111 protein-coding genes and 4 pseudogenes (1 of these 115 only partly in view) are annotated in these 114,051 nt (G+C 73.6%); 47 read left to right on the top strand and 68 right to left on the bottom strand.

Translation table 11 applies throughout. The features are described from left to right. Together BLW04_RS09210 and hisD are read right to left on the bottom strand one after the other, a co-directional pair. On the bottom strand, positions 1-1,049 hold the 5' portion of the coding sequence (locus BLW04_RS09210; protein ID WP_254781211.1) for a histidinol-phosphate transaminase. It extends 55 nt beyond the left edge of the window; the window shows 1,049 of its 1,104 coding nt (coding positions 1-1,049); it begins with the start codon at positions 1,047-1,049; the stop codon falls past the left edge of the window. A gap of 82 nt (positions 1,050-1,131) precedes the next feature. Beyond that, on the bottom strand, positions 1,132-2,436 hold the full coding sequence (gene hisD / locus BLW04_RS09205; RefSeq protein ID WP_091539006.1) for a histidinol dehydrogenase: 1,305 nt from the start codon (positions 2,434-2,436) through the stop codon (positions 1,132-1,134). A 96-nt stretch (positions 2,437-2,532) separates the two neighbouring features. Between hisD and BLW04_RS09200 the strand changes: the two genes are divergently transcribed. After that, a complete protein-coding gene (locus BLW04_RS09200; protein ID WP_091539004.1) occupies positions 2,533-3,390 on the top strand; it encodes an LON peptidase substrate-binding domain-containing protein in 858 nt (285 codons plus the stop codon). Between the two features lie 18 nt (positions 3,391-3,408). Here the strand turns inward: BLW04_RS09200 and BLW04_RS09195 are convergent, their stop codons facing one another. The 6 genes from BLW04_RS09195 to lspA form a co-directional block, all read right to left on the bottom strand. Continuing rightward, positions 3,409-4,089: a DUF2567 domain-containing protein gene (locus tag BLW04_RS09195; protein ID WP_305777655.1), complete on the bottom strand. Its 681-nt coding sequence runs from the start codon at positions 4,087-4,089 to the stop codon at positions 3,409-3,411. A gap of 61 nt (positions 4,090-4,150) precedes the next feature. After that, a complete protein-coding gene (gene dnaE, locus BLW04_RS09190; protein ID WP_254781207.1) occupies positions 4,151-7,735 on the bottom strand; it encodes a DNA polymerase III subunit alpha in 3,585 nt (1,194 codons plus the stop codon). A gap of 137 nt (positions 7,736-7,872) precedes the next feature. Then, positions 7,873-8,172 carry a GNAT family N-acetyltransferase gene (locus tag BLW04_RS09185; RefSeq protein WP_091538995.1) on the bottom strand — a complete coding sequence of 100 codons (300 nt, stop codon included), beginning with the start codon at positions 8,170-8,172 and terminating at the stop codon, positions 7,873-7,875. A gap of 94 nt (positions 8,173-8,266) precedes the next feature. Continuing rightward, a complete protein-coding gene (locus tag BLW04_RS09180) occupies positions 8,267-9,067 on the bottom strand; it encodes a CPBP family intramembrane glutamic endopeptidase (protein WP_091538991.1) in 801 nt (266 codons plus the stop codon). A 4-nt stretch (positions 9,068-9,071) separates the two neighbouring features. Further along, a complete protein-coding gene (locus BLW04_RS09175) occupies positions 9,072-10,034 on the bottom strand; it encodes an RluA family pseudouridine synthase (protein WP_091538987.1) in 963 nt (320 codons plus the stop codon). A gap of 37 nt (positions 10,035-10,071) precedes the next feature. Next, positions 10,072-10,809 carry a signal peptidase II gene (lspA, locus tag BLW04_RS09170; RefSeq protein WP_254781206.1) on the bottom strand — a complete coding sequence of 246 codons (738 nt, stop codon included), beginning with the start codon at positions 10,807-10,809 and terminating at the stop codon, positions 10,072-10,074. A 163-nt stretch (positions 10,810-10,972) separates the two neighbouring features. Between lspA and mqo the strand changes: the two genes are divergently transcribed. Further along, on the top strand, positions 10,973-12,454 hold the full coding sequence (mqo, locus tag BLW04_RS09165) for a malate dehydrogenase (quinone) (RefSeq protein ID WP_091538985.1): 1,482 nt from the start codon (positions 10,973-10,975) through the stop codon (positions 12,452-12,454). A 152-nt stretch (positions 12,455-12,606) separates the two neighbouring features. Here mqo and BLW04_RS09160 read toward each other — a convergent pair whose 3' ends face one another. Continuing rightward, positions 12,607-14,118 carry a potassium/proton antiporter gene (locus tag BLW04_RS09160; protein WP_091538982.1) on the bottom strand — a complete coding sequence of 504 codons (1,512 nt, stop codon included), beginning with the start codon at positions 14,116-14,118 and terminating at the stop codon, positions 12,607-12,609. A 775-nt stretch (positions 14,119-14,893) separates the two neighbouring features. Further along, a complete protein-coding gene (locus tag BLW04_RS27490) occupies positions 14,894-15,715 on the bottom strand; it encodes an alpha/beta fold hydrolase (protein ID WP_217630946.1) in 822 nt (273 codons plus the stop codon). Here BLW04_RS27490 and ileS point away from each other — a divergent pair. After that, a complete protein-coding gene (ileS, locus tag BLW04_RS09150; protein ID WP_254781205.1) occupies positions 15,686-18,877 on the top strand; it encodes an isoleucine--tRNA ligase in 3,192 nt (1,063 codons plus the stop codon). The two genes, BLW04_RS27490 and ileS, sit on opposite strands and share 30 nt — an antisense overlap. Positions 18,878-18,944: 67 nt before the next feature. On the opposite strand, the gene BLW04_RS09145 is transcribed toward ileS, so the two are convergent. The 19 genes from BLW04_RS09145 to mraZ all read right to left on the bottom strand — a co-directional run bounded on the left by BLW04_RS09145 (position 18,945) and on the right by mraZ (position 39,403). Further along, positions 18,945-19,550 carry a hypothetical protein gene (locus BLW04_RS09145; protein ID WP_091538978.1) on the bottom strand — a complete coding sequence of 202 codons (606 nt, stop codon included), beginning with the start codon at positions 19,548-19,550 and terminating at the stop codon, positions 18,945-18,947. Between the two features lie 110 nt (positions 19,551-19,660). After that, positions 19,661-20,401 (bottom strand): DivIVA-like cell division protein Wag31, encoded by a 741-nt coding sequence (locus BLW04_RS09140; protein WP_091538975.1) that lies wholly within the window; start codon positions 20,399-20,401, stop codon positions 19,661-19,663. A 112-nt stretch (positions 20,402-20,513) separates the two neighbouring features. Further along, the gene (locus BLW04_RS09135; protein WP_091538972.1) at positions 20,514-20,810 is read right to left on the bottom strand and encodes a YggT family protein; all 297 of its coding nucleotides are present in this window, start codon (positions 20,808-20,810) and stop codon (positions 20,514-20,516) included. Between the two features lie 30 nt (positions 20,811-20,840). Next, a complete protein-coding gene (locus BLW04_RS09130) occupies positions 20,841-21,536 on the bottom strand; it encodes a cell division protein SepF (protein WP_091538969.1) in 696 nt (231 codons plus the stop codon). A 97-nt stretch (positions 21,537-21,633) separates the two neighbouring features. After that, positions 21,634-22,353, bottom strand: coding sequence for a YggS family pyridoxal phosphate-dependent enzyme (locus tag BLW04_RS09125; protein WP_091538966.1), 720 nt, complete (start codon positions 22,351-22,353; stop codon positions 21,634-21,636). A 35-nt stretch (positions 22,354-22,388) separates the two neighbouring features. Next, entirely contained in the window at positions 22,389-23,120 is a 732-nt protein-coding gene (pgeF, locus tag BLW04_RS09120; protein WP_217630945.1) for a peptidoglycan editing factor PgeF, read from the bottom strand. A gap of 109 nt (positions 23,121-23,229) precedes the next feature. Continuing rightward, a complete protein-coding gene (gene ftsZ / locus BLW04_RS28265; RefSeq protein ID WP_091538958.1) occupies positions 23,230-24,507 on the bottom strand; it encodes a cell division protein FtsZ in 1,278 nt (425 codons plus the stop codon). A gap of 332 nt (positions 24,508-24,839) precedes the next feature. Next, entirely contained in the window at positions 24,840-25,424 is a 585-nt protein-coding gene (locus BLW04_RS09110) for a peroxidase-related enzyme (protein ID WP_091538955.1), read from the bottom strand. A 143-nt stretch (positions 25,425-25,567) separates the two neighbouring features. After that, positions 25,568-26,380 carry a cell division protein FtsQ/DivIB gene (locus BLW04_RS09105; protein ID WP_091538952.1) on the bottom strand — a complete coding sequence of 271 codons (813 nt, stop codon included), beginning with the start codon at positions 26,378-26,380 and terminating at the stop codon, positions 25,568-25,570. Then, the gene (gene murC, locus BLW04_RS09100) at positions 26,377-27,837 is read right to left on the bottom strand and encodes a UDP-N-acetylmuramate--L-alanine ligase (protein WP_091538948.1); all 1,461 of its coding nucleotides are present in this window, start codon (positions 27,835-27,837) and stop codon (positions 26,377-26,379) included. Before murC ends, BLW04_RS09105 begins: the two co-directional genes overlap by 4 nt. Beyond that, positions 27,834-28,979: an undecaprenyldiphospho-muramoylpentapeptide beta-N-acetylglucosaminyltransferase gene (gene murG, locus BLW04_RS09095; RefSeq protein ID WP_254781204.1), complete on the bottom strand. Its 1,146-nt coding sequence runs from the start codon at positions 28,977-28,979 to the stop codon at positions 27,834-27,836. Before murG ends, murC begins: the two co-directional genes overlap by 4 nt. Then, positions 28,976-30,637 carry a putative lipid II flippase FtsW gene (ftsW, locus tag BLW04_RS09090; protein WP_139306786.1) on the bottom strand — a complete coding sequence of 554 codons (1,662 nt, stop codon included), beginning with the start codon at positions 30,635-30,637 and terminating at the stop codon, positions 28,976-28,978. Before ftsW ends, murG begins: the two co-directional genes overlap by 4 nt. Positions 30,638-30,822: 185 nt before the next feature. After that, complete coding sequence (mraY, locus tag BLW04_RS09085) at positions 30,823-31,902, bottom strand: phospho-N-acetylmuramoyl-pentapeptide-transferase (RefSeq protein ID WP_091538941.1); 1,080 nt, start codon at positions 31,900-31,902, stop codon at positions 30,823-30,825. Beyond that, on the bottom strand, positions 31,899-33,368 hold the full coding sequence (murF, locus tag BLW04_RS09080) for a UDP-N-acetylmuramoyl-tripeptide--D-alanyl-D-alanine ligase (RefSeq protein WP_091538938.1): 1,470 nt from the start codon (positions 33,366-33,368) through the stop codon (positions 31,899-31,901). Before murF ends, mraY begins: the two co-directional genes overlap by 4 nt. Further along, positions 33,365-34,933 carry a UDP-N-acetylmuramoyl-L-alanyl-D-glutamate--2,6-diaminopimelate ligase gene (locus tag BLW04_RS09075; RefSeq protein ID WP_217630944.1) on the bottom strand — a complete coding sequence of 523 codons (1,569 nt, stop codon included), beginning with the start codon at positions 34,931-34,933 and terminating at the stop codon, positions 33,365-33,367. Before BLW04_RS09075 ends, murF begins: the two co-directional genes overlap by 4 nt. A 74-nt stretch (positions 34,934-35,007) precedes the next feature. Beyond that, a complete protein-coding gene (locus tag BLW04_RS09070; protein ID WP_254781203.1) occupies positions 35,008-36,735 on the bottom strand; it encodes a peptidoglycan D,D-transpeptidase FtsI family protein in 1,728 nt (575 codons plus the stop codon). 159 nt (positions 36,736-36,894) lie between these two features. Next, the gene (locus tag BLW04_RS25830; RefSeq protein WP_139306785.1) at positions 36,895-37,356 is read right to left on the bottom strand and encodes a cell division protein FtsL; all 462 of its coding nucleotides are present in this window, start codon (positions 37,354-37,356) and stop codon (positions 36,895-36,897) included. A 290-nt stretch (positions 37,357-37,646) separates the two neighbouring features. Then, positions 37,647-38,621, bottom strand: a complete 975-nt coding sequence (gene rsmH / locus BLW04_RS09060; RefSeq protein WP_091538928.1) for a 16S rRNA (cytosine(1402)-N(4))-methyltransferase RsmH — start codon at positions 38,619-38,621, stop codon at positions 37,647-37,649. 347 nt (positions 38,622-38,968) lie between these two features. Then, positions 38,969-39,403, bottom strand: a complete 435-nt coding sequence (gene mraZ, locus BLW04_RS09055; protein ID WP_091538924.1) for a division/cell wall cluster transcriptional repressor MraZ — start codon at positions 39,401-39,403, stop codon at positions 38,969-38,971. 258 nt (positions 39,404-39,661) lie between these two features. Here mraZ and BLW04_RS09050 point away from each other — a divergent pair, with 258 nt between their 5' ends. The 4 genes from BLW04_RS09050 to BLW04_RS09035 all read left to right on the top strand — a co-directional run bounded on the left by BLW04_RS09050 (position 39,662) and on the right by BLW04_RS09035 (position 45,420). Beyond that, the gene (locus BLW04_RS09050) at positions 39,662-40,678 is read left to right on the top strand and encodes an AAA family ATPase (RefSeq protein WP_254781202.1); all 1,017 of its coding nucleotides are present in this window, start codon (positions 39,662-39,664) and stop codon (positions 40,676-40,678) included. 6 nt (positions 40,679-40,684) lie between these two features. Further along, positions 40,685-42,055: a DUF58 domain-containing protein gene (locus tag BLW04_RS09045; RefSeq protein ID WP_091538921.1), complete on the top strand. Its 1,371-nt coding sequence runs from the start codon at positions 40,685-40,687 to the stop codon at positions 42,053-42,055. Continuing rightward, the gene (locus BLW04_RS09040; RefSeq protein ID WP_139306784.1) at positions 42,052-44,403 is read left to right on the top strand and encodes a transglutaminase TgpA family protein; all 2,352 of its coding nucleotides are present in this window, start codon (positions 42,052-42,054) and stop codon (positions 44,401-44,403) included. The genes BLW04_RS09045 and BLW04_RS09040 overlap by 4 nt, the downstream gene beginning before the upstream one ends. A gap of 63 nt (positions 44,404-44,466) precedes the next feature. Continuing rightward, complete coding sequence (locus tag BLW04_RS09035; protein WP_091539103.1) at positions 44,467-45,420, top strand: ribose-phosphate diphosphokinase; 954 nt, start codon at positions 44,467-44,469, stop codon at positions 45,418-45,420. Positions 45,421-45,513: 93 nt separating this feature from the next. Here BLW04_RS09035 and BLW04_RS09030 read toward each other — a convergent pair whose 3' ends face one another. The 8 genes from BLW04_RS09030 to BLW04_RS27470 form a co-directional block, all read right to left on the bottom strand. Next, complete coding sequence (locus BLW04_RS09030) at positions 45,514-45,930, bottom strand: DUF3040 domain-containing protein (protein WP_091538914.1); 417 nt, start codon at positions 45,928-45,930, stop codon at positions 45,514-45,516. Positions 45,931-46,083: 153 nt separating this feature from the next. Continuing rightward, a complete protein-coding gene (gene dinB / locus BLW04_RS09025) occupies positions 46,084-47,361 on the bottom strand; it encodes a DNA polymerase IV (protein WP_254781201.1) in 1,278 nt (425 codons plus the stop codon). A gap of 50 nt (positions 47,362-47,411) precedes the next feature. Further along, the gene (locus BLW04_RS09020) at positions 47,412-48,179 is read right to left on the bottom strand and encodes a glycosyltransferase family 2 protein (RefSeq protein ID WP_091539100.1); all 768 of its coding nucleotides are present in this window, start codon (positions 48,177-48,179) and stop codon (positions 47,412-47,414) included. Further along, a complete protein-coding gene (locus tag BLW04_RS09015) occupies positions 48,176-48,790 on the bottom strand; it encodes a class I SAM-dependent methyltransferase (protein WP_091538910.1) in 615 nt (204 codons plus the stop codon). Before BLW04_RS09015 ends, BLW04_RS09020 begins: the two co-directional genes overlap by 4 nt. Continuing rightward, a complete protein-coding gene (locus BLW04_RS27485; protein WP_217630943.1) occupies positions 48,787-48,984 on the bottom strand; it encodes a hypothetical protein in 198 nt (65 codons plus the stop codon). The genes BLW04_RS09015 and BLW04_RS27485 overlap by 4 nt, the downstream gene beginning before the upstream one ends. 80 nt (positions 48,985-49,064) lie before the next feature. Continuing rightward, positions 49,065-49,547, bottom strand: a complete 483-nt coding sequence (locus BLW04_RS27480; RefSeq protein WP_217630942.1) for a PIG-L deacetylase family protein — start codon at positions 49,545-49,547, stop codon at positions 49,065-49,067. Then, entirely contained in the window at positions 49,544-50,098 is a 555-nt protein-coding gene (locus BLW04_RS27475; protein ID WP_217630941.1) for a hypothetical protein, read from the bottom strand. The genes BLW04_RS27480 and BLW04_RS27475 overlap by 4 nt, the downstream gene beginning before the upstream one ends. Before the next feature lie 11 nt (positions 50,099-50,109). After that, positions 50,110-50,544, bottom strand: coding sequence for an acyl-CoA dehydrogenase family protein (locus BLW04_RS27470; protein ID WP_217630940.1), 435 nt, complete (start codon positions 50,542-50,544; stop codon positions 50,110-50,112). A 148-nt stretch (positions 50,545-50,692) separates the two neighbouring features. Here BLW04_RS27470 and BLW04_RS09000 point away from each other — a divergent pair, with 148 nt between their 5' ends. From BLW04_RS09000 to BLW04_RS08990, 3 genes are all read left to right on the top strand, one after another. Continuing rightward, on the top strand, positions 50,693-50,935 hold the full coding sequence (locus BLW04_RS09000; RefSeq protein ID WP_091538907.1) for a hypothetical protein: 243 nt from the start codon (positions 50,693-50,695) through the stop codon (positions 50,933-50,935). 125 nt (positions 50,936-51,060) lie between these two features. Beyond that, complete coding sequence (locus BLW04_RS08995) at positions 51,061-52,260, top strand: cupin domain-containing protein (protein ID WP_254781200.1); 1,200 nt, start codon at positions 51,061-51,063, stop codon at positions 52,258-52,260. Continuing rightward, positions 52,244-53,263: a sucrase ferredoxin gene (locus BLW04_RS08990; protein WP_091538900.1), complete on the top strand. Its 1,020-nt coding sequence runs from the start codon at positions 52,244-52,246 to the stop codon at positions 53,261-53,263. The genes BLW04_RS08995 and BLW04_RS08990 overlap by 17 nt, the downstream gene beginning before the upstream one ends. Before the next feature lie 6 nt (positions 53,264-53,269). Here BLW04_RS08990 and BLW04_RS08985 read toward each other — a convergent pair whose 3' ends face one another. Both BLW04_RS08985 and BLW04_RS08980 read right to left on the bottom strand, forming a co-directional pair. Further along, the gene (locus BLW04_RS08985; protein WP_091538896.1) at positions 53,270-54,511 is read right to left on the bottom strand and encodes an alkaline phosphatase family protein; all 1,242 of its coding nucleotides are present in this window, start codon (positions 54,509-54,511) and stop codon (positions 53,270-53,272) included. Then, positions 54,508-55,287, bottom strand: coding sequence for a class I SAM-dependent methyltransferase (locus tag BLW04_RS08980; protein ID WP_091538893.1), 780 nt, complete (start codon positions 55,285-55,287; stop codon positions 54,508-54,510). The genes BLW04_RS08985 and BLW04_RS08980 overlap by 4 nt, the downstream gene beginning before the upstream one ends. A gap of 138 nt (positions 55,288-55,425) precedes the next feature. On the opposite strand from BLW04_RS08980, the gene BLW04_RS08975 reads away from it, so the two are divergent. Together BLW04_RS08975 and BLW04_RS29570 are read left to right on the top strand one after the other, a co-directional pair. Continuing rightward, on the top strand, positions 55,426-55,632 hold the full coding sequence (locus BLW04_RS08975) for an MOSC N-terminal beta barrel domain-containing protein (protein ID WP_175483968.1): 207 nt from the start codon (positions 55,426-55,428) through the stop codon (positions 55,630-55,632). After that, on the top strand, positions 55,589-56,032 hold the full coding sequence (locus BLW04_RS29570) for an MOSC domain-containing protein (RefSeq protein WP_091538887.1): 444 nt from the start codon (positions 55,589-55,591) through the stop codon (positions 56,030-56,032). Before BLW04_RS08975 ends, BLW04_RS29570 begins: the two co-directional genes overlap by 44 nt. A gap of 60 nt (positions 56,033-56,092) precedes the next feature. Here the strand turns inward: BLW04_RS29570 and BLW04_RS08965 are convergent, their stop codons facing one another. The 3 genes from BLW04_RS08965 to BLW04_RS08955 are packed head-to-tail and all read right to left on the bottom strand — an operon-like array spanning position 56,093 to position 60,644. Beyond that, positions 56,093-59,818 carry a DNA polymerase III subunit alpha gene (locus tag BLW04_RS08965; protein ID WP_091538884.1) on the bottom strand — a complete coding sequence of 1,242 codons (3,726 nt, stop codon included), beginning with the start codon at positions 59,816-59,818 and terminating at the stop codon, positions 56,093-56,095. Next, positions 59,815-60,315 (bottom strand): SAV_6107 family HEPN domain-containing protein, encoded by a 501-nt coding sequence (locus BLW04_RS08960; RefSeq protein WP_091538880.1) that lies wholly within the window; start codon positions 60,313-60,315, stop codon positions 59,815-59,817. The genes BLW04_RS08965 and BLW04_RS08960 overlap by 4 nt, the downstream gene beginning before the upstream one ends. Continuing rightward, complete coding sequence (locus BLW04_RS08955; RefSeq protein ID WP_091538877.1) at positions 60,315-60,644, bottom strand: DUF6504 family protein; 330 nt, start codon at positions 60,642-60,644, stop codon at positions 60,315-60,317. The genes BLW04_RS08960 and BLW04_RS08955 overlap by 1 nt, the downstream gene beginning before the upstream one ends. A 198-nt stretch (positions 60,645-60,842) precedes the next feature. Here BLW04_RS08955 and BLW04_RS29565 point away from each other — a divergent pair, with 198 nt between their 5' ends. The 7 genes from BLW04_RS29565 (at position 60,843) to BLW04_RS08920 (ending at position 66,495) form a co-directional block, all read left to right on the top strand. Further along, positions 60,843-61,274 carry a type II toxin-antitoxin system Phd/YefM family antitoxin gene (locus tag BLW04_RS29565; protein WP_371327780.1) on the top strand — a complete coding sequence of 144 codons (432 nt, stop codon included), beginning with the start codon at positions 60,843-60,845 and terminating at the stop codon, positions 61,272-61,274. A 5-nt stretch (positions 61,275-61,279) separates the two neighbouring features. After that, a complete protein-coding gene (locus BLW04_RS08945) occupies positions 61,280-61,705 on the top strand; it encodes a type II toxin-antitoxin system VapC family toxin (RefSeq protein WP_091538873.1) in 426 nt (141 codons plus the stop codon). Between the two features lie 72 nt (positions 61,706-61,777). Next, the gene (locus BLW04_RS08940) at positions 61,778-62,302 is read left to right on the top strand and encodes a YbaK/EbsC family protein (protein WP_091538870.1); all 525 of its coding nucleotides are present in this window, start codon (positions 61,778-61,780) and stop codon (positions 62,300-62,302) included. After that, positions 62,299-62,880, top strand: coding sequence for a GNAT family N-acetyltransferase (locus tag BLW04_RS08935; RefSeq protein WP_091538866.1), 582 nt, complete (start codon positions 62,299-62,301; stop codon positions 62,878-62,880). The genes BLW04_RS08940 and BLW04_RS08935 overlap by 4 nt, the downstream gene beginning before the upstream one ends. A gap of 8 nt (positions 62,881-62,888) precedes the next feature. Continuing rightward, positions 62,889-64,535 (top strand): phytoene desaturase family protein, encoded by a 1,647-nt coding sequence (locus BLW04_RS08930; protein ID WP_091538861.1) that lies wholly within the window; start codon positions 62,889-62,891, stop codon positions 64,533-64,535. Between the two features lie 47 nt (positions 64,536-64,582). After that, positions 64,583-65,368, top strand: a complete 786-nt coding sequence (locus BLW04_RS08925) for a carotenoid biosynthesis protein (protein ID WP_254781198.1) — start codon at positions 64,583-64,585, stop codon at positions 65,366-65,368. Next, positions 65,365-66,495 (top strand): glycosyltransferase family 2 protein, encoded by a 1,131-nt coding sequence (locus tag BLW04_RS08920; RefSeq protein ID WP_217630938.1) that lies wholly within the window; start codon positions 65,365-65,367, stop codon positions 66,493-66,495. Before BLW04_RS08925 ends, BLW04_RS08920 begins: the two co-directional genes overlap by 4 nt. Before the next feature lie 20 nt (positions 66,496-66,515). Here BLW04_RS08920 and BLW04_RS08915 read toward each other — a convergent pair whose 3' ends face one another. Further along, positions 66,516-66,962 (bottom strand): Lrp/AsnC family transcriptional regulator, encoded by a 447-nt coding sequence (locus BLW04_RS08915; protein WP_091538854.1) that lies wholly within the window; start codon positions 66,960-66,962, stop codon positions 66,516-66,518. A gap of 133 nt (positions 66,963-67,095) precedes the next feature. Here BLW04_RS08915 and ddaH point away from each other — a divergent pair, with 133 nt between their 5' ends. From ddaH to BLW04_RS08900, 3 genes are all read left to right on the top strand, one after another. Continuing rightward, a complete protein-coding gene (gene ddaH, locus BLW04_RS08910) occupies positions 67,096-67,947 on the top strand; it encodes a dimethylargininase (protein WP_217630937.1) in 852 nt (283 codons plus the stop codon). A 154-nt stretch (positions 67,948-68,101) separates the two neighbouring features. Further along, a complete protein-coding gene (locus tag BLW04_RS08905; protein ID WP_091538847.1) occupies positions 68,102-68,683 on the top strand; it encodes a peroxiredoxin family protein in 582 nt (193 codons plus the stop codon). Between the two features lie 44 nt (positions 68,684-68,727). Then, positions 68,728-69,384 (top strand): flavin reductase family protein, encoded by a 657-nt coding sequence (locus tag BLW04_RS08900; protein WP_254781197.1) that lies wholly within the window; start codon positions 68,728-68,730, stop codon positions 69,382-69,384. A 1-nt stretch (position 69,385) separates the two neighbouring features. On the opposite strand, the gene BLW04_RS08895 is transcribed toward BLW04_RS08900, so the two are convergent. Both BLW04_RS08895 and BLW04_RS08890 read right to left on the bottom strand, forming a co-directional pair. Continuing rightward, positions 69,386-70,363: a carbohydrate kinase family protein gene (locus BLW04_RS08895; RefSeq protein ID WP_091538844.1), complete on the bottom strand. Its 978-nt coding sequence runs from the start codon at positions 70,361-70,363 to the stop codon at positions 69,386-69,388. Between the two features lie 103 nt (positions 70,364-70,466). Beyond that, on the bottom strand, positions 70,467-71,174 hold the full coding sequence (locus BLW04_RS08890) for a CDP-alcohol phosphatidyltransferase family protein (RefSeq protein ID WP_254781196.1): 708 nt from the start codon (positions 71,172-71,174) through the stop codon (positions 70,467-70,469). A gap of 41 nt (positions 71,175-71,215) precedes the next feature. Here BLW04_RS08890 and BLW04_RS08885 point away from each other — a divergent pair, with 41 nt between their 5' ends. Continuing rightward, a complete protein-coding gene (locus BLW04_RS08885; RefSeq protein ID WP_091538837.1) occupies positions 71,216-72,025 on the top strand; it encodes a lipase family alpha/beta hydrolase in 810 nt (269 codons plus the stop codon). A 1-nt stretch (position 72,026) separates the two neighbouring features. Here the strand turns inward: BLW04_RS08885 and BLW04_RS08880 are convergent, their stop codons facing one another. The 3 genes from BLW04_RS08880 to BLW04_RS08870 form a co-directional block, all read right to left on the bottom strand. Next, positions 72,027-73,280, bottom strand: a complete 1,254-nt coding sequence (locus tag BLW04_RS08880) for an MFS transporter (protein ID WP_175483966.1) — start codon at positions 73,278-73,280, stop codon at positions 72,027-72,029. A 482-nt stretch (positions 73,281-73,762) separates the two neighbouring features. After that, on the bottom strand, positions 73,763-74,095 hold the full coding sequence (locus BLW04_RS08875; protein ID WP_091538831.1) for a carboxymuconolactone decarboxylase family protein: 333 nt from the start codon (positions 74,093-74,095) through the stop codon (positions 73,763-73,765). Between the two features lie 12 nt (positions 74,096-74,107). Beyond that, a complete protein-coding gene (locus BLW04_RS08870; protein ID WP_091538828.1) occupies positions 74,108-74,362 on the bottom strand; it encodes a carboxymuconolactone decarboxylase family protein in 255 nt (84 codons plus the stop codon). 82 nt (positions 74,363-74,444) lie between these two features. Here BLW04_RS08870 and BLW04_RS08865 point away from each other — a divergent pair, with 82 nt between their 5' ends. Together BLW04_RS08865 and BLW04_RS08860 are read left to right on the top strand one after the other, a co-directional pair. Continuing rightward, positions 74,445-75,014: a dihydrofolate reductase family protein gene (locus tag BLW04_RS08865; protein ID WP_091538824.1), complete on the top strand. Its 570-nt coding sequence runs from the start codon at positions 74,445-74,447 to the stop codon at positions 75,012-75,014. Next, positions 75,007-75,570, top strand: a complete 564-nt coding sequence (locus tag BLW04_RS08860) for a dihydrofolate reductase family protein (protein ID WP_091538819.1) — start codon at positions 75,007-75,009, stop codon at positions 75,568-75,570. The genes BLW04_RS08865 and BLW04_RS08860 overlap by 8 nt, the downstream gene beginning before the upstream one ends. Here the strand turns inward: BLW04_RS08860 and BLW04_RS08855 are convergent. The 3 genes from BLW04_RS08855 to BLW04_RS08845 are packed head-to-tail and all read right to left on the bottom strand — an operon-like array spanning position 75,567 to position 78,429. After that, positions 75,567-76,376 carry an ABC transporter permease gene (locus tag BLW04_RS08855; protein ID WP_091538816.1) on the bottom strand — a complete coding sequence of 270 codons (810 nt, stop codon included), beginning with the start codon at positions 76,374-76,376 and terminating at the stop codon, positions 75,567-75,569. The two genes, BLW04_RS08860 and BLW04_RS08855, sit on opposite strands and share 4 nt — an antisense overlap. Next, positions 76,373-77,311: an ABC transporter ATP-binding protein gene (locus tag BLW04_RS08850; RefSeq protein WP_217630936.1), complete on the bottom strand. Its 939-nt coding sequence runs from the start codon at positions 77,309-77,311 to the stop codon at positions 76,373-76,375. Before BLW04_RS08850 ends, BLW04_RS08855 begins: the two co-directional genes overlap by 4 nt. Continuing rightward, positions 77,308-78,429 carry a LolA family protein gene (locus BLW04_RS08845; protein WP_254781195.1) on the bottom strand — a complete coding sequence of 374 codons (1,122 nt, stop codon included), beginning with the start codon at positions 78,427-78,429 and terminating at the stop codon, positions 77,308-77,310. Before BLW04_RS08845 ends, BLW04_RS08850 begins: the two co-directional genes overlap by 4 nt. Positions 78,430-78,529: 100 nt before the next feature. Here BLW04_RS08845 and BLW04_RS29560 point away from each other — a divergent pair. Further along, positions 78,530-78,586: pseudogene (locus BLW04_RS29560) on the top strand (hypothetical protein); the annotation flags it as partial. 58 nt (positions 78,587-78,644) lie between these two features. Beyond that, positions 78,645-78,956, top strand: a complete 312-nt coding sequence (locus BLW04_RS28260; RefSeq protein WP_371327781.1) for a type II toxin-antitoxin system VapC family toxin — start codon at positions 78,645-78,647, stop codon at positions 78,954-78,956. 43 nt (positions 78,957-78,999) lie between these two features. On the opposite strand, the gene BLW04_RS08835 is transcribed toward BLW04_RS28260, so the two are convergent. Together BLW04_RS08835 and BLW04_RS08830 are read right to left on the bottom strand one after the other, a co-directional pair. After that, positions 79,000-80,490 carry a carboxylesterase/lipase family protein gene (locus BLW04_RS08835; protein ID WP_091538806.1) on the bottom strand — a complete coding sequence of 497 codons (1,491 nt, stop codon included), beginning with the start codon at positions 80,488-80,490 and terminating at the stop codon, positions 79,000-79,002. 98 nt (positions 80,491-80,588) lie between these two features. Continuing rightward, a pseudogene (locus tag BLW04_RS08830) lies at positions 80,589-80,861 on the bottom strand (type II toxin-antitoxin system RelE/ParE family toxin); the annotation flags it as partial. A gap of 179 nt (positions 80,862-81,040) precedes the next feature. On the opposite strand from BLW04_RS08830, the gene BLW04_RS08820 reads away from it, so the two are divergent. The 5 genes from BLW04_RS08820 (at position 81,041) to BLW04_RS08805 (ending at position 84,140) form a co-directional block, all read left to right on the top strand. Further along, complete coding sequence (locus tag BLW04_RS08820) at positions 81,041-81,292, top strand: ribbon-helix-helix domain-containing protein (RefSeq protein WP_091538803.1); 252 nt, start codon at positions 81,041-81,043, stop codon at positions 81,290-81,292. Then, positions 81,289-81,666, top strand: coding sequence for a type II toxin-antitoxin system VapC family toxin (locus BLW04_RS08815; protein ID WP_217630935.1), 378 nt, complete (start codon positions 81,289-81,291; stop codon positions 81,664-81,666). The genes BLW04_RS08820 and BLW04_RS08815 overlap by 4 nt, the downstream gene beginning before the upstream one ends. 205 nt (positions 81,667-81,871) lie before the next feature. Beyond that, complete coding sequence (locus BLW04_RS29555; RefSeq protein ID WP_091538799.1) at positions 81,872-82,210, top strand: ribbon-helix-helix protein, CopG family; 339 nt, start codon at positions 81,872-81,874, stop codon at positions 82,208-82,210. After that, positions 82,201-82,479 carry a type I restriction-modification system subunit M N-terminal domain-containing protein gene (locus tag BLW04_RS25820; protein WP_175483965.1) on the top strand — a complete coding sequence of 93 codons (279 nt, stop codon included), beginning with the start codon at positions 82,201-82,203 and terminating at the stop codon, positions 82,477-82,479. The genes BLW04_RS29555 and BLW04_RS25820 overlap by 10 nt, the downstream gene beginning before the upstream one ends. Before the next feature lie 89 nt (positions 82,480-82,568). After that, entirely contained in the window at positions 82,569-84,140 is a 1,572-nt protein-coding gene (locus BLW04_RS08805; protein ID WP_139306781.1) for an HsdM family class I SAM-dependent methyltransferase, read from the top strand. A gap of 83 nt (positions 84,141-84,223) precedes the next feature. On the opposite strand, the gene BLW04_RS08800 is transcribed toward BLW04_RS08805, so the two are convergent. The 3 genes from BLW04_RS08800 to metF are packed head-to-tail and all read right to left on the bottom strand — an operon-like array spanning position 84,224 to position 86,261. After that, the gene (locus BLW04_RS08800) at positions 84,224-84,613 is read right to left on the bottom strand and encodes a type II toxin-antitoxin system VapC family toxin (protein WP_091538795.1); all 390 of its coding nucleotides are present in this window, start codon (positions 84,611-84,613) and stop codon (positions 84,224-84,226) included. Next, positions 84,610-85,314 (bottom strand): SDR family NAD(P)-dependent oxidoreductase, encoded by a 705-nt coding sequence (locus BLW04_RS08795; protein ID WP_091538791.1) that lies wholly within the window; start codon positions 85,312-85,314, stop codon positions 84,610-84,612. Before BLW04_RS08795 ends, BLW04_RS08800 begins: the two co-directional genes overlap by 4 nt. A gap of 41 nt (positions 85,315-85,355) precedes the next feature. Beyond that, positions 85,356-86,261, bottom strand: a complete 906-nt coding sequence (gene metF, locus BLW04_RS08790; protein ID WP_091539085.1) for a methylenetetrahydrofolate reductase [NAD(P)H] — start codon at positions 86,259-86,261, stop codon at positions 85,356-85,358. A 173-nt stretch (positions 86,262-86,434) separates the two neighbouring features. Between metF and BLW04_RS08785 the strand changes: the two genes are divergently transcribed. Genes BLW04_RS08785 through BLW04_RS08775 form a run of 3 tightly spaced genes read left to right on the top strand, consistent with a single transcriptional unit; the run spans position 86,435 to position 90,017 of the window. After that, a complete protein-coding gene (locus BLW04_RS08785; RefSeq protein ID WP_091538788.1) occupies positions 86,435-87,568 on the top strand; it encodes a polyprenyl synthetase family protein in 1,134 nt (377 codons plus the stop codon). Further along, the gene (gene crtI / locus BLW04_RS08780; RefSeq protein WP_175483964.1) at positions 87,565-89,079 is read left to right on the top strand and encodes a phytoene desaturase family protein; all 1,515 of its coding nucleotides are present in this window, start codon (positions 87,565-87,567) and stop codon (positions 89,077-89,079) included. Before BLW04_RS08785 ends, crtI begins: the two co-directional genes overlap by 4 nt. Beyond that, entirely contained in the window at positions 89,076-90,017 is a 942-nt protein-coding gene (locus BLW04_RS08775; protein ID WP_217630934.1) for a phytoene/squalene synthase family protein, read from the top strand. The genes crtI and BLW04_RS08775 overlap by 4 nt, the downstream gene beginning before the upstream one ends. Here BLW04_RS08775 and BLW04_RS28255 read toward each other — a convergent pair. From BLW04_RS28255 to BLW04_RS08760, 3 genes and pseudogenes are all read right to left on the bottom strand, one after another. Continuing rightward, a pseudogene (locus tag BLW04_RS28255) lies at positions 90,014-90,175 on the bottom strand (lycopene cyclase domain-containing protein); the annotation flags it as partial. The gene BLW04_RS08775 and the pseudogene BLW04_RS28255 overlap by 4 nt on opposite strands. Positions 90,176-90,219: 44 nt before the next feature. Beyond that, entirely contained in the window at positions 90,220-90,654 is a 435-nt protein-coding gene (locus tag BLW04_RS08765; RefSeq protein ID WP_091538782.1) for a lycopene cyclase domain-containing protein, read from the bottom strand. A 25-nt stretch (positions 90,655-90,679) separates the two neighbouring features. Continuing rightward, the gene (locus tag BLW04_RS08760; protein ID WP_091538778.1) at positions 90,680-91,003 is read right to left on the bottom strand and encodes an Rv2175c family DNA-binding protein; all 324 of its coding nucleotides are present in this window, start codon (positions 91,001-91,003) and stop codon (positions 90,680-90,682) included. A gap of 13 nt (positions 91,004-91,016) precedes the next feature. On the opposite strand from BLW04_RS08760, the gene BLW04_RS08755 reads away from it, so the two are divergent. The 6 genes from BLW04_RS08755 to BLW04_RS29545 all read left to right on the top strand — a co-directional run bounded on the left by BLW04_RS08755 (position 91,017) and on the right by BLW04_RS29545 (position 96,326). Further along, positions 91,017-92,198 carry an alpha-hydroxy acid oxidase gene (locus tag BLW04_RS08755; RefSeq protein ID WP_091538774.1) on the top strand — a complete coding sequence of 394 codons (1,182 nt, stop codon included), beginning with the start codon at positions 91,017-91,019 and terminating at the stop codon, positions 92,196-92,198. 97 nt (positions 92,199-92,295) lie between these two features. Continuing rightward, positions 92,296-94,323, top strand: coding sequence for a Stk1 family PASTA domain-containing Ser/Thr kinase (gene pknB, locus BLW04_RS08750; protein ID WP_091538771.1), 2,028 nt, complete (start codon positions 92,296-92,298; stop codon positions 94,321-94,323). 10 nt (positions 94,324-94,333) lie between these two features. After that, entirely contained in the window at positions 94,334-95,218 is an 885-nt protein-coding gene (locus BLW04_RS08745) for a deoxyribonuclease IV (protein WP_254781193.1), read from the top strand. 99 nt (positions 95,219-95,317) lie between these two features. Then, positions 95,318-95,533 (top strand): hypothetical protein, encoded by a 216-nt coding sequence (locus BLW04_RS08740; protein ID WP_091538768.1) that lies wholly within the window; start codon positions 95,318-95,320, stop codon positions 95,531-95,533. 299 nt (positions 95,534-95,832) lie between these two features. Next, positions 95,833-96,015 carry a S8 family serine peptidase gene (locus BLW04_RS29550; protein ID WP_217630933.1) on the top strand — a complete coding sequence of 61 codons (183 nt, stop codon included), beginning with the start codon at positions 95,833-95,835 and terminating at the stop codon, positions 96,013-96,015. Continuing rightward, positions 96,012-96,326 (top strand): S8 family serine peptidase, encoded by a 315-nt coding sequence (locus BLW04_RS29545; protein ID WP_217630932.1) that lies wholly within the window; start codon positions 96,012-96,014, stop codon positions 96,324-96,326. Before BLW04_RS29550 ends, BLW04_RS29545 begins: the two co-directional genes overlap by 4 nt. A 105-nt stretch (positions 96,327-96,431) precedes the next feature. On the opposite strand, the gene BLW04_RS08730 is transcribed toward BLW04_RS29545, so the two are convergent. From BLW04_RS08730 to BLW04_RS27455, 4 genes are all read right to left on the bottom strand, one after another. Continuing rightward, a complete protein-coding gene (locus tag BLW04_RS08730; RefSeq protein ID WP_091538765.1) occupies positions 96,432-97,472 on the bottom strand; it encodes a threonine aldolase family protein in 1,041 nt (346 codons plus the stop codon). Positions 97,473-97,583: 111 nt separating this feature from the next. Beyond that, positions 97,584-98,921, bottom strand: coding sequence for a class II 3-deoxy-7-phosphoheptulonate synthase (locus tag BLW04_RS08725; RefSeq protein WP_091538761.1), 1,338 nt, complete (start codon positions 98,919-98,921; stop codon positions 97,584-97,586). Between the two features lie 34 nt (positions 98,922-98,955). Beyond that, positions 98,956-99,981, bottom strand: coding sequence for an ATP-dependent 6-phosphofructokinase (locus tag BLW04_RS08720; RefSeq protein ID WP_091538758.1), 1,026 nt, complete (start codon positions 99,979-99,981; stop codon positions 98,956-98,958). A gap of 289 nt (positions 99,982-100,270) precedes the next feature. Then, on the bottom strand, positions 100,271-100,552 hold the full coding sequence (locus BLW04_RS27455) for a hypothetical protein (protein WP_217630931.1): 282 nt from the start codon (positions 100,550-100,552) through the stop codon (positions 100,271-100,273). Between the two features lie 161 nt (positions 100,553-100,713). On the opposite strand from BLW04_RS27455, the gene BLW04_RS27450 reads away from it, so the two are divergent. Continuing rightward, positions 100,714-100,854, top strand: coding sequence for a hypothetical protein (locus BLW04_RS27450; protein WP_217630930.1), 141 nt, complete (start codon positions 100,714-100,716; stop codon positions 100,852-100,854). Between the two features lie 99 nt (positions 100,855-100,953). Then, on the top strand, positions 100,954-103,071 hold the full coding sequence (locus BLW04_RS08710; protein ID WP_091539078.1) for a methyl-accepting chemotaxis protein: 2,118 nt from the start codon (positions 100,954-100,956) through the stop codon (positions 103,069-103,071). A 70-nt stretch (positions 103,072-103,141) separates the two neighbouring features. Here BLW04_RS08710 and BLW04_RS08705 read toward each other — a convergent pair whose 3' ends face one another. Beyond that, positions 103,142-103,633 carry a polyadenylate-specific 3'-exoribonuclease AS gene (locus BLW04_RS08705; RefSeq protein ID WP_091538756.1) on the bottom strand — a complete coding sequence of 164 codons (492 nt, stop codon included), beginning with the start codon at positions 103,631-103,633 and terminating at the stop codon, positions 103,142-103,144. 124 nt (positions 103,634-103,757) lie between these two features. Here BLW04_RS08705 and BLW04_RS08700 point away from each other — a divergent pair, with 124 nt between their 5' ends. Next, a complete protein-coding gene (locus BLW04_RS08700; protein ID WP_091538753.1) occupies positions 103,758-104,123 on the top strand; it encodes a hypothetical protein in 366 nt (121 codons plus the stop codon). A gap of 14 nt (positions 104,124-104,137) precedes the next feature. On the opposite strand, the gene BLW04_RS27445 is transcribed toward BLW04_RS08700, so the two are convergent. The 3 genes from BLW04_RS27445 to BLW04_RS08685 form a co-directional block, all read right to left on the bottom strand. Continuing rightward, positions 104,138-105,238 (bottom strand): NADP(+)-dependent, decarboxylating phosphogluconate dehydrogenase, encoded by a 1,101-nt coding sequence (locus BLW04_RS27445; RefSeq protein WP_254781191.1) that lies wholly within the window; start codon positions 105,236-105,238, stop codon positions 104,138-104,140. Positions 105,239-105,515: 277 nt separating this feature from the next. Beyond that, positions 105,516-106,541 (bottom strand): aldo/keto reductase, encoded by a 1,026-nt coding sequence (locus tag BLW04_RS08690; protein ID WP_091538750.1) that lies wholly within the window; start codon positions 106,539-106,541, stop codon positions 105,516-105,518. Positions 106,542-106,596: 55 nt separating this feature from the next. Continuing rightward, a complete protein-coding gene (locus BLW04_RS08685; RefSeq protein WP_217630928.1) occupies positions 106,597-107,307 on the bottom strand; it encodes a nuclease-related domain-containing protein in 711 nt (236 codons plus the stop codon). A gap of 138 nt (positions 107,308-107,445) precedes the next feature. On the opposite strand from BLW04_RS08685, the pseudogene BLW04_RS29540 reads away from it, so the two are divergent. The 3 genes and pseudogenes from BLW04_RS29540 (at position 107,446) to BLW04_RS08670 (ending at position 113,671) form a co-directional block, all read left to right on the top strand. Further along, positions 107,446-108,344 (top strand): annotated as a pseudogene (locus BLW04_RS29540) (phosphorothioated DNA-binding restriction endonuclease). 43 nt (positions 108,345-108,387) lie between these two features. After that, on the top strand, positions 108,388-111,498 hold the full coding sequence (locus tag BLW04_RS08675; RefSeq protein WP_091538746.1) for a DEAD/DEAH box helicase: 3,111 nt from the start codon (positions 108,388-108,390) through the stop codon (positions 111,496-111,498). Positions 111,499-111,838: 340 nt separating this feature from the next. Then, positions 111,839-113,671, top strand: a complete 1,833-nt coding sequence (locus BLW04_RS08670) for a DUF2075 domain-containing protein (RefSeq protein ID WP_217630927.1) — start codon at positions 111,839-111,841, stop codon at positions 113,669-113,671. A 59-nt stretch (positions 113,672-113,730) separates the two neighbouring features. On the opposite strand, the gene BLW04_RS08665 is transcribed toward BLW04_RS08670, so the two are convergent. After that, the coding region (locus BLW04_RS08665; RefSeq protein ID WP_139306780.1) for a transposase at positions 113,731-114,051 on the bottom strand (321 nt) is incomplete at its 5' end.

Below are 114,051 nucleotides of genomic sequence, written 5' to 3'. Positions count from 1 at the left end.
AAGGCGTCGGTCTCCTCCGGCGTTCCGGCGGTCACCCGCAGCCAGCCGGGCAACCCCACGTCGCGGACCAGCACGTCGCGCTCCAGCAGTGCCTGCCATGCGGCCGCGGCGTCGGCGAACCGGCCGAACAGCACGAAGTTGGCGTCGCTCGGGACGCTCGTCAGCCCCATCGCGGGCAGCGCGGCGACGATCCGGTCGCGCTCGGCCTTCACCGCGTCCACCGTGGCCAGCAGCTCGTCGGTGTGCGCGAGCGCGGTGCGTGCGGCGGCCTGGGTGAGGCTGGACAGGTGGTAGGGCAGCCGGACCAGCTGCAGGGCCTCGACCACCGCTGGGTCCGCGGCCAGGTAGCCCAGCCGCAGCCCGGCCATGCCGAAGGCCTTGCTCATCGTGCGGCTGACCACCAGCCGCGGCCGGCCGGGCAGCAGCGACAGCGCCGACGAGGTGCCGGGCCGGGCGAACTCGGCGTACGCCTCGTCCACGACCAGCACACCGGTGGTCGCCTCGTACAGCGCCCCGATGGTGTCCAGGTCGACCGCGGTGCCGGTCGGGTTGTTCGGGCTGGTCACGAAGATGACGTCCGGGCGCACCTCACGCAGCTGGGCAACGGCTGCGGCGGTGTCGATGGTGAAGTCCGCGCGGCGGTGCCCGTCGACCCAGCCGCTGCCGGTGCCGGAGCTGATGATCGGGTGCATCGAGTAGGACGGCGTGAAGCCCAGCGCCGTCCGGCCCGCCCCGCCGAAGGTCTGCAGCAGCTGTTGGAGCACCTCGTTGGAACCGTTGGCCGCCCACACCTGGGCCGGGCCGACCGGCTCCCCGCTGGTGCGGGTCAGGTAGGTGGCCAGGTCCGCGCGCAGGTCGACGGCGTTGCGGTCGGGGTACCGGTTCAATCCGCGGGAGGCCTCCGCCAGCGCCGTCCCCAGGTCGGCCAGCAGCGACTCCGGCAGCGGGTAGGGGTTCTCGTTGGTGTTCAGCCGGTGGGTCACCTGCAGCTGCGGTGCGCCGTAGGCGGTGCGTCCGCGCAGCTCCGGACGCAGCGGGAGCTCCTCCATGGTGGTCACGCGCCCTCCTCGCTGGCGCTCGTCAGCCGCGCGCCCATCGGTGCCCTGTTCCTTGGCGACCTCGCACGCTCGGTCACGACCGCTGCCGCGCCCGGACGGCGGCCGCGTGCGCGGGCAGGTTCTCGGCGTGGGCGAGGGCGTCGATGTGCCCGGAGACCTCGGCCAGCGCCTGCTCGTCGTACTCCACGATGTGGATGCCGCGCAGGAACGACTGCACGGACAGCCCGCTGGAGTGCCGCGCACAGCCCCCGGTGGGCAGCACGTGGTTCGAGCCGGCGCAGTAGTCGCCCAGCGAGACCGGCGCCCACGGACCGACGAAGACCGCCCCGGCGTTGCGCACCCGCATCGCCACGTCACGGGCATCGCGGGTCTGGATCTCCAGGTGCTCGGCGGCGTAGGCGTCGACCACGGCCAGGCCGGCGTCCACGTCGTCGACCAGGACGACGCCGGACTGCGTGCCGGACAACGCGGTGGTGATCCGGTCCGAGTGCTTGGTGGCCGCCACCTGCCCCGGGACCAGCTCGAGGACGGCGTCGGCGAGCCGCTCGCTGGTGGTCACCAGGACGGCGCCGGCCAGCGGGTCGTGCTCGGCCTGGCTGATCAGGTCGGCGGCGACGTGCACCGGGTCTGCGGTGTCGTCGGCGAGGACGGCCACCTCGGTGGGCCCGGCCTCGGAGTCGATGCCGATCAACCCGCGCAGCAGGCGCTTGGCCGCGGTCGTGTAGACGTTCCCGGGCCCGGTGACCATGTCGACCGGCTCGCAGGCGCCCGCGCCGTAACCGAACATCGCGATCGCCTGGGCGCCGCCGACGGCGTAGACCTCGGTGACCCCGAGCAGCGCGCAGGCGGCCAGCACGCCGGGGTCGGGCAGGCCGCCGTGGTCGCGCTGCGGCGGGCTCGCGACGGCGATCGAGAGGACCCCGGCGAGCTGCGCCGGCACCACGTTCATCACCACCGAGGACAGCAGCGGCGCCAGCCCACCCGGGACGTAGAGCCCGACCCGGCGCACCGGCACCCAGCGCTCGGTCACGGTGCCTCCGCGGGCGACATCGGTGGTGACGTCGGTGCGCCGCTGGTCGGCGTGCACCGTGCGGACCCGCGAGATCGCCTCTTCGAGCGCGGCGCGCACCGCGGGGTCGCAGGCGGCCAGCGCGTCATCCAGGGCCGACTGTGGAACGGCGGCGTCCGGGACGTCGACGCGGTCGAGCCGGGCGGTGATCTCCCGGACCGCCGCCGCGCCGCGGTCGCGGACGTCGTCGCAGATGGGGCGCACGACGGCCAGCACCGAGTCGATGTCGGTGGTGGCCCGGGGCAGCAGGGCGGCGAGCTCGCGCGCTCCGGGCAACGCGGACCCGCGCAGGTCGATGCGGCTGAGCACGGAGGACCTCCGAGAGGGGAAACGGGAACACCTCAGGGTAGTAGGGGCGGGCCCGACGGCTCTGGGTCCGGGTGCGCGGCCCGTAGGCTCCCCGGCGTGGACGACCGGGCACGGCAGGGCAGCACCGAGGTCATCCCGCTGTTCCCGCTGGAAACCCCGCTCTTCCCCGGCGTCGTCCTGCCGCTGAACGTCTTCGAGCCGCGCTACCGGCGGCTGATGGCCGAGCTGACCGCGCTGCCCGCCGACAGCGAGCTGCGCCGCTTCGGCGTGGTGTCGATCCGGCAGGGCTGGGAGGTCGAGCGGGTCGCCCCCGCCGAGGCGCTGTACGACGTGGGCTGCACCGCCGTCGTGGGCGCGGTCGCCGCGCAGGCCGACGGCGGCTACCAGGTGGTCGCCGTAGGGACCGACCGCTTCCGGCTGCTCGACGTGCTCGTGCCCGGTGACGACCCGGCCGACCCGCCCTACCTGCGCGCCGAGGTCGAGTGGCTGCACGAGGAGGAGGCCGCCGAGGAGGCCGCCGGCGACGCCGAGGGCCTGGTCGGCGCTGATGGGATGCCCGACGAGGTGGCGAGCTCAGTGGCCCGCGGCTCGCTCGGGGTCCTGACCGGCAACGTGCGCGACCTGTTCGCCCAGTACGTCGCCGAGGTGACCCGCCGGCAGATCGGCGAGACTGCGGACATCGACGACCCGGACCCTGCCGGCGGCGGCGAACCTGACGTGATGGCCGAGCTGCACCGCGAGGTGACCGACGACGCCCGGGGGTTGTCCTACCTGGTCGCCTCGGCCGCTCTGCTCACCGCCGAGGACCGTCAGGCGCTGCTGGCCGAGTCCGCGACCCGGCGCCGGCTGACCATGGAGTCGCGGTTGCTGCGCCGGGAGCTGACCCTGCTGCGCGCGGTCGGAGCGGTCCCGGTACCGCTGCGCCAGTTCGCCACCCCTATGACCGTGAATTGATGACGGCGAACTGAGCGCTCAGCGCGCGGGCTGCTCCTCCGCGGCAGGTACCGCGGCGGGCTGGCTGACCACGTCGTCGCGCCCGAGGTCGTCCCGGGAGGTCAGCGTGGTGGCCACCAGGTAGGTGAGGACCGCGACGAACGGGCCGACCGCGACCGCCGCGACCGCGCCGAGTCGCAGGCCGGTGGTGACGGTGCCGCCGACCTCGGCCAGCTCGGTGTCGGTGGGGCTCGCGGCGACGAGCTGCCCCAGCTGCCAGGCGACCAGCGCGGCTGCGATCATCCCCGCGGCCAGCGCCGCCAGCACGACCACGCCGCGGTGCCGGCGCAGCAGCCAGACCGCAAGCCCGGCCAGCAGGCCCAGCGTGGCGAGCACCAGCACGTAGACGCCGTCGTCGGCCATGAACAGCTCCGGGGAGGGCGCCACCCCGATCGGTTCCACACCGCCGGCGGTGACCCGGAACGCGGCACGGGGCGCCAGCCACCTCCACACCAGGCCGGCGGGCAGCCCGGCCAGCGCAAGGGCGAGCACGGTGAGCAGGCCGCTGCGCAGGTCCGCGCGGGCACCCTGCAGTCCGCCCCAACGCACCGGCCGGGCAGCCGGAGACTGCCCGGACTCCCCGGCCGCGTGCGCCCCGGCCCCGTACGCCCCGGCCCCGGACGCCCCGGCCCCGGACGCCCCGGTCTGCTGCTCTCCCATCTCGCTCACCAGTGCAGTGTCACCCGTCGGGCTGTGCAGCCGGCGCGCGGCCGCCCGGGGGTCACAGCAGGGCGACGCTGGTCGGCCCCAGCAGCGCCTTGATGTCACCCATCAGCGCGGTGCTCGGACGCACCCGCAGCCCCTGGTCCAGCCGCAGCACGGTCTCCCGGCCGCCGTTGAGCAGCTTGAGCTGCACCTCGGTGGTGCCCGGGTGGCTGCCCAGCACCTCGCGCAGCCGTTCGACCACCGGCGGGGTGCAGCGGGCGGCCGGCATGGACACCAGCACCGGGCCGCGCGGGCCCTCGGTGAGCTCGGGGATCGAGACCTCGGAGGCGAACAGCGACGGGGTGTCGTCGCGCCGGCTGACCCGCCCCTTGACCACGACGATCTGGTCGCGGACCACCTTGTCCGACACCTGGGCCCAGGTCTTGGGGAAGAACAGCACCTCCAGGCCGGCCTCGAGGTCCTCGATCGTGGCGATGGCCCACGGCGCGCCCTGCTTGTTGGTGCGCGGCCCGACGGCGGTGAGGATGCCGGCCACCGTCACGTTGGCGCCGTCCTCGACGCCGCCGGCGATGATCTCGGCCAGCGCTGTGTCGGCGTGCGAGGTGAGCACGTGCTCGACGCCGTGCAGCGGATGGTCGGAGACGTACAGGCCGAGCATGTCGCGCTCGAACACCAGCTTCTCCGACTTCGACCAATCCGCGGTGGGGATCGCGATGTCCAACGAAGAGCCGAACGGGTCGGGGCCGTCGTCGTCCCCCCCGGCGCCGAAGCCGCCGAACAGGTCGAACTGTCCCTCGGCCTCCTTGCGCTTGAGGCCCATCGCCTGGTCGACCGCGTTGGCGTGGATGGCGGCGATGCCCTGCCGGGAGTGGCCGAGGGAGTCGAACGCGCCGGCCTTGGCCAGGGACTCGATGACCTTCTTGTTGCAGGCCACCACGTCGATCTTGCGCAGGAAGTCGGCGAACCCGGTGAAGGCGCCCTTCTGGTCCCGGGCCCGGGCGATGGCATCGACCACGTTGTGGCCGACGTTGCGCACCGAGGCCAGCCCGAAACGGATGTCGGTGCCGACGGCGGTGAAGTCGGCCGAGGACTCGTTGACGTCGGGCGGGAGCACCTTGATGCCCATCCGGCGGCACTCGGCCAGGTAGATCGGCCGCTTGTCCTTGTCGTCGCCCACGCTGGTCAGCAGGGCGGCCATGTACTCGGCCGGGTAGTTCGCCTTGAGGTAGGCCGTCCAGTACGAGATCAGGCCGTACGCCGCCGAGTGCGCCTTGTTGAAGGCGTAGTCGGCGAAGGGCACCAGGATGTCCCACAGTGTTTTGACCGCAGCGGCGGAGAACCCGTTCTCCTTCATGCCGGCCTCGAACCCGACGTACTCGGCGTCCAGGACCGACTTCTTCTTCTTGCCCATGGCCCGGCGCAGCAGGTCGGCCTTGCCGAGGGAGTACCCGGCGACCTTCTGCGCGATGGCCATGACCTGCTCCTGGTAGACGATCAGGCCGTAGGTCTGGCCGAGGATCTCCTCCAGCGCCTCGGCCAGCTCCGGGTGGATCGGGGTGATTTCCTGCTGGCCGTTCTTGCGCAACGCGTAGTTGGTGTGCGAGTTCGCGCCCATCGGCCCCGGCCGGTACAGCGCGCCGACGGCGGAGATGTCCTCGAAGTTGTCCGGCCGCATCAGCCGCAGCAGCGACCGCATCGGGCCGCCGTCGAACTGGAAGACCCCGAGAGTCTCCCCGCGGGCCAGCAGGTCGTACGTGGCCGGGTCGGTGAGGTCCTTGCTGAGCTCGTCGAGGTCGATCGCCGCCTTGCCGTTGATCACGATGTTGCGCAGCGCGTCGTCGATCACGGTGAGGTTGCGCAGGCCCAGGAAGTCCATCTTCAGCAGGCCGAGCGTCTCGCAGGTCGGGTAGTCGAACTGCGTGATCACCGCGCCGTCGGCCTCGCGGCGCATGATCGGCACGCTGTCGATCAGCGGGAAGCGGCCGATGATCACCCCGGCCGCGTGCACGCCCCACTGCCGCTTCAGCCCCTCGAGCTTGCGGGCCTGGTCGATGACCTCGGCGGCGCCGGGGTCGGACTCGTAGCGGGCCCGGAACTCGGTGGCCTCCTTGTACCGCTCGTGCTTGGGGTCGAAGATCCCAGACAGCGGGATGTCCTTGCCCATCACACCCGGCGGCATCAGCTTGGTCAGCTCGTCGCCCACCGAGTACGGCCGGTCCAGGACACGTGCGGCGTCCTTGATCGCGGCCTTGGCCTTGATCGTGCCGTAGGTGACGATCTGGCTGACCCGCTCCTCGCCGTACTTGTCCGAGACGTAGCGGATCACCTCACCGCGGCGCCGGTCGTCGAAGTCGATGTCAACGTCGGGCATGGAGACGCGCTCGGGGTTGAGGAAACGCTCGAAGATCAGCCCGTGCGCCAGCGGGTCGAGGTCGGTGATGCCTATCGCGTAGGCGGCCAGCGAGCCCGCCGCCGAGCCACGGCCGGGGCCGACCCGGATGCCCTGGTCCTTGGCCCAGTTGATGAAGTCGGCGACCACGAGGAAGTACCCCGGGAAGTCCATCTGGACGATGATCCCGACCTCGTAGTCGGCCTGCTTGCGCACGTGGTCGGGGATGCCGCCAGGCCACCGCCGGTGCAGCCCGCGCTCGACCTCCTTGATGAACCAGGAGGTCTCGTCCTCCCCCTCCGGCAGCGGGAAGCGGGGCATCAGGTCCGCGCCCTCGGTGAAGGCGATCTCGCACTGCTCGGCGATCAGCAGTGTGTTGTCGCAGGCCTCGGGGTGCTCGGCGAACAGCGCGCGCATCTCGGCGGCGGACTTCAGGTAGTAGCCGTCACCGTTGAACTTGAAGCGGTTGGTCTCGTTGAGCCGGGAGCCGGTCTGGATGCACAGCAGGGCGTCGTGGGCCTCGGCGTCCTCGCGGTGGGTGTAGTGCAGGTCGTTGGTGCCCAGCAGCGGGATGCCGAGGTCGCGCGCGATCTCCAGCAGCGCGGGCTTGGTCTTCTTCTCGATGGACAGCCCGTGGTCCATGATCTCGGCGTAGAAGTTCTCCCGGCCGAAGATGTCCTGGAAGTCCGCGGCGGCCTGGCGGGCCCGCTCGACCTTGCCGGCGCGCAGCCACATGTTCACCTCGCCGGACGGGCACCCGGTGGTGGCGATCAGGCCCTTGCCGTACTTCTCCAGCAGATCACGGTCGAAGCGCGGCTTGCGGTACTGCCCCTCCAGGCTGGCCAGCGAAGAGAGCCGGAACAGGTTGTGCATGCCCTCGGTGGTCCTGGCCAGCAGGGTCATGTGCGTGTAGGCGGCCTTGCCGCGGTTGGACCCGCCGTCGCCCTCCTCGTCGATCAGCTTGTCGCCGAACTCGAACGGGGCGCGGTCGAACCGGGAGCCGGGCGTGTAGTAGCCCTCCATGCCGATGATCGGCTTGATGCCGGCGGCCTTGGCATTCTTGTAGAAGTCGTAGGCGCCGAACACGTTGCCGTGGTCGGTCATCGCCAGCGCCGGCATCCCCTGGTCCGCCGCGGCCTTCGTCACCTCACCGAGCTTGGCCGCCCCGTCGAGCATCGAGTACTCGGTGTGCACGTGCAGGTGCACGAAGTTCTCCGACGATGACCCTGACGACGGGGTGCTGCTGCTCACGGTGCGGTGTGCTCCTCACGGGTCGTGCTGTCGCCCACCCTCCCGACCGGGGTGGGACGAGTCGCTCCTGCGGACCGGCGGGGAAGGCCGTTCGGTGCAGTGCGGGGACCGGACTCGATCCTCGCACTACGGAGGTCCTACTCCGAGGGTCTGACACGACGTGTCTCCGCCACCGCGGACCGATCCGTCACATCCGTCGCGGGGCCCGCACCGGAGTCCCCGGCGCCCAGCGCGCGGACCATCGTCATGTGGGTGATCCCGGCCTCCTCGTACTCGCCGCCGACCGCCGTGTAGCCGGCCCGCTCGTAGAGCCGGCGGGCGGCCACCCGGGCGTGCAGTTCAACGCTGCGCTGCCCTGCGTCGACCGCGGCGCGGTGCAGCGCAGCGCGCACTGCGGCGCCGTGCCCCCGGCCGCGGACCGCGGCCTCGGCGGCCATCCGGCCGATCAGCGCCCGCCCCGGCCCGCCCGGTGGCGCAGCTCGGCCACCTCGGGCCGGCCGTCGGCGGTGGCGAGCACGCCGCGCGGCGCGGTCATCGGGCCGCCGCCGGCAGCGAGGAGGCCGGCACGATCAGGAAGCGCAGGTCGATGAGCACGTGCAGCAGCACCGGTAGCAGCAGCGACCCGCTCTGCAGGTACACCGCGGCGAGCACTCCGCCGAGCACGCCGGTGGTCAGGACGCCACCCGGGCCCTGGTAGGCGTGCGCCAGCCCGAACCCCGCCGCGGCGACCAGGACCAGGAGGGCGCCGGGCAGCCCGGGGGCGAGCGCGGCCACCACGGCCAGGAAGAAGCCGCGGTAGAGCCACTCCTCGCACACCCCCGCCGTCACGCCCACGACGGCGAACAGCCGGCGCTCCAGGCCGGTGCGCGGCAGCAGGGCGAGGGTCGTGTGCCCGGGGGGCTCGGCGTGCCGTCCCTCCCCCGGCCGGGCCGGGGGCGGGGGTCCGGCCAGCGCGCCCGAGCGCAACGTACGGGTGGACAGGACGACGAGCACCAGCAGGGCGAGGCAGACCGCCAGCGTCACGGGACCGGGCCACTGGCGCGGCCAGGCCAGGCCGACCTGCGGCGCGCCGACGTCCGGCGCGGACAGCCACACCACCAGGGCCACGACCGCCAGGCCCCACTCCAGCACGAGCAGGCGGCGGTAGAGCGACTGGCGGGCGGCCGGGTCGACCTTCAGCCGGCCCTCGAACCGCCGGTGCAGGACGTGGCCGACGAACGGCTCCCCGACAACCAGGTAGCCGGCGATGACCACCGCGGCGAGCTGCGCGGGCCCCCAGTCGGCGAGCGACTGCGGCAACGACCCGCCCAGGCCCTCCGCCAGCGCGGTCATGGGCTCAGTTCTCGGCGCGCAGCACGGCCAGCGCGCCGGCCAGATCGACCGGGTACTCGCTGGTGAACTCCACCCAGTGGCCGTCGGCCGGGTGGGCGAAGCCGAGCCGAACGGCGTGCAGCCACTGCCGGGTGACCCCGAGGCGGGCGGCCAGTGTGGGGTCGGCGCCGTAGGTCATGTCGCCGACGCAGGGGTGGCGCAGCGCGGAGAAGTGCACGCGGATCTGGTGGGTGCGCCCGGTCTCCAGGTGGACGTCGACCAGGCTGGCCGCCGGGAAGGCCTCGATCACCTCGTAGTGGGTCACCGAGGGACGGCCGCCGGTGACCACGGCGAAGCGCCAGTCGTGCTTGGGGTGCCGGTCGATCGGGGCGTCGATCGTGCCCTTCGAGGGGTCGGGGTGGCCCTGCACCAGTGCGTGGTAACCCTTGTCGACCGTGCGCTCCTTGAACGCGGCCTTGAGCACCGTGTAGGCGCGCTCGCTCTTGGCCACCACCATCAGGCCGGTGGTCGCGGCGTCCAGCCGGTGGACGACGCCCTGGCGCTCGGCCGCGCCACTGGTGGAGATGCGGTAGCCGGCCGCGGCCAGGCCGCCGACGACGGTCGGGCCATTCCAGCCGGGGCTGCCGTGCGCGGCCACGCCCACGGGCTTGTCGACCACGACGATGTCGTCGTCGTCGTGGACCACGTGCATCCCGGCCACCGGCTCCGGGACGGCGGGCTCCCCCGGAGACGCGGGCAGCTCGACCTCCAGCCAGCTGCCGCCGGACAGCCGGTCACCCTTGCCGCGGGCGCGGCCGTCGACGACCACGAGCCCGGCATCGGCGAGCTCGGCCGCGACGGTCCGGGTCAGCCCGAACAGCCGGGACAGCGCCTGGTCGACCCGCTGGCCCTCGAGACCGTCGGGCACCGGCAACGCGCGGTGCTCACCGGGGGTCCCCGGGCTGAGGCTGCTGGTCACGGGGCCCATTGTGACCGCACCCCCCGACACCCTGGCCGAGGCAGGCTCAGACGGGTACGGCGTCGTCCCGGGGCCCGTCGTCCGTGCGGCCGCGGCTGCCGTCGAACTCGATGCCGCGGAAGGCGAGGAGGGCGCCGAGCACGCCGCCGCAGACGATGGCGGAGTCGGCGAGGTTGAAGATCGGATACTTCTCGCCGTTGGGCCCGAAGACGGAGATGAAGTCCACGACGCCGCCGCGCAGGAAGCCCGGGGACCGGAACACCCGGTCGACCAGATTTCCCAGGGCGCCGCCGAGGACCAGCCCCAGCGCCACCGCCCACCCGACGGAGAACAGCCGCCGAGCGGTGCGCACGATGACCACGGCCACGACGACCGCGACCAGGGTGAAGACGATGGTGAAGCCCTGGGCGAAGCTGAACGCCGCGCCGGTGTTGCGGGTGTAGGTGAGGTAGACCAGTCCCCCGAGCAGCCGGAGGTTGTCACCCCGGTCGATGGTGGCGACCACGACCAGCTTGCTGACCAGGTCGACAGCCAGGACGGCGGCGGCGATGCCGAGCAGCAGCCGCGTGCGCGGGCGCCGCGCGGGGCCGGTGGCGGGAGCCGGCGACGGGGTCGGTGGCTCGGGCTGGTCGGACAGCGTCGCCCCTCCGAACTCGCGGCGCCTACCGCCACGTCGCCGAGGACGATAGCCGCGCCGTCCTGCGGCGCAGCCCGGAACGCACCGGGGACGCGCCCCGGGGAACGGGCAGGGGTCAGCGACCGCCGAGCTGGGTAGGCACTGCACCGGCGACCGGTGGGCCTGCGGAACCGCAGGTCAGTGGTCGGCCGGGCCGATCGTGTGACACATCTCATGCGGCCGGGAGGCCCTCATCACATCGTTCTGGGGCATCGGGACCCGACGCTCGGACGACGATGGGGACGAGACGTCCTGAGCTTGGAGGCAGATCGTGACCGAGGATTCCGCGAACCCCGACGTAGTGCTGGTCGGTGGCGGCATCATGAGCGCCACCCTGAGCGCACTGCTCGGTGTCGTGGCCCCCGACTGGACCGTCACGGTCTTCGAGTCCGGGCCGCTGGTGGCCGGGGAGAGCTCCGACCCGTGGAACAACGCCGGCACCGGCCACTCGGCCCTGTGCGAGCTGAACTACACGCCGGCCAGCCCCAACGGCCGGGTGGATACCACGAAGGCCGTCACGATCAACGAGCAGTTCCAGCTGTCCCGGCAGTTCTGGTCCTCCCTCGTGCACGCCGGGCTGACCGGCTCGCCCAAGGACTTCATCACCTCCGTGCCGCACGTCAGCTTCGTCACCGGGGGGGCCGGCCGCAGCTACATGCGCGCCCGCCACGAGGCACTCGCCGCCCAGCCGCTGTTCGCCGGGCTGGAGTACACCGAGGACACCGCGGAGCTGAACTCCTGGATCCCGCTGATGATGGCGGGCCGCGACCCCGCCCAGATCGCCGCGGCGACCCGCTCGGTCGCCGGCACCGACGTCGACTTCGGCGCTCTCACCCGGCTGCTGTTCGACCAGGCCATCGCCCGCGGGGTCCACGTGCACACCGACCACCGGGTCGAGGACCTACGGCGCGAGCGCGACGGCCGCTGGACGGTCACCGCCCGCGACACCCGCACCGACGAGCGCCGCACCGTCCGCACCCGCTTCGTCTTCGTCGGCGCCGGCGGCGGCGCGCTGCCGCTGCTGCAGCGGTCCGGCATCCGCGAGATCCGCGGCTTCGGCGGGTTCCCGGTCAGCGGTCAGTTCCTGCGCACCCGCTCGCCGGAGCTGGTCACCCGCCACCAGGCCAAGGTCTACGGCCAGGCTGCGGTCGGCGCGCCGCCCATGTCGGTGCCGCACCTGGACCTGCGCAACATCGACAACGACCAGTCGCTGCTCTTCGGCCCCTATGCCGGTTTCTCCCCCAGATTCCTCAAGGCCGGCTCGTTCTGGGACCTGCCCAAGTCCGTGCGGCCGAACAACCTCGGCTCGATGCTGGGGGTCGGCCGGGACAACATTCCGCTGACCAGGTACCTGATCGGCCAGGTGCTGCAGTCCCGCAAGGCGCGGCACGCCTCGCTGACCGACTTCGTGCCGCTGGCCGAGCAGCGCGACTGGGAACTCATCACCGCCGGGCAGCGCGTGCAGGTCATCAAGAAGGACCCGGCCGGCCATGGCGTGCTCCAGTTCGGCACCGAGCTCGTCGTGGGCGGCGAGGGCTCGATCGCCGGCCTGCTGGGCGCCTCCCCCGGCGCCTCCACCGCCGTCGCGGCCATGCTCAACCTGCTCGAGCGCTGCTTCCCCGACCGGGTGGACACCTGGCGCCCGCTGATCCAGGAGGCCATCCCCTCCTACGGACACAAGCTCTCCACCGAGCCCGTGCTGCTGGCCGACGTCCGCGAGGAGACGATGCGCACGCTGGAGCTCAACGGCTGAGCTGAGCACCTCGTCGTCCTCCGGACGACACCGCGGCCAGCAGCCGTTCCCCAGCTGCGCTGAGCTGCTGCGAGCCCGGCCAGCGGGAAACCTCCGGCCCCCGCGCCGGCAGGCCACAGCGGTCGTCCGGACCGCGTGGTCAGTGCACTTGCTCAATCCACTTCGGTCGCGCGCCCCGTCTCGCCCCGCCAGGTGGCCAGCCGGCCGGCCCGGCTGACCGCCCGCAGCCGGCGCTCGGCCTCGGCGCGCGAGGCCCGTGCTGTCACGAGCAGTGCCTGGTCCCCGCGCATCAGTCGGGTGTTCTCGTCGGGCACGAACGGCCGGCCGGCCCGGACGACGAGCACCACGGCGGCGTCCTCCGGCAGCCGGAGCTCGGGCAGGTAGACGCCGTGCAGCCGGGAGGTCTCCGGCACCCGCAGCTGCATCAGCTCCGCGCCCAGCTCGTCCAGCGGCGCGGATTCCACGTCGATGTCCCGGGGCGTGACCGGCGTGGCGATCCGGAGCAGCCGGGCCACCGCCGGCAGCGACCAGCCCTGCACGACCGTGAAGACGACGACGAGCACGAACACGGTGTCGAAGACCCGGGTGGCCCCGTGGACCTGCGCGGCGACCGGGAAGGTCGCCAGCACGATCGGCACCGCGCCGCGCAGTCCTGCCCAGGCGATGAAGGCCTGCTGGGACAGCGGCATCCGGAACCACACCAGGCTGGCCAGCACCGACAGCGGCCGGGCGAGCAGCAGCAGCGCCCCGCCGATCAGCAACGCCGGCAGCAGCGCCTCGCTCAGCCGGGACGGCGACACCAGCAGCCCGAGCAGCACGAACAGCCCGATCTGGGCCAGCGACGCCATCCCCTCGGCGAACCCGATGGTGCCGGCCCGGTGCGGCAGCGCCGAGTTCCCGAGCACCAGCCCGCACAGGTAGACCGCCACGAACCCCGACGTGTGGGCCAGCGAGGCCGAGGAGAACGCCAGCACGCACAGCGCCAGGGTGGCCAGCGGGTAGAAGCCGACCAGCGGCAGCGCCGTACGGCGCAGCAGCCAGGCGCCGCCGAAGCCCAGTGCGACGCCGATGGCCGCGCCCCCGGCCAGCTCGCCGACCACCTCGGCCAGCACGACGTACCAGGGATGGGTCTCCCCGCCGGTCAACCGGTCGGAGAGCACCAGGACCAGCAGGATGACCGGGGCGTCGTTGAGCCCCGACTCCACCTCCAGCGCCGCGGCCATCCGCCGGGGCAGCGGCAACCGGCGCAGGCTGGCGAACACGGCGGCCGCGTCGGTGGAGGTGACCACGGCGCCCAGCAGCAGCGCGAACGCCCAGGAGAAGTCCAGCAGCCACACCGCGACCGCGGCCACCACGGCCACGCTGACCACGACGCCGACGGTGGCCAGCGCGATCCCCGGGCCGATCGCCCGGCGCACGTCGTTCCAGCGGGCGGTGAGCCCGCCCTCGGCCAGGATGACCACGAGCGCAGCGACACCGAGGGTCTGGGTGAGTTCGACGTCCTCGAACTGGACGCCGAGCCCGGCCTCGCCGAGGCCGACGCCGAGAGCCAGGTAGAGCAGCAGCGACGGCAGTCCGATCCGGTCGGCCACCCGCAGCGCGACCGCCGCAACGAGGACGACGAGGGATCCGACGGCCAGTGCCACGGTGACCGTCGTGTTCACCCGCGCCCCCTCATGGGGGCAGTCTCCCGTAGCAGGACATATCCGGGAGGGACCTGTCCGGTGACGACGATGAGCAGGCCACCTCCGCGTCCGAGTCTGACGGCGAACAACGATCTTGTCCCAGCCCGCTGGTGGTCGGGCAGGCCTCGATCACCTGCCACACCGGGCACCCAACGGTTCCGCCGCGGGAACCATGACGAACGTGCACGAACAGAGTCACCAACCGATTGCCGCGCCCCACCGGACTGGAATTCGAACCGGGTCGCAGAGGGTGAACGTCACGGCCGCCAAGGCGCGGCTGTCCGAACTCGTATCCGCCATCGCCACCACCCACGAGCACGTGGACATCACCCGCAAACGGCGAGCCAGCCGCAGTGTTGGTCTCTCAGCCACCCGATGACCTGACAGATCAGCTGGACCGGATGCTTGCACCGACGCTGGCGTCGCCGGCGCGCAGGACGCGAGCACCGACCTTGCCCTGTCCTCGCCGCAGCGATTCGTTCCCCCACGGTCGCGCCGCGGTGATCGAGCACTGCGGTGATCGAGCACTGCGGTGATCGAGCACTGCGGTGATCGAGCACTGCGGTGATCGAGCACTGCGGCCACCATCCGTGGGTCGAGCGACCCGAGTCGTTCCGCGGCGTGGTTGATCCCTTCCTCGCTCAGCTGCCATAGTCGGCCAGGCATGTACCAGTAGCCTGACGGCTCGCCGGAACGCCGTAGGTCAGCGGGGTGCTGGCCCGCCCCGGAAGGCTCTTTCACGGGTGCCGCGAATTCACTGTGCCGCGAAGCGCTCCAGCCGCTCGAGTATCGCGTCCAGGACCGGCTCCGCCTGGTCGGTGTCGAAGATGTTCTGGGCATGAGCCGAACCGGGCAGGATCTTCGCCTCGTTCTCGTCGCCCGGGGCAGACTCGGCCAGCTCGCTGGACACATCGGCGACCGCCTCGTCCTCGCTGGCGATGAAGAGCTTGGGTTCCTCGCCCAGTCCCTCGACCGTCCCGTTCGGCGACAGGAGGATCAGCTGATCGGGGAGGTCCGGCTCCCGGCTCGCGAGGTCGAGGATGGCGTCGGCGCCGGCGCTGCCGCCGACCAGGGCGACCTCGCTGATCCCGGCGTCCCGAAGATGCTCGACCGCGTCCCGGATCGCCGCGGGGCTGACGTCCTCAACCGCGATCACCGTCGCTCCCTGTTCGGCGATCGCGGTCGCCTGCTGCGCCCAGCTGGCCGCGTCGAACGCCGCGCCATGAGCCAGCACGACACCGTACGCCCCGTCGCCCCACGTCAGCGCGTCATTGCCGTTGATCGTGATCGTGCTGCCCGATGAGCCGCCGTCCTGCGACGAGCTGTCAGCAGGCTGGCCAGAGCCTCCGCAGCTGGCGAGGGTCAGGCAGGTAGCGAGGGCGAGCGTTCCGCGCGTGATAGATCCGGGCACGCTCACCACGCTCACCACGCTAGCCGCAACAGCGACCTGTGAGCCCGCCCGGTGAGGGTTCCGGCACAGGCGCCCTCCACAGGGCAGGTGATCCGGGCGACCGCGCGCTTGTCGGCGGCTGGGATGATGGACCTCGTGAGCAGCCCCGCCGCACAGCCCGAACACCAGAGCCCGTTCCGGGCACTCCCCCCGCAGGTCGACCTCCCTGCCCTCGAGCACGAGGTCCTCGAGCAGTGGGAGGCCGGCAAGGTCTTCGCCCGCACGCTCGAGGGCTCGGCCGACAAGCCGCAGTGGGTCTTCTACGAGGGGCCGCCGACCGCCAACGGCCGGCCGGGCACCCACCACATCGAGGCCCGTGCCTTCAAGGACGTCTTTCCCCGGTTCAAGACGATGCAGGGCTGGCACGTGCCCCGCCGGGCCGGCTGGGACTGCCACGGCCTGCCGGTGGAGATCGCCGTGGAGCAGGAGCTCGGCTTCGCCGGCAAGCCCGACATCGAGCGGTTCGGCATCGCCGAGTTCAACGCCAAGTGCCGGGAGTCGGTGGAGCGGCACGTCGACGCCTTCGCCGAGCTGACCGACCGGATGGGCTACTGGGTCGACATGTCGACCGCGTACCGGACCATGGACTCCAGCTACATCCAGAGCGTCTGGTGGTCCCTCAAGCAGGTCTTCGACAAGGGGCTGCTGGTCGAGGACCACCGGGTGGCGCCCTACTGCCCGCGGTGCGGCACGGGTCTGTCCGACCACGAGGTCGCCCAGGGCTACGAGTCGATCACCGACCCGTCAGTGTACGTCCGGCTACCGGTCACCAGCGGCGAGTGGGCCGGCCGGGCCGACCTGCTGGTCTGGACGACGACCCCCTGGACCCTGCCGTCCAACACCGCCGTCGCGGTCAACCCCGAGGTCACCTACTCCGTCGTGCGGTCCGGCGAGGACATCCTGGTCGTCGCCGAGCCGCTGGTCGGCGCGGTGTTCGGGGACGCCGACGTGGAGGTGCTGGCGCGCACCTCCGGCCGGGACTGGGAGTTCGTGCACTACCAGCGCCCCTTCGAGCTCGTGGAGTTCCCCACCGACGAGTCCGGACAGCCGACCGACGCGCACTACGTCGTCCTCGCCGACTACGTGACCACGGCGGACGGCACCGGCCTGGTACACCAGTCCCCCGCCTTCGGCGCCGACGATCTCGCCGTGTGCCGCGGATACGGCCTGCCGGTGGTCAACCCGATCGACGCCAGCGGCCACTTCCTGCCCGAGGTGCCGCTGGTCGGCGGCCACTTCTTCAAGTCCGCCGACTCCCGGCTGGTCGCCGACCTCGCCGAGCGCGGGGTGCTGTACCGCGAGCTGCGCTACGAGCACAGCTATCCGCACTGCTGGCGCTGCCACACGCCGCTGATGTACTACGCGCAGCCCTCCTGGTACATCCGCACCAGCGCGATCAAGGACCAGCTGCTCGCCGAGAACGAGAAGACCTCCTGGCACCCGGAGAACGTCCAGTGGGGCCGGTACGGCGACTGGCTGCGCAACAACGTCGACTGGGCGCTGTCCCGGGATCGCTACTGGGGCACGCCGCTGCCGATCTGGCGCAACGACGCCGACCCGAGCCGGATGGTGGTGGTCGGGTCGCTGGCCGAGCTGTCGGAGCTGACCGGCACCGACCTCGCCGGCCTGGACCCGCACCGGCCGTTCATCGATGAGATCACCTTCGCGGTGCCCGGGGAGGAGGGCACCTACCGCCGGGTCCGCCAGGTCATCGACGCCTGGTACGACTCCGGCTCGATGCCGTTCGCCCAGTGGGGCGCGCCGCACGAGAACGAGGCCGAGTTCCAGGCGGCCTACCCGGCGCAGTTCATCGCCGAGGCGATCGACCAGACCCGCGGCTGGTTCTACACGCTGATGGCGATCGGCACGCTGGTCTTCGAGCGCAGCTCCTACGAGAGCGTGCTGTGCCTGGGCCACATCCTGGCCGACGACGGCCGGAAGATGAGCAAGCACCTGGGCAACATCCTCGAGCCGATCCCGCTGATGGACCGGCACGGCGCGGACGCCGTCCGCTGGTTCATGCTGGCCGGCGGCTCACCGTGGTCGGCCCGCCGGGTCGGCCACGAGACGCTGTCCGAGGTGGTCCGCAAGGTGCTGCTCACCTACTGGAACACCGCCAGCTTCTTCACCCTGTACGCCGAGACCAACGGCTGGGACCCGCAGTCCACGCCGGCGCCCGCCCGCGCGGACCGGTCGCTGCTGGACCGTTGGGCGCTGGCCGAGCTCGCCTCGGTGACCGCCGGGGTGACCGACGCGCTGGAGTCCTTCGACACCCAGACCGCCGGGCGGCTGCTCGCCGGCTTCGTCGACGACCTGTCCAACTGGTACGTCCGGCGCAGCCGGCGCCGGTTCTGGGACGGCGACCCGGCAGCGATGGCCACCCTGCACGAGGTGCTCGACGGCCTCACCCGGCTGATGGCCCCCTTCACCCCCTTCGTCACCGAGCGGGTCTGGAGCACCGCGGTGTCACCCGGGACGGCCGACGCCGTCGACTCCGTGCACCTGGCCAGCTGGCCCGCCGTGGACGCGGCGGCCCGGGACGACGCGCTGGTCGAGCAGATGGCGCTGGTCCGCCGGCTGGTCGAGCTGGGCCGCTCGGCGCGCACCGCCGCCAAAGCACGCACGCGGCAGCCGCTGGCCCGCGCCCTGGTCGCCGCCCCCGGGTGGGCGCAACTCCCGCGGGACCTGGTCGCCGAGGTCGCCGACGAGCTCAACGTCGCCGAGCTGACCGAGCTGTCGGCGGTGGTCGGAGGGCTGGTCGACGTGTCGGCGAAGGTCGACTTCCGCGCCGTCGGACGCCGGCTGGGCAAGCAGGTCCAGGTTGTCGCCGCCGCGGTGGCCGCCGCCGACGCCGCCGACCTCGTCGCCGCCTACCGGGCCGGCGCCGCCACCGTGCAGGTGGACGGCGCAACGGTCCCGCTCGAGGACGGCGACCTGGTGGTCACCGAGACCCCGCGCGAGGGCTGGACGGTGGCCTCGGCCGGTGGCCTGACCGTGGCGCTGGACCTCACGCTCACCCCAGAGCTGGAGCGTGCCGGCCTGATGCGCGAGGTGGTCCGGCTGGTCCAGGAGGCCCGCAAGAACGCGGGCCTGGCGGTCAGCGACCGGATCGAGCTGTGGTGGACCGCCGACGGTGCGGTGGCCCAGGCGCTCAGCGAGCGCGCCGACCAGCTGGCGGGTGAGGTCCTGACCACCACCGTGCACGCCGGTCAGGCCGGCGACGGCGCCGGGATCGAGGGGCCGCATGGCTCCCTGTTCTGGGTGGCCCGCGCCGGCGCCGGCGACTGAGGAAGAACCCCCTCCTGGGTCCCCTCGCAGGCTCGGGGGCCCCCTGGAGGGGGCCTCACAGGGCGGGTTAGCGACCGGACCGGCGCGACCTCTCCACCCGGGCCAGATGCCGGTCGGGGGCGCAGGTGCCGCACGGGGTGAACCCGTCGGTCCGCGCCTCGACCATCGGCATCGGGAAGGTCGGCTGGCCAGCCAGGTACGGGCAGCCGGCCAGGTGGTATCGCGGGTGCTCGTCAATGACGAACACCTCGTCGGTGAGGTCGAGGACGACGAGCAGGTCGGTGACCTCGACCTCCTCGACCGGCGGCTCGCCGTCCGGACCGGTGCCGGCCGGCGCATGCATGGCCGGGGCGTGGGCGACCGCCGGGGGCTCGGCTCGAGCCGGGGGCGCGGGCAGCACTGGCTCGGGCGCTGCGGACTCGGGCGGCACGGGGCCTGCCGGGCCGGCCGCGGCAGTGATGGTGGCCCCGGTGGTGGTCGCGGTGGTCGTGGGAACGTCCGCCGGCCCCCGCCGCCCGGCCCGGCGCCGGCGCACCTCCCCCGCGGCCAGCACGACCGCGGCCAGCGCGCTGGCCGCGAAGGAGGACCACTGCAGTGCCGTGGACCCCTCCGCCAGCCCGACGACCAGGCACCCGACGGCGACGAGCAGCAGGAAGGCCGCGAGCAAGATCACAACCGCATGCTAGCGGGGCGGCGCCGGGGCAACCGGACGGCGAACACGACAGAGCCCCGCCGAACCAGGCCCGGCGGGGCTCTGTGCGGGGGCGCGGGGCGTGCGGGCGATCAGGCGCCGACGTGCTGGTTCTGCCGACTGTTGGACGACGGCTCGGCCGAGCCGCGGCTGTCCAGGTCGCGCAGGTGCGACTCGAGGTAGGACCGCAGGCGGGTGCGGTACTCGCGCTCGAAGGTACGCAGTTCGTCGACCTTGCGCTCCAGGCTGGCGCGCTTCTCCTCCAGCGACCCCATCGCCTCGACGTGCTTGCGCTCGGCGTCCTGATTGAGCGCCGCGGCCTTCGCCCGGGCCTCGCGCTCCATCGTGTCGGCGCGCGTGCGGGAGTCACCGATCATGGCATCGGCGCGGGACTTGGCCTCGCCCACCATCTGCTCGCTCTTGGCGCGCGCCTCGGCGAGCATCCGCTCACTGTTGGTCTTCGAGCTGCCGACCATCTGGTCGGCCTGGGCCTTGGCCTCGTTGACGTAGCGCTCGGCCGTCTCGCTGGCCAGGGACAACATCCGCGAGGCGCGGATGGAGTCGTCCTCGCGGGCCGGGGGCGCCGCGGGGGCGGCCGCCGGCGGCGGGGGCGGCGCGGCGACAGTCATCGGCGCCGACTCGACCGGACGCTCGTCGGTGCGCGCACCACTGTCGCCGGAGGCGCGCAGGTCGTTGTTCTCTTCGATGAGGCGGGCGAGCTCGGCCTCCACGACGTCGAGGAAGGCGTCCACCTCGTCCTCGTCATAGCCGCGCTTGCCGATCGGCGGCTTCTTGAAGACGACGTTGTGCACGTCGGCGGGCGTCAGTGGCATGGGGCTCACCTCAGGTCGGACGAGTGGAACGGGGAGACGGACTCAGACGGACAGCGGACCATCCTCGGTCCCCCTCCCGTTCCGGGTGGGCACGGATGGCACGGGCACGCGCTCATACCACTGCGATCGCGCTGTTGAGCAGGCCACGCAGGATGAACACGGCGAACAGGAGCACCATAAACCCCAGATCCAGGCGGATGGTCCCGAGGTTCAGCGGCGGGATGACCTTGCGCACCGCCTTCAGCGGCGGGTCGGTGGTCGCGTAGACGACCTCCAGGCCGGCGGCGACGATGCCCTGCGGACGCCAGCTGCGCGCCAACACCATCACCCAGTCGATGACGAACCGGGCGAACAGCAGGATCAGGAAGACGAGCAGCACCGATGACAGGATCTGCAGTAGGAGAGCCACGGTCCTCGCTCGTTCGGGGGGCGCACAGGTTCAGGACTGGTTGAAGAAGCCGCCCTCACGGATGCGGGCCTTGTCCTCAGCCGTCACGTCGACGTCCTGCGGACTGAGCAGGAACACCTTGGCCGTGACGCGCTCGATACTACCGTGCAGCCCGAAGGACAGGCCCGCAGCGAAGTCCACCAGTCGCTTCGCGTCCGCGTCGTCCATTTCGGTCAGGTTCATGATCACCGGCAGGCCCTCGCGGAAGCGCTCACCGATGGTGCGGGCCTCGTTGTAGGTGCGCGGGTGCAGCGTGGTGATCCGGTAGGGCTTCGGGGTCAGCGGGGCCGGCGTGGGGGCCGGCGTGACGGCGACCGGCTCGCGCACGGCCAGCCCGGCGGCAGCGGCGGACCCGCCGCCGAGCCGGGTGGACCCGGTGCCGGCCGATGGCGCCGCGGCGGGGCTGGCGGCCAGCCCCAGCGAGCGCGCGGCCACCGGACGGCGGATGAGCGGTGCCGGCTCGGGCTCGGGCAGCGGCTCGACCGGCTCGTCGTAGCCCGCGGGCGCGTAGCCGTCGGCGGGGTAGTCGCCGTCGGCGTCGTCGTACTCCCCGGCCGGGGAGTACCGGTCGTAGCCGCGGTCGTCGTAGTCGGTCTGCCGGGCGGGGTACCGGTCGTACCCGCCGCGGGCGTCGTCGTCCTCGACGAGGCCGAGGTAGACCCCCATCTTTCGCATGGCTCCGGCCATCGGACGTCTCCCTCTGGTCTCGTCGTCGACTCTGTGCTGCATCGAACGGGTGGCCGCATCGATCGGGTGGAACAGGTGAGGCACGAGTGACGGGTGGTCACTCGCCCCGGTCGGAGGCTAGGGGGCGGGAGCCGAACAGAGCGGTTCCGACACGCACCACAGTGGCACCAGCTGTCACAGCAGCCTCCAGGTCGGCGCTCATGCCTGCCGATAACTCCCTGGCGTCCGGATGGTCGGCGCACACCCGGGCGGCCACGTCGGCCAGCCGGGCGAACGCGGGCGCGGGGTCCTCGCCCCGGGGAGCGACGGCCATCAGGCCCCGCAGGCGCAGCCCCTCGCTGGCGGCCACGGCGTCGGCCAGCGCGGGCACCTCCCCCGGCGGCACTCCGCCGCGGGCGCCGTCCCGGCCCGGAGGGCCGCCGAGGTCCACCTGGACGAAGACGTCGAGCACCCGCCCGGCGGTCAGCGCGGCGCGCGCCAGCGCCTCGGCCAGCGGGACCCGGTCGACCGAGTGCACCACCACATCGAGCCGGACGGCGGCCGCGGCCTTGTTGCGCTGTACCTGACCGACGAGGTGCCATCGGAGGTCCGCGGTCGCCGCGTCCCCGGCCAATGTGGCCACTTTGGCCGTCAGCTCCTGCACGCGGTTCTCGGCGAACTCGCGCTGGCCCAGCGCCGCGAGCGCCGCGACGTCCTCGGCGGGCCACGTCTTGCTCACCGCGAGCAGCCGGACGCCGGCCGGGTCGCGGCCGGCGGCGCGGGCGGCGGCGGCGATGCGCTCGCGGACGGCGCGCAGGTTCTCCTCGAGCCGGTCCACGGACGACGATGATGCCAAGCCCGGGTCCGGCCCGCTCACTCGAGCCAGACGGCGCCGGCCTGCCGGCCGGTGACGCCGTCCCGCCGGTGGCTGAACAGCCGGCGGTCCTCCACGGTGCACCGCGGGTCGTGGACGACCTGACCGACGCCCGCGCCGCGCAGCACCTCGGCGATGCCGGCCCGCAGGTCCAGGCCCCGCGTGCCCGTCCGGGTGCGCACCGCGCTGGCCGGCGCGACCCCGGCCACTTCGGCCTGCAGAGCCTGCGGCACCTCGTAGTCGGCGCCGCAGACGGCCGGGCCGAGCAGCGCTTCGACGTTCGCGGGGCGGGCGCCCAGCCGGGTCATCGCCGCGAGCGCCGCCGGGACGACGCCCCGCCGCACGCCCTCCCGGCCGGCGTGCACCGCGGCCACCACGCCGGCGACCGGATCGGCCAGCAGCACCGGCACGCAGTCGGCCACCAGCACGCACAGCACCAGCCCCGGCGTGGCCGTGACCAGCGCGTCCACGTCGACCACCGGGTTCTCCCCGGCGTCCTCGATTATGGCCACCCCGGTGCCGTGCACCTGGGTCATCCAGACCAGCGAGGCCCCGGGCACGCCGATCTCCTGGGCCAGCCGGCCCCGGTTGGCCGCGACCGCCGCCGGGTCGTCACCGACGTGGTCGCCGAGGTTGAAGGAGTCGTACGGGGACGCAGAATGGCCGCCCCGTCGGTCGGTGACGACCCGTCGGGGTCGCACCGCCTGCGGGGCGGCCGGACCTGCACTCACCACCTACGGCCCTGTCCCGGGGGCCGCCCCGAGCAAGGTGACGTGCCGGAGCGGCCTGCTCCCGGGACCCGCTGCGAGCTTGCGAGCGGTGGGGCGGAGCAGGCCTTCTTCACTGACTGCGGAGGAACTCGGGAATGTCCAGCTCCTCCTCGAAGTCCTCCGACGCCAGCGGACGGCGGCTGCCGTTCCCCGGGATCGGCGGGAGCGGCGGCACGGTGATGCCACCGCCCTGCGCGCCGGGCTGACCGGGCCGAGGTGCCGTGGGCGCCGGTGCTGGGGCCTGCGCAGGCGCGGGCCGCGACTCGGGCTGGCTGACCAGCCGTTCGCCGGTCTGGGCCGGCATCGCCGGGCGCGCCGGCGGCGCGGGGGTTGCCGCGACCGGGGCAGCCGGCGCCGCGGCCGTCACCGCGCTCGCGTGCCCGTCTCGCCGGTTGGCCGGCTTGCCGCTGTCGAAGCCGGCGGCGATGACGGTCACCCGCACCTCGTCGCCGAGCGCATCGTCGATCACCGCGCCGAAGATGATGTTCGCGTCCGGGTGGGCGGCGTCGGAAACCAGCGAGGCGGCCTCGTTGATCTCGAACAGGCCCAGGTCCGACCCGCCGGAAATCGACAGCAGGACGCCGTGGGCGCCCTCCATCGAGGCCTCCAGCAGCGGGCTGGCGATCGCCTGCTCGGCGGCCAGCAGCGCGCGGTTGTCCCCGCGGGCACTGCCGATGCCCATCAGCGCCGAGCCCGCCCCGGACATGACCGACTTGACGTCGGCGAAGTCCAGGTTGATCAGGCCGGGCGTGGTGATCAGATCGGTGATGCCCTGGACACCGGACAGCAGCACCTGGTCGGCGGTGCGGAAGGCGTCCATCACGCTGACGTTCCGGTCGCCCAGCTGCAGCAGCCGGTCGTTCGGGATGACGATCAGCGTGTCGCACTCGTTGCGCAGTTCCTCGATGCCGGACTCGGCCTGGACCGCCCGCCGCTTCCCCTCGAAGGAGAACGGACGGGTGACCACGCCGATGGTCAGCGCGCCCAGCTTGCGGGCGATCGAGGCGACCACGGGGGCGCCGCCGGTTCCGGTGCCACCTCCTTCACCGGCCGTCACGAAGACCATGTCGGCGCCCTTGAGCACCTCTTCGATCTCCTCGCGGTGGTCCTCGGCGGCCTGCCGGCCAACATCGGGCTGGGCGCCGGCGCCCAGGCCCCGCGTGAGCTCACGGCCGACGTCGAGCTTGACGTCGGCGTCGCTCATCAGCAGTGCCTGTGCGTCGGTGTTGATCGCGATGAACTCGACCCCCTTGAGGCCGACCTCGATCATGCGATTGACCGCGTTCACCCCGCCGCCGCCGATGCCGACGACCTTGATGACCGCAAGGTAGTTGTGCGGAGGTGTCATGCTGCACTCCCCAACTGGACCCTCATCCTCAGGTTGAGCCTTATAGTTATGTCAACTTCGGCGATGTGGACGAAGTTAGGTGGGTCCGACCGGGCCAGCAAGCACCCTCCGGGGCTCGGCGTGTCCGGCTGGACGGATCACACGGAACTCGTCCAGCGCATCTGTCACATCTGACTCACGGTTCGTGACGACTTGCCTGCCTACCGTCTCATGCCCGGGTCCAGACCTGCCGACCGCGTAGGACGCGCCCGACCACAACGCCGGAAAGGTCAATTTCTACCCGGGCGTGTCGGATCCGGTGCGCGGCGGCGCGGTGTGCTGTTGCTCGCGGCTCAGCTCCGCGGCACGCGCCCCATCACATAGAACTCCTCGTTCGGCGGCACGGCGGCCCAGTGCACCAGCCGGTTGGACAGCGCGAACAGCGACACGATCGCCCCGACGTCCCACACGTCGTCCTCGGTGAGCCCCTGGGCGCGCAGTGCGGCCAGGTCGGGCTCAGCCACCGTCGCGGGCTCCAGCGCCAGACGCATGGCCACCTCGAGGACGGCGGCCAGCCGCTCGGACACCGGGGCCTTGCGCCAGTCGACGGCCACCTGGTCGGCCAGGTACCGGTCCCGCGCCCGGATCCGCACCAGCGCACCGTGGGCCACCACGCAGTAGAGGCAGTCGTTGGCCGCGCTGGTGGCCACCACGACCACCTCCCGGTCGGCCTGGCTCAGGCCCGGGGTGTCCTTGTCCATCAGCGCGTCGTGCAGCGCGAAGAACGCCCGCGCCTCGGCCGGGCGCCAGGCCAGCGCGGCGAAGACGTTGGGCAGGAAGCCACTGGCGTCGGCGACCTCGGCGAAACGCGCCTGGAGGTCCGCCGGCAGGTCGGCGGCGGCGACGAGCGGGAAGCGGCTGATCCGTTGCTGATCCACCCCGTGACTCTGTCACCGGGAGTGCCAGGCCTCGGCTGCGCCGAGCCCGGTCGACCGGTGCGGCATGCGGAGCATCCCGCACCTCGGTCGGGCGGAACGTCCATACGCTCGGCGGAGCCGAGGCGAGGCACTTCGGAGAGGCTTCACCTGAGGACGACGGCGTCCGGTGTGCTCACGTCCAGCGTGTCCGCCTCGTCCAGGGTCCCGGCGTCGATCTGGTCCAGCAGGGCGGCCAGGACCCGGGCCTTGCGCGGGGTGGCCTCGGCGCTCCCCCACAGCACGGTGCGGCCGTCGGTCAGGGTCAGCGTCACGTCGTCCGGCGAGCCGGCGGTGACCCCGGTGACCTCCCGGCGGACGTCGGCGGGCAACGCCACCACCGCGCCCAGCGCGGCGGCGGTGGTCGGATCGTCGGGGCCTGGGCGGGGCACGGTCAGCGGGACGACGTCGGCGGGAGCGCCGCCGGTGATCGTGTCGAACAGCACTCCTTCGCGGTCGACCAGCGAGCGGGTGCCGGCCTGGTCGACGACGGCGACCGCGACCCGTTCGACCAGGGTGACCACCACGGTCTGCGGCCAGCCGCGGGTCACTTCGACCGAGGCCACCTGGGGCAGCTGGGCGACCCGGGCCGCGGCGGTCGCGGTGTCCACCCGCACCAGCGGCGTCCCGGCCTCGATCCCGGCGGCCTGCTCGACCTGGTCGTCGGTCAACGAGCCGGCGCCGTCGATCTGCACGGTGCGAACGGCCAGCAGCGGGCTGGCCAGCAGCACCCAGGCGCCGGCCGCCAGCACGACCACCAGCACCGCGGCGACGGTGAGCAACCGGCGACGCGGGTCGGCGCGGCGGCCGGCCCGGCGGCGCCGGCTGCGCAGTGAGGTGACCGCGGCGCCGCCCGGGCCGGCCTTCCCCCTCCCACGGGGCGAGCGGGTGCGGTCGCGGGTGGTCGCCGCCCGACTCACCGGAGCCCGACCTCCGCGCCGTCCCCCTCGGGTCCCGCCGGCGAGCTCAGCGCGGCGAGCACCTCGGGGCCGACCATCGACACGTCCCCGGCGCCCATGGTCAGGACCAGATCGCCCGATCTGGCCCGCGCGGCCAGCGCCGGCGCGGCGGCGGACCAGGACGGCTCGAACAGCACCTGCCCCGGCGGCAGCGGGACGGCGTCGGCGACCAGCGCCCCGGTCACGCCCGGCACCGGATCCTCCCGGGCGCCGTAGACGTCCATCACCACCACCTCGTCGGCCAGCCCGAGGGCCTCCCCGAAGCCGGCGGCGAACTCGGCGGTCCGGCTGTACAGGTGCGGCTGGAAGGCCACCACCAGCCGCCCCTCGCCAACGACCGCCCGGGCGGCCCGCAGCTGAGCGCTGACCTCGGTGGGGTGGTGCGCGTAGTCGTCGTAGACGCGGACGCCGGCCGCGGTGCCCTTGAGCTCGAACCGGCGGTGGACGCCGCCGAAGCGGGCCAGGCCGGCCAGCAGGCCGGCGGCCGGCAGGCCGAGCTCCAGGCCGGCCAGCAGCGCGGCGGCGCTGTTGAGGGCCATGTGGGCCCCCGGCAGCTGGATCTGCACCGGCCCGAGGGGCTCGCCGTCCAGCACTGCGGTGTACCGCGTCCCGTCGCGCCCGACCTCCAGGTCCGACAGCTGCAGGTCGGCGTCCGCGCTCAGGCCGTAGGTCCGTACCCGCGCCGCCGCCGTCGGCGCACCGCGCAGCCGGCCGGCGCCGGGGTCGTCAGCGCACAGGACGACGAAGCCGCCGGCGTCGACCGTGCCCATGAAGATGTCGAACGCGGCCTCGACCGCGGCGAGGTCGCCGTAGTTGTCCAGGTGGTCGGCCTCGACGTTGGTGACGATCGCCCCGAACGGGGCCAGCAGCAGGAAGGAGCGGTCACTCTCGTCGGCCTCGGCGACGAAGACGTCGCCCTCCCCCTCGTGGGCGTTCGAGCCGGACTCGTTGAGGTCCCCGCCGATCGCGAACGACGGGTCGACACCGCAGGCCTGCACCGCGACGGTGAGCATCGAGGTCGTGGAGGTCTTGCCGTGCGTGCCGGCCACCGCGACGCTGCGCCGGCCGGCCATCACCGCGGCGAGCGCGACGGCCCGCGGCAGGACCCGCAGCCCCCGCTCGCGGGCGGTGGCCAGCTCCGGGTTGTCCGGGCGGATGGCGGTGGAGACCACCACGGTGTCCGCGGCCCCCAGGTTCGCCGCTTCGTGGCCCACCGCGACGCGGGCGCCGAGGGCGGCCAGCGCCCGCAGCGTGGGCGTCTCCCGCCGGTCGCTGCCGGAGACGGTCACCCCGCGGGCGAGCAGGATCCGGGCGATGCCGCTCATGCCGGCTCCACCGATGCCGACGAAGTGCACGGCGCCGAGCTCGGCCAACGAGGGGATCGGGTCGCGCCAGGCGGCGACGTCCGCGGCGCTCACCGCTGTGCCGCCTGGAGCACGATGTCCGCCAGCCGCTCGTCGGCGTCCGGTGACCCGGCCGCCTTGGCGTGCGCGGCGTAGCCGGCCAGTGCGGCCGGGTCGGTCACCAGCGGGACGACGTGCTCGGCGATCCAGGACGGCGACAGCTCGGCGTCCTCGACCAGCAGTCCTCCGCCGGCCGCCACCAGCGGCTGGGCGTTGCGCCGCTGCTCGCCGTTGCCGATCGGCAGCGGCACGAAGACCCCGGGCAGCCCCACGGCGGACAACTCCGCCACGGTGACCGCCCCCGACCGGCACAGCGCCAGATCGGCCGCGGCGTAGGCGAGGTCCATCCGTTCCAGGTAGTCGACGACCACGTACGGCGCCTTGCCCGGGGCGCGGGCCGGCACCGTCACGTCGGTGTTCTTGGGGCCGCGGGCGTGCAGCACCGCGACGCCGGCCGCGGTCAGCGCGTCGGCCGCGCCGACGGCGGCCCGGTTGAGCGACGCCGCGCCCTGCGAGCCGCCGAAGACGAGCAGCGTCGGGCGGGCGGCGCCCAGGCCGAAGTGCGTCCGCGCCTCCGCGCGGAGCCCGGCCCGGTCCAGCGAGGTCAGCTGGGGCCGCAGTGGCATGCCCACGTGCTCGGCGCCGCGCAGCGGGGTGCCCGGCACGGTCACCGCCACCCGGGCGGCGAACCGCGCACCCACCCGGTTGGCCAGCCCGGGCAGCGCGTTCTGCTCGTGCACGACCACCGGGACGGAGTTGCGCCAGGCGGCCAGGTACGCCGGCAGCGCGACGTAGCCGCCGAAGCCGACCACGACGTCGGCGTCCAGCTCGCGCAGCAGTGCGCGGGTCTCGGCGACCGACCGGCGCACCCGGCCGGGCACCCGGAGCAGGTCCGGCGTGGGCCTGCGGGGCAGCGGCACCGGTGGGATCAGCCGCAGGTCATAGCCGCGGGCCGGCACCAGCCGGGTCTCCATGCCGCGGGCGGTGCCCAGGCAGGTGACCCGCGGCGTGCCGCCGGGGGCACCGGTCCGGCGGGTGAGGGCGTCGGCGAGGGCGAGCATCGGCTCGATGTGCCCGCCGGTGCCGCCTCCGGCGAGGACGACGGACAGCGGGCGCCCCGGGCCGGTCGGCCCGGGGGCGGGCTGGGGGTGGGTCACTGCGGACGTCCTGGCCGTTCGGTTCTCGGAGGATGGGACCGGGCTGCCGGTCGCCCGCGGACGGCGGGCGGTTCACCGGGCACGGGCGGCCGGTTGCGGGGCGGCGGGCGGTCACCGGCAGGGAGCCGGCCGCGGGCAGTCTGCCGGTCGCGGCGGGAGGCCTGCTCGGGCGGGGTGGTGGACTGGTCGCGCCCGGACGGCCGCGGGGCCGGTCGCTGCGGTGCCCGTGGGGAGCCTGCGGCCGCCGCAGGGCGCCGGGGCGGCACCCGGGTCACGGTCCGGCCGTCGTCCCGGGCCGGCCGCTCGTCCGGGTGGGGACGGCGCACCTTCCGGCGGCGGCCCGGCAGCGCGTCCACGGCGGCCGCGGGCACCGGCATCAGCAGCCGGGTCAGCGGGCCTCGGCGCTGGGCGCGTTGGTGGGCGATCGCGTCGGGCTCGGATCGGGCGAACCGGGCCAACAGCCCGACGATGAACAGGGTGAGCACCAGCGACGTGCCACCGGCGGAGATCAAGGGCAGCTGGACGCCGGTGACCGGCAGCAGCCCCACGACGTAGCCCATGTTCATGGCGGCCTGGCCGATCAGCCAGACGGTGATCGCGACGCTGGCCAGCTGGATGAACCGGTCGGTCGAGCGGCGGGCGATGCGGAACCCGGCGTAGGCGAGGATCCCGTACAGGCCGACCACCACGACGCAGCCGACCAGGCCCAGCTCCTCGCCGATGATCGCGAAGATGTAGTCGGACTCGGCGTGCGGCAGCAGGTTCCACTTCATCGCGCTGTTGCCCAGCCCGACGCCCCAGAAGCCGCCGGTGGCCAGTGCGTACAGCCCGTGACAGGCCTGATAACCGCCGTCGGAGGCGTCGGCGCACGGATCGAGGAAGGAGGTGAACCGGGCCATCCGGTAGTCGGCGGCGTTCACCATCAGGAACACGACGGCCACCGTGCCCAGGACGGCGGCACCGATCCAGCGCCGGGACAGCCCGCCGGCCCACACCAGCCCGGCCAGCACCAGGCCCAGGCTCACCACCGCGCCCATGTCCGGTTCGGCGAGCAGCAGCAGGGAGAACACCCCGAAGACCGGCAGCACCGGCACGAGCAGCGATTTGGTGGTCAGGTACCGATCGCGGGTCGCGATCACGTGCGCGCCCCACAGCGCGAACACCAGCTTCCCGACCTCCGAGGGCTGGAAGTTCGTGACGCCCAGGTCGAACCAGGCCCGCGAGCCGTTGAGCCTGAGCCCCAATCCGGGCACCAGCACGAGCACCAGCAGGGCGACGACGACGAGCATGGCGTGGCCGGAGTGCCGGCGGACCCGGCCCACCGGCAGGTGCATGGCGGCGAGCATGCCGATCAGGCCGAAAACCGCGAAGGCGATCTGGCGCACCCCGGGCAGCCAGGCCGGCTGGCCGGCCGTGGCCGCCTCGATGGCGGAGGCGGAGAAGACCATGATCAGCCCGATCGCCAGCAGCATGCCGGCCGATCCGAGCACCAGGTTCGAGGTCGTCATCGGCCCGTCGAGCCAGGCCGGCCCGCGCAGCCGCAGGCCGAACGCCGCGAGGCTCCCCGGCTCGTCGTCCGCCCCGGCGTTGCGCCGCCGCACGATGCCCTCCCGGGCGGCGCGCTCACGGACGGGGCGCTGACGGGTCCCGGCGGTCACCGGCCGGTCCCCTGGTGGACGGCGGCAGCGCGGACCCTTCTCAGCACGTGCTCCCCATCCGTCACCACAGCCCCATGGTCGCCGCTGCGGGGCGCCGCGCGCTGGACCGACGGGGCGTGTCGCGCCAGTGATGAACGACCGGTCCGCAGAAATGGCCATTTCTGCGGATCGGGCCGGCCGGCTGCCTAGAGGCCGGCGAAGTCCAGCCAGTCGGAGTAGAACAGCCCTATCCCGAAGGCCACCGCCATGCCGGTGACCAGCCAGAACCGCACGATGACCGTGCTCTCCGCCCAGCCGGCGAGCTCGAAGTGGTGGTGCAGCGGCGCCATCCGGAACACCCGGCGTCGGGTGGCCCGGAAGAACGCCACCTGGATGACCACCGACAGGGTGACCGCCACGAACAGCCCGCCGAGGACCACCAGCAGCAGCTCGGTACGGGTCACGATCGCCAGCCCGGCCATCAGCCCGCCCAGGGCGAGGGAGCCGGTGTCGCCCATGAAGATCCGGGCCGGGGAGGTGTTCCACCACAGGAAGCCCAGGCACGCGCCCATCGCGGCGGCGGCGACCAGAGTGACGTCCAGCGGGTTGCGGACGGTGTAGCAACCGTCGACCAGCGCGGTGCTGCAGTCGTGGCCGAACTGCCAGAACGAGATGATCACGTAGGAGGCGAAGACCATCGCCGAGCAGCCGGCCGCCAGCCCGTCCAGCCCGTCGGTCAGATTCACCGCGTTGGAGAAGCCGGCGATGAACAGGTAGGCCAGCACGGCGAACACGACGACCGGCAGGGTCAGCGGCGCGATGTCCCGGACGAAGGAGACCGCCGCGGAGGCCACGGGCACGCCGTCGTCGTCCTTGGCCCACAGCGCGAGGACGGCGAACGCGACGCCGATGACGAGCTGGCCGACCAGCTTCGCGGTCTTGTTCAGGCCCAGGCTGCGGCGGTACCGGATCTTCAGGTAGTCGTCGAGGAAGCCGACGGTGCCCAACCCGATCAGCAGGAACAGCAGCAGCAGGCCCGTGGCGGTGACCCCGCGCCCGGTCTGGTTGAGCAGGAAGAGGTGGGCGATCAGGTACCCGCCGACGGTGGCCAGCACCATCACGGTGCCGCCCATCGTGGGCGTCCCCTTCTTGGACAGGTGGCTCTCCGGCCCGTCGTCCCGGATCTCCTGACCGAAGCCGCGCCGCCGGAAGGTCTTGATCGCCAGCGGGGTGAGCAGGATGGAGATGACCAGGGCGAACGTGGCCGCGATCAGGACCGACTTCACGCAGTTCCCTTCCCGGTGCTGCCGGTGGTGCCGTCGGCGAGCAGGTCTGGGTCCACCAGTTGCGCGGCCAGCAGCTCCAGACCATAGGACCGGGAAGCCTTGACGAGCACGACGTCCCCGGGTGCGAGCAGCCCGGCGAGCAGCCGGCCGGCCGCGGCGCGGTCGGCGACGTGCACCGCCCGGCCGAGGTCGTGACCGGCGTCCGCACCACCGTCGGCCGACCCCTCGGCCAGCGCACCGGTGTGCACGCCGATGGCGTCCGGACCGACCGAGACCAGCACGTCGACCCCCGCCCGGACGGCGTCGCGGCCGAGTTTGGCGTGGGCGGCGTCCGCCCCGGGGCCCAGCTCCCCCATCGCGCCGAGGACCGCGATCCGCCGCTGCCCGGCCAGGCCGGCCAGCGCTGCCAGCGCGGCGCCCATGGACTCCGGATTGGCGTTGTAGGCGTCGTTGACCACGGTGACGCCGTCGGCCCGGCGGGTCACCTCCATCCGCCAGCGGCTGCGCGGACCGGCGGCCGACAGCGCCTCGGCGACCTGGGCCGGTGCCAGGCCGGCGGCCAGCGCCGCGGCGGCCGCGGACAGCGCGTTGGCGACCTGATGGGCGCCCACGACCTGCAGCGTCACCGGGTGCTCCTCCCCCGCCGCGGCCAGGGTGAACCGGGCTCGGGCGGCCTCGTCGAGCTCGACGTCGAGGGCACGCACGTCGGCGGTCGTCGTCGTCACGCCGGTGGTAACCACCCGGGCGCGGGTGCGCGGGGCCATGCCGGCGACCCGCGGGTCGTCGGCGTTGAGGACGGCGGTGCCCCCGGCGGGCAGCGCCTCGACCAGCTCGCCCTTGCTGGCGGCGATGACCTCGGCGCTGCCGAACTCCCCGAGGTGCGCCGAGCCCACGTTGAGGACCACTCCGACCTGCGGGCGGGCGATGGCGCAGAGCCGGGCGATGTGCCCCGGCCCGCGCGAGCCCATCTCCAGCACCAGGAAGCGGGTCCGCGTGTCGGCGGTGAGCACCGTCAGCGGCAGGCCGATGTCGTTGTTGAAGGAGCCCTGTGGGCTAACCGTGGGGCCGGCGGCGGCCAGCACCTGGCCCAGCAGGTCCTTGGTGGAGGTCTTGCCCGAGGAGCCGGTAATGCCGACGGTGAGCAGGCCGGCGGTGACCAGCCGCTCGTGCACGGCGGCGGCCAGCCGGCCCAGGGCGTACACCGGGTCGGCGACGACCACGCAGGCCAGCAACGGGTCCGGCCGGGTGGTCAGCGCGGCCGCCGCGCCGGCGGCGGCCGCGGCCGGCACGAAGTCGGCGCCGTCCGCCCGCTCGCCGGGCAGCGCGACGAACAGGTCACCGGCGCCCACGGCGCGGGAGTCGACCGTGACGGAACCGCTCACGGCCCCCGGGGTGTCCCTGCCTGGGGGCAGCACGAGCTCACCGCCGACCGCGGCGGCCAGCTCGTCGAGGTCCAGGGCGATCACCCGGTCACCTCGGGGTCGGCGGCCAGCTCGGCCAGCACCTCGCGCAGCACGGCGCGGTCGTCGAAGGGCAGCACGCGGTCCCCGACCTCCTGTCCGGTCTCGTGGCCCTTGCCGGCCACCAGCAGGGTGTCCCCTGCCCGGGCCGCCCGCACGGCGGCGGCCAGCGCGGCGCGCCGGTCGCCGATCTCGAGCACCTCGGCCCGGCGGTCGGCAGGGAGGTCCTGCACACCGGTGAGCATGGCCCGGCGGATCTCCGCCGGGTCCTCGGATCGGGGGTTGTCGTCGGTGACGACGAGCAGGTCGCTGCCGGCGGCCGCCGCGGCGCCCATCCCCGGGCGCTTGCCGGCGTCCCGGTCACCGCCGCAGCCCAGCACGGTCAGCAGCCGGCCGGGGGTGGCAACGCGCAGCGCAGCCAGGGCGGTGGCGACCGCGTCGGGGGTGTGCGCGTAGTCGACGACGGCCATGAACGGCTGGCCGGCGTCCACCGGCTCCATCCGACCCGGGACGACGGTCTGGGAGAGCCCGGCCACCGCGTCCTCGACCGGCACTCCGATGGCGTCCAGCAGAGCGACGGCCAGTACCGCGTTGGCCACATTGAAGCCCCCGGGCAGCCGCAGCCGCGCCGGCCAGCTGCGCCCGCCGGGGCCGTGCAGCGTGAACGTCGACCCGCCGGCGGGGAGGGCGGCCACGTCGGTGGCCGACCAGTCGGCGTCGGTCGCGCCGGCGGTGGAGACGGTAACCGTGCCCGGGCTCATCAGACGGCGGCCGGCCGGGTCGTCGACGTCGACCACCTCGACGGCGGCCCGCCCGTCGAAGAGCAGTGCCTTGGCCCGGAAGTAGCTCTCCACGTCGCCGTGGAAGTCCAGGTGGTCGCGGGAGAGGTTGGTGAACCCGGCGGCGGCGAAGCGGACCCCGCCGACCCGGCCCTGGACGAGGGCGTGGCTGGAGACCTCCATGACCACCGCGCGCACGCCGGAGCCGACCATCGTGGCGAGCAGGGCGTGCAGATCCGGCGCCTCCGGGGTGGTGCGGACGCTGGGGAAGGCGGTGGTGACGGGGCCACCGTGTGCATCCCGGCCGCGGGTGCGCGCCTGCACGGTGCCGATGAGGCCGCTGGGCCAGCCGGCCGCGGCCAGGCCGGCCTCGACCAGGAAGGCCGTCGTCGTCTTGCCGTTGGTGCCGGTGATGCCCAGGACGGCCAGGTGCTCGCTGGGTGAGCCGTACACCAGGGCCGCGACGCTGCCCAGCAGCCCGCGGGGGTCGGCGACGACGCACACGGCCAGCCCGGTGGCGCGGGCCAGTTCCTCGCCCGCGGGGTCGGTGAGCACGGCGACCGCCCCACGCGACGCGGCGTCCGCGGCGTAGCGGGCGCCGTGGGTCCGGGCACCGGGCAGCGCCGCGTACAGGTCACCGGGAACGACGTCGTTCGAAGCGAGGGTCACACCGGTCACCGCGGTGCCGGGCTCGCCGGCCACGGGGTCGCCGATGAGGTCGCTCAGGTCGGCGAGGGAGAGCGGGCGGGTCCCCGCAGGCCGGGGGACCGGCCCGGAGGCGGTCGGACTCACGAGTGTCCAATCTACCGGCGACGGGCTGCGCCCCGAGAGCGCCATGCCCCGGCTGCACCGAACGCCTTTCCTGGTCAGGGGACGGTGAGGGTGAAGTCCGGTCGCGGCGATCCGGAGGGCACGACCCCGCCGGCAGTCAGGGCGTACCGCATCACGTCGGCGAACACCGGCGCGGCGACCTGGCCGCCTTCGGCCGAGCTGGTCGGTCGTTCCAGGTCCACGGCCACCACGTACTGCGGGTCGTCGGCGGGGGCGTAGCCGACGAAGGTGGTGAAGTAGCCGCCGCCGGCGTAGCAGCTGCAGTCGGGGTTGGCCCGCTGCGCCGTGCCGGTCTTGCCGACGACCCGGAAGCCGTCGACCTCGCCCAACGGTGCGGTGCCACCCTTGCCGACGACGGCCTCGAGCATGTAGGTCAGCTTGTCCGCGGTGGACTCGCTGACCACCCGGATGCCCTCCGGGCGTGCGGTGTCGGTGACCGTGCCATCGGCGGCGGTGACCGAGCTGATCACCCGCGGCGGGATGCGCACCCCGCCGTTGGCCAGGGTCTGGTACACCGACGCCATCTGCAGGGTGGTCACCGAGACGCCCTGGCCGATCGGGATGTTCCCCGCCCGGCTCTTCGTCCAGTCCGCCGAGTCCTGCAGGATGCCCCCGCTCTCACCGGGCAGCTCGATGCCGGTCTCCGAACCGATGCCGAAGGCCCGCAGGTACTGCTCGAGCTTCTGGTCGCCGATCTCCCGGGCGAGCATGATCGCCCCGACGTTGCTGGACTTGGCCAGGATGCCGGTGACGGTGAAGCCGATCGGGGCGTGGTCGTGCGCGTCGGTGACGACCGTGTCGCCGGCCTGGATGTGCCCGGGGACCTGCAGCACCGTGTCCGGCTCGGCCTTGCCCTCCTCGATCGCCGCGGAGAGGGTCACCGCCTTCATCACCGAGCCGGGCTCGTAGACGTCGGAGACGGCTCGGTTGCCGAGCAGGTCGGGGTCGGTCTCGTTGTAGTGGCCCGGGTCGTAGCCGGGACAGGAGGCCATGGCGGCGACCTCTCCGGTGTGCACGTCGAGCACCACCGCGGAGGCCGAACTGGTGGCGCCGTCGGCGCACGCGGCGTCCAGCCGCTGCTGCACGACGAACTGCAGGTCCTCGTCGAGGGTGAGGGCGACCGTGGCGCCGTCGGTGGCCGGGGTGGTGTCGTCGATGCCCGACGGGATCGGGTTGCCGCGGCCGTCGACCTCGACGCGCTCCTCCCCGTCGGTGCCCGCGAGCTGGTCTGAGAAGGTCTGCTCGATGCCGGCCAGGCCGGTGCCCTCCGCGCCGACGAAGCCGACCACCTGCCCGCCGACCGCGCCGGCCGGATAGAGACGCGCCGGGTCCTGCTCGAAGGAGAGCCCGGCCCGGGTGGTGGCCGGCAGCGCCCGGATGCGGTCGGTGACGTCGGTGGGGATCCGGCGGGCGAGCACGACGTAGCGACCGTCGCGGGAGAGCTTCTCGGTGAGCTCGGAGGCGGGCACGTCCAGCAGCGTGGTCAGCGCCAGCGCGGTGCGCGCCGGGTCGGTCACCACGGCGGGGTCGGCGACGACCCGCTCGGCGTCGACGGAGTAGGCCAGCACGTGACCCGTGCGGTCGGTGATCTCCCCGCGGACGGCGGTGATCGGGAACGTGCGCATCCGGGCGTCCTCGGCGGCTTGCGCGTAGGCGGCGCCGTCGACGCCCTGCAGTACAACGAGCTTGGCCACCACGACGACCAGCAGGGTGATCAGAAAGAGCAGACCCCAGCGGTTGCGCTGCTCGCGCGCGGCCGTCACGGGAGCCGAGCCTCGCCTGCCCCGCCCGGGACGGCCGGGAGGCGCGCCGACCGGCGAGGACCGGCGGGACCGCACGCCGCCCCCTCGGCCGACCGGCCCGCTGGCCCGGCCGGTGGAGCTGCGCCGCGGACCGAGCGTGCGTCCGTCGTCGGGCACGGGTCAGCCCCCGGACGTCGGCGTCGGCGTCACCGGTGCGGGCACCGGGGCGGGTAAGGCGGCGGAGGCCGGCGCGGCGGGGGGCGCGGGGGCAGGCGCGGCGGTGCCGCGCACGGCGGACTCCCCGTCCGGGCCGAGCACCAGATGGGCCGCGGCACCGGCGGGCACCAGGCCGGCGACGGCGGCCGCCCGGGCCAGCGCGGCGGCGGTGTTGCCGTCGACGACCTGGCGCTCGAGTTCGGCGACCTGCTGGGCCTGCTCGGCGTTGGCCGCCCGCTGCTGGGTGGCGTCCAGGGAGTCCACCGCGATGGCGGTGTTGAGCAGCAGCAGCGCCAGCGTGGTGACGACCAGCAGGCCGACCACGAGGACGACGAACGGCGCGCGGCGCGACCCGGTCGCGGTACGGCGGGTCCGGGCAGGCGTGCGCACCGGCGGCACCAGGCGCAGCTGCGGACGGCTGTGCACCTGGCCGCTCCGTCGGGTCGGCGAGGACGGCGGCCGGGACAGACGCAGGGCGTGGGAGACCTGCAGGGGGCCGGTGTCCGCGGTCGGTCGGCCGGTGGGGGGCGGGGTGGGCCGGGGGCTCACCGTGCCTGAGCTGGCCGTGCGGGAGCTGGCCGTGCGGGCGCTGGCCGTGCGGGCGCTGGCCGTGCGAGGGCTGACCGTGCGGGAGCTCGCCGTCCGGGTGCTGCCGGTCCGCGGGCTGGTCGTCCGGGCGGCCGCCGTCCGGGGGCCCTCCGCCCGTGCCGACCGGGTCATGCCGCCCGCCGGATGCGCTCGGCTGCGCGGACCCGGGCCGAGGCGGCGCGCGGGTTGCGGGCGGTCTCGGCCTCACTGGGTGCCTCACCGCCGCGGGTGAGCATCCGGAGGACGGGGGCGTGCTCGGGCATGGGCACGGGCATCTCCGGGGGGGTGCGGTCGGTGGCCTCGGCGACGAGCGTCTGCTTCACGATGCGGTCCTCGAGGGAATGGAAGGTGATGACCACGACCCGGCCACCGACGGCGAGTGCGTCGATGGCGGCCGGGAGCGCGCGGGTGAGCACGCCGAGTTCGTCGTTGACCTCGATGCGCAGCGCCTGGAACGCGCGCTTGGCGGGGTGCCCGCCGGTGCGCCGGGTGGCGGCCGGGATGGAGTCGCGGACCAGCTCGGCCAGCCGGGCGGTGCCGGTGAACGGCTCGCGGGCCCGTTCGCGCTCGATGGCGGCGGCGATCCGGCCGGCGAACCGCTCCTCGCCGTAGACCTTGAGCACCCGGGTGAGCTGGCCGCGGGAGTAGGTGTTCACCACGTCGGCGGCGGTGCGCGGGCCGCTGGGGTCCATCCGCATGTCCAGCGGGGCGTCGGTGGAGTAGCTGAACCCGCGGGAGGGGCGGTCCAGCTGGAGGGAGGAGACGCCGAGGTCGAACAGGACCCCCTGCACCTCGTCGACGCCGTGGTCGGCCAGCACGTCGGGCAGCTCGTCGAAGACGGCGGGGACGAGAGTGACCCGGTCGGTCAAGCCGGCGGTCTCGATCCGGGCGGCGGCCTCCGCGCGGGCGTCGGGATCGCGGTCCAGGCCGATCAGGCGCAGGCCGGGGTGGGCGGTGAGCAGGGCCAGGGAGTGGCCGGCCAGCCCGAGGGTCGCGTCGACGAGGACGGCGCCGTCGGCCTGCAGCGCGGGGCCGAGCAGCTCGGTGACCCGGTCGAGGAGGACGGGGACGTGCACCGCGGGCCCAGTGGGCTCGGGGCTCATCGACGTCTCCTCTCCGGTGGTTCGCCGGGGCTGGGCGGGGGCTGAGGGTGGGGCCAGTGGTGCGGGCGGGCCGGAGTGGAGCGCGGGTGGTGGTGCGGTGGAGCGGAAGCGCCCTGTCCCACCCGGGCGGGGCCCGCCTGGCGCCGGGGAAGCGGTACCAGGAGGAGCCCCGCTCACGGGGGCGGTGGTGCCAGTGCGCCGAGCTGGAGGGAAGCCGGCTCGGAGCGGGTGGTGCGAGTGCGCCGAGCTGGAGGGAAGCCGGCTCGGTGCGGGGTCCGGTCGAGCCGCAGGGAAGTCGGCTCGGACGGGAGGTGGGGCGGGGTGGGGCGGTCGGAGGGGCGGGCGGCTCAGGACAGGGTCGGCATCCCCTCGCTCTCCATGGCCGCGAAGACGGCTTCCTGCTCGGCGACGTAGGCGTCCCAGCTCGGTGCGTCCCAGATCTCGAATCGGGTGTCGACGCCGACCACGACCACGTCGCGGTCCAGGCCGGCGTACTCCCGCAGGCCGGCGGGGATGGTGATGCGGCCGGTCTTGTCGGCCTCGATCTCCACCATCGAGCCGAAGCTCATCCGGGAGTGCATGCGGGCGGCGTTGGTGTCGGCGGGGGCCATGGCCTTGAGGGCGGCGCTCTGCTCGGCGACCCGGGCCATGGTCAGCCCGTAGACGCAGCGTTCCTGACCCTTCTTGATCACCATGCCGTCGGCCACGAGCTCGCGGTAGCGGACCGGGAGGGCGAGCCGGCCCTTCTCGTCGAGCCGCAACACGTAGCTGCCGACGAACACCGGTTCACCTCCTGCATCGGTCCTCCCGTGGTCGTGCTGGGCCCCCGAGTGGACCCCGCCTCCCCATTGGGCGACACATTAACCCACTGGCCCCCACTGGACACCACTCTGACCCGTGTCGCCCCCTGTCCCTCTCCGCGCCCCACCGATCTGCCCGGCAGCCCCCGGCCGGCCCCGCCGACCCGTCTCCCGCGGCTACGGCCCCACGCCGTCCCGCGAGGCCCCCGCCAGGGCACTTCCGCCACGTACCGTGGTCGCGTGACCGACGGGACGGCAGAGCTGCAGTCCGGACGAGGCGCGACGGAGCTCGATCCCGCGGCCCTCGATCCCACCCATCTCGACGTAGCCGCGGAGGGCGCCCGGATCGCCGCGTCGATCAGCCGCGTCGTCCAGGGCAAGCCCGACGTCGTCCGGCTGGCACTGGTGGTGCTGCTGGCCGAGGGACACCTGCTGATCGAGGACGTCCCCGGCGTCGGCAAGACGACGCTGGCCAAGGCGCTCGCCCGGTCCATCGACGGCACCGTGCGGCGGATCCAGTTCACCCCGGACCTGCTCCCCAGCGACGTCACCGGCGTGGCCGTCTACGACCAGGAGACCCGCGCCTTCGAGTTCAAGCCCGGCGCCGTCTTCGCCAACCTGGTCGTGGCCGACGAGATCAACCGGGCCTCTCCCAAGACCCAGTCCGCACTGCTGGAGTGCATGGAAGAGCGGCAGGTCACCGTCGACGGGGTCACCTACGAGCTGGCCCGGCCGTTCATGGTGCTGGCGACGCAGAACCCGCTGGAGATGGAGGGCACCTATCCCCTCCCCGAGGCCCAGCGGGACCGGTTCACCGCCCGGGTCTCCATGGGCTACCCCGACCGCGACGCCGAGCTGGCCATGCTCGACGAGCGGGCCACCTCCGACCCGCTGACCGACCTCACCCCCGTCGCGGACGCCGCCACCGTTCGGGCGCTGGTCGCGGCGGTCGGGTTGCTGCACGTCGCCGAGCCGCTGCGCCGCTACATCGTCTCGCTGGTCGAGGCCTCCCGCCACTCCCCCGACCTGCGCCTGGGCGCCTCCCCGCGCGCCGGGCTGCAGCTGCTGCGCGCCGCCCGCGCCGCCGCCGCGCTGGCCGGCCGTGACCACGTGCTGCCCGACGACGTCCAGGCGATGGCGGTGCCGGTGCTCGCCCACCGGCTGCTGCTCACCCCGGACGCCGCGCTGGCCCGCCGGGATGCCCAGCGGGTCGTGACCGACCTGCTGGCCGCCGTGCCGGTTCCCCGCGGGCGCTGAGCCGACGTGACCCGCAGCCGGCTGGCGGACGCCGCCTCGTCCCTGACCCTGCGCGGCCGCTGCCTGGTCGCCGGAGGCGTGACGCTGTGCCTGCTCGGTGCGCTGCTCGGTGAGCGCGCCCTGGTCCAGTTCGCCCTCTTCGTGCTCGCCCTGCCGGTCCTGTCGGCGGTCGGGGTGGCCCGGCAGCGCTTCCGGCTGGCCTCCCGCCGGACGGTCAGCCCCTCGCGACTGCCCCGGGGCGGCGACGCCGAGGTGCTGCTCGAGGTGACCAACACCGACCGGCGGGCCGGCGGGCTGTGGGAGCTGACCGAGCAGCTGCCGACCGAGCTCGGCCGCCGTCCGCGGTTCGTGGTGGAGCGGTTGTCCAGCGGCGCCACCGCCGCGCTGCGCTACCAGTTGCACGGTGGCCGGCGCGGCCGGTTCCCGCTCGGCCCGCTGCGACTGCGTCTGGTCGACCCGTTCGGCCTGGTGCTGCGCACCGCCGCCGGCAGCGACACCGCCGCGCTGCTGGTGGTGCCCCGGGTGCGCCCGCTGTCGGGGTCCGGCGGGCTGGCCGGCGGTGGTGGGAACGGCGGGAAGGGCGCGCGCCGGTCGATCGCCGTCCACGGCGAGGACGACGTGAGTACCCGGGAGTACCGGCACGGCGACGACCTGCGGATGGTGCACTGGCGGGCCACCGCCCGGACCGGGGAGCTGATGGTCCGGCTGGAGGAGCGCCCCTGGCGGTCGGCGGCCACTCTGCTGGTGGACACCCGCGGGACCGCCCACCTAACCGGCGGCAGCGTCGCCGGCCCGGCCGGCGACCCGGCGCCCCCGACCGACACCCTGGAGTGGATCGTGGAGGCGGCGGCCAGCATCGGCACTCATCTGCTGCGCCGCGGCGCAGGCCTGCGCGTGGTGGCCGACACCGGCGACCTCAGCGGGCCCGGTTCCGGGGGTGCGCTGGGCACCGCCGAGCTGCTCGACCGGCTCGCCGAGCTGAGCCCCTCCCGGCTGGGCAGCCTGGACCTCGCCGTGGAGGCACTGCGCCGGTCGGCCGTCGACGGCCCGGCGGTCTGCCTGCTCGGGCTGGTCGGCCCGGACGACGTCGCCGCGCTGATCCGTGCCCGTTCCGGGCCCGGCAGCGACGTCGCCGTGGTGACCGACCCGGCGAGCTGGCTGGCCGCCGGGGCGCTGCGCGGGCGCCGGCCGCTCAGCGCCAGCGCGCGGGCCGAGGTCGTGGAACGGTCCGACGCCGCCGTGCGGTTGCTGCGGGGGGCCGGCTGGCAGGTCCTCCTCGCCCGGCCGGACCAGACTGTGGACGATGCGTGGAGCCAGCTGGCCGCGGCCGGCACCCCGGGCGCCGCCCGCTGGACGGGCGCTCAGGTGCCGGCATGACCGGGACCACCCCGCTGGAGGGCACCGTGGGTGGCCGGACCGGGACGGCGGTGGCCGCCACGGTCGCCGTCGCGCTGGGCGCCCTGGCCCTGGACCCGGTGTTCGCCGCCCGCACGTGGCTGGCGCCCGTCGTCCTGGCCATCGCCGTGGTCGGTCTGGGCGGGGCGGCGCTGCGCGCCGGCGTGGCCCGGCTGCTGCCCGCCGACGGTGGCTCTGCCCGGCTGGCCGGCGTGTCGGGCGTCCTCGTGCCGGTGGTCCAGGTGCTCGCCGTGCTCTTCCTGCTGACCGTCGTGTTCACCCCGGACGACGCGTTCGCCGGCCTGGTCCCGACCCCCACCAGCCTGGGCGAGCTGGGCACCGTGCTGTCCGACGGCATGGCCGAGATCCGCGAGCAGGCCACCCCGGCCCTGCCGCTGACCGGGCTGGTGGCGCTGACCACCGTGTTCATCGCCCTCGTCGCGCTGGCCGTGGACCTCGTGGCGGTGGCCGGGCGCCAGCCGGCACTCGGCGGGATCGGGCTGCTGGTCCTCTATTGCGTGCCGGTCAGCACCATCAGCGGGGACGTCGCCCTGGTCTCCTTCCTCGGTCCGGCGGTCGGGTTCGGCGTCCTGCTGTGGGCTGACCAGCGCACCCGGCTGGCCGGCGGCGGCCGCGCCGGCTCCGGCGCACCGCTGGGCACCGGCACGCTGGCCGCCGTCCGCACCGGGGCGCTGGCGCTGGTGGTCGGGCTCCTGCTGCCGGTGCTGGTGCCGACGCTGGCCGAGGGCTCGCTGGCCACCGGGCTGGGCGCGGGCGGCGACGGCACGAGCAGCACCGGTGCCGCCCTGGACCCGGTCGCCGAACTGCGCGGGCAGCTCAACCGTCCCCAGCCCGTGGACCTGCTGGAGGTCACCTCCTCGGTGCCGGACCCCGGCTACCTGCGGGCGGTCGCGCTGGACGTCTACGACGGCGCCGGCTGGCGGATGAGCAACCTCGACGGGGAGGAGTCCATCGCCGGGGACGGCCCGCTGGTTCCCCTTCCCGCCCGGGAGTCCACCCGGAAGGTGACCGCCACCCTCACCGCCATCGGTCACGATGACCAGTTCCTCCCCACCCCGACGGCGCCGCAGTCGATCGACGTGCAGGGCGGGGACGACGCCTGGCGGATCGACCCGACCACCGACACCGTCTTCGGTCGCGGTGTGACCACCTCCGGCCGCACCTGGTCGGTATCGGCCGAGGAGCCCCGGCCCACCGCCGAGCAGCTGGCCGCCGCGCCGGAGCTGGGGCCCGGGGACCGCATGCGGCGCTACCTGGAACTGCCCCAGCTGGACGCCAGCGTCACCGCCCTGGTCGGCCAGCTGACGAACGTCGCCCAGTCGCCCTACGAGCGGGTGCTCGGCATCTACGACCACCTCACCGACCGCGCCAACGGGTTCGCCTACAGCCTGACGACGACGCCGGGGACCTCCGGGGATGACCTCGTCGACTTCCTCCGCCTCAAGCGGGGCTACTGCGAGCAGTACGCCGGCGCGATGGCCGTGCTGGTGCGCGCCGCGGGCGTGCCGGCTCGCGTGGTGCTCGGATACACCCCGGGGCAGGCCGATGCCGACGGCGAGAACGGCCGCACCCGCACCGTCACCACCGACGACGCGCACGCCTGGGTCGAGGTGTGGTTCTCCGGACTGGGCTGGGTGACCTTCGACCCGACCCCGCTGGCGGCCGGGCGGGCGGTGTCGCTGCCGTGGGCACCCCGGGCCGACGCCACCACCGACCCGACTGTCGAGCCCACCGTGCCCGGCACGACCCCGGCCGTCCCGACCGGTCCGCAGGCCCAGATCAACCGGGACGACCAGTACACGCCGCTGAGCCTGCCCGCGACGGACCCGGGCAGCGCGCTCACCAGCTGGCTGACCGGCGGCGGGCTCGCCGTGCTGGCCCTGCTGCTGGCCGCCGTGCCGTGGGCCGCGCGCCGCCGCCAGCGCTTCCAGCGGGTCGCCGACGGCCGGCCCGGCGCGCTGTGGGACGAGCTGCTGTCCACCACCGCCGACCTGGGCATTCCCGTGCCGCGCACCGCCACGCCGCGCACGCTGGCCCGGCAGCTGGCCGAGCTGATGTCCGGGGCCTCGCCGGCCGCGGTGTCCGCCGTCCGGGAGCTGGCGCTGGCCGAGGAGCGATCGGTGTACGGCCCACCGGGGGCCGGGACGACGCCGGAGCTCCGGGACGCCCTGCAGGAGGTGCGGCGGGGCCTGCTGCGGACGATGTCCCGCCGGCGCCGGCTGACCACGGCGCTGTGGCCGGCGTCGACGGTGTCCGCGGCCGGCGAGTGGCTGGCCGTGCATACCCCGCGCCGTCCCCGGTCGGCCTGAGCGGGGACGACCTCGCTACCGTTCGCGGCGACCGCTCAGCCCGCCGACGATGTGGGGCCCCTGTTGCGTGAGATCGCCGTCTTCGCCGGCAGCGCCCATCCCGAGCTCGCGGCGGAGATGTGCGCCCAGCTCGGCGTGCCGCTGCACCCGGTGCGGGTGACCCGCTTCGCCAACGACTGTCTCGAGGTGCAGCTGCAGGCCAACTGCCGGGAGCGGGACGTCTTCCTGGTGCAGCCGCTGGTGACCCCGGTGCAGGAGAACCTGGTCGAGCTGCTGCTGATGATCGACGCCGCCCGGGGCGCCTCGGCCTCGCGGATCACCGTGGTGATGCCGCACTACGCCTACGCGCGCTCGGACAAGAAGGACGTTCCGCGGATCTCCATCGGCGGGCGGCTGATCGCCGACCTGATGGTGGCCGCGGGGGCCGGCCGGGTGCTGGCGATGACGCTGCACTCGCCGCAGGTGCACGGGTTCTTCAGCGTGCCGGTCGACCACCTGCACGCGCTGCGCGAGCTCGCCGACCACTTCCGGTCACTGGACCTGTCGAACACCACGGTGGTCTCCCCCGACCTCGGCAACGCCAAGGAGGCCGCTGCCTTCGCCCGGCGGCTGGGGGTGCCGGTGGCCGCCGGGGCCAAACAGCGCTACGCCGACGACCGGGTGAGTATCAGCGCGGTGATCGGCGAGGTCGCCGACCGGGACGTCATCGTGCTCGACGACGAGATCGCCAAGGGCAGCACCGTCCTGGAGCTGATCGACCGGCTGCGGGACGCCGGCGCGCGCTGCATCCGGGTCGCCTGCACCCACGGGCTGTTCTCGGCGGGCGCGCTGGAGCGCATCGGCGCGCAACCGGACGTCCTGGAGATCGTCTGCACCAACACCGTGCCGGTGCCCGACGCGCACCCGAAGCTCACCGTTCTGTCGATCGCCCCGGCGCTGGCCCAGGCCGTGCAGCGGATCCACGACGGTGAGTCGGTCAGCGCCCTGTTCGACGTCGTTCCCGCGCCGGGCAGCTGACCCACACCGGGCTGCCGACGACACCGGGCCTGCCGACGGCACAGTGGCCGCCGTCCCGGACGGGACGACGGCTGCGGCGGGGGTCGCGGGCGATTACTGGTCGTAGCGGCGGCGGAAACGCTCCTCGAGGCGGTCCTTGAGCGGCTGCTTGCGGGCCTTGCCGGCCTTGCCGGCCTTGGTGCTGCCCCGACCGGCCGGCCGGGGGCCGGTGCCGGAGGCCGGCACGGCCTCGATCGCACCGGTGGCGGCCTTGTAGTTCAAAACGCCGAGGCCCACGCCGCCGAACATCAGCAGGAAGCCCACCACTCCCAGCGGGACCGAGGGCACCGCCACACCACCGATCAGCCCGGCGAGGCCGACGACGACCAGGGCGATGCCCATCTGCAGCTTGCGGCGGGCCTTCTGCCGGCGGTCACCAGTGCGCACGGTCGAGGCGAACTTGGGATCGTCGTCGACGAGGGCGCGCTCGATCTGCTCCAGCAGGCGCTGCTCGTGCTCGGAGAGCGGCACGTCGACCTCCAGTTGCGCAGTGCTCGAACCACCGGCGGCTGTCCGCCCGTGGTGCCACCGAGGATACGAGCCGATTGCGGGGTGCGAAAGGCGAGCGGTCACCGACACACCGGGGTGGGGGGTCGACTCCCCCTGCGGAGGGGTGCCGCGGGGTCAGCCGCCGGGCTGGGGTGCCCGTCCGCGGGCCTGCCCGGGGTCTCCCGGGCGCTCCCGGAACGCCGCCGCGGGCGGGCGGCCGGCCCTCGGGACCTGCGTGCGGGTCAGCAACGTCGCCGGGCGCACCGCACCGGCACCGAACCGCCGCGCCGCCCGGTCGGCGGCCAGCTCCGCGTCCCGGCGGCCGTGCTCCCGGGCACCGAGCTCGAGCTGCCGGGCGGTGGCGTCGGCCTTCACCAGCCCCTCCGCCCGGACCCCGACCAGCCGGATGCGCGCCCGGTCCAGCCCGAGGGCGTCGAAGAGCGCCCGGGCGGTGTCGTAGAGCTCCTGGCCGACGTCGGTCGGCACCTTCAGCGTGCGCGACCGGGTGATGGTGGTGAAATCGGCGAAACGCACCTTGATGCTCACCGTCCGGGTCAGGTGGCCGGTGGAGCGCAGCCGGCCCGCCGTCCGCTCCGCGAGGTGCAGCAGTTCGCGGTGGATGACCGTGGGGTCGTCGACGTCGGTGCCGAAGGTCTCCTCCGCGCCGGTCGACCGGTCCGGCTCGTCGGGGACCACCCGGCGCGGGTCGCGGCCCCAGGCCAGCTCGTGCAGGTGCGTGCCGGCGGCCTGGCCGACCGCCCGCTGCAGCGTGCGCGCCGGCACGTGCGCCAGGTCGCCGACGGTGCGCAGCCCCAGCCGCAGCAGCACCTCCTCGGTCTTGGCACCCACTCCCCACAGCGCGCTCACCGGCAGCGGGTGCAGGAACTCCATGACCTCGGCCGGGCGCACCACCAGCAGGCCGTCGGGCTTGGAACGGGTGGAGGCGAGCTTGGCGACGAACTTAGTGCCGGCCACCCCGACCGAGCAGGTGATGCCCTGCTCGTCGAAGACGCGGGCCCGGATGTACTCCCCGATCGCGACCGGGTCGCCCAGCCGGCGGCCGGACCCGGAGACGTCGAGGAACGCCTCGTCCAGGCTCAACGGCTCCACCAGCGGTGTGATCGACCGGAACAGCGCCATCACCGAGCGGGACACCTCGCTGTAGAGGGCCAGGTCCCCGGGCAGCACGGTCGCCGTCGGGCACAGCCGCAGCGCGCGGGCGGTGGGCATGGCGCTGTGCACCCCGTAGCGCCGCGCCTCGTAGGTGGCCGAGGTGACGACCCCCCGGTTGCCGGCCCCGCCCACGATGACCGGGGTGCCGGCCAGCTCGGGGTGCCGGCGGACCTCGACGCTGGCGAAGAAGGCGTCCATGTCGACGTGCAGCACCCTGCAGCCGGCGGACCGCTCGGACACCACACCCACCCCCCAACGACCGAACACATGTTCGACTCCGAGGAATGAGCTTAGCGGGCGACGGCCGCGGGCCGGACGGCCAGCAGCCTCATGTCGCGGCCGAACCCGGCCCGCGCCCGGGCCACCCGCCGGCTGGAGGTCAGCACCGGGCTGGCCGGGGTGCGCAGCACCCCCGCACCCGACCGCACCAGGGCGGTCACCAGCGCGCGGTCCTCGTCCTCGCCCACCGGCGGGAAGCCCCCGACATCGAGATAGGCACTTCCCCGCACGCCGAGGTTGGCCCCGTGCACGTGCGGGTGGACAGCGTCCACACCGCCGGCCCGCCAGGCGTCGTAGGTACGGGCGAACTCCGCGGCCCCCCCGGGCGGATGACCCGACCAGTCGGCAACGGCCACCGTGCCCAACAGCGCCTGCACCCCGGCCTCGGCAGCGGTCCGGTGCAGCACCAGCCAGTTCTCGGGCACCCGGCTGTCGGCGTCGGTGCTGGCCAGCCACACCCGATCGGCGGGCACCCGGCCGCGGGCGGCCTGGCCGAGCAGGTGCCGCGCCCCGAGGTCCCGGGCGGCTCCCACATTCCCTCCGGGAGCGCTCCGGCTCAGCACGGTCGCCCCGGCCTCGGCAGCCCGGTCGACGGTGCCGTCGCAGCACCCGTCGGCGACCACCACGACCTCGACGGTCACCCCGGCCAGCCCGGGCGCCGCGGCCGCGACGGCCAGCGCGGCCAGGCAGGCGGGGAGCAGCTCCTCCTCGTCGCGGGCGGGGACCAGGACGCCGAGGACGTCGACCCCCCGCGCCGGCCCCCCGGCCGCCCCGGTCACCACAGCTGCTCCGCCGCGGCGACCGAGGCCGCCCGGACGTCGGCGGCAGGCGCCGCGACCCAACAGTCCAGCAGCAGGTCCGGCTCCTCGTGGGTGGCCACCCGCGGCCAGGGCAGTCCCGCGCGCAGCGTCTCGTGCACGGCGTCCCCGGTCTGCGGGTACTCGGGCACCGGGTGCCGCCAGTGCACGGCGAGCAGGGTGCCGTCGGGCCGCAGCGCCGTGCGCACCTGGCCCAGCAGCGTCTGCAGGTCCCCGGGGTCCAGGTAGTAGAGGACCTCGGAGAGCACCAGCAGGTCGACCGACGGCAGCGGCGTCGCCGGGGCGCTGGCCTGCTCCACCCGCACACCGGGGTGCCCCGCCAGCCGGGCCGTCGCGCGGGCCACCGCGGTCGCGCTGGTGTCCCAGGCGGTCAGCCGGTCGCAGCGCCCGGCCAGCCGGGCCGTCAGCTCCCCCACCGAGCAACCCACCTCGAGCCCGTCTCCGTAGCGCCGCCGTGGGAGCACCGCCGTCGACAGGTCGTACTTGCGGCGTTCGTACCAGCGGGTGCGCATCGACCAGGGGTCGTCCGCGACGGCGTACATCTCGTCGAAGAAGCCGGCGTCCAGGCTCATGCCGGCCCGCTCATGTCCAGCAGCACCTCGAAATCGCGGTCGAAGTGCGCCAGCACCTCCGGCGGCAGCACGGCCCGGTCGTCCGGCAGCGGGCCGAGTGGCCGGACCTGGGTGCCGAAGCAGTCCACGGCGGCGCGCTTGGCCGCCCGGACGGCGGGGGTGAGCGGCACGGCGCGCACCCGCCCCCAGGGCACCCGGTCGTCGTCGGGGACCGCCCAGTGCCAGGCCCAGACCGGGAACTGCCATACCGGCAGCCGGTGCGCCCCGGCTGCGGTCAGCGCGGCCCGGCCGACGGCCTCGTGGTCGGGGTGGGCGTGCCGGTCCAGGTCGAGAGGACAACGTCCGCCCCGACGATCGCGGGCCCGAGCGCCGCGGCGAGCTCGGCCGTGCAGCGCCCCAGCCCGGAGTCCGGCAGGCCCAGCCGCGTCGTCCGGGCCCGGACCCCGAGGGCCGCCAGCGCCCGGTCGGTCTCCAGCACCCGCAGCTCCGCGAGCCCCGTGGGGATAACTGCGGTGCTGCCCGGGTGGCTGGCCTCCCCGTCGGTGACCGCGACCAGGTGCACGGAGACGCCCGCGGCGGCCAGTCCCGCCAGCACCCCGCCGGCGCCGAGGACCTCGTCGTCGGGGTGGGCGGCGCAAACGGCGACCTCCCGCCATGAGGGGTCCGGCGTCCAGCGGGGCCAGTCCTGGGCGGGCAACCAGTCGGCCCAGCGCGACTCTTCGGTGCCAGGCGCTGCGATCCGGTCCTCCCCGCTCACCGGGCGGCCTGCTCGCGGACCAGGGCACCCAGGCCCGCGAGGTCCCGCTCCCCATGGTGCTGCCGGAGGTAGACGGTGAGGTCGGCGACCCGCTCGGCGTGCGCCCGGTCGTGCGCCAGCGGCGCGGCACCCAGCGCCCGGCCGACGACGGCGAGCACCTCCTCGCCGGTCCGGGCCACCAGCGCCCGCACCCGCTGGGCGCGCAGCTGCGCGTGGCCGCCCCGGTCCGCCGGGTCGGCGTCCACCTCCGCGGCGGCTGCCTCCAACGCCGTCCCGGCGGCGTGCAGGGCGACGTCGACCGCGCCCAGGGCGGCGTCGCGGAGCGGGTCCGGCCCGCGCCGGGCGGCGGCGTCGGTGAGCGTGCCGGCGACGCCGCGGGCACCGCCGAGCCACACCGCGGCAACCCCGATCCCGCCGTGCCGGAAGCCGGGACGGTCCAGGTAGGCGCGCGGCCCGCCGACCGGGACCGCCGGGACGTCGGCGAACTGCACGTCCGCGGTGTCGCTGCCGGCCATCCCCGGGTTGACCCAGACCCCCGGGTCCGGCCGCACGCCGTCGGCGGTCAGGTCGACGAGGACAGCCGTCGGCCGTCCGGTGCCTGCGCGGTCACCAGTGCCCCGGTGAGCACCCGCGCGCCGGAGCACCAGCACTTGGGGCCGTCCAGGCGCCAGCCGCCGGACCCCTCGGTGGCGACCACCGCGGGACCGGGCGGCTCGGCCGCCCAGACGCCCAGCCGCGCGCCCGGGGGCAGGACGGGCAACCCCAGGTCGGCCAGGACGGCCAGGGCGTCGGCGTGGCCCTCGGCCAGCCGGGCCAGCGGCAGGTCGCGTTCTCCGAGCTCGGCGAGGGCCCGCCACCGCTGCAGGGTGGCGCCGGAGCCTGGCAGCGGGAGGGACCAGCCGGCATCGAGGAGATCCACGAACGACGAGGCCGCGCGCGAGACGGCGTCCTGGCGCTGGACCCGGCCCTGTTCACCGGCGTCCAGCGAGGTCGACACCCGCAGGCGCTACCCCCCGCGCACAACGAGAAACGCTGGGTACCGTCCACCGGCGCGCGGTCCGCAGGTGTGCAGAGTCGGTCGTCGCGGTAGAACAGGCCGGGGTGGTCGCCGTCCGGCGGCCGCAGGGACGACGATCGGAGAAGCCATGGCGCTCGACGACGACGACATGACCAGCACGGAGGGCCCGGCCGACTCCGGTGCCGGCGAGGGCAAGCCCGGCCAGCACGACGCCGGTGCGGACGCCGGCGCGGACGGCGGCGCGGACGCCGGTGCCGACGGCGGTGCGGACGGCGGTGCCAAGGGCGGCACCGAAGGCCCCGCCGACTCGGGTGCTGCCGACAGCGGTGCCGCCGGCCAGCACGACGGCGGCGCGGACGGTTCCGCCTGACGACGAGCCCGACCACGCAGGACCGGGCGCCGTCCTCCCCGAAGGGCGGCGCCCGCCCGGCCCTGCGTCGCTGCATCCGCGTCGACCCGCAGGTCTTCGCCGCGGAGCACTGGTCGCGCCGGCCGTTGCTCTCCAGCGCCGCGGAACTGAGGGGCACCTTCACCGACCTGCTCACCCTCGACGCGGTCGACGAGCTGTTGAGCACCCGCGGGCTGCGCACCCCGTTCCTGCGCATCGCCAAGGACGGCGCCGTCGTCGACCCCTCGCGCTTCACCAGCCCGCAGGGCGCCGGTGCCGAGGTCGCCGACCAGGTCTCCTCCGACGCGGTGCTCCGGCTGTTCGCCGAGGGCAGCACCGTGGTCCTGCAGGGCCTGCACCGGCTCTGGCCGCCGCTGATCGACTTCGCCGGCCAGCTCGCCGCCGACCTCGGGCATCCCACGCAGGTCAACGCCTACATCACCCCGCCGTCCTCGCGCGGGTTCTCCCCGCACTACGACGTGCATGACGTGTTCGTGCTGCAGGTGGCCGGGGAGAAGCACTGGACCATCCACGAGCCGGTGCTTCCCGACCCGCTGCGCAGCCAGCCCTGGACCGACCGGCCGGACGAGGTCGCCGCCGCCGCGGAGCGCCCGCCGGTGATCGACACGGTGCTGCGGCCCGGCGACGCCCTCTACCTCCCGCGCGGCTATCTGCACTCCGCCGTCGCGCTGGGCCGGATCAGTGCCCACCTGACCGTCGGCGTCCATCCCGTCACCCGGTGGGGAGCGGTGGAGTCCGCCCTGGACCTGATGCGCACCCTGGCCGCCCAGGACGAGGAGCTGCGCGGCTCACTGCCGCTGGGCGTGGACCTGGCCGATCCGGACGCCGCCGCCGAGGACGTCGCCGCGGTGCTGGCCGGGCTGCACCGGTGGCTGGACCGGATCGACCCGGCCGACGTGGCCGACCGGCTGCGCGCCCGCACCTGGGGCCAGGTGCGTCCGCAGCCGGTGGCACCGCTGGCGCAGTCCGCCGCGGCCGCCGCCCTGGACGGCGACACGGTGCTGCAGGTCCGCCCGCTGCTGCGCCTCCAGCTCCACGAGGCCGTCGGCGACCGGGTCACCCTGATCGCCGGGCGTCGTTCGCTGGAGCTGCCGGCGGCGACCCGCCCGGCCGTGGCCGGGCTGCTGGCCGCCGGCGAGCTCCGGGTGGGCGACCTGCCCGGTCTGAACCCCGAGGGGCAGGTGCGGCTGGGCCGCCGGCTGGTCACCGAGTCGATCGCGGTCGTGCCCGGCGCGACCCCCGATCCGCGGCCGGACGGCGACAGGCACGATGGGGGCCGTGGGTGACATCCCGGCACAGCCGACGGGGTCGGAGCACCGCCTGTCCGCCCGGGTGAGCGGGGACGCCGACGCCGCGACGGCGCCGTCCCGTCCGGTGGGCCGGCTGGAGCCGTCCCGGTGCTCGGTGCAGGCACTGTTGCGCGGTGACTCCCCGACCGCCACCGCGCCCCCGGCCCACCGCTGGCTGCTGGTGGAGCAGCCCGGCCCGTGGGGGCGCGACGCGCTGCTGGAGTCCCGGTTCGACCAGCAGGTCGCGCCCCGGCTGGCGGCCCGGGCGCGGGAGGCCGGCGTCCGGATCCAGTTGGTGCGCCGTCCCGGGAACCGGCTGTCGGACTCCGGCCACCGCTGGGCGGTGGCCGACACGACGCCCGGGGTGGAGACGGTGTGGTGGTCGACGCGGACGAGCGACGCCGAGTTGCTGGACGCCCCCTGGGACGGCAGCGCGGGCACGCCGTCGCAGACCCCGACCTACCTGGTGTGCACCCACGGCGCGCACGACGTCTGCTGTGCGGTGCGCGGCCGGCCGCTGGCCCGGTCGCTGCCGACCGACCCCGGCGACGTCTGGGAGACCAGCCACCTGGGTGGCGACCGGTTCGCCGCCAACGTGCTGGTGCTGCCGCACGGGCACGTCTACGGCCAGGTGCCCGACGACGGCGAGGAGCTGGTCTACGCCACTGAGCAGGGCCAGGTCGTGCTGCCGTGGCTGCGTGGGCGGGCCGGGCTGTCCGCCCCCGTTCAGGCCGCGCAGCAGCACGCCCGCGGCCGGCTGGGGCTGCTGGCGGTCGGTGACCTGCGGCCGCGCGGCGTCCAGACGTTGCCCGCGCCCGCGGCCGGGGTCGAGCGGTGGGCGGTCACGCTGGCCGGCCCGGACGGCGACGTCGTGGTCACCGTGGAGAGCCGCATGTCAGAGCAGGCCGCCCACCTGACCTGCGCCGCAGCCCAGCCGGGGCGCTCGCGGACCTGGCACCCCCTGGAGCTGCGGGTGGCGCAGCCGGCCACATCCGCCTGACCGGCGTCAGCCCAGCGCGGCGCCGCGGGCCATGAGCAGCGGGATCGCCAGCTCCGTCGCGGTCAGCGACCCGTGGTGGGCGGCGAGCCGCGAGGGGACCGGTTCCCGCTGGGTGGCGACCATCGCCCAGCTGCCCCGGGCGAGGGCGACGACGTCCCCGATCCGCGCGGCCAGCCCGGGTTCGACCGGTCCGAACACGCCACTGTCGATGGCCTCCTCGCGGCTGACCACCCAGGCCCGATGGGCGAGGGCGGCGCGCCAGGTGGCGAGCACGTCGTCGGTGGCGCCCGGGCGGGCGTGCACGTAGCGGGCGCGGGGCTCCCCGGCCAGCACCCGGACGCCCTCGGCCAGCTCGGGCACGTCGTCGACGTCGAAGCGGGTGTGCTCGGGGACGTCGAGCATGCCGTGGTCGGCGGTCACCAGCAGCGCACCGTCGTCGGGGAGGCCGGCGACCAGCTGGTCGACCAGGCGGTCGACCAGGCCGAGCTGGTTGCGCCAGGCGGGCGAGTCGACGCCGCGGACGTGGCCGGTCAGGTCGAGGTCGGCGGTGTAGCCGTAGACCAGGGACCGCGGGGCGGCGGTCAGCGCCTGGTGCACACCGGCGACCAGGTCGCCGGCGCTGTAGGCGGCGGCGTAGTGGGCGCCGCGATAGGCCGCGCGGGTCAGACCGGAGCGGGCGAAGGTGTGCGGGCCGACGACGGTGCTGGCCATCCCGGCCGCGGCGGTCTGCTCGAACACGGTGGGCACGGCCTGCCACTGCAACGGGTCGGGGTCGTCGGTCCAGCGCACGTGGTCGAGCGTGCGGTCTTCGCCGGGCACGTCGGTGACGAAGCCGAGCACGCCGTGGGCGCCGGGGGGCCGGCCGGTGCCGAGGGTGGTGAGACTGACCGGGGTGGTGCTGGGGCAGGGGGCGCCGAGCACCCCGGCCGGGGCGGCCAGCTGGTTGAGGACAAGTGCCTGCGCCGGGTGGGCCCGGACCAGGTCGGCGCCGAGCCCGTCGACGAGCAGGACGGCGACGCGGCGGGCGCCGGCCAGCGCGCCGGTGAGGTCGAGCGGGTCGGCCGGGAGGTCCCCGCGCGCGATCGGCACCCCGAGGGCGGCCGCGACGCCGGGGAGCACGTCGGCGAGGTTCGCGGCCCCGTAGACCGGCCGCTCCAGGTCGGTGGGCAGTGGAAGGACCCCGTCCTCCCCACCCTTCGCACGCTCAGGGCGGGACCCGGGACGGGGCCGGACGGGCGGGAACGTCACGGGCGAGTGGCCAGCACGTGCAGACCGGTGGCGACGTCCCGGTAGGGCGAGGTGCCGGCCAGGGCGAGTTCCAGGTTGCGGACGGCGGCCGGGGCGGCGCCGGAGGAGGCGCTGAGCAGATCGGCGACGACGGAGATGCCGCGCCACTCCCCCGGCAGCAGCCCGGCGCCGGTGACCAGGTCGAGCAGCTCCGGCGGGCTGAACCGGCGGCGGGCCGGACGGGACCGGCCGGGTGCGGGGTCGGTGTCGTCGAGCAGCGCCCGGGCCTCCACGGGGTGGCCGGCGACGGCGCGGGCGAGCACTGCACCGGCGCGGTTGGCCGTGGCGATGGACAGCTGCCCGCCGGGGCGCAGGGCGGCGGCAATCTCCCGCAGCGTGCTCACCGGGTCGTCGACCACCTCGAGCACCGAGTGGCAGAGCACGAGGTCGAAGTTCCCCTCCGGCCCGGCCTCCTGCGCTCCCGCCTGCACCGCCCGGCCGGAGGCCGCGAGGACGGCGTGCATCCGGTCGCCGTCGCCCTGCACGCCGCGGACCCGGCTGCCCACGCCGGCGGTGTCGGCCCGGCGGTGCAGCGTGGCCAGGGCGTCGGCGCTGGGGTCGATGACGGTGACGTCGTGCCCGAGCTGGGCCAGCGGGACGGCGAACATGCCGCTGCCACCGCCCACGTCCAGCACCCGCAGCGGAGTGCCGGCGTCGACCACCGGGGACAGCGCGGCCCAGATCGCCGCGGTCCGGGCAGGGGACTGCGCGCCGGCGGCGGGCTCAGGTGATGGCACCCCGCGGAGCCTAGTGGCGGGCGGGGCGGGTCACCTCGCATGGAACAGCCCGCGACCAGCGCCGCCGCCATCGGGGACGGCACGGTGCAGACCGCAGGCGACGTCGACAGGTAGTTCGCGGACGTGCTGGTCGGCCGGGTGTCCATGCTCGCCCACCATCCGGTCAAGTCGATGCTCGGCGAGGTCCTTCCGAAGGTCGAGGTCGGCGAACGCGGTCTCGCCGCTGACCGTGCCTGGGCTGTCTACACCGCCGACGGTGGCATCGTGAGCGGCGAGACCACCCGTCGATTCCGCCGCGTCGATGGGCTGCTGCAGGTATCGAGCCCATCTCGATGGACAGCGTGAGCCGTTGGTGGTGTTCCCTCAGGGACCAGCCACCGGGGCGGGGGATGCTGCAACCGACCGACTGATGAGTGCGGCTGTGGGTCGACCGGTGCAGCTGCGCCGCGAGTCGGACATTCGTCACCGCGACGAGTCCCCAGTGCACGTGCTCACCACCGGGTCGGTCGAGCACCTGAGTCGGCTGGTCGGCCAGCCGATCGACGCACAGCGATTCCGCGGGAACGTCTTGATCGAGACCGTCGCGTCCGATGGATTCGTGGAAGACAGCTGGATCGGTCGACGTCCACGACCTCCAGCTGGGGGCTGCAGGCCCACGTCCAGGGCACCGGCACCATCTGGAACGGGAACGTGGTCCGGCCGCTGTGAGCAACGCCGTCCACGCTGCAGCCGGACCTACCCCTAGCTCGGTGGCGGCCTCGCTGCCGGTGCCGCCGGTGCCTGCTCAGCGCCTGCTCAGCGCTGCTCAGCGTCCCGAACTGCCCGGGCTGGAGTGCCACAGCTTGCGCGGGGCGATCTTGGCGTCGTCGCCGGCCGGCTTGATGTCGGCGTAGGGCGACATCCGGAACCCCGTCGGATGTACCAGCACCGGCCGGACCACCACCGGACGGGGACCGTGCGAGGCAGCCGCCCCGGCGATCGCCTGCTCGGTGTAGGCCCCCGGCGCGGCCATCAGCTCGGCCACCGCGTCCAGGCCGCCGATCTCCCACGCCTCGTGCAGCGCCGGCAGCTCCCAGGCGCCGGTCGCCCGCATCGACACCCCCCGCGGCCCGGTGCGCCGCATCACGCCGCGGATGACCAGCAACCACCCGTGGAAGACCGTCGCGGCGTAGGGACCCTGCACGTCCTCGAAGAAGGTCGAGTCCGCACACCCGGTGCCGTCGTCCAGGGTCACGAACACCACCCGGCGCCCGGACCGGATCGGCGGGGTCTGGGTCGCCACCTTCACCCCGGCCACCAGCACCTCCGCCCCGCTCCGGCAGCCGAGCAGCTCACCGGCCGGGACGGCACCCAGCGCAGCGAGGAACGGCCGGTAGTCCTCGATCACGTGCCGGCTGGCGTCCAACCCCAGCACCTCCAGCTCGGCCCGCACCCGCTCGGCGTCGGTGAACTCCGGGAGGCCACTGGAGACGAACTCCGGCTGGTCGCCCTCGGCCTCCTCGACTGCGAAGAGGTCGAGGCCCAGTTGCCCGGTGCTCTTAGCCCGGGCGCCGGAGCGGCTCCACCGGTCGAGCTCGCCGATCTGCAGGAGCAGGTCGCGGCGGGTCAGCTGCTCCCGGCGCCGGGCCGGCCGCCCGCCCTCGCTGTCGCGCACCTCGAAGCCGTAGACCGAGTCGAACCCCCCGGCCAGCACCAGCCGCTCCACCACCGGCCGGGATACCCGGGCCCGCTGCCAGAAGTCGGCCAGCGAGCGGTAGGGCCGCCCGTCGGTGATGCGCGCCACCTCCTCATCCGTGATGCCCTTGACGTCGGCCAGCGACAGCCGGATGCCGTACCGGCCCGGGTCGGGCATCGCCGGCGGCATCCACGCCGGCCGAGGACCCGGCGCGCCGGGCTCCTCCTCGGCCGGCTCCTCCACCCGCTCCAGCCGGTAGGTGCCGGTGGAGGCGTTGACGTCCAGACCCAGCACCCGGACCCCGAAGTTGCGGGCGTCGTCGAGGATCAGCCGCTTGGGGTACATCCCGGGGTCGTGGGTGAGCACGCCGGCCAGGAACGCCGCAGTGTGGTGGGTCTTCAACCAGGCCGACTGGTAGGTGGGCAGCGCGAAGGCCGCGGCGTGGGCCTTGCAGAAGCCGAACGAGCCGAAGGCGACCAGCACCTCCCACACCTGCAGGGCCACCGCAGGTGCGAAGCCGTTGTCCAGAGCCCGGGGCAGGAACCAGGCCCGCACCTCCGGATGGGCGTCCTTCTCCCCCAGCGCCCGGCGCACCTCGTCGGCCTCGGCCAGGCTGCAGTCGGTCATCACCGACACGATCTGCAGCACCTGCTCGTGGAAGACGACCACGCCGGCGGTCTGCTCCAGCGCCGGCTGCAGCGCCGGGTGCGGATAGACCGGCGCCCGCCAGCCGTTCCGGGCCATCAGGAACGGGGTGACCATGTCGCTCTTGACCGGCCCGGGCCGGAACAGCGAGATGTCGACGATGAGGTCCTCGAACGTCTGTGGACCGAACTTGCCGACCAGCTCCCGCTGCCCGGGTGACTCGATCTGGAACATGCCGAGGGTCCGGGTGCTGCGGATCAGCTCGAAGGTCGTCGGGTCGTCGCGCGGAACGGCGTCGATGTCGACCTGCTCCCCGTCGACCCGGGCCACCTCGTCCATGGCGTGCGCGATCGCCGACTGCATCCGGATGCCCAGCAGGTCCAGCTTGAGCAGCCCCAACTCCTCGACGTCGTCCTTGTCGAACTGGCTCATCGGATAGCCGAGGTAGCTGCTCTCGACCGGGGTGCGGTCCAGCAGCGTGGCGTCGGACAGCAGCACCCCGCACGGGTGCAGGGCGATGTGCCGGGGCAGGCCGTCGAGCCGGGCGACCAGGTCGAAGAGCAGGTCCAGATCACCACTACCGCCACTTCGCTTGGAGCCCAGCCGGCTGGCCCGCAGCTCCGGCAGGTCGCGCAGCGCGGCGTGCACCTGATTGGCCCGGATGTGCGGGAACGCCTTGGCCACCGTGTCGACCTCGCCGGCCGGCAGCCCGAGCGCGGCGCCGACGTCACGGATCGCGTGCCGCACCCGATAGGTGTCCATCATCGAGATGCAGCTGACCCGGTGGGCCCCGAAGCGGGCGATCACCGCGTCGTAGACCTCCATCCGCCGGGCGGACTCCACGTCGATGTCGATGTCTGGCAGCTGGTGGCGCAGTGGGGAGAGGAAGCGCTCCATCAGCAGGCCGTACCGGATCGGGTCGACGTCGGAGATGCCCAGCAGGTAGGTGACCAGGCTGCCGGCGCCCGAGCCACGGGCCGCCGCCCGCACCCGCAGCTCTTTGATCAGGCCGACCACGTCGGCGACGGTGAGGAAGTAGGAGGGGTAGCCGAGCTGGTCGATCACCGCCAACTCCTCCTCCAGCCGTTCGCGCACCGCGGCCGAGGGCACCATCCCCCGGCGGCCGAAGCCGGCCTCGCAGCGGGCCCGCAGCACCGCCGAGGGCCCCATGCCCTGCTCGGCCGCGGTGGTGACCACGTCGAGCTCGGGGTAGCGCACCGTGCCGATGCCCAGGTCGGCGCGGATGTCGACGGCGCACTGCTCGGCGACCCGCGCGGTGGTGGTCAGCAACTGCTGTGCGGCGTCCCGGTCGGGACCGGTGAGCTCCTCGGCGAGGGTGGCCATCTCCTTGCCCGACTTCAGATAGCCCTCGGCGGTGCGCCGGTCGACGTGCCGCTGCCCGAGCGGCACCAGCCGGCGGGCGGCGTCCAGCACGTCGGCGGTGGGGGCGTCGAGGGCGTCGACGTAGCGCACCGCGTTGGTGAGCACCGCCGGCACCCCGGCCTCGGCGGCCAGCCGCAGCATCGCCTGCGCCCGGGAGCGGTCGCCCTGCCCGCGGTGGTGCACGACCTCCAGCACCAGCGCACCGGGGCCGAACACCGCCCGCCAGGACGCCAGCCGGGCGTGCGCCAGGTCGGCGCGGCCGGCGGCGAGCGCCCGGCCCACGGAGGAGTCCGGGCCCAGCACCGCCAGCAGCCCGGGGGCGTGCGCGCCGGCGACGGTCAGCGAGCTGACCGGTTCCCCGCGGGTGCCCCCGAGATGGGTGGCGCTGGTCAGCCGGCACAGCGACGCCCAGCCGGCGCCGTCGCGGGCCAGGAAGGTGACCCGCGGTAGCCGCGGGTCGACGCTGGCCCCGCCCCTGGCCGGGGACCGGCGGCCGGCAGGGTGGTCGGCCCGCCCCCGGGCGGCAGCGGCCGAGAGGACGTGACCACCTGGACGCCGCGCGCCGGCGCCCGGCCCGGCGGCCGGGTCGCCCGGCTCGCCACCGGCGACCGGGTCGACGACCAGGTCGACGCCGAACAGTGGCCGGATGCCTGCCGACCGGCAGGCCAGGGCGAACTTCACCGCGCCGTAGAGACCGTCGCGGTCGGTGAGCGCCAGCGTCCCCATGCCGTGCTCGGCGGCCCGGGCGACCAGGTCGGCGGGGTGGTTGGCGCCGTAGCGCATCGAGTAGCCGGAAGCAACGTGCAGGTGGACGAACGGGTCGCTCATGCCCTTCCCGTGCCCGACGAACGGCGTCCGGTGCCCGGCTGGCCCACCGACCGCAGGCGCCCGGCCGGCGGCTCGGGCGTGGGCCGGCTGATCGTCGACTCCACGACCCGGAGGAAGGTGCCCACGTCGCGGACCAGGTCGTCGGCCTCCCGCTCGGTGACGGCGGAGGACAGCCCGGCCTCGGCGGCGGCGCGCTTGGCCGCACCGGCGGCGAAGAAGGCTGCCCACTCCCCCAGCTCGGGAGCGACCTGGCTGATGAGCACCCAGGCACTGCGTGGCCGGCGACGGCCGGTCTCCGGCCCGGTCCGGGTGGCGAGCACCGCGGCGGCGCCGCGCAGCGCGGCCAGGTGGGCGGTCGCGTAACGCCAGCCGGCGTCGCGGCTGGCGGCGGCCTCGGTGAGCCCACGGTGCGCCTGCCCGAGCAACTGAGCGGCGGCCGGCGACAGCGGCGGGAGCAACGGCAGCTGGTCGGGGGCGAGGGACAGAGCGGCGGCCATCAGTCGTGCACCCGCACGAGCAGCCACTGGTTGCCCGTCGGCTCCCAGGACAGGTCGAACACCCCGGCGAAACTCATCCGCGACCGGCCGGCCCGGACGGCCTCGACCCGCCACACCTGCCGGGTGGCCACCAGCTCGGCGGACGCCCCGCCGCGGCCGGCGCCCTCACCCGGCTGCCACCAGGGTGCGGTCTCCACCCAGGAGTCGAGCAGTTCCCCTACGACGTAGCGGCCCTGCCCGCGCCAGAACTGGGCCGGCCCGTGCGGCCCCTGCTCGACCTGCACCTCTTCACCGACGTGGCCACCGGCCCCGACGAGCACTCGGCTCATGACAGACTCCGCAACTCTCTCGCCCCACCGCGCGCCCCCGGGCCGGCCCGGCGGGGAAGCGCACAAGGCGGCGCCCGGGCCGGCGACAGGGTCGCCGGTGTTCGAACAGGTGTTCGAACACCGAGAAGTAGACCGGAGTGCTATCCGGGCGTCAAGCGCAGAGGGCGTGTCCAGGGACCGTGTCGGTGCAGTGACTGAATGGACCGAGGATTTCAAGGCGATGCCACTCCCCCCTCCCGCCATTGGACGTCTCATCGCGAGTCGAGGGCGACTCCCTCCGCGCATAGGAAGGCTCGTGTCGACGGACCATGCCCACCATGGGAACGCCACGTACGGATGCGAGTTCTCGAGTTGTACATTTACCCCATGGATGTAGCCGTCAGCGTTTTGCGTGCAGACCTGTCGAGCTGGATCGAGCGAGCCCGGGCGGGCGAGGAGGTGGTCGTCACCGACCGTGGCACGCCGGTGGCACGACTGGTGCCGGTCGACACTGCGCCGCTGCTCGATCAGCTCGTGCAGCGTGGAGTTTTGAGCAGACCGCCCCGGGCTGGTCGCCCCACTGCGCGAGGTGCCGACCGTGTGCACGCGCAGGGCCCGGTGGCTGAGCTGGTGAGCGACGAGCGCCGCTGACCGCTGTGGCCATCGTCTATTTCGACAGCAGCGCCTTCGTCAAGCTCCTCGTCGAGGAGGACGGCAGCGACCTCGCCGCCGCGCTGTGGGACGGTTGCGATGCCGCGGTGTCCAGCCGACTCGCCTATCCCGAAGTACGTGCCGCACTGGCCGCCGCGGGGCGTGCCCATCGTCTGGAGCCGGCCGATCAGGATCGTGCCGAAGCGGCCTGGGAGGAGTACTGGGCGGCGATCAGGACCGTCGAGCTGACCGCACCCGTTACCGCGCACGCCGGGCTGCTGGCCGGCCGACACGCGCTGCGCGGCGCCGATGCGGTGCACCTGGCCAGCCTGCTCGCCGTCGGCGCCGCCGACACCCTGTTCGCAGTGTGGGACCAGCGACTGCGGGCAGGAGCGCGATCGGTGGGCGTGCAGCTGGCTCCGGCGGAGTAGGAGCAGCAGTCCCGCAAGCGGGCAGGTGAACCGGGTGCGGCACGCGCCCAGTGCCGGTGGAAGGATCCGGGCATGCCCCCGTCGGAACACCCCAGGGTCGCCGAGGTCACGCGACTGCTGCGTGCGGCCGGCGCTCCCGGCCAGGTGCGCGAGCTCCCCGACAGCGCCCGCACCGCCGCCACGGCCGCCGCGCAGCTCGGCGTCGCGGTGGGCGCCATCGCCAACAGCCTGGTCTTCGACGTCGACGGCGAGCCCCTCCTCGTCCTCGCCAGCGGCGCCCACCGGGTCGACGAGGCCGCAGTCGCCGCGCTGCTGGGTGTCGCCCGGATCACTCGGGCGACTCCCGACTTCGTCCGCCGGCACACCGGCCAGGCCATCGGCGGGGTCGCACCGATCGGCCATCCGGCGCCGATCGGCACACTGGTCGACGTCGAGCTGGTCCGCCACGAGCGGGTGTGGGCCGCCGCAGGCCATCCGCACGCCGTCTTCCCCACCACCTACGACGAGCTGCTGCGCCTGACCGCCGGCACCCCGGCCGAGGTCGGTCCGGGCCCGGTCGGCCCGCCGGTGGACGAGCCGCAGGTGGCTGCCCGATGACCGGCACGGCACCGGCGACCCGGGTCACCAGCCTGCCGACCCCCTGGATGCGTGACCACCTGCACGAGGTGCTGGCCATCTACGGCGCGGCGATGGGCTACGGCGACTCCGTCGTCGCCGGCCGGTACGGCTACGCGATCCAGCACACCGAGCGGGAGGGTTTTCGCGCCGTCGGCGCGTTCGTCGAGACCCCGGAGGGCGGCGAACGGCTGGTCGGATTCGGCTACGGCTATCTGGTCGCCTCCGGTCAGTGGTGGCACGACCAGGTCCGCCAGGCGCTGGACCGGCGCACCGTCAAGCAGTGGCTGCCCGGCGCCTTCGAGGTGTGTGAGCTGCATGTGCTCCCCGACCAGCAGAGCCGGGGCCTGGGCCGCCAGTTGCTGCACGCCCTGCTGGAGGACCTCGACCAGCCGGCCGCGCTGCTGAGCACCCCGGACACCGACACCAAGGCGTTCCGGCTCTACCGCGCTGACGGCTTCGTCGACCTGGCCCGCGGCTACCACTTCCCCGGCGATGCCCGCCCCTTCGCCATCCTCGGCGTCCGGCTGCCGCTCCGCCCACCGTCGCCGAGGGACTGATCACCGTCATGGGGCCCACCGCCGTCGACGCCGTCGTCGTCGGCGCCGGGCACAACGGGCTGGTCGCCGCCTGCCACCTGGCCCGGGCCGGGCTGCGGGTGGAGGTCGTGGAGTCCGACGAGGTGCTCGGCGGCGCGGTCTCCACCGTCGAGCGCTGGCCGGGCGTGCGGGTCGACCGCGGCTCCAGCGCGCACGTGATCATCCGGCACAGCGGGGTCGTCGAGGAGCTCGAACTCGAGCGGTACGGCCTGCGCTACCTCGACTGCGATCCCTGGGGCTTCGCCCCCGCACCCACGCCGGGTCATCCGGGACCGGCCGGCCGGCCGCTGGTCTTCTCCGTCGACCTGGACGCCACCTGCGCCTCGATCGAGGCTGCCTGCGGTCCGGCCGACGCCGCGGCCTACCGGCGGTTCGTCCAGGTCTGGGGCCCCCGCAGCGCCGCCGTCGTCCGGGCCTTCGGCGACCGGCCCAGCCCGGCCCGGCTGGTCCGGCACCTCTGGCCGGTCGGCGCACCCCGGCGCGGGCAGCCCCGAACCCCCGGCGGCGAGATCGCCACCGACTTCCTCGGCTCCGGCGACGCACTGCTCGACCGCTGGTTCACCAGTGAGCGGCTCAAGGCCGCGCTGGCCTGGTTCGGCGCCCAGTCGGGGCCGCCGATGTCTGAGCCCGGCACGGCGGCGATGGTCGGCTGGGTCGCGCTGCTGCACGACGTTCCGCCCGGCCACCCGGTCGGTGGGTCCGGCGGGTTGACCCAGGCGCTGGCCGCGCGACTGGCCGCCGACGGCGGCCGGGTCACCCTGGGCGACGGCGCTGCGCGACTGCTCGTCGAGGGCCCTCCCGGGGAGCGCCGGGTCGTCGGCGTGCAGACCGTCTCCGGACGGCGGATTCCCGCGCCGATCGTGGTGGCCGCCTGCCACCTGCTGGCCACCCGGGCGCTGGCCGGGGACGACGCACCCCCCGCGCTGGCCGATGCCGACCCGCCGGTGGGCAATGGCTTCGGCCTGGTCGTGCGGGCGCTGACCGACGCGCTGCCGGCCTATCCGGGCGCGGTCGGCGACGAGGCGTTACATGGACTGCAACTGCTGTGCACCGACCGGGCGCAGCTGGCCCGCGCGCACGGCGACTGGCAGGCCGGCGAACTGCCGCGGGAGCCGGTGCCGCTGGCCATGTCCTTCAGCGCGAGCGATCCGACACTCGCCCCCGCCGGTCAGCACGTGGTCACCGTCTGGGGGCAGTGGTATCCGTACACCCTCGCCGACGGGGGTGACTGGGACGCGCTGGCCGAACCGGCCGCGCGGCAGCTGATCGCCGCCGTCGACCGGTACGCACCTGGCTTCGCCGCCTCGGTACAGCAGCTGTACGTGCAGACCCCGCTGCAGCTGGAGCGGGAACTGTCCCTGCCCCGTGGCAACGTCATGCACGTGGAGATGGGGCTGGCCAGCATGTTCGCCTTCCGGCCGACGCCAGCACTGTCCGGCCACCGTGTCCCCGGGCTGGCGGGGCTCTACCTGACCGGCGCCTCCACGCACCCCGGCGGCGGGGTCTCGGGCAACTCCGGCCGGACCGCGGCGCGCGTGGTGCTCGCCGACCGGACGGCGGCCGCCCGCGCCCGGGCCGAGCTCGGACGGCGACTGCGCGGGCTCCGCCGGCGATGACCAGCGTGGCGGCACCGGCTGTCCGGACCGGAGCCTTTCGGGCGCGCGTGCTGCCCTGGGTGCTCGCCGGCGCCGTCGTGCTCACCGCCATCGCCTATCCGCTGACCGACGGCGCGGCGCGCGACGCGGTGAGCTGGTCGATCGTGCTGCTGGGCGCCGGCGTCTCGATCGTCGCCGCCACGGTCGGCCGCGGGTGGCGCACCGGGCTGGGCGTGCTGGTCACCGTGGCGGGGGTCGCGGTGTTCGCCGAGGCCCTCGGCCTGTCCACCGGCTTCCCCTACGGCGAGTACTCCTACAGCGATGCGCTGGGACCGACGGTTGTCGGCGTCCCGTTCCTGGTGCCGCTGGCCTGGCTGATGATGGCCTGGCCCAGCTGGGTGCTGGCCGTCCGGCTGACCGCCCGGGTCCGGGCCGGCCGCCGTCCGTTGCTGCGGGTGCTCGTCGCCGCCTACGTCTTCGCCGCCTGGGACGTCGTGCTGGACCCGCAGATGGTGCAGGCCGGCTACTGGCGCTGGAAGCATCCGACCCCGGGGCTGCCCGGCATCGACACGGTCCCGCTGACCAACCTCGCCGGCTGGCTGCTGGCCGGGCTGGTACTTATGCCCCTGCTCGACGCGCTGGTCGCCCGGACGGCCATCCCGGCAGCGCCCCCGGCACCCACCGCCGGCGACGGCCCGCCGCTGCTGGTGCTCGGCTGGATGACGCTGGGCGGAGCGCTGGCGCACGCCGGCTGGCTCGGGCTGCCCGGGTCGGCGGCCTGGGGGGCGCTGCTGTCGGTGCCGGTCGTGGTCGCGCTCGGGATCAGCACACGCCGCTGGGCCCACGGCCGGTGAGGCGCTGGGGACGCGGTCTGGTCCGGGCCTGCGCGGGCCTGTCGGTGGCCGGGGCGCTGCACGCCGCGGTGAACACCCGGCTGCTGCGCCGGCCCGTCGTCCCGGCGCCGGCGGTGACCGGCCGGGTGGCCGCCGTCCTGCCGGTCCGGGACGAGGCCGAGCACGTGACCGACTGCCTGGCCGCGGTGCTCGACCAGCGCGGCGTGCCCGACCTGCAGGTCCTGGTCGTCGACGACGGCTCCACCGACGGCACGGCCGACCTGGTCGCCGCCGTCGGTGACCCGCGGGTCCAGCTGCTGCGCGGGACGCCGCCGGGCCCGGGCTGGCTGGGCAAACCGAACGCCTGCGCGCAGGGCGCCGCCGCGGCCGGGGACGCCGAGGTGCTGGTCTTCCTGGACGCCGACGTGCGACTGATGCCCGACGCGCTCGCGTCGGCCGTCGCGTTGCTGCGGGCCCACGACCTGGACCTGGTGTCGCCATGGCCGCGGCAGCTGGCCGGCAGCGGAGCCGAGCGCCTGGTGCAGCCACTGCAGCAGTGGTTGTGGGCCACGCTGCTGCCGCTGCGGCTGGCCGAGCGCTCCGCGCGCCCCTCGCTCGCCGCCGCCAACGGCCAGTTCCTGGTGGTGCGCGCCGCCGCCTACGCCCGGGCCGGCGGGCATTCAGCCGTGCGCGGCGAGGTGATCGAGGATGTCGCGCTGCTGCGTGCGGTCAAGGCATCCGGTGGGCGCGGCGTCGTCGTGGACGGTTCCACACTGGCCGCCTGCCGGATGTACGACGACTGGCCCGGCGTCCGGGACGGCTACGCCAAGTCGCTGTGGTCGGCCGTCGGTGGCCGGCCCGCGGCCGCGGCCGTGGCGGCGCTGGTGCTGAGCACGGTGTGGCTGCTCCCGCCGCTGGCCGCCCTCACCGGCTCCCGTGCCGGGCTGGTCGGCTACGCCGCGGGCGTCGCCGGCCGGGCGGTGACCGCCGCCGGCACGGGCGGGCGGGTCTGGCCCGATGCGCTGGCGCACCCGGCCTCCGTGCTGCTCCTCGACGTGCTCGTCGCCCGGTCACTGCACGGGCGGCGACGCGGCGAGCTGCAGTGGCGTGGCCGGCCGCTCCCCGGCCCCGGCTCCCATCACGGCTGACCCGCGCGAGCCCGCCGGGCTCAGTCCGGGCTGCGCTGGAACAGCCGCGACAGCACGATCTCGGTCTGCGTGCCGGTCACGTCCGGCAGCCCGCGGATCCGCTGGATCGTCTCCTCCAGGTGCCGCACGTCGCGGGCCAGCACGTGCACCACGGCATCGGCGACGCCCGACACCGTCCAGGCGCTGACCACCTCGGCGATCCCCGTGTAGTCCGCCCGCAGCCGCGACGGCGAGACCACCCCGTTGTAGGCGACCTCGACGTAGGCCTCGGTGTCCCAGCCGAGCGCGTGCGGGTCGACGATCGCGGTGAACCCGCTGATCGCGCCGTCGGCGACCAGCCGGTCCACCCGGCGCTTGGTCGCCGGGGCCGACAGGCCCACCGCCGCCCCGATCTCGGCGAAGGTCGCGCGCCCGTCCCGCCGGAGGAAGGCCACGATGCCGCGGTCGATGTCGTCGACGATACTCACGCCACACATGTTGCGCTCGACACCCACCAGACGCAACGGATCACCGCGAGCGCGCAACATCGAGGGATCGACTGCGCGTAGTCGCGGCCCTAGCGTTCCCAGTGCCCCCAGCCCTGCTCTGCCCGGAGTCGCCGTGTCCACCGCCACCCTGCCCGCGCCCGCCCTCGAACGGGTCGCCCGCCCTCGGCACTACGTCATGTGCCCGCCCACCCACTTCGACGTCCGGTACGCGATCAACCCGTGGATGCGGCCCGGCGGCCCGGTCGACCTCGACCTCGCACTCCGCCAGTGGGGCGAGCTCGTGGCCGTCTACGAGCGCCTCGGCCACCGGGTCGACGTCCTGACCCCGGCCGCCGACCTGCCCGACATGGTGTTCGCCGCCAACGGCGCGCTGGTGCTGGACGGCCGGGCCTTCGGCGCCTCCTTCGCCCACCCCGAACGGCAGCGCGAGGCGGAGCTGCACCGCGTCTTCCTGCAGCGGGCGGGGTACGCCGACGTGCACATCCCGCGGCACGTCAACGAGGGCGAGGGCGACTTCCTGGTCGTCGGAGACCTCGTGCTGGCCGGGACCGGCTTCCGCACCGACGTCGCCGCCCACCGTGAGGCACAGGAGTTCTTCGGCCGCCCGGTGATCACCCTGGAGCTCGCCGACCCGCGCTTCTACCACCTGGACACCGCCGTGGCCGTCCTGGACGACCACACCATCGCCTGGTACCCCGGCGCCTTCAGCCCGGGCAGCCAGGGCGTCGTCCGCACGCTGTTCCCCGACTCCGTCGAGGCGAGCGAGGCCGACGCGGCCGTGCTGGGGCTGAACGCGGTCTCCGACGGCCGGCACGTCGTGCTCCCCAGCGCCGCGGGCGCGCTGAGCGCCCAGCTGGCCGAGCGCGGCTGGCTGCCCATCGGCGTCGACCTGTCCGAGCTGCTCAAGGCCGGCGGCAGCGTCAAGTGCTGCACGCTGGAACTGCGGGACGCGCGCCGCTCCTGATCGCCGGCGCGTGGCCGGCTCCGGTGCAGGTCGCCGCGTTCCGACCTGCAGGGTGGCCGCGGCGCCCCTACCGTCGGGGGATGAACAGCGACGACCTGCTCGCCCTGCGTTCCGACGAGCGCGCCGCCCTCCTACTGGTCGGTCTGCGCGGCGATTGGTAGCCCTACTGCTGCGCCAGGCGGTTCGCCTGGCCCGGTCCCTGTCCCGCCTGTCCGCCGCCGGCACCGAGGTGGTGTTCGCCTCGGTCGACCCTCCCGAGGCCCAGCTCGCCATGAACAGGACGTGGTTCCTGCCCTTCCGCTGGGTCAGTGACCCCGACGGCGAGCGGCTCGCCAAGCCGCTGGGCGCCTGGGACACCGATGCCTCGATCTTCCGGTCGATCGTGCTGGCCGTGGCCCCGGACGGCCGGGAGGTATTCCGCGAGCTGTCCCGGGACTTCACCGACCGGGTCGACGACGAACCGGTGCTGAGCGCGGTGGAGGCACTGGGCCTGCCGGCGCTGCCCACGCCCGATCCCTGGGCTCCCGACGGCGTCGAACCGCAGCCGTCCAAGCGCGCGTTCCGGCCCGCCAGCTTCATCACCTACTTCCGGGCCATCCGCTTCAACACGATGGCGCTGGGCGAACGGATGGTCGACGAGCGGGACCGCGAGCAGCTCGCCACCGAGCAGCGGATGGCCGAGTCCTTCCTCGGCGCGTTCGACGAGTGGCGGGCCGAGCACCCGCCGGACCGGTAGTAGCCGGCCGCGCCACCCCGGGAGGCGTGGACGACGATGGGCAGGTGACCGTGCAGAGCAGCCCGCAGCGCGTCTCCTTCGACCCGGCCGAGATGGACACCGGCGCCTTCTACCGCGTGCTCAACTCCGTCGTGGTGCCCCGGCCGATCGCCTGGGTGGTCACCCAGTCCGCCGAAGGCGTGCACAATCTGGCCCCGCACTCCTTCTACACGGTGGCCTGCGTCGACCCGCCGATCGTGCAGTTCACCTCGGTGGGCCGCAAGGACTCGCTGCGCAACGCGGAGGCCACCGGAGAGTTCACCGTCAACCTGACCCCCGAGGCGCTCTTCGAGCGGGTGAACGCGACTGGCACGGACTTCCCCGCCGGGGAGAGCGAGGCCGAGCACACCGGGGTGCGGCTGGAGCCCAGCGACACGGTGAGCGTGCCGCGGGTGGCCCAGTCCCCGGTCTCGCTCGAGTGCGCCCTGCACTCGACGCTGCGGCTGGGCGACAGCACCGTCGTCTTCGGGCGGGTGGTGCACGTGTCGGTCTGGGAGACCGCCGTCCGCGACGGTCGGGCCCGGATCGATCAGCTGCGGCCGCTGGCCCGGCTGGGCGGCAACGAGTGGTCGACCATCGGCGAGGTCAAGGAGATCCGCCGGATTCCCTACCGGAAGTGGGCCGAGGACCCCTCCATCGGGGAGCAGGTCAGAGGCGACTGACTCAGGCGGGGAGGTGCGGGGCCACCTCGTCGGCGGCGTCGCCACCGAACGCAGCGGCGAAGCGCTCCAGGAACGGCCCCGTCGGCAGGCTGTACTCCTGGGTGCCGATGACCTCGATCGCGGCGGTGGCCACGGCCGAGCCGACCTGGGTGGCCCGCTCCAGGCCCAGCCCCCACTGGCGGGCGGCGACGAAGCCCGCACGCAGGGCGTCGCCGCCACCGGTGGGCTCCACCGGCTTGGTCTCCGGGACGGCGATCACCTCGATCGGCTCCTCCCCCGCGCGGTCGACCCGCACGCCGTTGGCCGCCCGGGTCGTTACCCAGGTGCCGACCCGGGCGAGCACCTCGTCGGCCGTCCAGCCGGTCTTCTGCAGCAGCAGCGCGTGCTCGTACTCGTTGGTGAACAGCAGGTCCGCGCCGGCGACCAGTCCGCGGATCATCTCCCCGTCGGCCCAGGCCAACTGCTGGGAGGGGTCGGCGAGGAACGGGTAGCCGCGGTCCCGGCACTCCTGGGTGTGCTGGACCATCGCCGTCGGGTCGTTCGGGCCGACGATGACCAGGTCGAGCGGGCCGACGCGCTTCTCCACGGGGGCGAGCTCGATGAGCGAGGCCTCACTCATCGCGCCCGAGTAGAAGGACGCGATCTGGTTGTTGGCGGCGTCGGTGGTGCAGGTGAAGCGGGCGGTGTGCTTGACGTCGGACCAGTGCACGCTGCCGGTGTCCACCCCGTGCCGGGTCAGCCAGGCCTCGTAGTCGTCGAAGTCGTTGCCCACCGCGCCGACCAGCACCGGCGCCATGCCGAGCAATGCCAGACCGTAGGCCATGTTCGCGCCCGCGCCGCCGCGGTGCTGCACGAGGTCGTCGACGAGGAAGGAGAGCGAGACGTTCTCCATCTGGCCCTCGACGAACTGGTCGGTAAACTTTCCGGGGAAGGTCATCAAGTGGTCGGTGGCGATGGAACCGGTCACGACGACGGGCATCGGGACGACTCTCCCTGCAGACGGGGGCTCGTCGCCCGACAGACCCCGGAGCAGGCATGAGCGCCGGGGCGGCACCAGCGTAGGAGACGGCCCGGCCGGACGCTCAGTCGGCCAGCGCCCGCCGCAGCTGGACGCCGAGCTGGGCGGTGCCGAGCACCCCGAGCAGGCAGCCGACGGCGGCGCCGCAGGTGACGACCCAGTCGGCGGCGTCCGGACCGCCGGCACGGAGGACGGCGAGCACCCCGGCGCCACCGAGGGTGAAGCCGGCCATCGCCACCCGGGTCGGGCGCTCCCACGCCGAGATGGCCCCGGTCTCGGACACCCCGGCCTGCCCCGCGCGGGCCCGCAGGTAGTCCGGCAGCCAGCACAGCGCACCGAACGCGGCGGCCAACCAGCCCGGCGCCCCGGCGCTCCACAGCGCAACGGCGTAGGCGACCTCGGTCAGCCGGTCGACGGCGGAGTCCAGCACGAAGCCCCGCCGGGACGCCGTCCCCCCGGCGATCGCCAGGGCGCCGTCCAGGGAGTCCAGCAGGCCCGAGAGGCCGACCAGCAGCCCGGCGGCGATCAGCCATCCCCCGCCGGCCACCGCCGGGCCGACGGCGGCGGCGGCCACGATCAGCCCCAGCGCGGTCGCCAGCAGGGGCGAGCGCCCGCCGAAGGGCCGGGCCAGCGTGTAGGCCAGGGTGAGCCAGCCGTGCACCAGCCGGCTGTCGGCCGGGTCGGTGCCGCCGTGCCAGCCGGCCCAGGCCGCCAGGTACTCGTCGCGGCTCAGCACCCCGGCCCCGCGTTCCGCTGCACGCGTCCAGTCCACCAGCCACTGCTCCGCACAGCCAGAGCGGGGACAGTGGGGGCGTGTTCGCCGGCCTCTCCCCCGCCCGCCGCCGCCTCGTGCTGGGCCTGCTCGCCGTCCTCGTGGTCGCCGTGGTCGCGGTCGTCGGCGCGGTGCTGGTCCCGCGGCTGACCGCCGACGACCCGACGCCGGTGTCCCAGGAGCAGCCCGGTCCCGTGCTGCTGATGCCCGGCTACGGCGGCTCCACCCGTTCCCTGCAACTGCTCGCCGACCGGCTCACCGCCGCCGGCCGGGACGCCAGCGTCGTCGCCGTCCCCGGGGACGGCACCGGCGACCTGCAGGCCGCGGCCGACGTACTGGCCACCGCCGTCGACGACGCGCTGGCCCGGACCGGCGCCGCGAGCGTCGACGTCGTCGGCTACTCCGCGGGCGGCGTGATCGCCCGGTTGTGGGCCGCGGACGGCGGAGCCACGCAGGCCCGCCGCATCCTCACCCTGGGGTCCCCGCACCACGGCACCACGCTGGCCGACCTCGGCGCCGGGCTCGCGCCCAGCCAGTGCCCGGTAGGCTGCCAGCAGCTGACCACCGACAGCGGCCTGCTGGCCCGGCTCAACGCCGGCGACGAGACCCCGGCGGGGCCTACCTGGGTGTCGCTGTGGTCCACGGCCGACCAGACGGTCACCCCGCCGGAGTCCGCCCGGCTCGACGGCGCGGTGGAGCTCCCCGTGCAGTCGGTGTGCGCCGACTCCCGCGTCGCGCACGGGCAGCTGCCCGCCGATCCGGTCGTGCAGGGCATCGTGCTCGCCGAGCTGGCCGCCGGCCCGCCGGTCGAGCTGGGGCCCGCCGACTGCGCCCGGCTGCGCCGTAGCTGACCTACCGGGCGGGGGTGCGGTGCCCTTGCACCAGCACGGCGACGAGGGTCACCGCCGCGGCCGCAGCCGCGACGACCAGCGCGGCTGGGTAGCCGAGGTGCGGTGCAGCGAGCGCCAGGAGGTAGGGAATCGCCAGCCCCAGGTAGGCCAGGCTGTAGTAGAGGGCGATCAGTCCCCCGAGTTCCGCTGGCGCGGCGAGCCGCTCGACCTCGCGCAGGCCGACGACCAGGCACACCCCGTACCCGCTGCCGAGGATCAGGGCCGCGGCGAGAACGGTGAGGAGGCCGGGACGGGCGGTGGCCAGCGCCGCGGCCAGGTAACCCACGACGATAACCGCCAGCCCGATGGCCGGGCCCCGGACGTCCCCGCGGGCCGCCGACGCCTGGTGCAGCCGCTGCCCCGCGCGCTGACCACCGAGGCCGGCGGCCAGCGCGAAGGCCGCCAGGAGTCCGGGAAAGGCCACGCCCAGCCGGGGAAGGGCCTGGACGCCGTGCGCGGGGAGGGTGGTGAAGACGATCGTGACGCTGCCGAAGACCCACGGTGCCATCGGCGCGACGATCCGGGGGAAGCGGCCCGAGCGCGCCGCCTGGGGGATGATCCGCGGGCGGCCGCTCCCCGACGAGCCGGCCGGCCGCGTCTCGGCTGCCCGGGGCAGGAGCGCCAGGGCGACGCCGGCGAGCACCAGGTGGAGCAGGTAGGGCAGCACGGTCGGGAACGGGGCCCACTCCGCCAGCGGCCCGGCGACGAGTGGGCCGACCCCGAAGCCGGCGGTCAGGGCGAGCGCCGAGCGGCGGGCCGCGGTGCCGACAGAACCGCCGGACAGTTCCTTGACCCACGCCGTCCCGACGGTGAAGGCCGTGCCGGAGACGACGCCGGTGAGCAGCCGCCCGGCGTAGAGGCCGGCCACCCCCCAGTGCCCGGTGATCAGGACGGCGGTGGCGAGCAGCGACAGCGCGGCCGAGGCGATCATGATCCGTCGCCGTCCGTGGCGGTCGCTGGCCGGGCCGCCGATCAGGAACCCGGGGACCAGGCCCAGGGCGTAGACCCCGAAGACGGCGGTCGCGGCGGCGTCGGACAGCCCCAGGTCACGCCGGTAGACAGCGAGCAGCGGCACGAACTGGTTCGCGCCGTAGCCGACCGTGAACATCGCCAGCGCCGGCCAGCGCCACTGGCCGGGACCGCCGCGGCCGGTGCGCACCGCGCCGTCCCCGGGGATCGCGGCAGCGGGGTGCACGGCCTCCTTCTTCTGTTCCACGAGGTCATTGAAGCTGGTGGCCCTCGAAGACCGTCGCATCCGTCGATCCAGCGGCCCGTTGCCGGCCCTGCGCGGTCAGGCTCCCGGGCGACGTCTTGCATCGACCTCGACGCCAGCTTGGCTCTCCGGCGGAGAGCATCGGCCTCGGCATCGGACCGACGCAGGGTCATCGGCGTGCGTTGATGGCATCACTGTTGATACCGGAGTGATGCTTGCGGCTCGATCGCATGCCGCAACGGGAAGCCTCTGCGGCCACGCCAGAGGTCGTGCCCGCGATGAACGGCCCGGGACACTGGTCTCTTCCGTGTGCAGGGTGCCTAGGTGCCACCGTCCATCCTCGGCGCAGGCCGGTAGCGCAGGAGTGATCCTCGGCGTCGCGGAAGGCAGCAAGACGGTGACGTAGCCGATGACCAGCACGGGGTGCCCGGCGATCCGAGCGGGCGCGAGCGAGCTGCGCCGGGGGTGATCCCGCCGCACGAGCATCAGGGCTCCGGCACCTCCGGGTAGGCCAGCGGGCAGCTGGGGGCCAGTGCCTCCCGGGTGTCCGGGTCCACCTCGGTGAGAAAGGTGGCGTGGAACCGGTTGATCATGTTGGACAGGCCCACGGTGAAGCAGATCTCGATGATCTGCTCGGGCGTGAAGTGCGCGGACAGGTCGCCGTACGTGCGGTCGTCGATCACGTCCATCCGGGTGGACCGCTGCGCGTACCGAACGATCGCCGCCTCGTCTGCCGCGTACAGCCCGTCGGGGAGCGGGTCGTCCCCCAGGTGGGCCAGCTTCTCCTCCGTCAACCCCGCCGCCCGACCGAGCAGCACGTGCGTGGGGATCTAGTAATGGCACTCGTTGGTGACCGAGGCGGTCAGGTAGGCGAGCTCCCGCTGAGCCGGGGTCATCGAGTTCTGGAAGTACACGACGGTGCCGAACTCGACCATCTTCTGCAGCGCCTTGGGGTGGTTGGCCACCGCCCGGTAGACGGCGGGGTCGACGCTGCGGCCGCGCGCGGCCGCGACGGCCTTGAGCACCTCCCGGGCCAGCGGGTCGGCGTTCTCGTCGTTGGAGTCCACGAGGGGCAGGCGGGCCATGCCGGCCAACCTAGACGGCGCCGATGACTTCCGGCCACCCCGGCGGTCTGACCTCCGACTCGACCAGGCAGAGGAGACAACCGTGCCGCGACTGCGGGTGCACAACCTCTCGATCTCGGTGGACGGCTACGCCGCCGGGCCCGGCCAGGACCTCGCTCACCCGCTGGGGGTGGACGGTGAACGACTGCAGGGGTGGGTCTTCGCCACCCCGACCGGCCGGGCGATGCTGGGCGAGCCCGGCGCCGACAGCGCCCCGGGCGTCATCGACCGCGATCGAGACCGGCCGGACGAGCAGTGGACCGGCTGGTGGGGCGAGGACCCGCCGCACCCCGACCCGGTGTTCGTGCTGACCTCCCATCCACGGCCGCCGCTGACCATGGCCGGCGGGACGACGTTCACCTTCGTGACCGACGGCATCGAGGCGGCCCTGGCGCAGGCCTGCGCAGCAGCCGGGGACGCCGACGTCCGGCTCGGCGGCGGGGCGGACACCGTCCGGCAGTACCTGCGGGCCGGTCCGGTCGACGAGCTGCACGTGACTGTGGTGCCCGTGCTGCTGGGCGGCGGCGAGCGGCTCTACGACGCCTTCGACGGCGGCCCGGCCGGGTTGGAGTGCGTCGAGTTCGCCGGTTCACCGGTGACACCCCGTGGCTGAGCTCGTCTACTCGGCGATCACCTCGCTGGACGGCATGGTCGCCGACGCCGACGGCCGCGTCGACTGGGCCGAGCCAGACGAGGAGCTGCACGCCGTCGTCAACGAGCAGGAGCGGGCGATCGGCACGTATCGCTACGGCCGCCGGATGTACGAGGTGATGGTGGCTTGGGAGACGATGCCCACGGGGCCCGACCAGCCGGCCGTCGTCCGCGATTACGCCGCGGTCTGGCGGGCCGCCGACAAGGTCGTCTACTCCACGACGCTGCCGGCGGTGTCCAGTGCCCGCACCCGGCTCGAGCGGGTCTTCGACCCGGACGCGGTACGTCGGCTCAAGGCCGAGGCGGCCCGGCACCTCAGCGTGGGCGGCCCCGGGCTGGCCGCCGCGGCGTTCCGGGCCGGCCTGGTCGACCAGGTGCACCTGTTCGTCCACCCCGTCGTGGTGGGCGGCGGCACCCCGGTCCTGCCCGCCGGCGTCCGGCTGGACCTGGAGCTGCTCGACGAGCACCGGTTCGGCAGCGGGGTCGTCCACCTGCACCACCGGGTGCGGCGCGCCTAGCTGGTGATGTCCTTGGTGGCGAAGTTCGCCCAGGCAGCCCCGAGCAGCACCGCGACGTAGACGGCCTGCAACGCCAGGCCGCGGACGATGTCCCTCCAGAGGATCGGGTCGCGGAAGAAGTCGACGAACGCCAGCCAGTAGCGGGTCGGCAGGTAGGGCGCGATGGAGGAGGCGGCGTCCAGGGTGAATAGCAGCGAGGAGGCGATGAGCACCGCCAGCGCGCCGATCATCGCGGCCAGCGGGGAGTCGGTGAGCGTGGAGAAGAACAGCGCGAAGGCGGCCACCCCGAGCATGGAGACGGTGACGTAGCCGATCGACAGCACCGTGCGGCCGGCGATCTGGGCCGGGGTCAGCGAGGTGCCCGACAGCGCGGTCCCGCCGAGCGGCTGCACCTCGAAGAACACCTGGCCGACCAGGTAGCCGACCGCGGCGACCACCAGCACGGTGACCAGCACGAAGGCGAAGACCGAGACCAGCTTGGCCACCAGCAGCCGAGTGCGGCCGGCCGGGCGGGCCAGCAGGTAGCGCAGCGTGCCGGCCTGGGCCTCACCGGCGACGGCGTCGCCGGCGATCAGGGCGACCGCGATCGGCAGGAACAGCGGCAGCACGATGGCCAGCGCGGCCAGCGGGTACAGCGTGCCATTGGTCAGGACGGCGGACAGGAACGGCGGACCCTCCCCCGGCCGCGGCGCCAGGTCGGTGAGTGCCAGCAGGACGGCGACGAGCACCGGCAGCCCGTTGAGCAGCCCGATCGTCACCCACGTGCGCGGCCGGCGGAACATCTTGGACAGCTCGACGGCGATCACCGGCGGGTCCTCCCCTCGGTGCCGTCCACCCGGTCGGCGCTACCGCCCGCGGCGGCCAGCACGACCTCCTCCAGCGACGGACGCTGCAGGGCCAGGCCGGTGACCGGGACGCCGGCGGCGACCAGCGCGGCGTTGACCTCCGCCGGGTCGGCCCCCCGGACGATGGCCCGCACCCCGTCGGTCGAGAGCACCCGGCCGTCCAGCGCGGCACGCACCCGCTGCGGGTCCGGGGTCTCCACGACCGTGGCCCCGGTCGGCGCGGTGAGGGTGGCCAGGTCGTCCTGCAGCACCAGCCGGCCGCGGTCGAGCACCCCGACCCGGCTGCACAGCTGCTCCACCTCGGCCAGCAGGTGGCTGGAGAGGAAGACGGTGGTGCCGGCGCGGTGCAGCTCCAGGAGCAGGTCGCGGACCTCGTGGATGCCCTGCGGGTCCAGCCCGTTGGTCGGCTCGTCCAGGACCAGCAGCTCCGGACGGCGCAGCAGCGCACCGGCCAGCCCCAGCCGCTGCCGCATGCCCAGCGAGTAGGCCTTTACCGGCCGCCGTCCGACCCCGGCCAGGCCGACCTGCTCGAGCACCTCGTCGACCCGGGGCCGCCGGGTGCGGCGCGATCCACCCGGTCCTGCGGCGTCCAGCAGCGTGAGGTTCGCCCGCCCGGACAGGTGCCCGTAGGCGGCGGGCGACTCGATCAGCGCGCCGACCCGGGGCAGCACCCTCCGCGCCGCCTTCGGCATCCGCTCACCGAGCAGCTGGACCTCTCCGGAGGTGGGCAGCACCAGGCCGAGCAGCATCCGGACCGTCGTTGTCTTGCCCGACCCGTTGGCGCCCAGGAAGCCGTACACGTCACCGGCCCGGACGTCGAGGTCGATGCCGTCCACGGCCCGCACCTGGCCGTACCGCTTGACCAGTCCCTGCGTCGCGATCACCGCAGCGGTCACCGGTCTCCTCTCCTCGGGGGCGCGGGCAGCTCCGCCGCGGCGGTGGCGAGCGCGTCCAGGTCGACCGTGCCGGCCAGCAGCCAGGTGCCGCGGTTCCCGTTGTCGACCAGCATCAGGCCCAGCGGGCCGGCCGCGATGCGGACGCCGAGATCGTCGACGACCGCGCCGGGGGCGACCACCAGGGTGTCGCGCAGCGGGGACGCGGCCCGGCCGGGCAGCACCGAGACGGCGAGCAGGGTGACCCCGCGGCCGTAGACGCCGACCGCGCCCGGGGTGCCGTCGACCGCCCGGCCCGGCAGTCCGGCCAGGGTCGCGGGCAGCTGGACGGCGGCGTACTGACGGCCGGTGTCCAGCAGGTCCGCCTGCTGCTGGTCGCGCCGGACGTCGGCGCCCGGCGGCGGGGTGAACGCGGTGACCGAGGCCGCCGGGGTGACCAGGTCCAGGCTCAGAAAGCTGGTGTCCACGGCCGGCTCTCCTCCGCCGGTCTGGCCGCCGGAGACCTGGACGCCCAGCGGGATGCCACTCTCGGCGTCGACCCAGACGTCGACCCGGGACACCGATGCGGCGGCGTCGGAAGGGGTGATCCGCAGGCCCAGGGCGTCGCGGCCGGCCACCCGCTCGGCGCCGAGGCGGGAGAGCTCCCCGTCGGCGGCCTCGGACAGCAGCCGGCGGCCCAGTACACTGGGCAGCAGGTCCGGCGCGGTGGGCAACGACAGCGGCAGGGCGGCAGCCCGGGAGGCGACGTCGTCCTCGTACCGCCAGGTCCAGGTGCCCGAGGCGTCGCGGTGCACCCCGGTCTCGCCGGTGGCCGAGACGACGTCGACCCGCCAGTCGTCGGGGGCGCGGTACCAGGCGCGCATCGTCGTCCGGTCGCTGAGCAGGTCGGCGACGGAGGTGAGCTGGTCGCCTACCGGCAGGGTGAGCCCGCCGGCGGCCTGCGCGTAACCGGTGAAGGCGACGTCGGACGAGGCCAGTGCGCGGTCCCGCAGGTCGGGAGCCGAGGTGCCGGCGTCCGAGGCGGGCAACGCGCCGATCAGGGCGGGCAGCGCGAGCAGGACGGCGACCGCGGCGACCACGAGCGCCCAGCGGCGCCCCGCTCCTCCTGCACGCTGGGCCACGACTCACCGTACGTCGCAGCGCGCCGACTGGTTCACCGTCGCGGCCGCCGTACATCCTGCGCACCGGGCAACCCCCGGCGACGTAATCACGCTTCCAGTCATGCGGATCACGAGCAAAGGGCAGGTCACCATCCCGCGCAGCATTCGCGACGAGTTCGGGCTGCTACCGGAGACGGAGGTGAAGTTCGTCGTGGAGGACGGGGTCACGGGCCGCGCTGGCAGCTGCCCCGCGGTCGGGGCCAGAGGTGATCGACCCGCTCGTCTACGCCGAGTTCGCGGCCGGCTACGACCGCGTCGAAGAGCTGGATGCGGCCCTCCCGGAGACGACGTTCCGGCGTGCTGCGTTGCCGTATGCAGCGGGGTTTCTGGCAGCGCAAGCGTTCACCGCCTACCGCCGCCGCGGCGGTGAGCTACGTTCCCCGCCGCCGGACTTCTACATCGGCGCGCATGCCGCCGTGGCGGGGTTGACGTTGATCACCCGCGACGCCCGGCGGTATCGCACGTACTTCCGACGCTGGGGCTGGTGACCCCGGCCTGATCGCGCAAACGCGTCGTGTCTCGCGAGCCTGCCTACCGGACGCCGTCCCACAGCGCACGCTGCTCCGGCCGCGGGTCCGGGACCACCGCGGTGAGATCCCCGAACGCTTGCACCGGGCGCTTCGGGACGTCATAGGCCGGCCAGCCCGGGTCACCGGTCTGCACGAACGCCACCCAGGCGGCGTGCATCGCATCGGCCAGGTGCTGCGGGGCGGAGGGTCCCGCCATCGGCTTCACCCCCTCACTTGCCAGGGTGTCGAAGACGAACGCCAACTCCAGGGCGTGGCAGGCTCCGAGCCGCCCGCCGAACTGCGGGCTCGGCCACGAGAACTCGTACATGAACGTCTGCCCCGGCGCGACCGCCCGCGCCTCCGCCAGCCGGACCGCCGGCACCCGGAAGAACCAGTCCGTGGCCGCCTTGATGAGCAGCTCGCCGGGCGTGGCCGACGGCGTATCGGCCCGGTAGGCATCGATCACGGCGTCCACCGGCACGCCGTAGCCCGCCAGTGCCATGCGCAGCAGGTCCTCGTTCACGAGGTCGACGACACCGTTCGGCACGAGGAAGAGCGCGTGCTCGTCGGTGTTGGTGCCCACCAGCAGGTCGACCTCGGAGTCGGCACCGGCCGTGATCGCGGTGATCGGCAGGGAAGGCAGGACGTCGCCGTCGATCACCGGCTCGAAGACCATCGAGTTGAGCGTGATCTCGGCCCAGCGGGCGGGATCGGGTGCCGTAGCCGCCTCCTGGGACAACGCCTGCTGGGCCGCCACCAGCTCGGGGATCGGCACCGCCGCCAGCGCCTCCCGCGTCAGCGGTACCCCGAGCCGCTCGGCCAGGTACCCGGCCACCCGCCGTGCCGTCCCCGCGGACAGCGCGTGGTGCCCGGCCCCGCTCTGGGCCACCGCCCGGGAGAACAGCCCGGCTGCCCGCGGCATCGACAGCAGCGACGTCACGCTCATCGCGCCGGCCGACTCCCCGGCGATCGTCACCCGATCCGGGTCGCCGCCGAACGCCGCGATGTTGTCGCGCACCCACTCCAGCGCGGCCACCTGGTCCAGCAGCCCGCGGTTCGCCGGGCCGCCGTCGTCGAAGTGCAGGAAGCCGTCGACGCCCAGCCGGTAGTTGATGGTCACGAGGACGACGCCGTCCCGGGCGAACGCGGTCCCGTCGTACTGCGGCACCGCCCCGGAGCCGTTGACGAACGCCCCGCCGTGGATCCACACCAGCACCGACAAGCCGTCGGCCGACGGGTCCGGGGTCCACACGTTCAGGTTGAGCACGTCCTCACCCAGGACCACCGGCTCGGGCAACAGCAGGTCCACCGGCGCGGGATAGAGCGGTTTCGGTGCGGTGGGGCCGTACTCGGTGCAGTCCCGCACGCCGTCCCAGCTCGGCACCGGCACCGGCGCGGCGAAGCGCAGGTCACCGAACGGCGGCGCGGCGTACGGAATGCCCTTGAAGGCGACCGCCGGGCCGCTGGCCGCGCCGCGGATGGTGCCTGACTTGGTGACCACCTCGAGTTGCATGTGCTGAGGTCTAGCGGACCGGCGCTCCGGCCGTCGCACCCGGGGGTCGTTCCGGCGGGACCGCCCACCGGTGCACGGTCAGAGACCTCGCGGCGATGACCGAGCGCGACGACGATGACCACCACCACCAGCACGTCGTCGTGGACGGTGTAGATGATGCGGTAGTCGCCGACCCGAATCCGGAAGCCGGGCCGCCCGGCAAGGGCACGGGCGGAAGGCGGACGGGGATCCTGAGCCAGCAGGGCGATCGCCCCCTGAATACGTGGTCGAACCGACGGGTCGAGCTTCCGGAGCGCTCGCGCCGCCGCCGGGTGGACCTCGATCCGGTAGGCGCTCGTGCCCAGCCGAGATCCACCTTGACCTGGTCCCACGGGATGTTCGGGCCTTCTTCGGCCATGGCCGCGTCGAAGGCTGCGACGTCCTCGGTCTCTTCCAGGGCGTCCATCAACTGCTCGTATCGCTCTGGGCTGAGCAGCACGGCAGCACGCCGGCCGTAGCGCTCGAGGAACACGACGGCCCGACGGCCACCCTGGTGATGTAACGTTACATCATGATGCGGACTCAGATCTCGCTGACCAGCGAGGAACGTCGCGCCCTCGACACGGCGGCAGCCCGTACCGGCAAGTCGATCTCCGCCCTCATCCGGGATGCGGTCGAAGCCGTCTACGGCACAGAGCGGTCCAGTGACGATGACCTCGCCGCGATGCGTCAGGCGTTCGGCTCGTGGAAGGACCACGACCTCGACGGCGCCGCATGGGTTGATCAGCTGCGCTCCGGGTCACGTCTGCCGCTCGGCTCGTGACGGCCCTGGTCGATACGTCAATATTGATCGACTACCTGCGGGGCCATGAGCAGGCCGCGGCGGTTCTGGAGGGGGAACGTATGGCTGCTCCGCTGCAGGCCAGTGAGATCACCCGCCTGGAGGTTCTCGCTGGAATGCGTCCGGCAGAGGAGGACGCCACCCGCTCGCTGCTGTCGACCCTCGTGTGGCATCCGGTTGATGCCGACGTGGCCGAGGACGCCGGAGCGCTCGGCCGACGTTGGCTTCCCAGTCATCACACGATTGACAGTGCCGACCTTGCCATCGCTGCGACGGCCATCCGCACCAGTTCTCGCCTGCTCACGCGGAACGTCCGGCACTTCCCGATGTTTCACGACCTGCGCGCGCCGTACTGATCATCAGCCGCGAAGCCGCGATGGCCTCGTCGACTACTCCGACATCCGGCCCTGCCTCGCGGACGCGACGATGAGCCGGGGCAAGAGACTCGCCCAGCTCGGTCCCGGCGGCCGGACTGTTGACTCATCGGCCGCCTGCTCGTCCAGATCCAACGGTCACCTCGGGACATCTTCCGATCTACGTTGACGGTGTCGCCGGCCCCAGATCTATCTGGACGACGAGGAAGCCGACCTGCTGGCCGCAGCCGTGTCGCGTACCGGCGCATCACGCTCGGCGTTGATCCGGCGGGCGGCAGTACGGCGGGCGCACACTCGAGCAGCGGCTGGCGGCGCTGCGCGCCTCCGCGGATGCCTGGGGTGCCCGTGCGCAATCGGGCAGCGACTACATCGACGAACTGCGCGGGCCACGTACCGAGCATCTGGACGAGAGCTGAACCACGGTCACCAGCGCGCGCCGCAGAACCGAGACACCGAGACACCGAGAAGTCGTAACCTGCCGCGAGCGGCCACTCACCGGAGGTGGGGAGCGGCTGCTTGCTGGTAGCGACGAGCGGGAGAACACGCGGGCAGGGTTTCGAGGGCAAGGTTCAGTTCGTGTGGCAGGTGGCCGACCTGCTGCGCGGCGACTACAAGCCGGCCGAGTACCGCGGCGTGATCCTTCCGCTGCTGGTGCTGCGCCGGCTGGACGCCGTCCTGGACAAGAGCAAGCCCGCCGTCCTGGCCCGCGCCGAGCAGCTCAAGGCCATCACCGACACCCCGGACGTGCTGCTCAAGGACGCCGCTGGGGTGCCTGCTACAACACCAGCCCGCTGACCTTCGCCACACTGCTGGGCTCCCCCGACAACCTGGCCGACCAGCTGCGCGCCTACATCGGCGCCTTCTCCCCCGGCGCGGCCGAGGTGTTGGAGAAGTACCGGTTCGACGAACAGATCAGCCGGCCGGACGAGGCGGGCCTGCTGTACCTGGTGCTCGGCAAGTTCGCCGGCCTGGACCTGCGTCCCGAGGTCGTGCCGAACCACGCGATGGGCTACGTCTTCGAGGAGTTGCTGCGCCGGTTCTCCGAGCTCTCCAATGAGACGGCCGGTGAGCACTTCACCCCGCGCGAGGTCATCCGGCTGATCGTCAACCTGCTGTTCAGCGAGGACTCCGACGTGCTCACCGGCGCCGCGCCGGTCCGGTCGATCTACGACCCGGCGTGCGGCACCGGCGGCATGCTCAACATCTCCGACCAGTACCTGACCCGACTCGACGCCAAGGCCCGGCCGGAGATGTTCGGCCAGGAGATCAATCCCGAGACCTGGGCCATCGCCCGGTCCGACCTGCTCATCCGAGGTCAGGACCCCGAGCGGATCGTGCTGGGCAACACGCTCACCGCCGACGGGCACGCGGACAAACGCTTCGACTACGCACTCGCCAACCCGCCGTTCGGCGTCGACTGGAACAAGTCCGCCACGACGATCAAGGCCGAGGCCGCGTCGTTGGGCATGGACGGACGCTTCGGCGCCGGGCTCCCCCGCGTCTCCGACGGCAGTCTGCTGTCCCTGCAGCAGATGATCGCCCGGATGAAGGCGCCCGAGGACGGCGGCAGCCGGGTGGCAATCGTCTTCTCCGGCAGCCCGCTGTTCGCCGGCGCCGCCGAGTCCGGGGAGAGCAACATCCGCCGCTGGATCATCGAGAACGACTGGCTGGAAGGCATCGTCGCGCTGCCCGACCAGTTGTTCTACAACACCGGGATCAGCACCTACGTCTGGATCGTCACCAACCGCAAGCGCCCCGAGAGGCGGGGCACGGTCGCGCTGATCGACGCCCGCGGCGAGTGGTCGAAGATGCGCAAGTCACTGGGTGACAAGCGCAAGCTGCTGGACGACGACCACATCGCCGCGGTCACCCGGCTCTCCGCCGACGCCCCCTTACTCGCCGACGACCGGGTGAAGGTCTTCGACAACGACACGTTCGGCTTCCGCCGGATCACCGTCGAGCGGCCGCTGCGCCGGCGGTGGACGGTCACCGCGGAGATTGTCGAAGCCGTCGCCTCGGCCAAGCCGGTGGTCGCGCTGTCGGTTGGGGACGACGACGCCCGGCGCACCCACGAGGCGCTGCTCGGCGCGCTGACCGACCTGGTCGGGACGGCGGAGGAGACCGAGGCGGCCTTCACCGAGCGGCTGCTGAATGCCTGTACCGCGCGCAAACAGATCGGACTGGCACCAGGGCTGAAGAAGGCCGTGCTGGCGGCGGCCGCGGTGACTGATCCGGACGCGCCGGTTGTCGCAAACAAGAAGGGCGAGGCACTGCCCGATCCAGACCTCCGCGACAACGGGAAGGTGCCCCTGGTCGAGGACGTCGACGCCTACGTCGACCGGCTGATCCATGATGGAGGTGAGCCCGATGCAACACGCAGACGATGTGATCGAGCGGGCCGCACAGCGGTTCGAGGAACTCGCCGGCAAGCTCGACGCCGCGACCGCCGGAGTTGACCAGACCGACGACCTGCGCCGGATCGCTGCCACATCCGAGGTGGTTCGTGAGGACGAGGCCCGGGAGCCGTAGCGCTCCGCTGTCAGTGCACCTGGATCACGACGCCGTGACCGCTCGATCGGGCGAGCCGCGCATCGCGGGTGATCAGCGGACAGTCCAGCGCCTCGGCCAGCGCCACGTAGGCCGCGTCGTATGCAGTCACGTCGTCACGGAGTTGCAGCGCGCGGCGCCGCAGGGCGTCGTCGGCGGGCCATCGCTCCACCGCCAAGCTCTGGTAGTCGGTCAACACGTTCGCGGCTCGCCCGGCGGTGATGCTGCCGCGGCGCAGCATCCCTCGGAGGGCCGAAACGACCTCGTAGTCCAACAACTGCGGTGCGCTCAGCTCGTCGCCGGCCAGGCGGGCCCGCAGCTCCTCGGTTCCGGCAGCCCCGCTGAGGACGTCGACCAGCGCCGAGCAGTCGACCACGATCACGCCGGCCGGGACCTCAGCTCGGCCTCGCGTCCCGCACGCTCCTCGGCGAGCGCCTCGACGACTGACTCCTGCGCCTGCTCCACTCGTCGGGCAGCACGGTCGAACACCTCTTGGACCGTCGGCCGTGCCACGTCACGCTGGAGCAGGCCGAGGAGGTAGGTGTTGAGCGACTCGCCGCGGGCGGCCGCCCGCGCCTTGAGAGCTTCCCGCGCCTCGTCGGGCACGTTGCGGATCTGCAGCAGTGATCCCATGCCGAGCAGCGTACCCGGCGGTGCAATACATAGTGCATCGCATTGCCTGCGGGTCTGCTCGGCGAAGGCCGCGAAGGCCGCGAAGGCCGCGACGGCGGCGCCGGCCAGCAGCAGCGGCGCCCGCACGTTCACCTCGACCAGTTCTGCGACCTGCTCGGCGGCCATCGTGGCGACCGGGCCGGCATGGCCGACTCCGGCATTCGCGACGACGGCGTCCAACCGCCCGAGCCGGTCCAGCGTCTCATCCACCACCCGGTCGGCCGCGTCGGCCGCGCTCAGGTCGGCGACGAGCACCGTGCCGCCGCACCGCCCCGCGACCTCCTGCAGGGCCGCTTCGTCCCGGCCGACGCAGACAACGTGCACGCCGCGGGCCGCCAGCAGCTCAGCGGTGGCCCGACCGATCCCTCGGCTGGCCCCGGTGACCAGCACCACCGCACCCGACAGCTGCATCAGGCCACCTTGGCGCACCGGGGCCGCCACCGCTGCGCGGCTCAGGGAACCGGAACCCGAGCCGGCACCAGGTTGGCGTAGACCTCCCGGGTCGCCGTCGAGCGGTTCATGGTGATGAAGTGGATCCCGGGCACACCCTCGGCCAGCAGCTCCCGGCACATCCCGGTGGCCACCTCGACCCCCAGGTCGCGCACCGCGCGCTTGTCCTCCGGGCGGTCGCCGGAAAGGGCGGTGAAGCGGTCGGCCAGCTCGGTCGGGAACGCCTGACCCGACAGCTGGACGATCCGGGCGATCTGCCGAGCGCTGGTCACCGGCATGACGCCGGCGATCACCGGGACGTCGCAGCCGCGGCCGGACACCCGGTCCCGCAGCCGCAGGTAGTCCTCGACCTGGAAGAACATCTGGGTGATGGCGAAGTCGGCGCCGGCCCGGCACTTGGCCACGAACATCTCGGTGTCGGTCTCGAAGTCCACCGACCGCGGGTGCCGCTCGGGAAAGGCCGCGACGCCGACGGAGAAGTCGCCGATCGACTTGATCAGCTCCACCAGCTCGGCGGCGTAGCGCAGCCCCTGCGGATGGGCCACCCACTCGGCCTGTGGGTCGGCGCCGGGCGGGTCGCCGCGCAACGCGAGCAGGTTGCGCACCCCGGCCGCGGCCAGCCGGCTCACCACGTGCCGCAGCTCGGCGACGCTGTGGTCGACGGCGGTCAGGTGGGCCAGCGGCAGCATCGTGGTCTCCGCGGCGATCCGCTCGGTCACCGCGACGGTGCCCTCGCGGGTGGAGCCGCCGGCGCCGTAGGTGACGGAGACGAACGAGGGGCGCAGCCGCTCCAGCTGGCGCAGCGCCGTCCACAGCTGGGCCTCGGCCGCGGCGTCCTTGGGTGGGAAGAACTCGAAGGACCACGTCGGCCGCTGCTGGTCGAGCAGCTCGCGCACGGTGCCGGTCACGACCGCAGAGAGTACGTGCGCCCGCACGCCGTCCCCGCGTTGCACGCCGTCCTGCCGCTTTCCACGTGGTGCACCACGGGCCAAGGCGACCGACGAACGCGCAACGCGGCGCGAGCGGGGGCCCGTCCCCGGTGACCAGGCATCGTTCGACCGAGTTGGACGATACTGGCCGGGTGACCGTCGGCACGCAGCACCGCGAGCCCTCTCCCCGCCCCCCGGCTCCTCCGCTGGCCGCGGCCGACCTCGACCGCATCCGTGGCGCCGTCGCGGCGGCCCTCGGCGACTTCCTCCAGACGCAGCGGGCCACCCTGGCCGACATGGATCCGACGCTGACGCCCGTCGGCGACGAGCTCTGCGCCCTGGCCGCCGGAGGGAAGCGGCTGCGCCCGCTGTTCGCCTACTGGGGGTGGCGCGGCGTGGCCGCCGACGCCCCCGGACCAGCCGAGGACGATTCCGCCGTCCTGCGTGCGGTCGCCGCCCTGGAGCTCTTCCACGCCAGCGCCCTGGTCCACGACGACGTCATGGACGGCGCTCTCACCCGCCGCGGCCGCCCGGCCACCCACATCGGCTTTGCCACCCGACACGGGGACGGGGACCTGACCGGTGACGGCGACTCCTTCGGCGTGGGCGCGGCGATCCTGGTCGGCGACCTGGCGCTGGTGTGGTCCGACGAGCTGCTGCGCTGCTCGAGGATCAGCGCACCGGCGCTCGGCCGGGCCCGCACCGTCTGGGACACCATGCGCACCGAGGTGACCGCCGGTCAGTACCTGGACCTACTGCGGGCCGCCGGCGGGCTGCCCGGTCCCGGCGGCGCACTTACCGTGGCCCGTTACAAGAGCGCCGGGTACACCGTCCAGCGCCCGCTGCAGCTCGGTGCCGCGATCGCCGGCGCGGGTCCGAAGACGGCCGCGGTCTACACCGACATCGGCCTCCCGCTCGGCGAGGCCTTCCAGCTCCGGGACGACGTGCTGGGCGTGTTCGGCGATCCCGCGGTGACCGGCAAGTCCGCTGACGACGACCTGCGCGAGGGCAAGCAGACCCTGCTCATCGCCCTCGCCGAGGAGCAGGCCGACGCAGCCGGCCGGCAGCTGCTCACCGACTGCCTCGGCGACCCCGCGGCCGGCCCGGACGAGCTGCGGGCACTCCGCGAACTGATCGAGGGCACCGGCGCCCGCGCCCGGGTCGAGGAGCGGATCGCCGAGCGCACCGTGCTGGCCCGCACCGCCATCGCCGAGGCCCCGATCGCCTCGGACGCGCGCGCCGCCCTCGACGCGCTGGCCGTCGCGGCGACCACGCGCACCGCATGAGACTGCCGACCCGCGGGATCCGCACCGTCCCCGGCCGCACCGACCGGGTCGTCGTCGTGGGCGCCGGACTGGCCGGGCTGTCGGCCGCGCTGCGACTGCGGGGCGCCGGCCGGGAGGTGACGGTCGTCGACCGCGCCGCCTGCCCCGGCGGCCGCGCCGGCCGGGTCGAGCGGGCCGGGTACTCGCTGGACACCGGCCCCTCGGTGTTCACCGCCCCCGAGCTGGTCGACGACGCGCTGGCCGCCGTCGGCGAACGGCTCGCCGACCGGGTGACCCTCACCCCGCTGGCGACCACCTACCGGGCGCAGTACGCCGACGGCTCGGCCCTGGACGTGCACGCCGACCCCGAGGCCTTCGCCGCCGAGGTGGAACGGGTCTGCGGCCCCGCCCAGGCCGTCGAGCTGCGCCGCTACCTGGCCCACCTGGCCGAGCTGCACCGCATCCAGCTGCCGGTGTTCATCGACCGCAACCTCGACTCCCCGCTGGACCTGCTCGGCCCTGAGCTGGTCGCGCTGGCCCGGCTGGGCGGCTTCCGCACCCTGGCCCGGCACGTCGACCGGTATTTCACCGACGACCGGCTGCGCCGGCTGTTCAGCTTCCAGGCCCTCTACGCCGGGGTCTCGCCGTTCCGGGCGATCGCCGCCTACGCCGTCATCGCCCAGCTGGACATCGGCGCCGGCGTGTGGCACCCGCAGGGCGGGATCGCCGCCGTCCCGGCCGCGATGGCCGCCGCGGCCACCGACGCCGGGGCGGAGTTCCGCTACGGCGCCTACGCCGAGCAGCTCGAGGTGTCCGGACGGCGGGTCACCGGGGTCTGCCTCGAGGGCGGGGAGCGGCTGCCCGCCGACGCCGTGGTGGTCACCGTCGACCAGCCGCACCTGCTGGTGCCGGGGCTGCGGCCTCCGCGCCGGCCGGTCTACTCGCCGTCCTGCGTGGCGCTGCACCTGGGCGTGCGCGCCGAGCTGCCCGGGCAGGCGCACCACACGATCAGCTTCGGCGACTCTTGGGAGCAGGTGTTCCGCGAACTCACCCGCGACGGCCGGCCGATGAGCGACCCGAGTCTGCTGGTCAGCATGCCGTCGGTCACCGACCGCTCGCTCGCCCCGGCCGGTGGGCAGGTGCTCAGCGTGGTCGCCCCGACGCCGAACCTCGACCCCCGCAGCGGCGGCAACCCCGACCTGGACTGGCCGCGGCTGACCCCGCGCTACCGGGACGAGGTGTTGGCCACGCTGGAGGCCCGCGGCTGGACCGGGCTCACCGGCGCCATCGAGGTCGAGGAGGTGCTGACGCCGGTCGACTGGGCGGCGCTGGGCATGGCAGCGGGCACCCCGTTCGCGCTGGCCCACACCTTCGGACAGACCGGTCCGTTCCGCCCGCCGACCCTGCCTCGCAGCGGCCCGGAGAACGTGGTGCTGGCCGGGTCGTCGGTACAGCCGGGGGTCGGCGTCCCGATGGTGGTGATCAGCGGCCGGCTGGCCGCCGAGCGGATCACCGGCCCTGTGCCGGCATGAGCGCGCCCACCCAGGCCGAGCGGCAGGCGACCCTGGACGCCGCCTACCGGCACTGCGCGGCGATCGCCGCCGAGCACGGCAAGAGCTACCACCTGGCCACCCGGCTGCTCACCCCCGACCGGCGTCCGGCCGTGCACGCGCTCTACGCCGCCGCCCGCACCGCCGACGACCTGGTCGACGTCCCCGGCGACGACCCGGCCGGTGACCTCGCCGCGTGGTCGCGGGCCGCGCTGGAGGAGCTCGATGCCGGCTGGTCGACCGACCCGGTACGGCTGGCGCTGGTGCACACCGTGCGCCGCTACGACATCCCCGTCGAGCACCTGGTCGACTTCCTGGCCGCGATGACCAGCGACCTCGATGTCACCGGCTACGCCGACCTGGACGCCCTGGACCGCTACATGTGGGGGTCGGCGTCAGTGATCGGGCTCCAGGTACTGCCGGTGCTCGGCACCGCCCCCGGCGTGGCCCGGGAGGAGGCGGCGCCGCACGCCATCGCCCTGGGCGAGGCCTTCCAGCTGACCAACTTCCTGCGCGACGTCGGCGAGGACGTCGACCGCGGCCGGGTCTACCTGCCCGCGGACCTGATGGCCGCGCACGGCGTGACCCGCGAGCAGTTGGCCGCCAAGCGCTTCGACGCCCGGTTCCGCGAGCTGATGCGGGAGATGGTGGCCCTCACCCGCCGCCGCTACGACGACGCGGCGCCGGGCACCCCCCTGCTCGCCGCGGAGTCCCGGGACTGCGTCCGCGCCGCCACCGACCTCTACGGCGGCATCCTCACCGCGATCGAGCGGGCCGACTACCGGGTGCTCGACCGGCGGGTGCGGGTGTCGAAGCCCCGCCGCCTGGCCGTGTTCGCCCGCCGGTTGACCGCCGCCCAGCTGGCCAGGGTGAGAGTCACCATGGCGAAGCCGAACAGCAGGTCCTCGACCGGCGCGTAGGCGATGCGCAGGCCCCAGATGACCGACGGGTCGTAGGTGACCACGTCCAGCCCGGTGAGCACGCCGTTCATCAGCAGCTGGAAGAACAGCACGATCACGTAGGCCACCCAGAAGACCCGGCGGGTGACCAGCCGGGTGCGGTAGACGACCAGGTCCACCACCACGACGGCGACCACGGCGAGGACGGCGAGCGCGGAGTACGTCACCGGTCGGCCTCCGACTGGCCCGACTGGCCCGACTGGCCCGACTGCGCGCCCCGGTCCGCTCCTCGCTCGTTCCTCGCTGCGATGGTCCCGGGGCTGTCGTCGGGCGCGGGGTAGCCGGCCTCCCAGCCGGTCACCTTCCGCACCGCCTCGAAGGCCAGCACCGCGCACACCGGGACGACCAGGAAGAACAGCAACTCCTCCGGCGGCATCCCACCGGGCAGCCGGACGCCGAGGGTGCGCGTGGCGCTGTAGTCCCAGTGCCCGGCGGCGATGGCGTAGAGCACCCAGGCCACGAAGACCATGAACTCCGGCAGCACCGCCAGCAGCAGCCGGCGCCAGCGGGCGTAGACCCGCACGCCGAGCAGCACCTCCAGCGGCGCTGTGACCACCAGGCAGCCGACCAGCAGCCCGAGATAGGTCAGGTGCGCCATCAGCGGGGGGCCGGCACGGTCGGGACTACAGCGCCAGGGCCTGGGCGCGGCGGGTGACCTCGGTGTGCCGGTCGTCCCGCAGCGCCTGCACCGGGGTGCCGGGGAGCGAGTCGTCGGCCCGGAACAGCCACGCGAACGCCTCCTCGTCGGTGAACCGGCCGTCATAGAGGACGGTCAGCAGACCGGGCAGGTGCTTGAGGATGTGCCCGTCCTGCAGGAAGTCCGTGGGAATCTTGCTGTTGCCGCTGCCGGGCACGGCCATGAGCTTCCGCTCGGCGATCAGCTGGCGAACCTTGTTGGCCGAGACGCCGAGCTGCTCGGCGACCTCCGCGGGGGTGAGCGTGTCCATAGGCTGTCAGCCTATGGCGAGCACCCACGGCCCGGCAGACACCCCGGAGCAACGGCCGACCCTGACCCACCGGCAGCGGACAGCCCCTGCGCCGGAAAGCGATACCGCCGTCGCCCCGGCGACCCGCGACGACCCCGAGCGGAAGCCGCCCTATCTCGACCTCGACCGGCTGGAGGCGCGCGCCCGCGCGCTGCTGCCCGCCGACGTCTTCGGCTACTACGCCGGCGGCGCGGAGACCGAGACGACGCTGGCCGAGGCCGCCGACGCCTGGCAGGAGTGGCGGCTGCGGCCCCGGGTGCTGCGGGGCATCGCCGCGGCGCAGCTGGGCACCACGCTGCTGGGCAGCGAGGTGGCCACGCCGATCGGGGTGGCGCCGTGGGCCTACCAGGGCATGGCGCACCCGGACGGCGAGCGGGCCACCGCGGCCGGCGCGGCGGCGGCCGGGGCGCTGATGACCGTATCGACCAGCGCCAACTCCTCGCTGGAGGATGTCGCCGCGAGCGCCCCGGCCGCGCCCTCGTGGTTCCAGCTCTACCGGCTGCACTCCCCCGGCCACACCGACGACCTCGCCCGCCGGGCCGGCGACGCCGGTTACCGAGCCCTGGTGCTCACCGTCGACCTGCCGCTGCTGGGCCGCCGCCGCCGCGACCTGGCCAGCGACTTCGTCCTGCCGGCCGGGCTGCGGCTGGCCAACCACCCACTCGTCACCGACGAGCAGCCGCGGCTGCAGGCGATGGAGACGCCGACCTGGACCTTCGACGAGATCGGCCGCTTCGCCGACGTGTCCGGACTGCCGGTGGTGGTGAAGGGCGTGCTGCGCGGCGACGACGCGACGAGCTGCGTCGAGGCCGGCGCGTCCGCGGTCTGGGTGTCGACCCACGGCGGCCGGCAGGTCGACCCGGCGGTGTCCAGCGCGTACGCCCTGCCCGAGGTGGTGGAGTCGGTCGGGGACGAGGTGGAGGTGTACGCCGACGGCGGCATCCGGCACGGCTCCGACGTGCTCGTGGCCCTTGCCCTGGGTGCCCGCGCGGTGTTCCTCGGCCGGCCCACCGTCTGGGGCCTGGCCACCGGGGGCGCCGACGGCGTGGCGTCGGTGATCACCGGGCTGTCCGCGGAGCTCGCCCACACCATGGTGCTGTGTGGTCTCCCCGACGTCGCCACGGTGCCCCGGGACACCGTCGTCCGCGCCCGGTGACACCCCCTGGGGCCAATGTGGCCACTTTGGCCACCGGGTCTCCGCGTACCCGCGTCGTTCGGTCAGGTGACGGCGATCCGCTCCTAGACTCGTGCCCGTGGAGACCGTCGTGACCGACCCCGTGGTCGGCCTCGTGCTCGAGGGGCGCTACCGCCTCGAGGAGCACCTGGCACGCGGCGGCATGTCCACCGTCTACTCCGCCACCGACCTGCGGCTGCACCGCACCGTCGCGGTCAAGGTGATGGCCGAGCACCTGGCGCACGACCCGGCCTTCGTCGCCCGGTTCACCCGTGAGGCCCGCGCCGCGGCGATGCTCAGCCACCCCAACGTCGTCTCGGTCAGCGACCAGGGCAGCGACCAGGGCCTGGTCTACCTGGTCATGGAACTCATCCGCGGCCGCACGCTGCGCGACCTGCTGCAGGCCCGCGGTCGGTTGACCGTCGGCGAGGCGTTCGCCGTCCTGGAGCCGGTGCTCAGCGGGCTCACCGCCGCCCACCGGGCCGGCATCGTGCACCGCGACGTCAAGCCGGAGAACGTGCTCATCTCCACCGACGGCCAGGTCAAGGTGGCCGACTTCGGCCTGGCCCGGGCCGCGGCCGGCACCGGGCAGACCAGCCACACCGGCGGCGTGCTCATCGGCACGGTCGCCTACCTTTCCCCCGAGCAGCTCGAGCGCGGGCGCAGCGACGCCCGCAGCGACGTCTACGCCGCCGGGGTCATGCTGTTCGAGCTGCTCACCGGGCACCCGCCCTACGGCGGCGACAGCGCCCTGGCGGTGGCCTACCAGCACGTGCACCACGACGTCCCCGCGCCCTCGACCGAGGTGCCGACCGTGCCGCGGCAGGCCGACGAGCTCGTCGCCCGGGCGACCCGCCGCGACCCGGCCTCCCGGCCGCTGGACGCCGGTGCGCTGCTCGCCGAGATCGCCCACGTGCGCGCCGACCTGGGCCTGGCCCGCGTGCCGGTGCCCACCGGGCAGGCCGCCGGCGGCCCGGGCACACTGCGCCCGACCAACCGCCCCACCGCTTCCCGTCCCCGCCAGCCCAGCAGCTCCGGCCGCGACGACGACCCGCGCACCGAGGTGCTGCCGCCGTCCCGGGCACCGCGCGGCCGGGACGGCGGGCGGGGCACCACCGTGCTGCCGGGCATGGGCGCCGGCCCGACCACACACGTGTCCGGCGCGCGGCCCTCGGTCGCGTCGCGCTCCGCCGCGCTGCGCACCGGGGTGCCGCCGCACATCCGGAAGCGGCGCTTCCGCCTGGGCATGGCCGTCCTGCTGCTGCTGGCCGTCACCGTCGGCGCGATCGGCTGGTGGCTGGGCTCGGGCCGCTGGACGGACGTCCCGTCGCTGGTGGGGCAGGCGCAGGAGAACGCCATCGGCCGGCTGCAGGAGGCCGGGCTGGACCCCGCGTTCGGCGAGGAGCAGTTCAGCGAGGGCGTCCCCGAGGGCATCGTCATCTCCGCCGACCCCTCCGGCGGCCGGCTGATCCGCGGCACCGACGTGACGCTGGTCGTGTCCAAGGGGCAGGAGCGGTTCACCGTCGACCCGACCCTGGTTGGACAGCCCCTGGACGCGGTGAAGACGGCGCTCGCCGAGGTGCCGGTGACCCTCACGACGGCCCAGGACTACGACCAGTCGGTGCCCGCGGGCAGTGTCATCCGTTTCGAGCCGGCGCCCGGTGCCCAGCTCAAGCGCGGCGACCCGGTGACCGCGGTGGTCAGCGAGGGGCGCGCGCCGGTCGAGGTGCCCAACGTCGTCGGCCAGGACCCCAAGGCCGCCACGAAGATCCTGAAGGACCTCGGCTTCACCGTGCAGACGTCGGAGGGCCGCAGCGGCGACGTGCCCAAGGGCGCGGTCATGGCGGTCGACCCGTCGCCGTCGGCCGACCCGCAGCCCTACGGCAGCACGGTGACCATCACGGTGTCCGTGGGCGTGCCGCGGGTCTCCGTGCCGGACGTCAAGGGCATGAGCAAGGACGAGGCCGTGGCCGCCCTGGCGGCAGTCGGGCTCAAGGCCGACACCCAGACCTTCATCGTCGGGGACAAGGTGTTCCAGCAGAGCCCGAAGAAGGACGAGGTCGTCGACGAGGGCACCACGGTCCGTCTGCTGCTCAGCTTCAAGTGATCTGCTGCTCGTGACCTCCCCCAGCCGTGCCCTGCCCCCGATCGGGGCGCACGTCCAGATCCGAGGCGGGCTCGCGAAGGGCGGTCTGGCCTGCGCCGACGCCGACGCGGCCCGCGCCGTCCAGGTGTTCGTCGGCAACCCGCGCGGCTGGAAGCCCAGCGCCGGGGACCCCCGGCAGGACGCCGCCTTCACCGCCGGCTGCGCTGAGCGCGGGGTGCCCACGTTCATCCACACGCCCTACCTGGTCAACGTCGGCTCGCCCAGCGAGGCCACCGTCGAGCAGTCGATCGCCACGATCGCGCACACGCTGGCCCGCGGGGTCCAGCTCGGCTGCGCCGGCGTGGTGGTGCACGCCGGCTCCGCGGTCGGCGAGGACCGCTACGAGGCCGCGCTGGCCCAGTTGCACGAGCGGCTGCTACCGGTGCTCGACGCGCTGCCCTCAGGTGGGCCCCGGCTGCTGGTCGAGCCCACCGCTGGGGGCGGGAGGTCCCTCGCCGCCACCGTGCAGGACCTGGGTCCCTACCTGGCCGCACTCGACTTCCACCCGGCGGTCGGGGTCTGCTTCGACACCTGCCATGCCTGGGCGGCCGGGCACGACCTGGTCACACCCGGCGGAATGGCGGCCACCCTGGACGCACTGGTGGCCACCGTGGGCACCGGTCGGCTCGGCCTGGTGCACGCCAACGACTCCCTGGACGCCTGCGGCTCCACCCGGGACCGGCACACCACGATCGGCGCCGGGTCGATCGGTACCGCCCCGTTCGCCGAGCTGCTCGCTCACCCGGAACTGGCCGGTGTGCCGGTGGTCGTGGAGACCCCGAGCGAGGACGACGGGCACGCCAGGGACATCGCCCTGCTCACGGCCCTGCGCGACGGCGCGCTGCTGCCCGTTTGAGCCCTCCGGTCGGCGCGCTTACGTCACTCGGCGGCACGGTGCGGCTTGACTCGCGGTGCCTGCGCCGTTTCTGAACGTATCCGACAGAGAAGAGCTGCCGTGCACCTCAGCAGGACCGCCACCGCCATCGCCGCCCTCGCCGTCACCGGGATCGGCGTCACCGCCGGTCCCGCCGCAGCCGCCCCCGGCGGTCCCGCCGACGACCCCCGGGTCACCTACATCGTCACCGTCGCCCCGGGCACCGCGCCGGCCGCCGTCGCCCACCGCGCAGAGGGCATCGGTGGACGGTCGACCACCTCTACACCGCAGCACTGAACGGCTTCGCCGTCACGCTTCCCCGGCTGCTGCCGACCGACTTCCCGAGCTCCCCGGCGTCGTCGCCGTTGAGGCGGACCCGTTGGTGCAGGCGAGCAGCACGCAGAGCGCGGCGACCTGGGGCCTGGACCGGACCGACCAGCGCGGCGCGCTATCCACCGACGCCAGCTACATCGGCTTCTACAACTACAACCTCACCGGCGCCGGGGTGACTGCCTACATCATCGACACCGGCATCGCGTTCGGGCACACCGACTTCGACGGCCGGGCGGTCCCCGGGTACGACGCGGTCAAGGCCAGTGACGGCGCCGCGGACTGCAACGGTCCACGGCACCCACGTTGCCGGCACGGTGGGCGGAACGACCTACGGCATCGCCAAGGATGTCCGCCTGGTCGCCGTCCGGGCGCAGGACTGCAGCGGCAGCGGGAACACCTCCGGGGTCATCGCCGGGATCGACTGGGTGACGGCCGACCACAGGTGACGGCTGCTCTGACGGTCGCCGCGAGCGACCGCAGCGATGCACCGGCCTACTTCAGCAACTACGGCAGGTGCGTCGACCTCTTCGCCCCCGGCGTCGAGATCACCAGCGACTGGTACACGGGCGCCATCAATACGATCAGCGGGACGTCGATGGCCACCCCGTACGTGACCGGCGTGGCAGCGCTCTACCTGCAGAGCAACAACACGGCGTCGCCGGCCACCGTGAGCAGCGCGGTCAAGGCGCTGACCACCAAGGACGCGGTGAAGACGACCCGGACGGCGAACAACGACCTGCTGTTCAGCAACTACTGATCCCCGCAGCTCCGCCAGCACTGCTGGAAAGACGCAGGATCACGAGGCGACCGGCGCCGCTGGATCGCCTCGTGTTCGCCTCCTCAGCAGTAATGGCGGCTCGGGTCAGCGTGCGATGAGCTCGCCCAGCACCTTGGCGGCGCGCTCGACGCCGTCCCGGTCGACGTCCAGGTGGGTGACCAGGCGGATCCGCCGCGCGCTGACCTGACCGACCAGCACGCCTTGGGCCTTCGCGGCCTCGGCGACCAGCGGCGCCTCGACGTCGTCCACGACCACCATGTTCGTCTCCACCGTCGCCGGGTCGACGCCCAGCCGCTCGGCCAGCAGCCTCGCGTGCTCGTGGTCCTCGGCCAGCCGCTCGACGTGGTGGTCCAGCGCGTACTGCATCGCAGCGGCCAGCACGCCGGCCTGCCGCATCCCGCCGCCCAGGCGCTTGCGCCACAGCCGGCCGGTGGCGATCCGTGCGGCGCCGGCGACCAGCACCGAGCCGATCGGAGCGCCCAGGCCCTTGGACAGGCAGACCGAGGCGGTGTCGGCGAGCCGGCCGTAGGTGGCCAGCGGGACGCCGGAGGCGACGTGTGCGTTCCAGATCCGGGCCCCGTCGAGGTGCACGGCCACGTCAGCGCCGCGGGACCAGCTGAACAGCTTCTCCAGCTCGTCCAGTGGCTGGACGAGCCCGCCGCCCCGGTTGTGCGTGTTCTCCACCGCGACGGCCGCGGTGGCGGTCAGGTGCCAGTCGCCCTTCGGCCGGACCTGGGCGATGAGCTGGTCGGCCGAGAGCCGACCGCCGGTCACCACGGTGCGCGAGGACAGCCCGAACAGCGCGGCCGCAGCACCCATCTCGTAGGTGAGGATGTGCGCGTCGGCGTCCCCGAGCACCTCCTGGCCCGGCTCGCAGACCAGCCGCAGGCCGATCTGATTGCCCATGGTTCCGGAGGGGACGAAGAGCGCGGCCTCGTGGCCGAACAGCTCGGCGACCCGCTCCTCCAGTGCGTTGACCGTCGGGTCCTCGCGGTAGACGTCGTCGCCGACCTCGGCTTCGGCCATCGCCCGGCGCATCGCCGGGGTGGGCCGGGTCAGGGTGTCCGAGCGCAGGTCGATCGCGCCGGCAGTGTTGCTGGGGCCGTGCCTGTCGATGGTGTACATCAGGTCTCCTTCAGCACGGCGTAGCCGTTCCGTTCCGGCACCGGAGATAGGTGCATCCGGTCTCCTTCAGCACGGCGTAGCCGTACCGGCTCCCCAGCGGAGCTGTGTCCATCAGCCGCGCAGCATCTCCGTGACGAGGAAAGCCAGTTCCAGGGACTGGCCTGTGTTCAGCCGGGGGTCGCATGCCGTCTCGTACCGGCTGTTGAGGTCGTCGTCGCTGATCTCCATCGCCCCGCCCAGGCACTCGGTGACGTCCTCACCGGTGAGCTCGACGTGGATGCCGCCGGGCCAGGTACCCAGTGAGCGATGGACGGCGAAGAAGCCCAGCACCTCGTCGACCACCCGGTCGAAGTGCCGGGTCTTGTAGCCCGAGGGCGACTCATGGGTGTTGCCGTGCATCGGGTCGCACTGCCACACGACCTCGTGACCGCTGGCGGTGACCTTCTCCACGATGGCCGGCAGGACGTCGCGAATCCTGCCGTTGCCCATCCGGCTGATCAGCGTGAGCCGCCCGGGGGTGCCCTCGGGGTCCAGCCGCTCGACCAGCTCGGTGGCCTGCTCCGGGGTGGCCGTCGGGCCGATCTTGACTCCGATGGGGTTGGCCAGCTTGGAGACGAACTCGATGTGCGCGCCGTCCATCTGCCTGGTGCGCTCCCCCACCCAGAGGAAGTGCCCGCTCAATGCGTACGGGCGACCCTCGTACATGCGCAGCAGGGCCCGCTCGTAGTCCAGGACCAGCGCCTCGTGGCTGCTGTAAAGTTCCACGCCGCGCAGCGCGGCGTCATCGATGCCGCAGGCCTTCATGAACGCCAGCGCGCGGTCGATCTCCTGGGCGATGACGTCGTAGCGCACCCCGGCCGGGGAGGTGGCTACGAAATCCTTGTTCCAGTCGTGGACGGCGTGCAGGTCGGCCAGCCCGCCGCGGGCGTAGGCCCGGATCATGTTCATCGCGGCCGCGGAGTTGGCGTAGGCGCGGACCAGCCGGTTCGGGTCGGGGACCCGCTCCTCGAGCACCGGGTTCAGCGAGTTGACCATGTCGCCCCGGTAGGACGGCAGGCCCAGGGCGTCGATGGTCGACGACCGCGGCTTGGCGTACTGCCCGGCCACCCGGCCGACCTTGACCACCGGCACGCTCGCGCCGTAGGTGAGGACAACGGCCATCTGCAGCAGCGTGCGGGTCGTGGCCTGCAGGTGCGGCTCGGTGTTGAGGTCGAAGGTCTCGGCGCAGTCGCCCCCCTGCAGCAGGAAGGCCTTGCCCTGCGCGACGTCGGCCAGCTGCCCGCGGAGGGTGTCCACCTCGGCCGGGGCCACGATCGGCGGCACGGTCTCCAGCGTCTTCAGCACCGCGTTCAGCGCACCGCGGTCCGGCCACTCCGGCTGCTGGGCGGCATGCAGCGACCGCCACCGGTCCAGGTCCGGGACCAGCTCGGCAGGCTCGGGGAGGCTCACAGCACGAGGGTACAAGCGTCCAGCTCGGCACCCGTCACCCGAAGAAGACCTCCACCTCGGCGTAGCGCTCCACCGGCACGAGCTTGAGGTGGGCGACCGCGACGGCCAGCGGGACCTGAACGATGTCGGTCCCGCGCAAGGCCACCATCACCCCCGACGCCCCGGCGTGCACCGCGTCGACCGCGGCGAGGCCGAAGCGGGTGGCCAGGACCCGGTCGAACGGCGTGGGCGTCCCGCCACGCTGCACGTGCCCCAGGACGACGGCGCGCGACTCCCGGCCGGTGCGCTCCTCGATGACCCGGGCCAGCGCCTCCCCGATCCCGCCGAGCCGCTCGTGCCCGAACGCGTCCCGCTGCCCGCTGGTGGTCGTCAGCGGGTCACCGGCCGGGCGGGCGCCCTCGGAGACGACCACGATCGGGGAGAAGCCGGAGTCGAAGCGGTGCTGGCAGTGCGCCACCACCGCGTCGATGTCGAAAGGGCGTTCGGGGACGAGCACGACGGTGGCGCCGCCGGCCATCCCGGCGTGCAGGGCGATCCAGCCCGCGTGCCGGCCCATCACCTCGACCACCAGGGTCCGGTGGTGGCTGTCGCCGGTGGTGTGCAGCCGGTCGATGGCCTCGGTCGCCACGCCGACCGCGGTGTCGAAGCCGAAGGTGTAGTCGGTGGCGTCCAGATCGTTGTCGATGGTCTTGGGCACCCCGACGCACTGCACTCCCGCTGCGGCCAGCCGGTTGGCCACGCCGAGGGTGTCCTCCCCGCCCACCGGGACCAGCGCGTCGATGCCCAGCCGCTCGCACGTAGCCAGCACCCGTTGCTCGCCGTCATCGAGCGCGTAGGGGTTGGTGCGTGAGGTGCCCAGCACGGTGCCCCCGCGCGGCAGCAGGCCACGGACGGCGGCGACGTCCAGGGGCACCGTGTCGCCGTCCAGGACGCCGCGCCACCCGTCCCGGAAGCCGACCACCTCGTCGCCGTGCTCGGCCGTGGCCTTGCGGACCACCGCCCGGATGACCGCGTTGAGGCCGGGGCAGTCGCCCCCACCAGTGAGGATGCCGATGCGCATGTCGCCTCCGGGAAGCGATGCCGGTGGTGCGCGGGTTGGGAGGCACATGATGTCCCACCGAGCAGGAGAGCAGTGATGAGCAGCGTGGTCGCTCTCACCGGGGTGACCGGCGCCCTCGGTGGGCGGGTCGTCGAGGCGCCCGGCGGTTACGCCGACGGGCGTGGGCTGACCGCCGCGCTGAGCGGGGTGGACACGCTGTTCCTGGTCTCCGCCGCCGAGGCCGAGGACCGGCTGACCCAGCACCTCACGGCGGTGGACGCTGCGGCGGCTGCCGGGTGCGGCGGGTGGTTTACACCTCCTTCCTCGGCGCGGCCCCCGACGCCACCTCCACCCTGGCGAGGCAGCACGCCGCCACCGAGGAGCGGCTGGCGGCCTCCGGCCTGCGCTGGACGGCGCTGCGGAACGCGATGTACGCCGACTTCGTGCCGTTCTTCGCCACCCCCGAGGACGGCGGGGCGGTGATCGCGGCGCCCGCCGGCGACGGCGCAGCCGGCTTCGTGGCCCGCGACGACTGCGCCGACGTCGCGACCACGGTGCTGCGCTCGGGCGATCCGGCGCTGGACGGTCGCACCCTGGACGTCACCGGGCCCGAGCTGCTGACCCTGGCGCAGGCCGCCGCCGTGCTCACCGAGGTGTCCGGCCGGCCGGTCACCTACCGGCCGCAGACGGTGGCGGAGGCGCGGGGCTACCCGCCGTCCCTCCGGGCGCCCCGACTGGGAGGTGGAGGGCTGGGTGACCAGCTACACCGCGATCGCCGCCGGGGAGCTGGCCCGGGTGACCGACGTCGTTCCGGAGCTGACCGGCCGGCCGGCACGCACCCTGGCCGAGCTGCTCCGCGACCGGCCGGAGCTGTGGCGACGGCTGTTCGGCTGAGCTCCGGCCGGTTCGGTACCGATGATCGGCCCCCCTGCCGAGAAGTGCAGGCGAGCGGCGGGGAACAGCCCGCTGGGGATGCAGGGCCAGGGAGCGATCGTGCGCAGGGGCATCAGGACGAAGGTGGTGGCGCTGACCGTTGCCAGCATCGCGGCGACGAGCGTCGCGATGGTGGGCGTGAGCGTGTGGCAGAGCGGCGCGTTCGCCGAGGCCGCGCGGACCGACGTGGGCGCGCTGGTCGACGACAGCGTCGCCCGGATCACCGACGGCGTCCAGGACGTCGTGGCCACGCAGGGCGAGTCCACCGCGGCGGTAGTTGACTCGAACCTGAACGTTGCCCAGTACGTGCTGGCGCAGTCGGGTGGCATGTCGATCGGAAGCAGCCGGCAGGGCACCGTGGACTGGGACGCCAAAAACCAGTTCACCGGAGAGGTGACCCCGGTCAGCCTCCCCAAGGCCCTGGTCGGTGGGACGTGGCTCGGCCAGAACACCGACCTGTCGACGCCCACCCCCGTGGTCGACCAGATCGAGTCGCTCGTCGGCGGCACGGTGACCGTCTTCCAGCGGATGAACGACGCCGGGGACATGCTCCGGGTCGCCACCGACGTCGCCAGCGCCGTCGGCACCCGGGCCATCGGCACCTACATCCCGGCGACCGGCGCCGACGGCACGCCGAACGCCGTGGTGGCCGCCGTCCTGTCCGGTCAGACCTACCGGGGCACCGCCTACGTGGTGAACTCCTGGTACGTCACCGCCTACACCCCCATCGTCGGTGACGGCGGGAACGTTGTCGGCGTCCTCTACGTCGGCGTGAAGCAGGAGAACCTGCCCGCGCTGCGTCAGAGCCTGCAGAGCACCACCGCCGGTGAGCACGGCGCGGTGTGGGTGCTCGGCGGTACCGGTGACCGGGCCGGCACCGTGCTGGTCAGCAAGGACGGCTCGACCGACGGCACGTCGCTGCTGGACGCCACCGACGCCAATGGCAAGCCCTACATCCAGGACGTCGTGACGGCGGCGACCGCGCTGGCCGACGGTCAGCAGACGACGGTCCGCTACGAGGACCCCGACACCGGCCCGCACACCGTCCAGGTCGCGTACTACAAGCCGTGGGACTGGGTGATCGCCGTCGACGCCCGGGACAGCGACTTCGCCGGCCCGATCCAGCGCCTGGACGACGGCCGCAGCTCCATGGTCACCGCCCTGGTGATCGCCGCCCTGCTGGTGGCGGTGGCCGGCATCGGCCTGGCCTGGTGGTTCGGCCGGCGCCTCACCGCGCCGCTGGAGGTGTTGCGGCGTCGGATGGCCGAGATCGCCGACGGCGAGGGCGACCTGACCCAGCGGGTCGACGACTCCGCCCAGGACGAGGTCGGCGAGCTGGCCGGAGCGTTCAACCGGTTCGTGGACAAGGTGGCCGGCACCATCCGGGAGATCGGGCAGTGCGCCGCCGCCCTGGCCACCTCGGCCTCCGGGGTCGCCCGGGTCGCCGAGGGGCTCAGCGACCGGGTCGGGCGCAGCCGGGACCAGGCGCGCTCCGCCCAGACTGCGGCCGCTGACATCAGCACCGGCGTGTCCTCGGCCGCGGCCGGCGCCGAGCAGATGGGCGCCTCGATCCGCGAGATCGCCCGCAGCGCCACCGACGCGGCGAACGTCGGCCGCGGCGCGGTCGACCTGGCCGCCTCGACCGAGACCGCGATCGCCGCGCTGGGCGCGAGCTCGGCGGAGATCAGTGACGTCGTGAAGGTCATCTCGGCCGTCGCCGAGCAGACCAACCTGCTGGCGCTCAACGCCACCATCGAGGCCGCGCGCGCCGGCGAGGCCGGCAAGGGCTTCGCCGTGGTCGCCACCGAGGTCAAGGAACTGGCCCAGGAGGCGTCCCGGGCCAGCGAGGAGATCCACCACCGGGTGCGGTCGATCCAGGCCGACACCAGCGCCGCTGTGGGGTCGATCAGCCAGATCGTCGGCGTCATCCGGGAGATGAACGACCACCAGACCACCATCGCCAGCGCGGTGGAGGAGCAGACCGCGGTCACCCAGGAACTCAGCCGCAGCGTCGTCTCGGTGGCCGACGGCGCCACCTCGGTGTCGGACACGATGACCGCGGTGAGCACCGACGCCGACCGCACCGCGGCCGACGTCGACTCGGCCCGCACCGCGGCCCGGCAGCTCGACGAGCTGTCCGGTCAGCTCACCCGGCTGATCGGCGTCTTCACCGTCTGAGGAAGGACCCCGCTGCTGCCCACCCCTGGCGAGCTCGCGGCGGGGCCCTGCAGCGGGGCCATCGGGGCCGTCAGATCCGGGCAGCTTCCATGATCGTCCAGCGCTCATGGTTGTAGCGGGCGTCGACCAGGGCGTCGTGCGACCCGCTGGGCTTGGGCGGCAGCTCGGGGCGGCCGACGTCGTCCCAGCGCTGGCGCAGCTCGCGGGTGAACCGTGGGATCGGACGTGGCAGGGTGGGCATCGCGCCCCACAGCTGGGCCAGCGCCACGTGGTCGTAGGCGGCGAACCAGGCCCACAGCTCGATCTCCGCACCGGGCGCGGTGAGGAAGGACAGCAGGTCCTCCCGGATCCGCTGCCGGCTGCGCCAGGCCTTGTCCGCCGGGGACGGCAGCTGGTCCAGCACGTTGCGCCGCACCCACGGGATGGCCTTGTCCGGGTCGAACTCGGTGCTGACGGCGTAGAACTCCCGCCCGGTCTCATCGACCACCCCGATCGACACCAGGTCGATGGTGGTGCCGTCCTCGATGAACTCGGTGTCGTAGAAGAACCGCCGCACGCTCACCGGGTCACCGTAGGCGCCGCTCCTGCGCCGTTGCTGGTGCTCTTCCGGTGCTGCAGGGCCGCAAGAGCACCAAGAACGCGGCAAGAGCGCCCGCGAGCAGCTGGTCGAGGCAGCTCTCACGGCGGTGGAGCTGCGTCCGGGCGGGACGGTGCTGGTCGGCGAGCCGTTCTGGCGGGTGGACCCGCCCGACCAGGAGACCGTCGAGGACTGCTCCGCCACGTCCCGCGACGACTACGCCGACCTTCCGGGGCTCGTCGGCCTGTTCGGCAGGCACGGCTGGGACGTGATCGAGATGGTGCTCGCCGACGAGGACAGCCGGGACCGCTACGTCGCTGCCCAATGGGCCCCGACCCGCACCTGGCTGGACGCCCACCCCGGCGACGAACTGGCCGGCGCGATGCGGGCGGAGCTGGACGAGGCGCCGCTGCGCTACGTGCGGCACCTCCGCCCGCACCTGGGCTGGGGGGTCTTCGCCCTGCGGCGGCGGTGAACCGGCGGGCCGGGTCAGTGCGTCGAGGGCACCGTCTCGATCTCCGACCGGTCCCCCGACCAGAGGGTGTGGAAGACGCCGTCCGCGTCGACCCGCCGGTAGGTGTGCGCGCCGAAGAAGTCGCGCTGCCCCTGGATCAGCGCCGCGGGGAGGCGCTCAGCGGTCAGCGAGTCGTAGTAGCTGAGCGCTGAGGCGAACCCGGGCACCGGGATCCCGGAGAGGGCGGCCTTCGACACGATGCGACGCCAGGCCGCCTCGCCGGCGGCGACGGCCGCGGCGAAGAACTCGTCCTCGAGCAGGCTGGCGATCGTCGCGTCCCGCTCGTAGGCCTCGACGATCCGGTTGAGGAACTGGGCCCGGATGATGCAGCCGCCGCGCCAGATCCTGGCGATCGCGCCCTTGTCGATGTCCCACCCGTACTCGCGGGCGCCGGCGATGATCGCGTCGAAGCCCTGGGCGTAGGCGACGATCTTGGAGGCGTACAGCGCCTTCTGGACGTCGTCCTCGAAGCCCTCGCCCGCCTCCTGGACCTCCGGGCGGCTCCGGAGCACCGACTGCACGGCCGCGCGCTGCTCGGGCTTGGAGGAGACCGCCCGGGCGAACACCGCCTCGGCGATGCCACCGACGGGCACGCCCAGCCCGACGGAGTTCTGCACCGTCCACACCCCGGTGCCCTTGGAGCCGGCCTGGTCGACGATCACGTCGACCAGCGGTCGGCCGGTCTTCGCGTCGGTCTGGCGGAGCACCTCGGCGGTGATCTCGATCAGGTAGGACTCGAGCTCGCCCTTGTTCCACTGCTCGAACTCTCGCGACACCTCGGCGATGTCGTGGAGGTGGTGAGCGTTCTCGTGCGCCGCCTGGCGGACCAGCCACAGGGCGCTGCGGTGCTCATCGGGCAGGCGGTGGACCGGCCGCGCCCAGTCGTCGAGCCGGATCCGCGCAACCTCCGCGAGGAAGCCCGCGACGTGCAACTGATCGAGGGCGGGATCGACGGCAGCGTCGCGGTAGCCGAAGCGCCGAGCCCGCAGGTCATTGAGCATCGGCTCGAGGGCCGGGTCGTCCTCGGCCCGCGCCCGGTGCAGCCGGATGGTGAAGGTGGCGTAGACGTCGTGCAAGGTGACAGAGGTACTCGATCGCCGACCAGCCGCCGTCCCGACGTCGTCGGACCGCAGCCTCGTCGATCGACCCGAACAGCTGGCGTGCCCGGGCCGGGATCTCGGCGATGGTTGCCGTGGCACGGTCGATGGCGTACTCGGCGAAGGCGAAGGCGAAGGGGCCCGAGGCGCAGACGTGCTCCTCACCGGCGAGCGGTGCGAGCGCCGTGCCGGAACCGACCGGGGAGCCCGATGGCACGCCGCCATCATCGCGCGTGCGGCGCTCCGACGGAGGTGCTCAGCGGCGACGCAGCGACGCGTCGGCGATCCACGGCGGCTGGTAGCCGGCGTCGTCGGCCCGGATGTTGGTGCCCGGCGGAACGATCCGGTCGATGGCGTCGAGCACCTCGTCGGACAGCACGACGTCCGCGGCAGGCAGCTGGCTGGTCAACTGGTCCATGGTGCGGGGGCCGATGATCGCCGAAGTGACGCCGGGGTGCCGGAGGGTGAAGGCGATGGCCATCTCCACCAGGCTCATCTTGTTGTCGTCGGCGAGCTGGGCGAGCGCGTCGGCGGCGTCGAGCTTGCGCTGGTTGACCGGGTCGGACAGGTCGTAGCGGCCCGGGATGCGGTCCGACCGGGTGCTGCTGGGGGCGTCCTGGCCCTTGCGCCACTTCCCCGACAGCCAGCCGCCGGCCAGCGGGCTCCAGACCAGGGTGCCCATGCCGTACTGCTGGCAGACCGGCAGCACCTCGGCCTCGATGCCGCGGACCAGCATCGAGTAGGGCGGCTGCTCGGTGACGAAGCGGCCGCTGTGCCGCTTCTCCGCGGCCCACTGCGCCTGGACGATCTGGGACGGCGGGAAGGTCGAGGAGCCGAAGTAGCGGATCTTGCCGGCCCGCTGGAGGTCGGTGAGCGCGTCGAGCGTCTCCTCGACGTCGGTGTCCTCCGCCGGGCGGTGGATCTGGTAGAGGTCGATGTGATCGGTCTGCAGCCGGCGCAGGCTGTGCTCGACCTCCTGCACCAGCCAGCGGCGGTTGTTGCCCTGCTGGTTGGGGTCCTCGCCCATCGGGCCGTGCGCCTTGGTGGCGAGGACGACGTTCTCCCGCCGTCCGCCGGCCAGCGCCTTGCCGACGATCTCCTCGGACTCGCCGGCCGAGTAGACGTCGGCGGTGTCGACGAAGTTGATTCCGGCGTCGAGGGCGGCGTGGATGATCCGGACGGACTCCTCATGGTCGGTGTTGCCCCAGGCGCCGAACATCATCGCCCCGAGGCAGAGCGGGCTGACCTTGACGCCGGTGCGGCCGAGCGTGCGCATCTCCATGACCCTGTCGTTGCCCGAGGCAACGGGACGGGCAAACGGCGCGCCGCAGGCTCGACTACTGCCAGGTGCTCGAGTCCCGAGCGTGCGCGTAGACCAGATCTATCATCTCGTCGTCGAGCACCTGCTCGCGGCTCCGGAGCCAGTGCCGCAGCCGCCGTCGTGCGACGACGTGCACGTCGGCCGACGGCGTCTTGATCGTCACGGCCTTGGCGTTCACCGGTACGACGACGCCGGTCACGTCGACGGGGGCACCACGGGCGCTGCTGAGCAGTCGGGACGCCCGGGCCGCCTCGTGTCGACTGTTCCGGATGTACGGCTGCCGCACGCCGTTCACGATGAACGTCCCGCCACCGACCCAGATCCGCGCACCGGGATGGTGCTTCGCGTTAAGCGTGAAGACACCGCCCGGCCCGATGACGAGGTGGTCGATGTCGGAGCCCCGCGGGCCGACGGGGATGGCATGCACGATGCGCCAGAGCGGATCCCGCCGGATCAACTTCTGCACCGCGGCGGCAACCATCTCCTCACCGTCGGCACCGATCCGCCAGGCTCGCTCCTCAGTGTGGACACCAAGAAGTCGCGCCAGAACGGAGCGGACCGGGGCAGCCTCTCGAGCCGCCATGGCTTGCTCGCGCACCAGTTGACCCGGCCGGTGCGCGGCCAGATCGAAGCCATAGCTGACCGACGCCTCAGCGACGGACACGGCCGCCGGCTGATCCGTGGTGCTCTCCGGAAGGAGCCACGGGCGGGACTGGTCCTCGGTCACCACCTGACCGTCCGGCGTGCTTCATCACAACGGAAGAGGGGTTCCCTCCCACGGGGGGCGGAGTCGCCCCGGCGGCCACCGAGCGACACACAGTCAGCCTTGCCGAACGGCTGCCCGCGGACGCCGATAGTGAGGGGCATGGCGAGCCCCGAGACGACCGACGAGCCGATCCTCGAGCGGCTCGCGAGCCTCCGGCAACCAGCGCGACGGCCGTCGCTCGCTGCACAAGCCGTCGCTCGTACTCCTAGCGCTCGGGCGCTTGGCGGCCACGGGGCCGAGTCGGATAGCCGGGACACAGCTCGCCAAGCTGATCGCCGACTTCGGTCCGCCGTCCACCACCGGCCCCGCGCAAAGCGCCGCCTACCCCTTCAGCCGCCTGCGGGCGGACGGCGTGTGGACGCTCGACCGGGACCTGCCCATGGACAACCTGCGGCCCCTCCGTGAGGGCGTCACCCGGGCAGTTCGAGTCAGCACTGGAGGAGCTGCTCCGCCGCGAGCCGGCTCGCGTGCCGGCCATCGCGCGGGGTTTGGTCGACAGTCACTTCCCGCCCACCGTGGCGGGCGACGTCCTGCTGGCGGTCGGCTTCGACCCCGAGGTGGGCGCGGTCACGAAGGCGTCCGAGCCAACTGCGGTGGTCGAACGTCGGCGGGACGCGAGCTGGCGGGCCGCGATCCTCGAGGCGCGGGACCGGCAGTGCACCTTCTGCGGGTTCGACGGCCAGGCCGGCGGCGTTCCGATCGGCATCGAGGCGGCGCACGTCCGCTGGTTCGCTCTCGACGGGCCGGACTCGATGGGCAACGGGATGGCCCTCTGCATGCTCCACCACAAGCTCTTCGACCGAGGGGTCCTCGGTCTCGACGGCGACCTCGCCATCGTCGTGTCGCAGCGCTTCTCCGCTCGGACGCCGCACGGTCGCGCCGTCTACGACCTGCACGGTCGGCCCTAGAGTGCGCGTCCCGGCACACCGCTGCCCGCCGAGCCGCACGTCCGGTGGCATCGCGAACAGGTCTTCCAAAGGTTGCCGCTCGCGGGCTGAATTGTTCACGCCGGCCCGGTAACCGTCCGGCTACGTTCAGCACATGGGGGACGTACGCACGGGAATCTACGAGCACCTGGTCACGACGGAGCTGGCCGAGCAGCTGTCGACGACGGATGCGTCGCTCGTGCAACTGGCGGCGCTGGATCCCGGCGAAGCGCACGAGGCACTCACTCGACACGTCACCGGGCTGGTCAGCCGCGCCCTTCGCATCACAGGCGGTGACGATCAGGCCGGCGTGGCCCGACAGGTCGATCTGGCCAACAGCATCATCGACGCCGTCGAAGCGCTGGCGCCGAAAGCGGCCGCTAAGGACGGAGTCGCCGCACCCGGCCGATCTATGCTCGCGGTGGTCGACCCGCCCGCAGCTCCGGGGCCGATCGCCTTCCCCGTGCGACCCGAGATTCCACTTACCGCCAGCGCGTTGCTGGTCAACGGCCGTGGTCAACCCCGCATCGGGCACGAGGTCAATCGGGAACTGGCCTCCGCCGACCGCGTCGACCTGCTGTGCGCCTTCATCAAGTGGCAGGGCCTGCGCATCTTGGAAAAGGGCCTTGCCGACCTCCGGGGGCGGGGCGGCCGTATGCGCGTCATCACGACGACGTACATCGGCGCCACCGACCAACGAGCTCTCGACCGACTCGTCGAGCTCGGCGCCGAAGTGAAGATCTCTTACGAGACGAGGACGACGCGACTGCACGCCAAGGCCTGGCTCTTCCACCGAGCAACCGGCATGTCGACTGGCTACGTGGGCTCGTCCAACCTGTCCGCGCCGGCACTGACCGATGGGCTGGAGTGGAACGTCCGGCTCTCGAACGTCGAGCAAGCGCACCTGCTCCAAACCTTCGGAGACACGTTCGACAGTTACTGGGAGGACCCATCGTTCGAGGGCTACGAGCCGGCCCGGGACGGCGACCGACTGCGCCAGGCCCTGAGCACCGAGCGGGGAGGCAGCAGCAAGGACCTCCCCTTGGAGATCTCGACCCTCGACGTCCGCCCCTTCGGCTATCAGCAGGAGATCCTCGACGAACTCGAGGCCGAGCGGACGATCCACGACCGCTGGCGCAACCTCGTCGTGATGGCGACGGGCACCGGCAAGACAGTCGTCTCAGCGCTGGACTATCGGCGACTTCGGACGGCGGAAACCGCAGAGACGGTCCTCTTCGTCGCCCACCGCAAGGAACTGCTGACCCAGAGCCGGTCGACCTTCCGGCACGTCCTGCGCCGCGGGGACTTCGGTGAGCTCCTGGTAGATGGCGAACGTCCGCGGGAGTGGCGACATGTCTTCGCCTCCGTGCAGTCGCTGGCGCAGCTGGACCTCACGGCACTCGACCCCGCGCGCTTCGACTTGATCGTCGTCGACGAGTTCCACCACGCGATGGCGGCCACCTACCGCCGGCTGCTCGAACACCTGAAGCCCAAGGTGCTCCTCGGCCTGACGGCAACGCCAGAGCGCACCGACGGTGCCGACGTCCGCAGCTGGTTCGACGGCCGGACCTCGATCGAACTGCGGCTCTGGGAGGCGCTGGACCAGGGGCTGCTGGCGCCGTTCCAGTACTTCGGCGTCCACGACGACATCGCGCTCACCCAACTGCGCTGGAAGCGCGGCAGCGGCTACGACGTCGCCGAACTGAGCAACGTCTACACAAGCGACGATCGCCGAGTGCGCCTCATCCTGCAGGCGGTCCAGGACAAGATCGAGGACCCCGGGCGGATGCGGGCACTCGGCTTCTGCGTGAGCACCCAGCACGCCCAGTTCATGGCCGAGCGGTTCACCGACGCAGGCATCCCGAGCCTCGCAATCACCTGGCACACCGGCACCGACGAGCGGGCGGCGGCGCTGACCGCGCTGCGCGACGGCAAGGTGAACGTCCTCTTCACCGTCGACCTGTTTAACGAGGGCATCGACCTGCCGACCGTCGACACGGTGCTGTTCCTGCGCCCGACGGAGAGTGCGACGGTCTTCCTCCAGCAACTCGGACGCGGTCTCCGCTTGTCCGAGGGCAAGGCCTGCCTGACGGTGCTCGACTTCATCGGGGCGCAGCACCAAGAGTTCCGCTTCGACATCCGCTTCCGGGCGCTGACGGGGGCGTCTCGACGAGGGCTGCAGCGCGACGTGGTGCAGGGCTTCCCCACACTGCCCGCCGGTTGTCACATCGAGCTCGACCGGGTGGCCGAGGACATCGTGCTCGCCAACATCAAGCAGTCGCTCACCGTCTCGTGGAAGGGACTGGTCAGCGAGGCACGCCGGCAGGAGGCGCCGAGCATGGCCGACTTCCTGGCTGAGACCGGCATTGAGGTCGAAGACCTCTACCGCGGTGACGGCCGTAGCTGGCTGGACCTCAAGCGAGCTGCCGGTTGGGAGAACCCCCCGCCCGGTCCGGACGACAAGGCGCTGGGCGCGGCCTTCGGTCGGATGCTGCACATCGACGACCTGGAGCGGCTGCAGTTCATCCGTGCACTTGCCCAGTCGCTCTCCGACGGAGTCGAAATGACCGAGCGGATCCGCCGGCTCGCCGCGATGCTGCACTTCTCGCTCAACGGAGCCCGGTTGCCGTTCAGCGGGATCGAGGCGAGTCTTCAGCGCTTGCTTGCCAATCGGGGCCGAGCCGATGAACTGGGCGAGTTGACCGGTGTGCTGCAGGAACGCATCCATCGAGTCACTCCGGCACTGGAGGTCGCCGGTCCGCGCCCGCTACACGTGCACGCGCGGTACAGCCGCGACGAGGCGCTGGCCGCCTTCGGGATGGAGGACCTTAACGGGACCTGGGGCTCTGGCGTCCGTTGGGTGCCTGGGGACCGGGCGGACGTCTTCTTCGTGACGCTGGTGAAGACAGAGGCGCACTTCTCTCCCACGACGATGTACGCCGACCACGCCATCTCGCCGACGCTGTTCCAGTGGGAGTCGCAGAACGCGACAGCACAGGCGTCGACCACTGGGCAGCGGTACACCAACCACCGGAGCATGGGGACGTCCGTGCACCTGTTCGTCCGCGAGACCAAGACCGCCGACGGAACCCTAGGGACGCCGCCCTACCTGTATGCAGGCCCGATGTCTTATGCCTCGCACACTGGTGAACGGCCGATGCGGATCCTGTGGCAACTGGACCATGCCCTTCCAGCGGACATTTTTGCGACGGCGAAGGTGGCGTGATCGCAGCTCAGCCGCCGCCGACTGACCAGCTACTGGACAGCCGCTCTGGGCGGAGCGCCGTGATCCGAGAAGGGGCGGCCAGCGTCAGGGTCGATTGACTGAGGCGTTCATCTACCTCCAACTACCTCGACGATGAACAGGAAGCGCTTAAGAGGTCCAACGGACCGTCACCCGCGTCGTCAGTATCGGTGACTGCGAGCGACCGCCACGGCGTCTATGGTAGCGATGAAAGCGGTTCGACTGGCTTCCGTTCCTTGGACATGGCCCCACCGCACGTTGATACGTGCTGCTCGGGGACAGGTCCTTGCCACTCCTTCGTACCTCCGCGTCCGGTCTCGCCGTGCTCTCGCAGGCCGGGCGACTCGGCACCACCCTCGCCACCCAGATGCGCACCCACATGAACCGCACGGCTTCTCCCGCCGAGGCCCGCTCCTGGGACGCCAGCCTCGCCGCGCTCGCCGCGGACTTGGAGCAAGCCGGCCTGGGCGGCGTCGAGGTCCTCGCCGAGTACCAGCTCCCCCTGTCGAGCAAGCGGATCGACGTCGTCCTCGCCGGTGAACACCCGGGCCGCGGCGGCCCGTCCTACGTCGTCCTCGAGCTCAAGCAGTGGACGCAGGCCTCCCTCTTCGAGGGGGAAGCCGAACTGGTGCTGCAGCCGACCTACGGCCCCCGCCCGGTGCTGCATCCCGTCGCCCAGGTCCGGGCGTACGGGGAGTACCTCCTGGACTTCGTGCACGTCCTGCACGGCACCACGGACGTCCTGGCCGGCGCCGCCTACCTGCACAACTCGCTGGACGACGGGACGGCCGCACTGCGCGGCTACCCGCAGGACGAGCTCGGCCGGCTCTTCACGGGGCGGGACCGGGGTGCGTTCCTCGACTACCTGCGCGGCCGGCTCTCCCCCACCAACGCCTCCGTGCACGCCGACCGATTGCTCCGCTCCTCCGTCGCACCCAGCAAGCAACTCCTCGCCGTGGCCGCCGAGGAGATCCGCACGCGCGAGCAGTTCGTGCTTCTCGACGAGCAGCGCGTCGCCTTCGACCTCGTCCTGCACGAGGTGGAGAAGGCCCGCCGCGGTGACCACAAGAGCGTCGTGATCGTCTCGGGCGGCCCGGGCAGCGGTAAGAGCGTCATCGCACTGTCCCTGCTCGGAGAGCTCGGTCGGCGCGGTGTGCGTGTGGTGCACGCGACCGGTTCCCGCTCCTTCACCCAGACGCTCCGCAACGTGGCTGGGCACCGTGCTCCGCGGACGCGCGCCCTCTTCCGGTACTTCAACCAGTTCATGGACGCCGAGCGCAACGGCCTCGACGTGCTGATCGCTGATGAGGCCCACCGGATCCGCGAGACGTCGGTCAACCGGTACACGCCCGCCGCCCTGCGGACGGAGGCGAAGCGCCAGGTCGACGAGCTCATCGACGCCGCGCGGGTGCCGGTCTTCCTGCTCGACCAGAACCAGGTCGTCCGGCCCGGCGAGATGGGCACCATCGAGGACATCGAGAAGCACGCCCGCGAGCGCGGCCTCGACGTCCACCGGATCGACTTGTCGACCCAGTACCGCTCCGGCGGCAGCGCCGCCTACGTCGACTGGGTGGAGCGGCTGCTCGGTCTGGCCCCCGGGGGTCCGGAGAAGTGGGCGGGCGACGAGCGGTTCGAGGTGCGGACGGCGCCGTCCCCGTCGGCCATGGAGGCGGTGCTGGCGGAGAAGCTCACCGCGCACCAGAACGCCCGGATGGCGGCCGGCTACTGCTGGCCGTGGAGCGACCCGCGCAAGGACGGCTCCCTGGTCCTGGACGTGCAGATCGGCGAATGGTCCAGGCCGTGGAACCTGAAGGGTGACCGGTCGGTCGGCGACGCACCACCGGCCGCGCTCTGGGCCAGCGACGAGCGCGGCTTCGGTCAGGTGGGGTGCGTCTACACCGCCCAGGGCTTCGAGTACGAGTGGAACGGGGTCCTGCTGGGACCGGACCTGGTGTGGCGGGACGACCGGTGGGTCGCCGTCCGCAAGGCCAACCGCGACCCGGACTTCCGGAACACAAAGACCGTCAGCGACGCTGACTTCGATGTGCTGGTGCGCAACGTCTACAAGGTGCTGCTGACCCGCGGGCTGCGCGGGGTCTACGTGCACTCGACGGATCCCGAGACGCAGCGGTTCCTGGATCAGCTCATCGGCTGACGGTCCATGATCTGGCCAGCCTCGATGCGGGCTCTTCGAACTTGAGGGGGAAATGACCCTCAGCAGACGGTGACCCGGCGCTGTCGCCGAGTGCAGGCGAACCGTACTCGGCGGCGCTGATTCTCGAGGTTGCGGAAGCCGTAGGCGGTGCGCGCGGCGGTCTTCACGGTCCGGTTCGTGGCCTCGGTGCCGGCGTTGGTGAGGCCGGTCTGCAGGAAGCCCAGCACCTCGGGCCACCAGGCCTCGATCGTGCCGGCCAGCCGCTCGAGCTCGGGCAAGCGGGAGTCGGCGCACCAGGCGTTGAACCGGTGCAGCCGGGTCGAGATCTCGTGCCGGTGTCCGCCGCGGCGGGCGCAGGCCAGCAGCGCCCGGAGTTCCTC

The organism is Modestobacter sp. DSM 44400 (assembly GCF_900107175.1).
Lineage (GTDB): Bacteria > Actinomycetota > Actinomycetes > Mycobacteriales > Geodermatophilaceae > Modestobacter.
This window is presented reverse-complemented; position numbering and strand designations above follow the sequence as displayed.

Excerpts from the sequence above, each read along its gene's own strand:
- BLW04_RS09195 (WP_305777655.1), bottom strand. The coding sequence starts at position 4,089 with ATGGGAGAGCAGCAGACCGGGGCGTCCGGGGCCGGGGCGTCCGGGGCC.
- BLW04_RS09185 (WP_091538995.1), bottom strand. The coding sequence starts at position 8,172 with ATGGCCGCCGAGGCCGCGGTCCGCGGCCGGGGGCACGGCGCCGCAGTG.
- BLW04_RS09180 (WP_091538991.1), bottom strand. The coding sequence starts at position 9,067 with ATGACCGCGCTGGCGGAGGGCCTGGGCGGGTCGTTGCCGCAGTCGCTC.
- BLW04_RS09175 (WP_091538987.1), bottom strand. The coding sequence starts at position 10,034 with ATGGGCCCCGTGACCAGCAGCCTCAGCCCGGGGACCCCCGGTGAGCAC.
- BLW04_RS09140 (WP_091538975.1), bottom strand. The coding sequence starts at position 20,401 with ATGCCACTGACGCCCGCCGACGTGCACAACGTCGTCTTCAAGAAGCCG.
- BLW04_RS09130 (WP_091538969.1), bottom strand. The coding sequence starts at position 21,536 with ATGGCCGGAGCCATGCGAAAGATGGGGGTCTACCTCGGCCTCGTCGAG.
- ftsZ (WP_091538958.1), bottom strand. The coding sequence starts at position 24,507 with ATGACACCTCCGCACAACTACCTTGCGGTCATCAAGGTCGTCGGCATC.
- rsmH (WP_091538928.1), bottom strand. The coding sequence starts at position 38,621 with ATGAGCCCCGAGCCCACTGGGCCCGCGGTGCACGTCCCCGTCCTCCTC.
- BLW04_RS09040 (WP_139306784.1), top strand. The coding sequence starts at position 42,052 with ATGACCGGGACCACCCCGCTGGAGGGCACCGTGGGTGGCCGGACCGGG.
- BLW04_RS09015 (WP_091538910.1), bottom strand. The coding sequence starts at position 48,790 with ATGAGCCTGGACGCCGGCTTCTTCGACGAGATGTACGCCGTCGCGGAC.
- BLW04_RS09000 (WP_091538907.1), top strand. The coding sequence starts at position 50,693 with ATGGCGCTCGACGACGACGACATGACCAGCACGGAGGGCCCGGCCGAC.
- BLW04_RS08990 (WP_091538900.1), top strand. The coding sequence starts at position 52,244 with ATGGGGGCCGTGGGTGACATCCCGGCACAGCCGACGGGGTCGGAGCAC.
- BLW04_RS29570 (WP_091538887.1), top strand. The coding sequence starts at position 55,589 with ATGGGCTGCTGCAGGTATCGAGCCCATCTCGATGGACAGCGTGAGCCG.
- BLW04_RS08965 (WP_091538884.1), bottom strand. The coding sequence starts at position 59,818 with ATGAGCGACCCGTTCGTCCACCTGCACGTTGCTTCCGGCTACTCGATG.
- BLW04_RS08960 (WP_091538880.1), bottom strand. The coding sequence starts at position 60,315 with ATGGCCGCCGCTCTGTCCCTCGCCCCCGACCAGCTGCCGTTGCTCCCG.
- BLW04_RS08955 (WP_091538877.1), bottom strand. The coding sequence starts at position 60,644 with ATGAGCCGAGTGCTCGTCGGGGCCGGTGGCCACGTCGGTGAAGAGGTG.
- BLW04_RS29565 (WP_371327780.1), top strand. The coding sequence starts at position 60,843 with ATGGACCGAGGATTTCAAGGCGATGCCACTCCCCCCTCCCGCCATTGG.
- BLW04_RS08940 (WP_091538870.1), top strand. The coding sequence starts at position 61,778 with ATGCCCCCGTCGGAACACCCCAGGGTCGCCGAGGTCACGCGACTGCTG.
- BLW04_RS08935 (WP_091538866.1), top strand. The coding sequence starts at position 62,299 with ATGACCGGCACGGCACCGGCGACCCGGGTCACCAGCCTGCCGACCCCC.
- BLW04_RS08930 (WP_091538861.1), top strand. The coding sequence starts at position 62,889 with ATGGGGCCCACCGCCGTCGACGCCGTCGTCGTCGGCGCCGGGCACAAC.
- BLW04_RS08895 (WP_091538844.1), bottom strand. The coding sequence starts at position 70,363 with ATGCCCGTCGTCGTGACCGGTTCCATCGCCACCGACCACTTGATGACC.
- BLW04_RS08870 (WP_091538828.1), bottom strand. The coding sequence starts at position 74,362 with ATGGCCCGCCTGCCCCTCGTGGACTCCAACGACGAGAACGCCGACCCG.
- BLW04_RS08835 (WP_091538806.1), bottom strand. The coding sequence starts at position 80,490 with ATGCAACTCGAGGTGGTCACCAAGTCAGGCACCATCCGCGGCGCGGCC.
- BLW04_RS08820 (WP_091538803.1), top strand. The coding sequence starts at position 81,041 with ATGATGCGGACTCAGATCTCGCTGACCAGCGAGGAACGTCGCGCCCTC.
- BLW04_RS08795 (WP_091538791.1), bottom strand. The coding sequence starts at position 85,314 with ATGCAGCTGTCGGGTGCGGTGGTGCTGGTCACCGGGGCCAGCCGAGGG.
- crtI (WP_175483964.1), top strand. The coding sequence starts at position 87,565 with ATGAGACTGCCGACCCGCGGGATCCGCACCGTCCCCGGCCGCACCGAC.
- BLW04_RS08775 (WP_217630934.1), top strand. The coding sequence starts at position 89,076 with ATGAGCGCGCCCACCCAGGCCGAGCGGCAGGCGACCCTGGACGCCGCC.
- BLW04_RS08765 (WP_091538782.1), bottom strand. The coding sequence starts at position 90,654 with ATGGCGCACCTGACCTATCTCGGGCTGCTGGTCGGCTGCCTGGTGGTC.
- BLW04_RS08760 (WP_091538778.1), bottom strand. The coding sequence starts at position 91,003 with ATGGACACGCTCACCCCCGCGGAGGTCGCCGAGCAGCTCGGCGTCTCG.
- BLW04_RS08755 (WP_091538774.1), top strand. The coding sequence starts at position 91,017 with ATGGCGAGCACCCACGGCCCGGCAGACACCCCGGAGCAACGGCCGACC.
- BLW04_RS08730 (WP_091538765.1), bottom strand. The coding sequence starts at position 97,472 with ATGTACACCATCGACAGGCACGGCCCCAGCAACACTGCCGGCGCGATC.
- BLW04_RS08720 (WP_091538758.1), bottom strand. The coding sequence starts at position 99,981 with ATGCGCATCGGCATCCTCACTGGTGGGGGCGACTGCCCCGGCCTCAAC.
- BLW04_RS08690 (WP_091538750.1), bottom strand. The coding sequence starts at position 106,541 with ATGGAGATGCGCACGCTCGGCCGCACCGGCGTCAAGGTCAGCCCGCTC.
- BLW04_RS08675 (WP_091538746.1), top strand. The coding sequence starts at position 108,388 with ATGGGGGACGTACGCACGGGAATCTACGAGCACCTGGTCACGACGGAG.